We start from the raw sequence: 103,692 nt of genomic DNA on the forward strand, positions 1-103,692 counted from the left end.
GGTACTCCCCGATGCCGAGGCCTCCCAAGCGGAACGGACGGGATGAAAAGTCGCCGGACGGGCGGTCTTCGGATCGCACCATTACTACCCCAAAGACGCGCTTCGATGACCGCCCGTCTTCCCAACCGTTCAATGGCCAGACTCAGATGAGGGCGTGGCAAGGGGAAGGAGCATGTCGAGGGTAAGCGCTTGCACAGCCTGGGCTTTTTCTCTAGTGTTTGCAATGCTCTAACGGGGTGCCTGTTCGCAAGAACAAGCTGAGAGGCATTGGGAGAAATCCTGCCAACCCGCGGAACCTGATCCGGTTTGTACCGGCGGAGGGATTAGACGCGGCAGGAAGCCGGCGCATCAATCCTTTTGAATTCTCAACTCTAGGAGGCGCCGATGCGGCCGCTCAACACATTTATGAATTCTGCAATCCTGATGAGCGCTCTGGCGCTCGTTTCAGCAGTCCCGGCAAAAGCCGACGGGAAGCTCACTGTCTACACCTATGAAAGCTTCACAGCGGAGTGGGGGCCAGGGCCGAAGGTAAAGCAGGCATTCGAAAAACAATGCAGCTGCACTGTTGATTTCGTCTCCGTCACCGATGGCGTTGCCCTGCTCAACCGCCTCAAGCTTGAGGGAGCATCCAGCAAAGCGGATGTCGTTCTCGGTCTCGATACAAACCTGACTTACGAGGCAAGTGAAACCGGGTTGTTTGCACCGCATGGCATCGATACCAGCGGCATCGTCATTCCCGGTGGCTACAAGGACAATACATTTGTTCCCTATGACTATGGCTATTTCGCCGTGATCTATGATTCCGAATCGGTGAAGAATCCGCCGGCAAGCTTGAAAGGACTGGTGGAAGGCGATCCAAAGCAAAAAATCGTCATCGAGGATCCACGCACCTCGACGCCCGGACTCGGCCTACTGCTGTGGGTGAAATCGGTCTATGGCGACAAGGCCGGTGAGGCATGGAGCAAGCTGAAAGATCGCGTACTGACTGTAACGCCGGGCTGGTCAGAGGCCTATGGCCTCTTCACCAACGGCGAAGCGCCAATGGTTCTTTCCTATACCACGTCGCCTGCCTATCATCTCGTTGCGGAGAAAACGGACCGCTACAAGGCAGCAGCCTTTGACGAGGGCCATTACTTGCAGGTCGAGGTTGCCGCGCAAACCGCAAACGGCGCCAAGAACCCGCTCTCGGCGCAATTTCTGACCTTCATGACCGGGCCGGCGTTCCAGGACGCGATCCCGGAAAATAACTGGATGTTTCCGGCTGCCAAGACGAGCGCTCCGCTCAATCCGGCTTTCGACACACTCGTCAAGCCTGCAAAGACTTTGATCTTCTCCCCGGAAGAAGTGTCGAAAAACCGCAAGGCATGGATCGACGAATGGCTGTCAGCGATGAGCCTGTAACACCGTGGCAGCTGTCCGCTCATTGAAACCTTTGGCGGGGGCACTGGCCCTCGCCTTTCTGGTTGTGCTCGCGGGTGGCGCATTGCTTAGCCTTGCCACTGAAGCGCTGCGTGGAAGTACGGAAGGTTTCGCCGCTTTCGATAGTTACCTGTGGCAGATTGCACGTTTCACGCTGTTGCAAGCGCTCCTTTCTATGGTGCTGTCCGTAACCCTGGCGATCCCGCTGGCCCATGCGCTACACGCGCACCCGGCCTTCCCCGGGCGCGCAATGATCCTGCGTCTCTTTGCGTTGCCGCTCGCCCTGCCGGCCCTCGTTGCCGTCCTCGGCATTACCACCATTTATGGCCGGAACGGTCTGCTCGCTGCCGTTCTCAAGGCAGCAGGCTTTGACGTTACGCCCAACATCTATGGCCTCACTGGCATCCTCATCGCCCATGTATTTTTCAATCTGCCGCTGGCGACGAGGCTCATGCTGTCAAGCCTCGATTCCATTCCGGAAGATTACTGGAAGCTGTCGTCACAACTGGGGATGGGCGGCTGGGCGCGCTTCCGGCTGATCGAATGGCCGGTGATCCTGCGCAATCTCTCTGGCATCGCCGGCTTGATCTTCATGCTGTGCATAACGTCCTTCACAATTGTGCTGACGCTCGGTGGTGGACCGCGCGCGACGACACTCGAAGTTGCGATCTATCAGTCGCTGCACTTCGATTTCGATATTGCACGAGCGGTATCACTCACACTGCTGCAACTCTGTCTGACCATTGCCGTCCTGCTTCTCCTCAGCCGGACAGGACGCCCTGCGGAGGAAGCCTTCAGCCTCAATACGGTAACGCAGCGCTTTGACCGGCCGTCCAGTGGCGCAAAGTTCGCCCATGGCATGTTGATCCTTGCCGCTCTGATATTCGTAGGCTTGCCGATTGCTGGAACTGTTGTGTCCGGTTTGGCAGCCGACCTCTCCCGGATTCTAACTGAGCCACTTGTCTGGCGGGCTATCTTGACCAGCCTGATCCTTGGTGCGGGTGCTGCCGCGTTTTCGCTGGTTGTTTCCCTCGGATTGGTGATGGCCCGGGAATATCTCGCCACTGCACGTCGTTATGCACCGCGCAGCGCGTTCGAGCGCGCGCTCGATCTCGGTGCCAGCCTGATCATGGTGGTTCCTCCAATCGTGATCGGCGCAGGCTGGTTCATCCTTTCACGCCATTTCGTCGACCCGTTCAGTCTTGCGCCAATCATGGTCGTGAGTGTCAATGCGGCTATGGCCATACCTTTTGCCTTCCGTATTCTACGCCCGTCGTGGGATACGGCAGCGAGCCGCCACAACCGGCTTTGCTCGCAGCTCGGCATTGCCGGATGGAACAGGTTTCGGCTTATTGATTGGCCGGTGATCAAGCGACCGCTGGGTGCTGCCTTTGCCTTTGCCATGGCGTTGTCTTTGGGCGATCTCGGAACCATTGCCCTCTTTGGCAACAATTCGATCCAGACCCTGCCATACCTGCTGTTACAGCGCATGGCGAGTTATCGCACCGAAGATGCCGCGGGGCTGGCTCTGATCCTTGGTTTACTGTGCCTGGGGCTGATGATAGTCGCGGACAGAGGTGCAAGCAGTCTGGAGAAAATCCGATGATCGCATCTGCTCGCCCTCACAAAGGCGCTTCGATCCGGCTTGATGCAGTCGATTTTGATTTTGGCGATATGGCAATGCATTTCGATCTCGTTGTCGAACCATCGACGATCGCCGCGATCATTGGCCCCAGCGGTTCGGGCAAATCCACGCTGCTCAATCTCATCGCGGGATTTGAGATAGCGAAGACCGGCAGAGTCCTGATCGACGACACCGATATGACCGATGCCGCACCGGCCCTGCGACCCGTCTCAATGGTATTTCAGGACAACAATCTCTTCGCGCATCTCGATGTGGCTTCCAATGTCGGTCTTGGCCGCAGTCCCAATCTCAAACTGAGCGAAGCGGACCACGCTGCAATAAGCGAGGCCATCCGGAAGGTTGGTCTTGCAGGCAAGGAGAAGCGCAAGCCGGAAGCCCTGTCCGGCGGCGAGCGCCAGCGCGTGGCCATCGCCAGGGCTCTCGTGCGCAACCGGCCCGTGCTTTTACTGGACGAGGCCTTTGCCTCGCTCGGCCCGGCCCTGCGGCACGAAATGCTGGATCTCGTCGGCGAATTGCAAACGGAAACCGGCATGACAGTGATGATGGTCACACATCATCCGGACGATGCCCTGCGCCTGCCTTCAATGCTGTTCTTTCTCGAAAATGGAAAAATCGCGGCTTCAGGACCCGCCAAAGAAATGCTCTCCGATAAGGGGCCTGCGCTGTTGCGGAAATACCTCGGTGCAAAAGACTCTGCGCTTTGACATATTTTCGACGACTTGCCACATTCAAGAAAACAATGAAATTCTTGCTCAAGACTGTTGGTCGGGCTAGCAAGAACAGAGACATACGACTCTGCTGGCACGCGACAACAACGAGGACATGATTCTGGGTTCGCAAAATTCCCCCACAAGCAACGGATGGTTTCATCCAGCCGCTCGCGCGAGGAATCTTGCGTCGGCGACCTTGTTGCTTGCGTTTTTGTCAGGTTGCCAAGTGCTCAACCTCACCAAGGAAGATGCGCTCGGTCCGTCGTCAAATCCGGTGACGGTGGATAATGTCAGCAAGAATGACCGGCTGGCCAAACTCAGCGCCGAGCAGCACCCGCGTATTCTCGCGACCTATGGCGGCGAGTACAAGGACGCAAAACTTGAGCGAATGGTCGCGAAGGTGGTCGGCAATCTGACCACTGTCTCTGACAATCCAACACATACATACCGCATCACAATCCTCAACTCGCCTAATATCAATGCTTTTGCCCTGCCGGGCGGCTATCTGTATGTGACGCGCGGACTTCTCGCCCTTGCCAATGACAGTGCCGAACTTTCGGCCGTCATTGCCCACGAGATGGGGCATGTGATTGCCAATCATGGTATCGAGCGCCAGCAACGTGAGCAGGAGGCCCAGATTGCCGGACGTGTCGTCTCAGAAGTGCTGCAGGATGACAGCGCGGGGCGTGAGGCACTGATCCGCGGCAAGCTGCGCATGGCTCAGTTCTCGCGTAATCAGGAGCTGCAAGCTGATGCTATCGGCATCAAGATGATCGGCGAAGCGGGTTATGACCCCTTTGCTGCCGCCCGTTTCCTGCAATCCATGGCATCCTATGCCGATTTCCGCAGCGTTTCGGGTGCGACCGATGCCAGCCTCGACTTCCTGGCCAGCCACCCTTCAGCGCCGCAACGCATCGAACTCGCGCGGGGTCATGCCCGCCGCGTAGGAGCGCCCGGCGTTGGCACGACCGATCGCGATTCCTTCCTGCAGGGCATTGATGGGATCCTGTATGGCGATACCCCCGAGGAAGGCTATGTGCGCGGTCGCAGCTTTGTTCACCCGCTGCTCGGCGTTAGCTTCACCGTTCCTGAAGGCTTTGTCATCGACAACAGTGCTGATGCCGTGATGGCGACCGGCCCCGGCGAAGTCGCTATCCGCTTTGACGGGACACAGGTTTCCGGCAACCCATCCATGACTGACTACATGCGCAGCGGCTGGGTAACGGGTCTGGACAATGCAAGCGTCACGGCGACGACCTTTAACGGGATGCCGGCTGCGGCAGCGAAAGCCAGAGCCGACCGCTGGGAATTCGACATCTTCGTCGTCAACGCCGGCAGCAGAATCTATCGCTTTCTGACGGCAGCCCCAACAGGCAGTACGGCTTTGACGCCTGCCTCGCAAACTGTCATCCAGAGCTTCCGTCTGCTGACACCACAAGAAAAGGCCAGCATCAAACCGCTGCGCATCCGGGTCGTAACCGTGAAACCCGGCGACACACTGACCAGCCTGTCGAACCAGATCATGGGAACCGATCGGAAGCTTGATCTCTTCCGCCTGATCAACGCCTTACCGCCTGGCGGAACTGTTTCGGTTGGCGACAGGGTCAAGGTCATCAGCGAATAAAAAAGCCCGGCATTTGCCGGGCTCTTTTTGGATAGATGATGCTGCTGGCTTATGCAGCCTCTTCCCGCTCGTCTTCAATGATAACATCAGCGTCGGCTTCAACATCCGCATCAGCCTTGGCACCACGCTTGGGTCCTTTTGCAAGGTTTACTTCGATCAGACGCACCGCTTCGGTTTCCGACATCTTGTTGACGGCAGAAATCTCACGAGCCATGCGGTCAAGTGCTGCTTCATAAAGCTGGCGTTCCGAATAGGACTGTTCCGGCTGATTATCAGCGCGGAAAAGGTCGCGAACGACTTCTGAAATCGAGATAAGATCACCTGAGTTGATCTTCGCGTCATATTCCTGCGCGCGGCGCGACCACATGGTGCGCTTTATGCGAGCGCGGCCCTGGACAACCTTCAATGCACGGTCGACATAGTCCGTCTCGGAAAGTTTACGCATTCCAATAGCGGTTGCTTTGGCTACTGGAACCTTCAAGCGCATTTTATCCTTCTGAAAATCAATCACGAACAGTTCCAGCTTGTGGCCTGCAACTTCCTGTTCTTCAATATTGACGATTTGCCCTACGCCGTGTGCCGGATATACGATAAACTCGCCCGTCTTAAATCCAATACGCTGGGCGGTTTTTTTCTGCTGAACTGCTGTCATGCGCTTAATTACTCCTTGCTGCGCCCGGCAAAACGCACCGGCTAAACCAATCACTGGAAACCGGGTCCCGGTTTGTCGGCCGCCAATATATTCACGCAAAAGCAATCCGGACGAAGCAGTGGGATGGAAAAACAAACACCCATACCCTGAACTGATAGGTCCGGAAAAAATCTAGCCGATTGGTGATTTATGCTTTAGCGCCACGAAATTGACGTCCAATGATCAACATATCGGGGGAGCCTACCATGAAAAGTGATTAGAATCAACTTTTTGCTGCACTTGCTCAAAAATAGTCATATTGCAAGACTTGCATATTGCGGCAAATCAGGCTTGGCAATGTTGAATTCCAAGAATAATTCAGTCGCCTTCGCCGGGCTCCGGTGAAAAGAACTTTTCAAACTTGCCTTCGACACCATCCATCTCCTTGGCATCGGCGGGCGCGTCACGCTTTGCGGATATATTCGGCCATTTTTCGGCATATTCCGCATTGAGTTGCAGCCAGCTGTCGAGCCCTGGCTCGGTGTCCGGCTTGATGGCTTCAGCCGGACATTCAGGCTCGCAAACCCCACAGTCGATGCATTCATCCGGGTGGATGACAAGCATGTTTTCACCTTCGTAAAAACAATCGACGGGACAGACCTCCACGCAATCCATGTATTTACAGCGGATGCAATTGTCGGTCACAACATAAGTCATTTGCTGGCTCCTGAAGACACCACTATCAGCGTCTCAGCGGTTCAGGTAACGATTTGACGCCGGGCTGACAAGGGGGGAAAAATAGGCTGCGGCACCAGAACGCGGCCCGCATCGATGTCCAAGTGCCGAACTTTGCGGCTCATCACCCGAACATAGGCCATTACCCCAGTACTCACGGCGCCATTCATCGCATCGCGATGCTTAAGCAACAAGCAATCGCCATCCATTGCTAGCACATTTCGTAGAATATTATTTTATACAGCCGGTCAGCATTGAAGATTATTTCGACAGAACAGCCGAGCTCCGGAAGCCGAAGGGCAGGGCTATTGATCCGAACTATCATCGTCGCCCAGCATAAGCCTGTCGACCTGTCGCCGTTCACGTTTGGTCGGCCGGCCACTGCCAGCGTCTCGCATAGGCAATCCGTCGAAACGGCTTATACCATCTTTCGCCGGCAAAGGCGGTGACATGTCCTCATAAAGCGTTCGCGCTTCGTCGGCTGGGCCACGGCGGCTTCCGCAGGAAAGGACCCTGTAAACCAGAATGCGCCGGTCCAGCGTAATCGTCAGCACGTCACCTGGCCTTACGACTTGTGACGGCTGATCAATCTTGTCCTTGTTGATACGGACACTGCCAGCTGAAACGAGCTTCGCCGCCAGGGAACGGGATTTGACCACTCGCGCGAAGAACAGCCATTTGTCGATGCGCTGCTTTTCTTCTCCTGTCATCCCGGCGGTTCCGTTATCTTATTTCTTCAGTTGCTCCTTAAGCGCCAGCAGTTTGGCGAAGGGTGAGTCCATGTCAATCTTGACTGGGCGTTCTTCCCGCTCCGGACGCTTCGGCTGATTTTGCGGTTTGCCTGCCGGCCTCCCACCCTCCTGCTTGAAGCGTTCATTGCCAGCGGGTTTGCCCTTGCCACGGAAGTTCGCCTTGCGCTCGCCACGGTCGTTTTGCTGTTCTGCATTTCGCTCGGACCGTTGCTCGCCGCCCTGATTGTTGCGCGGCTGGCCCCTTTGGTGTTCGCGCTTCTCATGATTGCCGCGATTATTACGGCCCTCGAAGCGCGCCTGACGCCAAAGCAGGACCGGCTTCGGTGCGTCTTCCATGACGACGGGCGCAACGATTGCAGGTTCCGTGGCGGGCTCAGCAGCCTCGGCTTTCGCTTCGACAGGCGTCTCAGCAGTGTCAGCGACAGTCTCCACTTCACCTTCCGCGGGGACAGTCTCGCTGCGTTCCGGCTGAACTTGAGGTGCAGAAGCTGCATCGAGCTCAACGAGCTTTGCAGCGACGATTGCCGTATCAACTGCTTCCGGACGATAGCCGAGGCTCTTGAGAATCTCCTCCATGTCATCAGCGGTCGCGCCGAGAATTGACATCATCGACGGCGTGACAACGAAGCGCGTGCCATCATACGCACCATCCGGACGCGTGCCTGTGCCCGGCTTCCAGCCAAGCGCCGGCCGGATGAGATCGGCGAGGCGCTCAAGAATATCAATACGCACTGCGCGCCGCCCAAGAAGCCGGTAGCCTGCAAGCCGATAGAAGGCGGGGTCAAAGCTTGGATCGGTCACGACCGAGGTACGGCCGGCCGACAGGACCTGCACCACATCGCCGTAACCGGGGCGATCCTTCGCATCTTCCTTGAGTGCCCACAACAGCGTGAGAAGCCCGGCCGGAGCGGGCTTCAACAGCGCCGGCAGGAATACATGATAGGCACCGAACCGGACACCGAGACGGCGCAGGGCAGCGCGGGAGTCCTGATCGAGACCGCGGACTTCTTCCGCCACGTCACGTCTCTGCAGGACACCAAAATTTTCGACGAGCTGAAACGCCAGCCCTTTGGTGATGCCTACAAGCGCATCGGCATTGGCAAGATCGACGAGCGGTTTCAAAACAGTTTCGATGTGATGAGCCAGGAACCGCTCGACCCGCGCCGCAACCTTGTCGCGTGCCGGCCCGGTCAACTGCTCGTCCGCCAATAGAACAGCACGTGGCTTCAGCGCTTGCTCGCCGGAGACGACTGAGGCCACCGGAGCGCCGATCCAGCGCAGGGTCCCATCGGAACCCAGAGCGAAGTCGCCATTTGCCGACGCGTCAAAGCGCGTGGCACGGCTTTCAAACTCCATGCCCAAGGCTTTTTGCGCGGCAGCCCTGATGGCTTTCGCATCCGTCCCATCAACTTGGGCATCCGTTGTGAAACGGAACCCATCCAAACGTCCAACATGATGCCCTTCGACAACAACGTCCCCGGCAGGGCTAATTTCGGCTTCTAGCATTGTATTCTCTCTCAGGCGCCTCATAAGCACGCTTGTCCTGCGGTCTACGAAGCGTTTCGTCAACCGTTCATGCAGTGCATCTGATAATCTGTCCTCTATTTCACGCGTCTTTTCTTGCCAATGTGCCTGATCTGCCAGCCAACCAGGCCGATGAGACACAAAAGTCCAGGTTCTGATCTGGGCGATGCGCCGCGACAGCGCATCAATATCGCCGTCGGTGGAATCAGCCCGGCGTACCTCTTCGGCCATATAGTTCTCGTTCACATGTCCCGATTCAGCCAGATCTGTATAGATCGAAGCTATGATATCCGCATGCTGTGCCGGCGCAATCTTTCGATAATCAGGCAGCGCGCAGGTATCCCACAGCAAAGCCACGCGTTCCGGTGTATTGGCAAGCGGCGCCACATCAGGATCACGAGACAGAAACTCCAGGGCCTGCTGATCAACCGCAGGTAACGCCCGAGTCAATCCTTCTACGGGTGCGGGCGTGTCGATGGACCGCTTCAGCGCGTCTATGCTCGAATAGTCGAACCGTGCGGTCCGCCATTGCAATATTTTGACCGAATCGAATGCATGCGACTCGACGCGGCCAATCAGCTCATCGGAGAAACCCGATACCTGACCCGTGACGCCGAAAGTGCCATCCCGCAGATGCCGGCCAGCACGACCAGCGACCTGACCAATCTCAGCCGGGGACAGATCACGAAACTGGTAGCCATCAAACTTCCGGTCCTGCGCAAAGGCGACGTGGTCAACATCAAGATTAAGGCCCATCCCGATAGCATCGGTAGCCACAAGATAGTCCACATCGCCCGATTGGTAGAGGTCGACTTGTGCATTACGCGTCCGCGGGCTCAGCGCTCCCATGACCACAGCCGCACCGCCGTTTTGCCGCCGGATAAGCTCGGCAATCGCATAAACCTCTTCGGCGGCAAAGGCGACAACGGCTGTGCGCGGGGGAAGCCGGGTGATCTTCTTCGACCCTGCATAGGCCAGGTTGGACAGACGTGGCCGCGTTATCACTGAAATTCCGCGAAGCAGCTTTTCGAGAATTCCCCGCATGGTTGCGGCGCCGAGCAACAATGTCTCCTGGCGGCCACGAAGATGCAGGATCCGGTCGGTGAAGATGTGACCGCGCTCAAGATCATTGGCAAGTTGCACTTCATCGATGGCAACAAAATCCATATCGGTCTGGCGCGGCATGGCTTCCACCGTACAGACCGCATAACGGGCGCCGGGCGGATTAATCTTTTCCTCGCCTGTGATCAGGGCGACATTCGCAGTCCCTACCCGCTCCGCCACGCGGTTATAAACCTCGCGAGCCAGGAGCCGCAGCGGCAAACCGATCATCCCGGTCTGGTGGGCCAGCATGCGTTCGATGGCAAGGTGGGTTTTGCCCGTATTGGTCGGGCCCAAGACGGCTGTAACATCGCGGCCCGTCAGGACGAGGGGAAGTTCGGGGGTGGGCATAAGGTTCATAAATTACATTCCAATACCGGCACGACGACGTGAACAATTGAGCAAGACGAGCCGGCATGCATTCCGCGTAGCATTTCTAGCGTCCGACAGAAAGTATGCGGGGCTCTCCAGATAAACAATCATTTACCGATTCACGGAGTGTACCATTAGGAAATAGAACGCGAGCAGAACGAATCAGCTACGAATCGGCTTTAGGATGAGATTCCTGATTTGTTCACTGCCATATGTAGTTTTTCTGGACAAGGTGTACACTAGATGCTGAATCGTCGATCGACGTATCCCGCCCAACGTGGCGCCTCGCGTTAACCTTTGACGTTGGCCCGATAAATTCCAGAAATTGAATGATTCCTTATGATTAGTTAACAAATACCGTTTCCCAACCGTTAATTTCACGACGGTTCGATCAAAGCCGGAATAGGTCGGCACGTCTTGATGCGCAATGAACTTTCACGCTTTGTTCCTGGAGAATTCTGTTTCAGACGGTGCTCGCAGTTCTGAAAGCTCCAAAAGAGCTCCTCCTAGGATAAGATTCAGCACGGGTCACTGACCCCTTGCCCAAGGCTCCAAGGATTGGGTCCACAAGAGAAACAAAACGCCGCGCATCGTTCGACGCACGACGTTTCACGTTAGGATCAGGTCTGTCGAGCTCAATCAGCTGAAGTACTGTCCGCCATTCGCCGATAGCGTCGACCCCGTGATGAAACCCGCATCGTCGGAGGCGAGAAATACAACACAACGTGCGACCTCCTCCGGTTCGCCGAGGCGTCCGACGGGTATCTGCGGTATGATCCGCTCGTTGAGCACTTTCTGGTCAATCGCCCGAACCATTTCGGTGCCAATATAACCAGGGCAGATGGCGTTGACGGTGATTCCGGCGCGGGCGCCTTCTTGTGCCAAGGCTTTGGTGAAACCGATATCACCAGCCTTCGCCGCGGAATAATTGGCCTGTCCGGCCTGGCCCTTCTGTCCGTTGATCGAGGAAATGTTAATCACTCGACCAAATTTGCGGTCGCGCATGCCGCTCCATACCGGATGGGTCATGTTGAACAGACCCGTCAGGTTGGTGTTGATCACTTCGCCCCACTGACCGGGGGTCATCTTGTGGAACATCGCATCACGGGTAATGCCGGCATTGTTGACCAGCACGGCCACAGGACCAATATCTGCTTCGATCCTGGCAATACCCGCAGCGCATTCCTCGTAATTCGACACATCCCACTTATAGGTCGGGATGCCCGTTTCCGTGGTGAATTTCTTGGCCGCATCGTCATTGCCGGCGTAGTTCGCCGCGACATTGTAACCAGCCGCTTTCAAAGCCACGCTGATGGCAGCGCCGATCCCGCGTGTTCCTCCCGTTACGATTGCCGTCTTTGTCATTGTTGCCCTCCCTCAAACGGATTTCTCTCAAACGAAGTGTGGTGGTAAAAGAACAAAACATGCGGTTGCAATTGCCCGAACCGCTTGGAAAGACCGGCGCAATCGTGACTGCGCCGGTTTAAACGACAATTAATCCTTGATGCGCTCAACACAAAGCGCCACACCCATGCCGCCGCCGATGCAAAGCGTTGCAAGGCCCTTGGTCCCGTTACGGCGCTTCAATTCGAAGAGCAGCGTGTTGAGAACGCGAGCGCCCGACGCGCCAATGGGGTGACCGATGGCAATGGCGCCGCCATTGACGTTGACGATGTCCGGATTGAAGCCGAGATCCTTGTTGACGGCGCAAGCCTGCGCGGCGAAGGCTTCGTTGGCCTCGACAAGATCGAGGTCTTCCGCCTTCCAGCCGGCCTTTTCGAGTGCCTTGCGTGATGCAGGGATCGGTCCGGTTCCCATGATCGAAGGATCAACACCCGCCGTTGCCCAGGACGCGATACGGGCCAAAGGCTTGATCCCGCGCCGGTTGGCTTCTTCCTCACTCATCAGCACCACTGCCGCAGCTCCGTCGTTCAGCCCGGAGGCATTGCCCGCCGTCACCGTGCCGTCCTTGTCGAAGGCGGGCTTGAGCTTTGTCAAAGCATCGATCGTCGCTCCGTGACGGATATACTCGTCGTCAGCGACCACAATGTCGCCCTTGCGTGTCTTGACCGTAAATGGAACGATCTCATCCTTGAACTTGCCGGCTTTTTGCGCCGCCTCGGCCTTATTCTGCGAAGCGAGAGCGAAATTATCCTGCTCCTCGCGGGTCAACTGCCATTTGCGTGCAATGTTTTCGGCCGTGATACCCATGTGGTAGCCGTGGAACGCATCCGTCAGGCCGTCCTTGATCATCGTGTCGATCAATTTGAAATCACCCATTTTCACGCCGTTGCGCAGGTGCGCGCAATGCGGCGCCAGCGACATGGATTCCTGGCCGCCGGCCACGATGATGTTCGCATCGCCCATTGCGATCTGCTGCATGCCAAGCGCCACTGCGCGCAAGCCGGAACCGCAGACCTGATTGAGGCCCCACGCTGTGGCCTCCTGGGGGATGCCGGCAGCCATGGCGGCCTGGCGCGCCGGATTCTGTCCCTCACCAGCGCCAAGCACTTGCCCAAGGATCACTTCGTCGACATCTGCAGCATCGACTCCAGCCCGTTCCAGCACTTCCTTGATCACGGCTGCACCCAGTTCATGTGCAGGGACATTGGCGAAAGCGCCATTGAACGATCCAACAGCAGTGCGGGCAGCACTTGCGATGACGATTGATTGGGTCATAGACGTCTCCTCATTTTGTCATGCTGAATTCGTGCAGCACATTCTTGAACAGAATTCCCTTCCCGAAACAGTTTGACAAGGGCCATTTAAGTCTAAGTCGAAATTATCCGGTTTCGCGCCGCAGCATGGGCAGCACGCACTGCATTGGATGCGCTGCACAAATCGCTTTGAATTGCGCCGCTTTGCCCCTATCCTCCGAACTCTATCCGTAAGCCGGCACGCAAATTCGATAATGGGTACGAGTTGGGAGTGAGCAATGGCAAGTAAGACTGGCGACATCGTCATCAAGAAGTATGCCAACCGACGTCTCTACAACACCGGGACAAGCACCTACGTCACGCTTGAAGATTTGGCGGATATGGTGAAGCGGAATGAAGACTTCACAGTCCAGGATGCAAAGACCGGCGAGGATATCACGCATTCCGTCCTTACCCAGATCATTTTTGAACTGGAGAACAAGGATGGCCAGAACATGCTTCCAATCCCGTTCCTGCGCCAGCTGATCGCCTATTATGGCGACCAGATGCAGGTCGTGCTTCCGACTTTTCTTGAACAATCCATGTCTGCGTTTGCAAAAGAGCAGGAGCGGATGCGCGAACAGCTGACCGCAGCTTTTGGCAAAACGCCAATGGACATGATGAATGTCAGCGCCCCACTCAAGCTGGTCGAGGAACAGGTTCGCCGCAACACGGAAATGCTGCAGAATGCCATGCGCATGTTCACGCCGTTTCCAATCGGCAAGACGGGCGCCGAGCCTGACGAGACCGCTGCACCTGAAAAGCCGACCAGAGATACTGGCCTGGACGAGTTGAAAGAACAGATCGCTGCCATGCAGCGAAAGCTCGACTCTCTCGACAAATAACGATCAACCTCACCAGTGACACGATCCTGGGCGCGCCGCCTTGGCCCGCCGCCGTGTCTAAAGAACAGCACAGAAGAGAAAATCATGGCCAATCTCACTCTTTCCAAAGCCAATACAATCATCAAGGCCGCCCTCGCCAAGGGGACGGAACTCGGTTTGCGTCCCCTGTCGGTCGCTGTGCTCGACGCGGGTGGTCACCTCAAGGCATTCCAAAAACAGGATGGCGCATCGATGCTGCGATTTGAGATTGCCTTTGGCAAAGCCTATGGGGCGCTGTCCGTGGGCACCGGTTCGCGCACGGTCGAGAAATTCGCCAAGGAGCGGCCGCATTTCGTGGAGGGCTTGGTTGCTGCTTCAGGCGGGCGTGTCATTGCCGTTGCTGGTGGTGTTCTCGTCAAGAATACCAAAGGAGAAATCCTGGGCGCTGTTGGCATCACGGGTGATACATCCGACAATGATGAGACGGCGGCCATTGCCGGTATCGAGGCCGCAGGTTTGGTTGGGGACGGCGGCTGATCTCAGCGCTTCGCCGAGAAATCGTGTTTTCGAGCTGCGAATACGCCTAAGCAGGATTTCCTGACGCAACGTTTGCGAACGATCTACGATTGATCCAACGAGAATTGATTTTACCGGAAGTTTACGTCGCGACCAGCAGAGCGGAGGGAAACGGTAAAGCCTGCCAAGATGTCAAGGAATGCCATCGCCATAAGAATGAAGAACAGCGAGTGCGAGGCGCTTGGCACAAGAAGAAATTCGACCAGGAATGCAACAAAGACAAATACTGATAGCAGATGGTCGACGACCGAAGCATTGCTCGTTCGCGTCGACTTCATGATCTCGAAAAACAACAAGGCCAAAGACAGGACGATCATCAGATCACCCAGGGTCAATTGCCAGGTGCCCCCTGACGGCATGTGCATCGAATAAAGCTCGGTCGCCCATGGTTCGGTACCGCCAACACCGGCCAAGCCGGCAATAACCAGATTGAAGACGATGAGCGGCACGATCATCAACGGAATATTGGAAATCACAGCGTCCTCCGGCAACCATATGCTCAAAGAAAAAGACCGGCACAAAGGCCGGTCTTTTTCTATCACGAATTCGAAAAAAGGGATCAGCCCTCTTTCGGTGTCAGAACCTGACGACCGCGATACATGCCTGTCTTCAGATCAACATGATGTGGACGGCGCAGTTCGCCCGAATTCTTGTCTTCAACGTATGTAGGTGCCTTCAGCGCGTCGGCGGAGCGGCGCATGCCGCGCTTCGACGGGGAAGTTTTTCGTTTAGGTACAGCCATTGTTCCAGCTCCAGTAATCAGTCAAAATCCGGCACTGGCCCGATTGAGCCTGTCACAATGGACAAAATTCCGGAAAGTTCGGCTGGGGCTATACACGGCTTGAGAGCTTTTGACCAGCAGGAGTCGCACATTTTTTGTCACAAAAGCTTTGAACAGGCGATCGTGAGCCCCGTTGCACCTAGTTGACGCATCCGATGTAGGCGCCAGCGCCGCGCGCACGGCGTTCGTTTACCCTGGCAAGTGTTTGCAGACCGCGTCCCGGCTTTGCGGGATTGCGGACGATCGGATTGGGCAGCGTTACGGCAAGATAGGCGGCCTGACGCGGTGACAATCTGGCAGCACTGACATTGAAATGGTGTTGAGCGGCCGCTTCGATGCCATAGATTCCTGGGCCCCATTCCGCAATGTTCAGATAGATCTCCATCAGGCGACGCTTGGGCAGTATAAGGTCTGTAATGACAGCGAGTGGCACCTCAAGACCTTTGCGGATGAAGGAGCGGCTCGTCCAGAGAAACAGGTTCTTGGCTGTCTGCATCGTGATTGTTGAAGCGCCGCGCGTCTGTTCGCCATCAATTGCATCGGACACAACAGAGTTCAGCGCGTCCCAGTCCACACCGGAATGAAAGCAAAATTTCGCATCCTCGGACATCATCACTGAGTTGACCAACGTCGGGGAAATTTGGTCTATGGACACCCAGCGGCGGTCATACCCGGAAAACGTCACAAGGTCTTTCACCATCAGCGTGGAGACAGGATGAATAAATGGCAGTCGGTACAGGCTGAGCAGAATGATAGGCAGCATAACTAGAATGATTCCGGCCAGAATCAAGGTGCGCGCGACCCGGCCAAGGGGTGAACGGCCGGGATCAACCAGAAAACCTTTGCCCCTCTTATTTTTGACCAGAACCCTCGTCACACATTCCGTCCGCGCTGAAAACTCCCGTTGGACATAGAGCAAAGAGGGACAGAAGGGAATTCTTTCTGTGATTTTATACCCTCTGCACACAGGCACTGCTGCAAAAATGACAATCACGGCGCGACACGGCCATTGACCGGACAGCCATTTTCCGGTCATTGCCAGAACATGATGACAGATCCGGGTTTTTCATTGTTCCAGATTGCACTGCAGCAACGCGCCGCCGCTGTGGAAACCTTGTTGTCCGGATTGCTGTCGGACCGGCCCCAAGGGGGTGAGATCAGCCGGCCGCCCCGATTGATGGCAGCCATGCGGCATGGCGTTCTGAACGGTGGCAAACGCCTGCGTCCATTTCTCGTTATGGAAAGTGCGGCTCTGTTTGGTGCCGATAATCCGGCAGCATTGCGGGTCGCGGCGGCGCTCGAATGCATTCACAGTTATTCGCTTGTCCACGATGATCTGCCCGCGATGGACAATGACGACATACGGCGCGGCCAGCCTACTGTGCACCGGAAATTCGACGAGGCCGCGGCCATTCTGGCGGGCGACAGCTTGCTGACCTATGCCTTCGAATTGGTCGCCAGCGAAGAAACCGAGCTGGACCCGCATGCCCGGGTGACGCTGGTTACGGCACTGGCCCGCGCCGCTGGTGTTGGCGGGATGACAGGCGGCCAGGCGCTTGATCTTGAAGCTGAAAAGGACCAGCCGGACGAAGAAGGCATTATCCGCTTGCAGGCGATGAAGACCGGCGCGTTGATCCGTTTCGCGTGCGAGGCTGGGTCAATAATCGGCAATGCCCACGTCAAGGATCGTGAACGGCTGGCAGAGTACGGATCGGCCATCGGCCTCGCCTTCCAGCTCGCCGATGACCTGCTCGACGTCACCGCGGATGCCAGCCATGTGGGCAAAGCGACAGGCAAGGATGCTGCTGCCGGCAAAGCGACGCTTGTCTCGATGCATGGTATTGAATGGACCAGACAACAGCTGGCCGGTTTGGTCGCACAGGCGGAAGATCTTCTGGAGCCATTTGGCGAAAAGGCCGTGCTCTTGAAGGATGCTGCGCGCTTTATTGCCGAGAGGCAGAGCTAGGCATTATTCCGCAGCGTGCGAGCCGGCACCTTGACCAAACCGGTTCTCGATATAGTCGGACACCATCTTCTGGAATTCCTGGGCTATTCCGGCACCCCGCAGCGTCGCGACCTTCTTGCCGTCGACGAAGACCGGCGCCGAGGGCGTTTCACCAGTTCCCGGCAGCGAAATGCCGATGTCGGCCATCTTTGATTCACCGGGGCCGTTGACGATGCACCCCATGACGGCAACGTTCAGTGTCTCGACGCCCGGATATTTCTCGCGCCATGTCGGCATGTTGTTGCGGATATCGTTCTGGATCGACTGCGCCAGTTCCTGAAAAACCGTCGATGTCGTACGTCCACAGCCTGGACATGCTGCGACGATCGGAATGAACTGGCGGAAACCCATGGTCTGAAGCAATTCCTGCGCGACCTGCACTTCCCGCGTGCGATCGCCGCCGGGTTCCGGCGTCAACGAAATGCGGATTGTATCGCCAATGCCCTGCTGCAGCAGGATACCAAGCGCAGCAGACGACGCCACAATGCCCTTTGAACCCATTCCCGCTTCTGTCAGACCGAGATGCAATGCGTGGTCGCAGCGCCGCGCAAGCTCGGCGTAGACGGCAATCAGGTCCTGAACCTGGCTGACCTTTGCCGACAGGATGATTTTCGAGCGCGGCAAACCGATTTCTTCGGCCAGCTGCGATGAAATCAAGGCCGACTGGACAATCGCTTCGCGTGTTACCTGCTCCGCGGTTAAAGGCGCGCCTTGGGCATGGTTCTGATCCATGAGCGTCGTTAAGAGCTCCTGATCGAGCGACCCCCAATTGACGCCGATACGCACAGGTTTGTCATAGCGGATAGCCATTTCGATGATCGCACCGAACTGCGCGTCCTTCTTATCCTTGAAGCCGACATTGCCCGGATTGATCCGATACTTGGCCAATGCCTCAGCGCATGCCGGGTGATCTGCCAGCAGCTTGTGACCGATATAATGAAAATCGCCGACGAGCGGAACGGAAAGGCCAAGGCGATCAAGGCGCTCACGAATTTTTGGAACGGCAGCAGCAGATTCATCTCTGTCGACGGTGATGCGCACGATCTGCGAACCGGCGCGGGACAGCGCTGCCACTTGCGCGACGGTCCCGTCCACATCAGCAGTGTCCGTATTTGTCATCGACTGGACGACGACCGGCGCGCCACCACCCACCATGATGCCACCCACATCGACACCTACCGAGGGCCGCCGGGCAAAAGGCTGCGAATAGTATTCGGACATCATAAAGCTCCAGATATGCTGTTCAGGTGGCGCAGCTATCGCCGTTTGTCAACTGCACCCAGCATCGCAGCATGCTATTCGCGCAACCCCGACATGACAAACTGTTCATGCTCCCAACCTAGCAATTTTGCTGCGATGCAATATATTCCGGACACTTTTTGAGATTAGGGTTGATCAGACCAAAGGAAATTATGTCATGGCCAAGAAAACAGCTGTCGTTACAGGTTCCAATTCCGGCATCGGGCTCGGTTCCGCGCATGCTCTTGCTGCAGCAGGATACAATGTTGTGATCAACTCGTTCACTGATCGGCCCGAAGATCATGCGCTCGCCAGGGAAATCGCCGAGAAGCACGGGGTGGAGGTCGCCTATATCAAGGCGGACATGTCCAATGGTGCCGAGTGCCGGGCTCTGATTGAAAAAGCAGTCGAAGCCTTTGGTAATGTCGACGTCTTGGTCAACAATGCAGGTATCCAGTTCGTTGCACCTGTCGATGAGTTCCCAACGGAAAAATGGGACGCCATCATCGCCATCAATCTGACATCGGCTTTCCATACGACGGCGGCAGCCCTTCCCTACATGAAAATGGCAGGCTGGGGACGTATCATCAATATAGCGTCGGCGCACGGTCTCAGAGCCTCGCCCTTCAAGTCAGCCTATGTCGCGGCCAAGCACGGCGTACTCGGCTTCACCAAGACGGTCGCGCTGGAAGTTGCGGAAAAACACATCACGAGCAACGCAATCTGCCCCGGCTACGTGCTCACCCCACTGGTCGAAGCCCAAATCCCGGATCAAATGAAAGCCCACAACATGGACCGCGAAACGGTTATCCGTGAGGTCATGCTGGATAAGCAGGCAACAAAGGAATTCGCTACGGTCGACCAGATCGGTGCGACGGTGGTGTTCCTTGCCAGTGATGCAGCTGCTCAAATCACCGGTACTTCCATCTCCGTCGATGGAGGTTGGACGGCCGCATAATGACTATCAAACCAAAGACCATCAACATCGCGCTGCAGGGCGGCGGGTCGCACGGCGCTTTCACCTGGGGCGTGCTTGATCGGATCCTGGAAGACGGACGCCTGACCATTGAAGGTGTATCCGGCACCAGCGCAGGAGCGATGAATGCGGTGGCACTTGCGGATGGGTGGTCACACAACGGTGCAGAGGGTGCGCGGGCAAAACTGCACGAATTCTGGCGCGCGGTCGGGCGCACCGGACAATTCAGCCCGGTTCAACGCACGCCTTGGGACAGGTTCTTCGGTAACTGGTCTGTCGAGCACGGCCTCGGGTACAATCTCTTCGAGCAGGTTTCCCGAGTGTTTTCCCCCTATGAATTCAACCCATTCAACCTCAACCCATTGCGGGATGTAGTTGAAAAGGAGATCGACTTCGAGCGGGTAAAATCCTGCTCGAAGCTCAAGCTCTTCATTTCCGCGACGAACGTTGAAACGGGGCGGTTGCGCGTTTTCTCACAATCGGAACTCAATGCCGACGTCGTCATGGCTTCGGCCTGCCTGCCCTACATTTTTCAGGCTGTCGAGATCGACGGCGAACCCTATTGGGATGGCGGCTACGGCGGTAATCCGGCCTTATTTCCCTTCTTCTATTCAAGTGAAAGCGAAGATGTCCTGCTGATACAGATCAACCCGATCGAAAGGCGCGGTACACCCAAGACTGCGCGTGAAATCAGCGACCGCATCGATGAAATCACCTTCAACGCCGCCCTCTTGCGCGAGTTGCGTTCCATCGCGTTCGTCAACTCGCTGATTGAAGCAGGCAGGCTCCAGCATGGCGAGTATCGCAACATCCGCATGCACCGCATTGATGCGGATGAAGCGCTCGCCGGCCTCTCGGCCTCATCCAAGATCAATGCAGAATGGGCGTTTCTCGAATATCTGCGTGATCTTGGCCGCGCGGCCGCCGAGGATTGGCTGGAGGAACATTTCGATGCCGTCGGAGAGCACGCCACGCTTGACCTTTCAGGCGAACTCACACCGGAAATGAATGTCGGACTTAAATCGAAGAAGCCGGGCAAGCGCGTCGCAGATTTCCTCTTGCAACGCAAGAAGCCCGCCGTCGCGACGCGGCGGGCCTGAAGTCATTTTCTATCGGCACTAGATGCAAGATTAGCCATCAGGAAGACGACAATCAAAAGTGCGGCAAGCACCATGTAGATCGGCCCAAAGCCGGTCTTACCACCGACGAAACCGATGGCAGACGGTGCTACCAATATCCCTGAGTACCCCATCAGCGTGACCATACTCAGCGCGACGCCCGAGGACGTTCCTTCCTGATTACCCGCTGCTGAAAAGGCAATAGGCACCATATTGGCGATGCCAAGGCCAGAAAATGCGAATGCCAGGATTGCGATCCACGATGTCGGCGCGACGCTTGCCACCAACATACCGGCAGCGCCGATTAGTGCGGAATAACGCAATGTCTTCACCGCGCCGATGCGATCCCGTACACCATCCCCGAGGAAGCGCATGATTGACATGGTGCCCGAGAACGCGGCAAAGGCGAAACCAGCTGTGGCGATGTCCGCACCGCGTTCCTGCCGCAAATAGAGCGCAGCCCAGTCCAGCACGGAACCTTCCGGAACCATTGAAAACAGCGCCATCAGACCGATAAGATAGATCAGCGGATTTGTCGGAAAGACCAGTTTCTGCTTCTCGTACACAACTGGCGTTTCTTCAGTTATCAGGAAGCGGAAAGCCACAAGACCAAGCGCGATCGCGATAAGCGTAGCGACGAAGCCGTGTGCCAGATGACCATGCGCCTCAATGAGAATACCGCCCAGACCACCGCCGGCAAAACCGCCAAGACTCCAAAATCCGTGCGACGACGACATAACCGCACGGGACAATTTCTTCTCAACCTCCACGGCATTTGCGTTCATGGCGACGTCCATTCCCCCGATCACTGCGCCAAAGACAAACAAGGCGGGCGCGGCAATGAACACGTTGGGAGCAAGAGCAACGAGCAACAGCGAGAAGGAACAAAATACCGCAAATCCGTTAACCACCGCGCGGGATCCGAACCGGCCAATGAGGTAGCCGCACCATGGCATGGACACCAGTGCACCCACCCCAAAGATCAGAATCATGAGTCCAAGGGTGAACTCGCTGATACCAAGCCGGGTCATGAATACCGGGATCTGCGGCGCCCAGCTTCCGACAAGGAAGCCGTTGAAGAAGAAGGCAGCAGCAACGGCCCATCGACCGTAAACAGCTTTCTTGAGATATACAGTGGCATCCATGGGTTCATCACCAATTAGACGTTGTAACCGAGAAAATATAATCTTGCCGGCTAAGTAAAGACTACTTGACTGGGTCGCCAGCAACGATCACTTCGACGCCTGTTTCGCTTATCCGCTCTAGAATCGACCGGTCGGCAGTCTTGTCGGTGACAAGAGTGGATATGATCGATATCGGACCGATGGCGAAGGGGCCCTGTTTAACAAGTTTTTCGCTGGTTGCCAGGAGAATGATCTCATTGCAGGCCTGCCCAAATGCCAGTTTCATGCGCGCGTCATCATAGTTTTCGGCGCGCAGCATCAAGGCTTCATCGACTGCACAGGCGCCAAGGACACAAAAGTCAACCCGCATTGATTGGACTTCGGTCAGTGTGGACTGTCCGATGGCGCTACGGGTTAGCCGATTCAGGCTTCCACCCAGAAGAATGACCTCGCAACAGGGATGGTCAAGGGCCGCCGCGGCGATGTCGGGAGAGCCCGTTATGATGCATGTCTGAAGGTCTGCAGGAAGAGCGCGGACAAATTCAAGAACCGTCGTGCTGGAGTCAAGGAGCATCGTTGCATTTGCGGGAATACGAGCGGCAGCGGCAGCGGCAATGGCCTTTTTTCCGGCGGTGTCGTCGCGCGCACGCTGCTGAAAACTTCGTGGACCAGATCGGCTCCTTGACGCGCCTCCATGGAAACGCTGGACAAGCCCCTGCTCGGCCAGTTCCCGCAGATCCCGGCGTATCGAATCTTCCGAGACGCCGAATTCGGATGCAACTGCATTTGCCAGCACGCGGCCTGACTCATTGATCCGTCTGAGGATCATGGCTTTGCGTTCGTCCGGCGATAAGTCTTTCAACACCGATAGTGCCCTCCCTTCGCGTTTTATAGCAAATCGTGCCCATATCGGCAATATCAAATACGCATTCATCCACAAATCGGCAAAACTGCGAATATTGAATGCAAAAAGCCCCCATCGGGGGCTTCGCATGTTGGAGAGTGCACGAGGCGTTAGGCTATTCGTAAACGACCAGCAGATCCTTGGCGTCGATCTGGTCACCGGCACGGACGAGCACTTCGGCGATTGTGCCATCCCGCTCTGCACGCAGCGCGGTCTCCATTTTCATCGCTTCAATAGAGAGTAGCACGTCACCCGCATTGAGCTTCTGTCCGGTTGAAATTCCAACGATAGAAACAATGCCTGGCATTGGCGCACCGACATGTTTGTCGTTACCGAGCTCCGCCTTGCGCCGGACACCAGATCCACTACCCGCGCGTGCCCGGTCGGGGACCTTCACACGGCGCGGCTGACCGTTCATTTCAAAGAACACCGTCCGCATCCCTTTCTCATCGGCCTCACCCACCGCCTGGTTGCGCACGACCAGCGTTTTACCGCGCTCGATATCGAGGAAGACCTCCTCCTCCTGTTCGAGACCATAAAAATACACATGCGTCGGCAAGACACTCGTCGGGCCGTAGGTATTGTGCGTGAGGGCGAAGTCGGTGAAGACCTTCGGGTACATGAGATAGGATGCGAATTCCTGGTCGCTGATCTTCCGCTCCAGCTTGCCCTCGATCTCGTTGCGTTCTGCATCGAGATCGGCCGGCTTCAGCAAAGCGCCGGGACGTTCGGTAAACGGTTTCTCGTCCTTCAGAACTTTTTTCTGGATATCCTTGGGCCAGCCCTTCGGCGGCTGTCCGAGATCGCCGCGCATCATCGACACAACCGAGTCCGGGAAGGCTATGTCCTTGTCCGGATTTTTCACGTCCGCAACCGAAAGATCCTGACTCACCATCATCAACGCCATATCGCCAACGACTTTCGAAGATGGTGTCACCTTGACGATATCGCCAAACATCTGATTGACGTCCGCATAGGCCTGCGCGACCTCATGCCAGCGGGTTTCGAGGCCGAGCGAGCGAGCTTGTTCCTTGAGGTTCGTGAATTGCCCACCGGGCATTTCATGCAGATAGACTTCGGACGCTGGCCCCTTCAGATCGCTTTCAAATGCCGCATATTGCGTGCGTACCGCTTCCCAATAGAACGAGATGCGACGGATCCATTCCGGATCGAGACCTGGATCGCGCTCCGTTCCCTTCAGAGCCTCGACAATCGATCCGAGGCATGGCTGGGACGTATTCCCGGAAAGCGCATCCATCGCGGCGTCGACAACATCGACACCTGCCTCTACCGCCGCAAGCACGGTCGCTGCCGAAATGCCCGACGTATCATGCGTATGGAAATGCAACGGCAGATCGGTCGCTTCGCGCAACGCCTTGAACAGTACCTTGGCTGCGCCTGGCTTCAAAAGACCGGCCATATCCTTGACAGCAATGATGTGCGCGCCGGCCTTTTCCACCTGCCGGGCGAGATCGACATAGTATTTCAGATCATATTTCGGCCGGGCCGAGTTCAATATATCGCCGGTATAGCAGATTGCGGCTTCGCAAAGCTTGTTCTCTTCCACCACCGCGTCCATCGTCACGCGCATGTTCTCGACCCAGTTGAGACTGTCGAAAACGCGGAAGACATCGATGCCACCCCGCGCCGCTTGGCTGACGAAATACTTCACCACATTGTCGGGATAGCTCTTGTAGCCCACACCATTGGCGCCCCGGAGCAGCATCTGCAGCAATACGTTCGGCGCCTGTTCACGGATCTCGGCAAGACGCTCCCACGGATCTTCCGTCAGGAATCGCATGGCTACGTCGAAAGTCGCACCGCCCCAACATTCAAGCGAGAACAATTGCGGCAAGGCGCGGGCATAGGTGCCGGCAACGCGGGCAATGTCGTATGTGCGCATTCGGGTCGCCAGCAGTGACTGATGACCGTCGCGCATCGTAGTGTCGGTGAAAAGCACGCGCTTCTCGTTACGCATCCACTCGGCAAATTTCTTTGGACCGAGTTGATCAAGAAGCTGCTTGGTACCGTCCGGAATCGGCGTTTCGATGAACGGCACGCGCGGCAGGGCGGCCTCCTTGGGCGGGGTGGCGCGGCCCTTGGTTTCCGGATGGCCGTTGACCGTCACATCGGCAAGATAAGTGAGGAGTTTCGTAGCACGATCCTGGCGCTTCACCTGCGCGAACAATTCCGGCGTCGTGTCGATGAATTTGGTCGTATAGGAATTATCCGTAAACTTCGGATGCGTGATGATCGCTTCGAGGAAGGTCAGGTTTGTGGCTACGCCGCGGATACGAAACTCGCGCAGGGCGCGATGCATCCTGTGGATCGTCTCTTCGGCTGTCGGTGACCAGGCCGTGATCTTCTCCAGCAGTGGATCGTAGAAACGCGTAATCACGGCACCCGAATACGCCGTACCGCCATCCAGCCGGATACCGAAACCGGTTGCGCCGCGATAGGCAGTGATACGCCCGTAATCCGGGATGAAATTCTGTTCGGGGTCCTCGGTCGTGATACGGCATTGCAACGCATGGCCATTCAGCTTGATGTCCTTCTGGGCAGGTACACCCGATGCAGGGGTTCCGATCGCTGCGCCCTCAAGGATGCGGATCTGTGCCTTGACGATGTCGATACCTGTCACTTCTTCCGTAACCGTGTGTTCGACCTGGATGCGTGGATTGACCTCGATGAAATAGAATTCCCCCGTATCGGCATCCATCAGGAATTCGATCGTGCCGGCGCCGATATAGTCGGTAGCCTTGGCGATCTTCAAGCCGTAGTCGGAGATTTCCTTGCGCTGCGCCTCGTTCAGATACGGAGCCGGAGCACGCTCCACTACTTTCTGGTTGCGCCGCTGGATCGAACAATCGCGCTCGAACAGGTGCACCGCATTGCCATGTGTATCACCGAGGATCTGGACTTCCACATGGCGCGCCCGTTGCACCAGCCTTTCAAGATAAACCTCGTCCTTGCCGAAAGCAGCCTTGGCTTCTCGCTTGCCCTCGGTCACTTCGCGGGCAATATCGTCTGGCGAGAAAATAGCGCGCATGCCGCGGCCACCGCCGCCCCACGACGCCTTCAGCATGACGGGGTAGCCAATCTGCTCCGCCAATATCTTGACGGCCTCCATATCATCAGGAAGCGGTTCAGTGGCTGGAACAACAGGAACACCGATTTCGATTGCCAGATTGCGCGCGGCAACTTTGTTACCGAGCCTGCGCATGGTCTCTGGCTTCGGACCAATGAAGATTATACCAGCCTCACTGCAAGCCTCGGCAAACTCCGGACTTTCCGAAAGAAGGCCATAGCCGGGATGGATAGCATCGGCGCCGGACAGCTTGGCAACGCGAATGATTTCCTCAATCGAAAGATAGCTTTCGATCGGGCCCATATCCTTGGCGAGATGCGGTCCGCGTCCTACCTGATAGGACTCGTCAGCCTTGAACCGATGCAACGCCAGTTTGTCCTCTTCCGCCCATATCGCCACGGTTTTCATGCCGAGCTCATTGGCAGCCCGAAACACACGGATGGCGATTTCCGATCGGTTGGCGACGAGGATTTTCTTGATAGGCAAGGCGAAAACTCCGGACAGAAAAGAAACCAAAATTCGCGGTCCGCAATTATCTGGCTACAGATTGCTGCAGTGCAAACAATGCATATTGAGCATAAGAGAGCGAAATGTCCAACTGCAAAATGCCCGGTAAAGCACCGGGCACTTCACAGATGGAGAATCGCAGAAAAGCGTCATTTGCAGGTAGTCATGGCCTGAATATCAAACAGGATCCCGATTCAGGCAACGAGCTTACTGCTGGAAATAGCCGATCTTGCCGTCGGGACCTTTTTTCCATTCATACATGACGTAGCCCGGGAATTTCGGATCACCCTTCTCATCGAACGCCAGATCGCCCAGAACGGTCTTAAACGGGCCCAACTCTTTCAATGATTTCGATACCAACTCCGGATCGTTTGTTTCTGCGGCGTTTGCGGCGGCGGCGACGGCTTGAAGCGCACCGTAGGTATACAGCGTGAATGCTTCCGGCTCAAAACCGTCCGCTCTGAACTTCTCGATCAGTTCCTTGTTTGCCGGGTTGTTGCGTGGATCGGGTCCGAACGTATTGAGCGTACCGATGACGGCATCGCCGGCTATCGAGGCCAGCTCATTGGAAACGATCGCTGCACCTGAAATAAATTGGACTTTAAGGCCCTGGTCCGCCAATTGGCGCATGATCAGACCCGCTTCCGTGTGTACGCCGCCCCAATAGAACACGGTAACACCTGCTTCCTTCACCTTGCTGATCAGCGCAGAGAAGTCCTTGTCACCAGTATGGACACCCTCGTTCAGCACTTCGGTGATGCCCTGGGCGTTCAGTGCTTTCTTGGTCTCGTCGGCGAGACCTTGACCGTAGGGAGTCTTGTCATCGACGATGGCGATCTTTGCGTCCTTGAAATGTTCAGCGATATACGCCCCGGCGACCTTGCCTTGCTGGTCGTCGCGGCCACAGGTTCGGAATGTATTCCAGAGACCGCGCTCGGTATACTTCGGGTTGGTCGAGGCCGGGGTTACCTGCAGGATGCCATTCTCCGCATAAACCTCGGACGCTGGTATCGACACGCCCGAATTGTAATGACCGATAACGATCTTCACACCGTCTGCCACGAACTTGTTGGCAACGGAAATACCTTGCTTCGGATCGGAGACATCATCGCCAAAGGAAGATCGATTTTCTCGCCATTAACACCACCGGCAGCATTGATAGCCGTCATTGCTGCCTCGGCTCCTCGCTTGATCTGCGCACTCATTGCAGCGTTCGGGCCAGTGAGTGGAGCCCCAACGCCGATCAGTATGTCGGCGCCAGCCGGACCGCCGAGTATGAGCATTGCCGCAACCATGCTGGGAAAAAGTAACTTCGTCATTCAAAACTCCATTCTAAAAAAGACGTCAAAGATTTGCGAGATGAGTTTCCTGCCCGCGGCAAAATTACCGGATCCGGCAGTTCAATCACCGGCAGAGGTCTTGGAGTGGATTAAACGGAAAAAGCCTTCAATATAAATTCGCAATCTAAGCGGGCTAATAAGCGCTGCCTTGACATGTCGGAACATGTCAGGGCGAAGGTTGTTGAACGTGAATGCCCGGCACTGGACCGGGCACTCGTTGGTTGCATCAAGCCGAAATCTTACTGCTGGAAGTAGCTGTACTTGCCGTCTTCGCCCTTCTTCCATTCATACATAACGTAGCCTGGAAGCTTGGGGTCACCCTTTTCGTCATATGCGATATCGCCGAGCACGGTCTTGAAAGGACCCTTTTCCTTCATCGTCTTGGCAACAGTCTCAGGATCGTTCGATCCTGCAGCCTTCGCTGCGTCGGCAATGACCTGCGCTGCCGCATAGGCGTAGAGGGTATATGCCTCAGGCTCGAAGCCCTGCGCACGGAACTTCTCGACGAGTTCCTTGTTGGCTGGGTTCTTGCTCGGATCCGGACCAAAGGTGTTGAGCGTGCCTGCAACGGCATCGCCAGCAATTGAAGCGAGCTCGTTCGAAACGATACCATCACCGGAGATGAAGGTGACCTTCAGGCCCTGGTCAGCGAGCTGACGGATGATCAGGCCGGCCTCAGTGTGCAGACCACCCCAATAAAGAACCGTAACACCAGCTTCTTTTGCCTTGGCGATCAGAGCGGAGAAGTCCTTGTCGCCGACGTTCACGCCTTCGTACATCGCTTCCTTAAGGCCCTTGGCATTCAAGGTTTTCTTGGTCTCGTCAGCAAGGCCCTGGCCATAGGGCGTCTTGTCGTGAACGACGGCAATCTTCGCGTCCTTGAATTTTTCGGCAATGTAAGTGCCGGCTACCACACCCTGCTGGTCGTCGCGCCCGCAAGTACGAAACGTGTTCCAAAGGCCGCGCTCGGTGAAGACCGGGTTCGTAGCCGCAGGAGTGATTTCAAGGATGCCGTTTTCGGCATAGACTTCCGACGCCGGAATTGACACGCCGGAGTTGAAGTGACCGATTACGAATTTCACGCCGTCAGCAACGAACTTGTTGGCAACGGAAATGCCCTGCTTTGGATCGGAAACGTCATCGCCGAGCGAAAGCTTGACCTGCTCGCCATTGATGCCACCAGCAGCATTGATCTCTGCAATGGCGGCTTCTGCACCCTTCTGCAGCTGTGCACCGAAAGCGGCATTCGGGCCAGTCAACGGACCACCAACGCCGATCAGCAGATCAGCATAGGCGTGACCGCTCAAAGCGAGCATCGCAGCGAGTGCAACGCCCGAAAACAGTGACTTCTTCATTTGAAAACTCCCATTTTCTAGGTACTTACCAAACCCCTCGCGATGACCCTTTTCATCGCTTGAAGTGCACATTTGCCGATTTCCCGGCGGTTGTCACGCTGATACATTTCGCACCAGCGAGATTGATTAGGCCCTCGTTCTTTCCTTCCAGGAGAAAGGGGAAACTTTTTCGTAGAGCCAATGATATTGCCGCACCATCTGCTTGGTTCGGGTGTAGCGGTACCCCAGAGTACCGATGACGATGAGCACGATCGTGTCGACGACGTAATAATGAAGCGTCAGCATCGTGCCGCCAAAAAGCGCGAAGTGAATGAACCGGACGGCAATGCCGAGCAGCAGCATGTAGAACACCAGGATAGGGATTGGCCGCCATGTTCTGGCGCATGCTCTTCCGGTCATCCAGGCTGCCCACCCGCCCATGATGCAGGTCACCAGCAGGAACAGCCAGACCGAGGGTTCTTCGTACAGTATGCCTTGCATGGCAATATTCTCCTTGGCGCCTTCCCGTGCACAGGGGAATGGCGCCTGCTCTTGTTAGTGACGACCGCCTTCAAGATAGGCTGCGCGCACTTCCGGATTGGCCAGAAGGTCTGCGCTTGAACCGCTCATCTTCACAATTCCGTTCACCATCACATATCCGCGGTCAGCAAGCTTGAGAGCACCGAACGCGTTCTGTTCGACCAGGAACACTGTCAGTCCGGTATTCTTGTTCAATTCCTTGATCGCCTCGAAAATGTGTTTGATGATCAAGGGCGCAAGACCCAGTGATGGTTCATCGAGCAGCAACAGGCGCGGACGCGCCATCAGCGCACGGCCGATAGCCAGCATCTGCTGCTCGCCACCCGACAACGTACCGCCTCGCTGGTTAATGCGTTCCTTCAATCGCGGGAAGAGGTCGAAAACCATGCGCGAATCCTCATCAAAGTATTTGAGGTCGTCGAGGCTTGCACCCATCTGCAGATTTTCCTGCACAGTCATGCGCGGGAAAATCCGGCGGCCTTCAGGCGACTGGGCAATGCGCAGACGGGCGATGTCGTGCGTCGGCAATTTGGTGATGTCTTTGCCATCGAAAATGATCCGGCCGGTTCGTGCGCGCGGCATGCCGAAGATCGTCATCATCAATGTTGATTTGCCGGCACCATTGGCACCGATCAATGTGACGATTTCACCTGGATTGGCGTGAACGGTTACGCCGCTGAGCGCGCGAATATTGCCGTAGTAGGTCTCTACATTCTCGATGCTGAGCAGGGCTTGTGGTTCCGACATTATTTAGCCCCTCCGGTCTTTTTTGGCGCCGGTTTAACCTGGCTTTCCTTCGCCAGTTTTTTCGCCTGGGCGATCCAATCTTCGCGAGCGATGCGCCCGTCAAAGGCAAGGTACGTTTCGGCAGCTATCACATCGGCCTTTTTCCACGCAGCAATCTGGTCGAAGTGGAAAATGCCATGTTCGTTTAACTTACGCTCATTGACTGGACCGATGCCCTTGATAAGGATCAGTTTGTCGGGCTTTCCACCACGTGGTCCGGCCAATGCATTCGATGTCGAGCCGGCTTTGATTGCAGCAGCGGTGGCCGTTGGCTGAGTCTTCTTAGCAACCGGTTTGCGAGCAGATCTCGCCTTCGAGGACGCTACTTCGGCGATAGCTGCTGCCGGTATGAGTTCAACCGGCTCGGCTTCCGGATGCGCTTCCACGATCTCATGGAGCGCCTCGGTCGATAGCAGGTCAACCGCAGCTGTGATGTCGTCGACACCGGCAGCCTCAGCCTGCTCGATCAACTCGACGACTTCCTCATCCTCAACGCCGAGATAGGCGGCGATGACCTTCGGGTCATTCTTGACCATGTCGGGCGTGCCATCCGAGATCTTTGTGCCATATTCGAGCACGACCACGTGATCGGAGATCTCCATGACCACCGACATGTCATGTTCGATAAGCAAGATGGACGTGCCGGTCTCGGCGCGAATATCGAGCAGAAGCTTGTTCAGTTCCGCGGATTCGCGCGCGTTCAGACCTGCTGCAGGTTCGTCAAGGCAGAGCAATTCCGGCTCCGTGCACATGGCGCGGGCAATCTCCAGACGGCGCTGAGCGCCGTAGGGCAGATCCCCTGCCGGATCGTCGGCACGATCGACCAGATTGATCTTCTCCAGCCAGAAGCGAGCCTTCTCGATCGCGTCGGCGGCCGCCTTCCTGTAGGTCGGGAAACCGAGAAGCCCCAGAACAGTGAAGCCCGATGACAACATCAGCGGATTGTGCTGGGCCACCAGCAGATTCTCCAGAACCGTTAGACCCGAGAACAGGCGAATATTCTGGAACGTCCGCGCAACCTTTGCCTTCTTTGTAATAACGAAGTCAGCCATCCGTTCGAGCAGATATTCTTCGCCGTTCTGGCGCGTCAGCGTCAGCATGCCTTCGGTCGGCTTATAGAAGCCGGTGATGCAGTTGAACACCGTGGTCTTTCCGGCACCATTGGGACCGATAAGAGCGGTAATTGCACCACGTTTTGCTTCGAAGTTCAGGTCGTTGATGGCGATGAGGCCACCGAATTTCATGGAGAGACGTTCGACGCGCAGGATTGCACTTGTATTCTTTTGCACTTCCGAAACCATCAGCCGTGCCCTTCTTTCGTAAACTCACCAGACACAACTTTGCGTTTGTGCAAGAACGCACTTGGCTCGCGGCTGCCGACGAAGCCACGTGGCTTCCACACCATGACCACGATCATCGCCAGGCCAAACAACAGCATGCGATAGAGCTCCGGGGTAAAGTCATTGCCGAAGACGCGCTTCAGGAATTCCAGCTCACGCAGCAACTCAGTACCGCCGATCATCACCGCAGCGGCGATAGCGATACCGACCAGCGACCCCATGCCGCCCAGAACCACCATCGCAAGAATGATTGCCGATTCCAGAAAGACAAAGGATTCAGGGCTGACGAAGCCTTGCCGTGCGGCGAAGAATGAGCCGGCAAAGCCGCCGAACATTGCACCCGTGGCAAAAGCCGTGAGCTTTGTTGTCGTTGTATTGATGCCAAGCGAGCGGCAGGCGATCTCATCCTCACGCAGGGCCTCCCAGGCACGGCCGATCGGCATGCGGCGCAGGCGAATGGTGACCCATGCGGTTAGCAATGCCAGAAGCAGAATAAGGTAGTAGAGGAAGATTTTGTAATAAACGCCGGAATTCGGCAGACCAAGCAGTGCGGCGAAACCGTTTGGTCCAGGCACAAAGGGAATGCCAAACAGCGTTGCCTTGGCAATACCGGAGATACCGAAAGTGCCCTTGGTTACAGCAGTCCAGTTGATGAGGATCAGCCGGATGATTTCGCCGAACGCCAGCGTAACGATGGCAAGGTAATCGCCACGCAAACGCAGGACAGGAAATCCGAGAATAACTCCCCATGTTGCGGCAAAAATGCCCGCCATCGGCAGCAACAACCAGAACGAAAACCCGAAATGAGTGGAGAGCAGGGCGTACGAATAGGCGCCCACCGCATAGAAGGCGACATATCCAAGATCAAGGAGCCCGGCGAGGCCGACGACAATATTCAACCCCCATGCAAGCATCACATAAATCAGGATCTGAATACCGAAATTGTCCACATATTTCAGCGAGCCCTGAACACCGCTTTGATAGGACCACTGGCCCGTAAAATACCACTGAGACAGGGCGAGGATCGTGATTACCAGAAACGGATAGACAAAGAGTAATGCCAGACCGATCTTCGGAAAGCTCTTGCGGAAAGCCGATGGCTCCTTCGCCTCGACTACCCGCTTGGTCTTTTTCCGTTCCTCCCGCCAAGGTGCGGTGTAAGTGATGACGAACCGGGCAACCGCTGCCACGAGCACAAAGATCGTGAGCAGGCCCCAACGTTGCGTCAGAATGAGCTCGTTGCGGATGTTCTGATCCGTGCGGAAACCAACAATCAGGCAAAACAGCCCGAGGGCAAGCGCACCCGCGATGAGCCCCTCCTTCAACGCTTTGGCGAAAACGGAATCCGATTCCTTTGGCTCAATATCGACTATAGGTTTCATGTGCTTAAACCTTTTCGACTTCAGGCCGGCCCAGAATACCGGATGGCAGGAAGATCAGCACAATCGCCAGGATCGAAAACGCCGCAACATCCTTGTAGTCGATGGAAAAATACGCTGACCACAACGCCTCGATGAGGCCGATCAGCAAGCCACCGACCACCGCGCCAGGCAACGACCCGATACCCCCAAGCACCGCCGCGGTGAAGGCCTTGACGCCTGGTACAAAACCATCGGTGAAGGAAATCACACCATAGAACATGAGATAGAGCGTACCTGCGACAGCAGCGAGCATGGCACCCATGACGAAGGTCATGGAAATTGTCCGGTCGACATCAACTCCAAGCAATGCCGCCATCTTGCGGTCTTGCTCGCAAGATCGCTGGGCCCTTCCAAGAGTGGTCTTGTTGACGAGATACCAGAATGCCGCGAGGAGAATCGCCGTCACAATAATGATTACCATCTGCTTGTAGGCAATGGTGATGCTCGTGCCGTAAATCGTGATGCCGCCATTGACGAGCGGCGGGATCGGCTTGTTGCGCGGGCCCTGCGTGACCTGAACGAAGTTGGACAGCGCAATCGACATGCCGATCGCTGTGATCAACGGCGCGAGGCGGAATGAACCCCGTAGCGGACGATAGGCAAGACGTTCGATCGTCCAGCTCCACAACCCTGTCAGCAACATGGCGACGATCATCATCAAGAGCAGAGCCAGAACGACCGGAACGCCGCCAATAAATGTTGCCAAAGCAAGAAAAACGATCATCGCCATGAAGGCGCCGAGCATGAAAACGTCGCCGTGGGCGAAGTTGATCATGCCGATGATCCCGTAGACCATCGTGTAACCGATTGCGATCAGGCCGTAAATTGAACCAAGTGTCAGCCCATTGATCGATTGCTGGATGAAGTACTCCATCGCAACGATACCCCTCATTTTTCATTGGGAAGTTTCTTATCCGGTTTTTTTATCCGGTTCCCGTTTGCCCCAATACCTTACACCTAGCGTCTGCGTTAAAGAAAGCAACTGCTTTTTTGGCAGACACGACAACGTTACATTTGCTCGCACACATTTAATGGAAAGTTTCACCAAATTTTGTGCCTTATGCAACGAAATTTACGCTATTTTTGCTCGTATTAGACGAATTGCCTATACCTGCCTTATTGCTCTACCGGCCCGAAAAGGCTCACTTCACCACAAACCCGTGGGCAAAGGGATCCCGGTCATCAATAAAAATTGTATTATATCCGGTCATGCACGCCCACCCGGATATGGACGGAATAATGGCGAGCTTGCCAGCAACTTCCGCCGCCTGCTCTACTCTACCGTGAAACAATGACCCGATGATTGATTCGTGAACGAATTCGTCGCCAGGTTGCAACTTTCCCTTTGCAGTCAACTGCGCCATGCGAGCGGAAGTTCCCGTACCGCAAGGCGAACGGTCGATCGCCTTGTCGCCATAGAACACGGCATTGCGCGCATGGGCCTCAGCTTGTGTTGGCGCTCCCGTCCAAAGGATATGACTGAGCACATTGATGTCAGGCTTTTCCGGATGTTGGAAGGAATAGCGCTCGTTCAAGCGCTGGCGCAGAACCGGACTCCAACCAATGAGATCCAGCGCGCGATAATCTGCAAGATCCGTGAAATTCGTTTGGCGGTCGACGATTGCGTAGAAATTTCCGCCATAGGCGACGTCGACGAGCAGCGTCCCAAGGTCCGGACATTCGACTTCAAGCCCCTCGGCATAGAGAAATGCGGGAACATTCGTGATGCGAACGCTGGTGACGTATTGTCCTTCCTGAACATACTCGGCCACAACGAGCCCGGCAGGCGTGTCGAGCTTCAGGATGCCCGGGGTTTTTGGCGTGATGAGTCCATGTTCAATGGCCATGGTCACTGTGCCGATCGTCCCGTGCCCGCACATGGGAAGGCAACCGGACGTTTCGATGAAAAGCACCGCCACATCGCAATCATCGCGTGTCGGCGGATAGAGGATCGATCCGGACATCATGTCATGCCCCCGTGGCTCGAACATTAGTCCGGTCCGGATCCAGTCGAATTCGCTTAAGAAATGCGCGCGCTTTTCCATCATGTTGGCGCCAGAAAGGTTCGGGCCTCCACCCGCCACCACACGGACCGGATTGCCGCAGGTGTGACCATCGATACAGAAGAAGGAATGTCGCGCCATAATGCTCCTTGAGGGTCTAGAATCGATGCGGGTTAAATGGTTCGATCGAAATTGCCGGCTCTTTGCCACTAACAAGATCCGTAATCAAACGCCCTGTCGCGGCTGCCTGGGTCAGTCCTAGGTGGCCGTGGCCGAAAGCATAGAGAACACTCTTGCTCGTTCCAGCATAACCGATGGCAGGCAAAGAGTCCGGAAGCGACGGGCGATATCCCATCCACTGCCGTCCAGCGGCAGTTTCGAGCCCCGGCATGAACTTTTGCGCCTTAATAAGCATGGCCTCGGAACGTCTGTAGTTTGGCGGAAGATCGAGGCCGCCAAGCTCCACCGCCCCGCCGATGCGAACCCCCGTTTCCAGTGGTGTGACGACAAAGCCATGACCGGAAAATATCAGTTGGCGTTTGAGATCGAATGCTCCCGCGGGCAGCGTCGTGTTATAGCCGCGCTCGGTCTCCAGGGGAATTGTATCCCCCAAGCCCTTCGCCAGCCTATGCGACCAAGCTCCGGCTGCAACAATGAGCTTTGATGCCTTGATTGTCCGGCCATCACAAAGGTGGGCCGTTGCACCGTTTTCCCCCGCTGCAACAAGATCGACCCTCGCTCGCACGAAACGGGCGCCCAGACGCTCTGCGTAGTTCCACAGGCGCTTGCCGACCTGCTGCGGATCGCTCACCGTCTTCCAGCCAGGCACGAATGTGCCCGCGACGAAGCGAGGGGCGAGCCCAGGTTGGCAGGCCGCGAGTTGTTCGCCCCGAAGGTGCTCAAATGCGATGCCGGCCCTCCGCCGCGCGGTCCAGCCAGGCAAAGCGGCATTCAATTCTTCTTCGCTTTCATAAAGCTCAAGCGACCCATCCTCGCGTATCATGTCGCGTATGCCGGCCCGCTGCATCAACCCAAGCATTTCCGGCTCGGCAAGACGCATCATTGCCCCTTGTGCCTCGATGGTTCGTTCCAGCATGTCGGCGCGGCTGGCGCGCCAGAACCGGTAAAGCCATGGCGTGAGCTTCGGTAAATAGGACGGGCGGATGGTGAACGGCCCCAACGGATCCATGAGCCAGCCTGGAACCTTGGCGAGAATCCCCTTGGACGCCAAGGGGAGGATATCGGAAAAGGCCAAAGCTCCGGCATTGCCGGAGCTCGTTCCCTCGCAAATCCCCTGCCGGTCAACGACGAGAACCTTGCGGCCCGACTCGGAGAGGCAGGCGGCAATGGCGATGCCGATAATTCCGGCACCGACGATTGCTATGTCCTGGTGATCCGCCTGCGTATTCATCGATCAGGCGACTGGCCTAGAGCAATGGCAACTTCGGACGCGATGCAATGGCATCCTTGACAACCTTCTCGACTGCTGCGCGACGCTCTCCACGCAACGGCTGGCGCGGCAGGCGGACACGGTCATTTGTGCCGATTTCAAGCACTTCAGCAAGCTTGATATTCTGAACCAGATAGGTGGAGACATCGAGGTCGAGCAGGGGGCGGAACCAGCGGTAGATTTTCAGCGCTTCCGCATATCGGCCAGCCGATACCAGTTTGTAAATCGCAACCGTTTCCTTAGGGAAAGCAGTGACGAGACCAGCCACCCAGCCGATCGCGCCAGTCGTCAAGGCTTCAAAGGCAAGGTTGTCGACCCCCGTAAAAAGATCAAAATGTGTCCCGAACGTATTGATGATGTCCGTTGTGCGGCGAATGTCGTCTGAGGACTCCTTGATGGCAACGAAATGCTTGTCCGACGCTAATTCGGTCAGGATCTCATTCGTGACGTCCACGCGATAGGCGATCCGGTTTGAATAAATCATGACCGGCAGATCACCGGCAGCTGCGACAGCTTTCAATGTCGTGACCGTCTCTTCCGGATCCGTGTGATAGATCGGGCTCGGAACGAGCATCAGGCCATTCGCACCAGCCGTGGCTGCACGTTTGGCGAGCGCCGCACCGTCACGCGTTGCTGCCTCGTTGATCGTCAACAGCACCGGCTTGCCCCTAGCCACGCTCTGGGCCGTCTTCAGGACGTCGAGTTTTTCATCATGGCTCAACATCGGACCTTCTCCGAGGGAGCCAGCAACGATCAAGCCGTCACAGCCGGCTTCCATCAGAAGCGAGAAGCAACGTTCCATTTCTCCATGATCAAGACTATCATCTTGCGTGAACTTGCTCGTAACTGCCGGGAATACACCTGACCACATGTCTCTGCCCCTTCTTGATATATCACAAATATATCTGTAAGCCCCAATGTTGTCAATCACTTTAGAATGAAAGATCGACGTATGTATCAAACGGCCGTGCACCCCATTGCCCAGACAGGCGAGAGCCTTGCAGAGTTAGCTTACCGCCAGATAGAAGAGTTGATTGTAACGCTTAAGCTTGAGCCCGGCGTGATCGTCAACGAACGGGCATTGACCGACATAACGGGCATGGGCCGTACGCCGGTACGCGAGGCGGTGCAGAAACTGGCGTGGGAGGGACTGATGGAAATCCGCCCTCGTTCCGGTATCGCCATAGCGGCACTCAATCCTCAGGACTTTGGCAGGGTGCTTGACGCTCGCGAAGGTGTGGAACGGGTACTCGCTCGCGACGCTGCCCTTTACGGCGCGACCGTGCACCACAAGCGACTGAAGGAAGCTGCCGGGGCAATGAGTGCAGCCGTGAACGCCGATGACGTGAGCGGTTTCCTGATCGCTGACAAGATTTTTGATACTGTCCTTGGGCAAGCTGCAGAGAACCCGTTTGCTGCCCGTCTCGCTTCGCCGCTGCAAACCCATAGCAGGCGGTTCTGGTTCCGGTTGCAAAGGCCAGGAAGCTTGCAGCAATCGGCCGGAGCTCACAGGGCATTGATCGATGCAATCGTCGCACGGGAACCCGAGGGTGCCGCCGATGAAGCCTCGAAACTGATCAACTATTTGCGCACGCTTGCACCGTGACCAGATACAAAAAGGGCCGCGACGTACATGCCGCGGCCCTTTTTGCGAACGCTTCTTACTGTTATTTCATTGTCGGAATGACGAATTCCGCACCATCCTTTACACCGGACGGCCAGCGGGATGTGACCGTCTTGGTCTTGGTGTAGAACCGGAAAGCATCCGGACCATGCTGGTTGAGATCGCCAAAGCCAGACCCCTTCCAACCACCAAACGTATAGTAAGCAATCGGGACAGGAATAGGCACATTCACGCCAACCATGCCAACCTGTACACGCGAAGCGAAATCGCGGGCGGCGTCACCGTCACGCGTGAAAATAGCCACGCCATTGCCATATTCATGCTCATTGGGCAGGCGGATCGCGTCTTCGTAGGTCTCAGCTCGGACGATACCAAGGACCGGTCCAAAGATTTCTTCCTTATAGATGCGCATGTCCGGCGTCACGTGATCGAATAGGCAGCCACCCATATAGTAGCCGTTCTCATATCCCTGCATCTTGAAGCCACGGCCGTCGACGACGAGCTTCGCGCCTTCCTGAATGCCGAGATCGACATAACCCTTGATGCGTTCGAGAGCCTGCCTGGTGACAACTGGACCATAATCGGCCGACATATCGGTTGATGGGCCAACTTTCAGGCTTTCGACGCGTGGTATCAGACGTTCGACCAGACGATCGGCTGTGTCCTTGCCGACGGGCACTGCAACAGAAATCGCCATGCAGCGTTCGCCGGCTGAACCATAGCCTGCACCGATCAATGCGTCGACGGTCTGATCCATGTCGGCATCCGGCATGATGATCATGTGGTTCTTGGCCCCGCCGAAGCATTGGGCGCGTTTGCCGTTCGCTGTCGCACGGCTGTAGATGTACTGGGCGATCGGTGTCGAACCGACAAAACCGACAGCCTTGATATCCGGATCATCAAGGATCGCGTCGACCGCGCTCTTATCACCATTGACGACGTTGAAAATACCGGCAGGAAGACCAGCTTCGATGAAAAGCTCGGCAAGCCGCATCGGCACGCCCGGATCGCGCTCTGAAGGCTTCAGAATGAAGGCATTGCCGGAAACGATCGCTGGACCGGCCTTCCACAGCGGGATCATTGCCGGGAAATTGAAGGGCGTTATGCCGGCGACGACACCGAGCGGCTGCCGCATCGAATAGACGTCGATGCCGGTCCCCGCATTATCGGAAAACTCGCCCTTCAACATATGCGCAGCACCAAGGCACACTTCCACCACTTCCAGGCCGCGCTGAATATCGCCCTTGGCATCAGGAATGGTCTTTCCGTGCTCGCGAGCCAGCAGTTCAGCCAGCGAGTCATATTCGGCTTCGACCAGTTCGAGGAACTTGCGCATCACGCGGATACGCCGCTGCGGATTGGTTGCCGCCCACGCCGGCTGTGCCGCCTTGGCGTTTTCGACAGCTGCCCGGACTTCAGCCGGCGTTGCCAAGGCCACTGTGCCTTGAACAGTGCCATCCATGGGCTGGAAAATCTCGGTCGTGCGACCGCTTGTTCCGGCAACGTGCTTGCCACCGATAAAATGTCCAACTTCACGCATTGTGAGCAACCTCCCTGCAATCCTTGAATTTCTGTTGTGCTATCATCGCGCTTCAAAATATTTATTGCAAGCCAAGCAAAAGCGTATCCGTTGTGCAAAAATTCAAGTACCACAATAGTTGGAGGACGCTCTATGAACTGGGATGACGTACGCGTTTTTTTGGCTGTCGCGCGTTCAGGACAAATCCTCGGGGCGGCCAAACGCCTTGGCGTCAATCATGCGACTGTCGCCCGGCGGCTTACAGCGCTTGAGAACGATCTGAATACAAAACTCCTCACCCGGCGCACCAATGGCTGCGAACTCACCCACGCGGGCGAGGAATTCCTGCTGTCGGCCGAGCGCATGGAAGCAGAGATGCTCTCCATTCGGTCCTCACTTGGTGACGCCGACGTGTCGATATCGGGGTCAGTCCGAATTGGAGCCCCGGATGGTTTTGGCGTCACATTTCTGGCACCCCGACTGGCATCGCTCACCGCTCGTTATCCCGATCTTAAAATCCAGTTGGTCCCAGTCCCTCGCTCCTTTTCGCTGTCGCGCCGTGAAGCCGATATCGCCATCACCGTCGACCGCCCCGATCAGGGCCGGCTGGTTGCGCGCAAACTGGTCGACTACAGCCTCTGCCTCTATGCCAGCCGCTCGTACTTGGAAACGCATCCAGCGCCTCAAACGATCGACGAACTCTCCCAGCACCGCCTGGTGGGTTATGTCGACGATCTCGTCATTAGCCAATCATTGAATTACGCACCCGAGATCACCCGTGATTGGCGACCTGCCTTTGAGATTTCCAGTGCGCTTGGACAAGTGGAGGCCGTTAGGGCGGGCGCTGGGATTGGTATCCTGCACATGTTTATTGCCCGCGAGCATGATGATTTGGTCCCGGTCTTGCCTGAACGCACGATCCGGCGCTCCTATTGGCTGGCCTATCATGAATCAGTCCGTACACTTCGGCGTATAACTGCCGTGTCGAGTTTCATTTCCGATCTGGTGAACAGTGAAACAGGTCGATTTTCCTGAACACTGCTTGTGTCAAATTGCAGGAGAAATGTGATTAACCGCCCGGAACAATGTTGACCTTTTGGACTTCAGATGTTGCACCATTGCAGTCGACTCGAATCATATCGGAGTAAGAAACATGTACCGGTATATCCTCGCATTTGTCATAGCACTCGGCGGCTCGCAGTTTTTACCGGAACCCGCTCAGGCCCAGAATTCGGTGAAATGTGAGTCGCGCAAGTTCCGATACACGGAATGCGATGTAGACATGCGCCGTCCACGCATCGCCCGCCAGATATCGCGTTCGCCATGTATTGCTGGCGACACTTGGGGATATAATCGAGGCACAATCTGGGTCGACAAGGGTTGCGCGGCGGTCTTTGCCGATTCCGGCCGCCGCCCACGTAGAGACTGGGACGACGATCGCTATCCGCCACGCAGGGACGACTATTACCGGCCAAGGAACGGCGTCGAGTTCGAACTCGACTTCTGAGCTATCTATTCCGAGCTGAGAGCAACCGCCGGCTGGAGCCTTGAAGCGTTTCGAGCCGGCAGATAGCCGAAGACCAACCCCGTCAGGAATGAACACGCGAAAGCCAGCACCACGGGGCCGACTGTGAAACTGATCGGTGCACCAAGCACCTTGGCAAGGACACCCGTCCCAAGACCGGCCACGACACCGATCGCGCCGCCGATGGCTGAAACAACGAGCGCCTCGATGATGAACTGCAGCAGGATGTCGCGCTGTCGCGCGCCCGTCGCCATGCGAACGCCGATTTCACGTGTCCTCTCGCTAACGCTAACCAGCATGATGTTCATGACGCCGATGCCTCCCACCAAAAGCGAAATCGCAGCTACAGCCCCCAGAAAAAGCTTCAGCGTGTTCGATGTCTCAGTGACCGCCTCACGTATGGACGCCATATTGGTGATTTGCGTATCCTGCTTCTTGTGGCGCCGGTCAAGCAGCGCCTGGATTGTCTCCTGCGTCGCATCGATCGCGGCACCATCCTTCACCTGAACTGTTATGGAGCGGACATTACGCTGGCCGAAAAGCCGCATGCTGCCGGTTGTCAATGGAACGAGGATAGTATCGTCCTGATCATTACCGCCCGGACCCGCTCCCATTTCGCTCATGACGCCGATGACCTGGAACGGGATCTTGTTTACCAAAACGTATTTGCCCAGCGGACTTTCGCCATCGGGGAACAGCGTCTTCTCCACCGTCTTCCCGAGCACCGTTACTGGAGCATAGGTATCCATATCGTTCTGGTTGATGAACTCCCCCTTCCCGATTTTCCAGGATTTGGCTACCGGATACTGTGGAACCGTACCATTCGCGGAGGTCTGATAGTCGATATTGCCGTAGCGGACAGTCACTGTGCTGGTCATTTCCGGCACAGCGAAGGCGACATTCGGGTGTTCCAGTATGGCATCGGCATCCGCCGGTATCAGCGTAACGACACTTCCGCCGGTTCCACCACGGAAATTGGCCATGTTCGGCCGGATCACCAGGAGATCCGAGCCCATGGATGAGATGCGATCGAGGACCGAATTCTGGGCTCCGGTGCCGATAGCCAGCATCGCCACGACGGAACCGACACCGATGACGATGCCGAGCAGCGTCAGAATCGTACGGAACAGATTGGCACGAAGCGCGCGGAGCGCCATCTTGATTGCTTCTGTCACATCCGCAATCGCGGCAACACCTTCAATCGCTCTCTGTTTCAGTCCCGAAGCTGCCTCGGGATTGCTCCGGCGCTTCTTGGTACGGTCAGCGATGATCCTTCCGTCGCGCAGTTCTATCAACCGGTCGGCCTGTTCGGCAACTTCGCGCGAGTGGGTGATGACGATGATGGTGTGGCCACTCTCGTTCATGCTACGCAACAGCGCCATGACTTCTTCGCCACTCTGGCTGTCCAAGGCGCCTGTCGGTTCGTCGGCGAGAATGACGCGGCCACCATTCATCAGAGCCCGCGCGATAGAGACGCGTTGCTGCTGGCCGCCGGAAAGCTGATTGGGCCGATGATCAAGCCTGTCACCAAGCTTCAGCGAGTTGAGAAGCGCCTCAGCCCGGTCGTGCCGGTCGCGTGCAGAAGCACCAGCATACACGGCCGGAACCTCGACATTTTCCTGTGCGCTGGCCGTCGGTATCAGATTGTAGCTCTGGAAGACGAAACCAAAAGTACGGCGACGTAACGCTGCAAGCTCATCGGCATCGAAACTGGACACATGTTCGCCGTCGAGCAAATAATCACCGCTTGTTGGCTTGTCGAGACAGCCGAGAATGTTCATTAGCGTCGATTTACCGGAGCCGGATTGGCCGATGATTGCGACAAACTCACCAGCGTCTATATCAAGGGAGATGCCGTGCAAGACCTCAACGGCGAGGTCACCATTGTGGTAGGTCTTGCTGATATCTTTAAGCGAGATGATGGTGGTCATTGCGAAGGTCTCTAGAACATCGGCGGCATGCGCATGCCGCGTTGCGAGCGATTGCCGGTACCACGGCTTGTCGTTGTTCCGCCCGTATCGCTATCCGAACCGACGACCACGAGCTCGCCCTCCTTCACCCCGCTTTTGATTTCAGCATTGACCCGGTTGCGGATGCCGACCTCGACTTCTCGGGTTTCGGTCGCTCCAGCGGGTGTGACAACAGTCACTTCCGCCTTGCGCGAGCCGTCATTGGCGCTATCCCGGCGTGAACCGCCAGTCAGGCTGATTGCGGAACTTGGCACGACGAGCACATCCTTGGCTGCCGACTGCACGAAGAAAACCTGGGCACTCATGGAGATCATCAGATCGCCGTCAGGGTTGGGGACGTCAAACAGTGCGTAATAGAGCACGACGTTATTTTCGATATCGGGTGTCGGCTGTATCTGCCGCAGCTTGCCCGTATAGCGTTTACCTGGCTGGCCCAGCAGCGTGAAATAAGCATCCATGCCGATCTTGAGCTTGCTGACATCCGCTTCCGAGACCTGTGCTTTGACCGTCATGGTCGACAGGTCAGCAATGGTGGCAATGGTCGGCGCAGTCTGGCTGGCATTCAGTGTCTGGCCTTCCTTGACCGGGACCGCCGCGATCGTACCGGCCATGGGCGCGTAAATCTTCGTATACCCAAGATCGACCTGATCACCAGCAAGTGTTGCCTGCTGTTTGCGGATCTGGGCTTCCAGGGCATTCACATCGGCTTCTGCAGCGGCCAGATCGGCGATGGCTTGATCAAGCGTGGACTGCGAGACGCTGCGGGTCGCCACAAGATTGCGCTGGCGATCAATATTGGCCTGCTTCAGCACGAGCTGCGCTTGCTTGGAAACGAGTTGTGCCTGCAGGTTGGCAAGTTCGGCTTGGTCAATCTCGATGCGATTCTGGATGGTTGCTGGATCAATCTCGCCAATGAGCTGGTTTTGTGTAACCTTGTCGCCGATATCGACATGCAGCACTTTGAGCTGTCCCGAGACCTGCGCGCCGGCATCGACGGACTTGATCGAGTCAAGTGTGCCGACGGCCGTTACTGCGTTCTCAATGTCACCACGCACAACGACCTGTGTGACCACTGAGGCCGCCGCAGTCGACGTTTTGTACTGGCTCCACGCGTAATATCCCGTGCCCGCGACGGCTAAAACCACAGGAAGCCAGATCCAGAGGCGAGACCGCCGCTTTGTCCTTCGTGGAGGAACCGCTCCCGGAATGAATGTGACATTGGACGTAGCGGGCGACGCCTTGTCCTGTTTGGCCGTTCTGACTGTCTCGGTCATGTGAAACCCGCTCCATCTCGTTATACAGACGATGAGCTCATCTTGATGCATCCTATCAAGAAATGGAGATGAGGGGTTCGTCCGAAAAGCATTGAGATCATTATATTTTTGTAATGATCGCGCCGCCATTATCCTTGAGGAGGATGAACCACGGCTGAACGGGCTCAGACCCGATGATACGGATGTCCCGAAAGGATTGTCGTCGCGCGGTAGAGCTGTTCAGCGACGAGGATGCGGACAATTTGGTGGGGCCATGTCATGGCGCCGAGTGCCAGGACGAGATCGGCGCGGTCGCGCAAAGAGGCATGGTGCCCGTCCGGCCCGCCAATAGCAAAGAGCAACTGGCGTTTGCCATCGTCGCGAAAGCGTGCAATCGCCCCGGCGAAGGCTTCCGATGGCATGGACTTGCCCCGCTCATCGAGCAGAACCAAGACTCCGCCCGGTTCCAGCGCCTCCAGAACCTTCGATGATTCTTCCTGCTTGCGCAGTTCTGGCTGCTGGGCGCGGCTTTCAGTGATTTCAATGAAGGAGCCGAATTCCAAACCAAGAGGGCTGCCGGTCTTTTTCAATCGGTCGAAGTAGCGGTCTGCCAATTCCCGTTCGGGGCCAGATTTCATCCGGCCCACGGCAAAAACGGTAATACGCATGGCACACTCCAGTCCTCAGATATTCTGGCTCGAAGGAGATACTCCGGCCAGAAACCGGTCCAGATAAATCAGCCGTCCAAAGCGTCGCATGGGGCACAGGCCCAGACGCCTCGATCCGTCAATTAGTGTACGGTCTCTCCGTCGAGTTCGGGAGCCTGCCACATCTTTTCGATGTTGTAGAACTCACGCACTTCGGGACGGAAAATATGGATGATGATATCGCCCGTGTCGATCAACACCCAATCACCGCTGGCAAGACCTTCGACCTTCACACCGTTGCCCTGCCCGCTCTCTTTCAGAGCGCGCAAAAGCTGGTCCGCGACCGCCGTTACGTGACGATGCGAACGTCCCGACGCGATGACCATATGGTCACCGATGACGGACTTGCCTCGAAGGTCGATGGGGACAATGTTCTCAGCCTTGGAGTCTTCGAGACTGGCAAGGACTGACTGGAGGGCAAGAGATACGGAACTGATTCCGTTCATCTCCGCCGTTGAAGGTGCCAAGGCATCCTTCTTCTGAAATGCTGTTCTCAGTGTATTTCCTTTCCCTTAAGAACAACGCAACGCAGCTGGTAACCATGCTGCACACACCTAAGATAGGCAGAGTCGCGTGACACTTTCAAGACGCCGCGGCGAACCCATTGATCCCACTTTGTTCTTTTCACTTTGCCACGCCATTGCGGATAGCGGTTGATGACAACAATGACCTCGGTCCATGAATAAACGTCCAGGCCGGCGCCTTTGAACGGGCGAGCATCGGAGCATCGGTCTCGTCGATGCGTGCATAGTCGAATGTCTTTGCCATGCGCGATGAGAGAAATGCCAAGGTCGAGCCGGGTCGATCAATAACGGCGATCGGGAACGTCAACGCTATCTCTTGCCAGCGCTGCCAACGATGGAAATCCGCCAAATTGTCGGCGCCCATGATCCAGACAAAATGCACGCCCGGATTGCGGGCCTTAATCATCGCAAGCGTATCAGCGGTATAACGCAAGTCATGCGCAGCTTCGAATGCTGTGATCTTTATTCGCGGGTCATGAACTTGCGCCTCGCATAGCCTCAGCCGCTCGGCAAGCGATGCCAGATGGGTCGTGTCCTTGAGCGGGTTACCGGGCGTGACGATCCACCAGAGCTGGTCAAGTTTGAGGCGCCGCAGCGCGATTTCAGCAACAAGCGCATGTCCTGCGTGCGGCGGATTGAACGAACCGCCGAACAGGCCGACTGTCATGCCCTTCAAGGCGAAAGGCATGCGCAGATTCGCTGCGCTTACACCAGGAAAGCTGTTCAGCAGAGCTGGGGTTAATGTCACGGGCGAGTCTGACCGTTGCCGCGAACGCGGTATTTGAAGGACGTCAACTGCTCGACACCGACGGGGCCCCGAGCATGCATTTTTCCGGTAGCAATACCGATTTCCGCGCCCATGCCGAACTCACCGCCATCAGCGAACTGCGTTGAGGCATTGTGCAAGAGAATTGCCGAGTCGATCTCATTGAAGAACCGCTCAACCACCAGCACATCTTCGGCGATGACTGCCTCCGTGTGGTGGGAGGAATATTGGTTGATGTGTTGGATCGCACCATCGACACCGTTGACCAGCTTCACTGAGATGATCGCATCCAGGTATTCGGTAGACCAATCCTCGTCAGTGGCGGGCTTGGCACCCGCAAAAAGCTCCACAACCCCCTCATCACCGCGAATTTCGCAGCCCGCGGCGCGGAGGTCTTCAAGGAGTGGCACCAGATGCGATGGTGCGATCAGTCGATCGACCAGAAGCGTTTCGGCGGAGCCACACACGCCCGTACGGCGCATCTTTGCGTTTACCGCAATCTTACGCGCCATGGCCAAGTCAGCCGAAGCATCGATGTAAAGGTGGCAGAGGCCCTCCAGATGCGCAAAGACCGGCACGCGGGCTTCCGATTGGACCCGCGCCACCAGACTTTTGCCGCCGCGGGGAATGATCACATCCAGATTGCCATCAAGGCCCTTGAGCATTTCGCCGACTGCTGCACGATCAGTGGTCGGGACCAGCTGGATCGCATCTTTGGGCAGGCCCGCGGCTTCAAGCCCGTCCAGCAGGGCTTCATGAATGGCTTTGGATGAATGAGCGGAATCCGAACCACCCCGTAGGATAACCGCATTGCCGGACTTGAGGCAGAGCGCAGCCGCATCGGCGGTCACGTTCGGACGGCTCTCATAGATGACGCCAATAACACCAAGGGGCGTGCGCACGCGTTCGATATGCAAACCATTTGGACGATCCCACTCGGCAATGATCTCGCCGACAGGGTCTCCGAGGCCGGCGATCGTCCGGATGCTCTCCGAAATGCTGGCAATTCGCTGCTCATCGAGCTTTAATCGATCGAGCAGGGAGGCTGCCATGCCCGTCTTCTCGCCGTTGGCCATATCTTGTTCATTGGCCCGCAAGATCTCGGCCTTCCGCTGATCGACCGCGTCGGCCATGGCAAGCAGCGCGGCTGCTTTCTTGTTCGGAGAAGCGATCGACAACGGCTGTGAAGCGGCACGTGCCTTTCGGCCAACATCTGCCATAAGATCAGCAATGGGCTGTTCTGCGTCGACTCGTCCCAACATCGCTCACTCCTTGGCGGTGGTATCGCGCCTTGCACGTACCACCAGATCATCGCGATGGATCATCGCGGAACGGGCATCATAACCGAGAATTTCTGCAATCTCATTGGTCTTGCGCCCGGCAATCTTTACGGCATCCGACGCGTCATACGCAATAAGGCCACGCGCCGCCTCGCGTTTATCGGGACCGAAGACAGCAACGGTATCGCCGCGCATGAATTGCCCCGCCACTTCGCGCACACCAGCCGCAAGCAGCGACTTGCCAGACTTCAGCGCGACCAACGCGCCCTCATCGATCACGAGCCGCCCCGATGGTTCAAGATTGCCGGAGATCCAAGTCTTCCAGGCATTGACCGGTGTCGGGCTGGCCTTGAACAGGGTCGACCGCTCACCCTTGTCGATCGCTGCCAGCGGATTAAGGCGAGTACCTGAGGCAATGATCATGGCTGTCCCCGCGGCATTGGCGATCTTGCCTGCATCAAGCTTGGTCTTCATGCCCCCGCGCGAATACTCCGACGCCGCCGCTCCCGCCATGGCCTCAATATCGGGCGTGATTGCTTCGACGACAGGCAGAAATTTCCCATCGGGATTCTGGTGTGGCGGAGCGGTATAGAGCCCATCGATATCGGACAACAGGATCAGGAGATCAGCGCTCATCATGGTGGCTACGCGCGCCGCGAGGCGATCATTGTCGCCGTAGCGAATCTCGGTCGTAGCAACAGTGTCGTTCTCGTTGATCACGGGCACGGCTTTCAGCCGCAGCAGAGTGCCAATCGTCGCGCGCGCATTGAGGTAGCGACGGCGCTCTTCCGTGTCAGAAAGAGTCAACAGGATCTGACCGGCACGCAATTTGTGATGGCTGAGAACCTCCGCATAAGCCTTGGCGAGTTCGATCTGACCGGCCGCAGCCGCGGCCTGGCTCTCCTCAAGGCGCAAGGACCCCTTTGGCAAACCGAGGACGGTCCGGCCGAGCGCAATTGCACCCGACGACACGATCATCACTTCGACACCATTTGCGCATAGAGCCGCAATGTCGTCGCCGAGGCTTTCCAGCCAGTCTCGCTTCAGGCCGCTGGTTCGATCCACCAGCAATGCCGATCCAATTTTCACGACGATCCGCCGATAGCTGTATAGCTTTGGACGCCTGGACGCGGCCTCGTCATTCTGATGGAGCTGTGCGGCTTTCACGGTCATGGTATCTCTAATACTTGAAGCGTGTATCGACCTCGACAGGCGCTTCGGACTCACGGGATTGCAGGATGATTGCGGAAAGGGCACGCAAAACCTGCTCGACCCCCTCCCGGCTCACGGCAGACAGGAGCATCGGTTCGCGTCCGGCCGCTTTTTTGAGTGCAGCTAGCTTCTTCTTGCGCGATGCTGCGTCCAACGTATCGATCTGGCTCAAGGCCACGATCTCCAGCTTGTCTGCTAGTCCGTGGCCATAGGCTTCGAGCTCGGCCCGTACGGTTTTGTATGCCTCGGCGACATTCTCTTCCTGGGCCGATACCAGGTGCAGGAGCACGCGGGTCCGCTCGACATGTCCAAGGAAGCGGTCACCTATGCCGACACCCTCATGCGCTCCTTCGATGAGACCTGGAATATCGGCAATCACAAACTCACGTGCGTCGACACGTGCAACACCAAGGTTCGGGTGCAGCGTTGTGAAGGGATAGTCAGCGATCTTCGGTTTCGCGGCTGTCACGCTGGCAAGAAAAGTCGATTTACCGGCATTGGGCTTGCCGAGAAGCCCCGCATCGGCGATCAGCTTCAATCGCAGCCAGAGATTACGTTCTTCCCCCTCGAGACCGGGATTGGCACGGCGCGGTGCCTGATTTGTGGATGTCTTGAAATGCAAATTCCCGAAACCGCCATTGCCACCCTTGGCAAGACGATAGCGCTGGCCGACCACAGTGAAATCACAGATCAGCGTTTCATTGTCTTCCTCAAAAATCTGCGTGCCGACAGGCACTTTGAGCACGACATCCGCTCCTTTGCCGCCAGTCATGTTGCGGCCCATGCCATGCATGCCGGTCTTGGCCCGGAAATGCTGCTGGTAACGATAGTCGATCAGCGTATTGAGGCCATCGACGGCCTCTGCCCACGCATCGCCACCACGCCCGCCATCTCCGCCATCGGGTCCACCGAACTCCAGAAACTTTTCACGGCGGAATGATACCGAACCGGCACCACCGTCGCCGGAGCGGATATAGACTTTCGCCTGATCGAGAAATTTCATGGAAGTTCAGTCCTTATTGATGTTTCGAGGCATTACAGGAAAATCCCCGAGAAGAAAACTGGCCGCTCAATTACTTGAAGCGGCCAGTCCATTTCTATGACGTCCAGCTGCGAAGGCCGATCCAGGTACGACGGTCGAGCATGTAGCGCTCGACCGGCACGTTGCCTGCCGCCAGCGAATCCATCATGCCGGTGTTGGCATACTGGAAGCCGCTTTTGTAGATTACCCGGCGCGATGCAATGTTCGAGACGCGGCAGGAAGCATGAAGCTTCTCCACCTGTGTCGCCCGGAACACCAGATCGACAAGCGCGTGCGCAGCTTCAGTCGCATAACCCTTGCCCCAATAGGGCTCGCCCAGCCAGTAACCTATCTCCAACTCATCCTTGTGCGAGGGCGCATGCTCGTCCTTGTTGCGCCGGTAATTGATACCGCAACAACCAATGAACGTGCCCGATTGCGCCAACGTGATGGCGTAGACGCATTTGCCGATCTCGCCCGCGTTGGCGCGGCGCACGAAATCCACCGCATGTTCCTTCGTATAGGGGTGCGGCATGCGGGAAAGCATTTCTGCCACGTGAAGGTTATCGGCGAGACGGGCAATTGCATCCACATCCTCGTTACGTGGCGCCCGCAAGACAAGGCGTTCCGTAACGAGAACCGGACAGTCTATCAGATCCAGCCGTTCTTCATCGTCTTCGAGTATTTCAGCAACCATTTGTCGTTCCTCCAGACACGAAAAGGGAGATGGGTGGTTATCCCATCTCCCCTTTGATCTTTTGGCGGTTGCCATTCACCGGGTCCGATGGGACGCCGGTGCTTCAAGCAGGACCGGCTATTCTGCTGCTTCGGCGATCGGGTTGACGATCGACACGTAGCTACGGCCGTTGGCTTTGGTACGGAAGGAAACGACACCTGCTTCAAGTGCGAACAGGGTATGATCCTTGCCCAGGCCAACGTTGACGCCGGGATGCCATTTGGTGCCGCGTTGACGAACGAGGATGTTGCCGGCGAGAACCTTCTCGCCACCGAACTTCTTCACGCCAAGGCGCTTCGATTCTGAATCACGACCGTTGCGTGACGAACCACCAGCTTTTTTATGTGCCATCGGATTGCTCCTCTAAACTTGTTCTTATTCGCCCTTAGCGGGCTTCTCAGCCTTGGCGGCAGCCTTCTTTGGCGCAGCTTTGGCCTTTGGTGCAGCTTTCGTCTCGCCAGAATCTGCAACCGCGTCAGCAGCGGCGGCTTCTGCCTTCGGAGCAGCTTCCTTCTTGGCCGGCTTTTCAGCGGCCTTCTTGGAAGGCTTTGCGCCATCGGTCAGGATTTCCGAGATACGGATCGTCGTCAATTCCTGACGATGACCGCGCGTACGCTTGGAATTCTGGCGGCGACGCTTCTTGAAGGCGATGACCTTGCGTGCACGGCCCTGCTCGACGACTTCGGCTGTAACCAGAGCACCACCGACAACAGGAGCACCGATCGTTGCGTCGGCTCCGACGCCAACCATCAGAACTTCAGCAAATTCAACGATATCACCGGCGTTGCCGGCAACTTTCTCGACCTTCAACAGGTCATTGGCGGCAACGCGATACTGCTTACCACCGGTCTTGATGACTGCGAACATTTTTTCCCTTTCGGCGTTCGGTTCGGTTTCGTGCCAATTTCTCGGCAATAACCGTCTTTTTGTCAGTCGTGACAGATTGATCGAAAGGCGCTTTGACCCGTAAGAATGAAGGCACCCGAATTCAAAAACAAACGGCGCGGAGAATCCCCCACGCCAGTCGTTGGGCGCTTATAGGATCAGCTTTGTCACGGAGTCAAGAAATTTAACGCAAAATTGCTCTTGTATCGAACCGCTTTGCCCGCTATCTAGCGCGTCGCACGCTCAAGCCAAGCCCTTCGGGGCATCGCGGCACCGGCAGGGTCTAACTGTCCCACCGACATATCCGGGATCGATCTTTACAAAGATCCCTTACGCGGAGAGGTGGCTGAGTGGTTGAAAGCACCGCACTCGAAATGCGGCATGGGGGCAACTCCATCGGGGGTTCAAATCCCTCCCTCTCCGCCATCATTCCAAACCAATTCCTGAAGTTAGTTTGGCTCCTGCCCTTCAAGTCGCCAAGTGTTCGTTGATGAACGCGCCGGCCGAGGCGATCGCCATTCGTCCCGAGGTCAGCCGTGCCGCCCACAGAGGCCACGCGTGGATCATGTGTGGCCAGATCTCCAGACTTGTTGCCACGTCGACCGCCCCAAGCCGGCGGGCGATACGCACTGCATCGTCGAGCAGCGTCTCGGCTGAGCCAACCTGGATCAGGATCGGCGGGAGCCCCGGAAGATCGGCATGGAGCGGCGACGCGAGTGGCTCGCGAGCGCTGGTTCCGGCGAGATAAGCGCCGGCGAGCTCTTCAAGATAGTCGCGGTGAATCAGCGGATCGACAGTGTCTTTCTCATCCATACTCGCACCGGTCATTTCGAGATCGACCCATGGCGATACCAACCAAGCGCAACCAGGCAACGGTTTGCCTGCATCACGCAAACGTATCATGGTCGCAAGCGTCAACCCGCCGCCAGCACTGTCGCCGCCGATCGCAATTGATGCGGCGGGCACTTTTTGAGCGAGCAGGAACTCGAACGCGGCAAGTCCATCGTCGAGCGCCGCCGGAAACGGGTTCTCGGGGGCTAGCCGGTAACCGAGTGCAAATGTGCGGACGCGCGCAGCGCGACCTGTCTCGGCGACCATCCTGCGATGACTTTGGATCGATCCGGAGCAGTAACCACCGCCGTGGAAAAACAGCAGCGTCTTGGTGGGGTCGCTTCCCGGGGCCAGCGACCACTCTGCCTCGCATGTGCCGATGATTTGACGCTCGAAGTAGATGTCAGGCGCAACCGGATCCGCGGATGCCACGAGATCGAGACGCTGGCGCCGCTCGGTGAGGCTCGTGGGTCGCGGACTGGATTGCAGCAGGGCCCTGACGGAATCGATCTCGTTTTCGTACATTGTCGCTACCCCTGGGTCCCGCGTTTGACGATGATCCAGAACGATCGCCTTCACCGTGATCTTCTGGAAAAACAGTGGAAAGAATAGCACGGACCGCCAGATTTGAACTGCCCTGCGGCGAAGGACTGGGCTCGGGTCGGAGCACCCCGGGGGCTGGAGAAATTACCACTAAGGCGATACGCTCTGGTCATTGGCTTTTTCGAGGACGCTAACATGAGAGTTGATGGTGCATGCCATTGTGGAAGGGTCAGATTCTGGTGTGATGCTGATCCGGGACAGGTGGGCATTTGTCATTGTACCGACTGTCAAACGCTGACGGGCACTGCCTTTCGCGTAACGGTTCCGGTAGAGGCAAACAACTTTCATATGCTTTCGGGCGTGCCGAAGGTCTATATCAAAACGGCGGACAGCGGCTCACGCAGGAGACAAGTTTTTTGTTCGGATTGCGGTTCGCCCATTTACGCCACTTCGGACAGCGAAAACCCATTCGTCTATGGCGTGAGGGTCGGTACGCTACGACAACGTAGGGCATTGCCACCAACACACGCAGTTTGGCAGAAATCGGCACTCCCCTGGGTTCCCGCTTTCGCCGATATAGAAATCTACGAGGAAGAAGACGAATAAGGCCGGGCCAAATGGCGAGAGGCACGACGAGGCGTCGCTTGAGCATTCGCCGTAGAGGGGAGCGCGCTAGGCGCAAACGCAACCAATCAGATTGCAACCGATTGTGGCAGGACAAAAGGGACGTGCTCGGCGGGCAGTGCCCCCACCTTCAGTGCGCAGTCGTAGACTCGCAATATGCGCTCATCAGTCAACACCTCCGACGGCGTGCCTACGCAATCGGTGTGGCCGCGATGCATGACCACGACACGGTCGGCATACATCGACGTCAAGTTGAGGTCATGCAGAATGGCAATGACGCCGCCGCCGCGGTCCGCAAAGCTGCGGGCCGTCTGCATGATGATCAGCTGGTGCTTGATATCGAGGCTGGAGACCGGCTCATCAAGGAAGAGAAAGCGTGGCTCGCCGTCGAGAACAGGTTGCCAGACCTGACACAGTACGCGGGCAAGCTGCACCCGCTGCTGTTCGCCACCGGAGAGCTCCTGGTAGAAGCGGCCGCCAAACCCGGCAAGATCGACCATTTGCAGTGCCTCGTCCGGCAGCATTTCCACTTCTCGCCGCGTCGCACCGGAGCGGCCGCTCGTCAGCCCGAGCTTGACGATTTCGCGGACGGTGAACGGAAAGGACAGCGATGTTGATTGCGGCAGGATCGCCCGCATCGCAGCCATCTCCCACAATCTCAGCTTGCCCATGGACCGGCCGTTGATGGCTATCTTGCCGGTGAAGGGAAGATCGCCGGACAAGGCCCGCATCAGGGTCGTCTTGCCGGAGCCATTCGGTCCGACGATAATCGTGACCTCACCGGCCCGCGCTGTGAAGCTGGCATTATCGATGATCTGCGTCTTGCCGAGATGGACGGAAACGTCGGTAACTTCGATCATTGTCATAGATCCAGGATTCCACGCCGCCGCAGCAATATCCAAAGGAAGAACGGTGCGCCGACGGCTGCTGTGACAATACCAATGGGCAATTCCGAGGGGGCAACGATGGTACGGCTGACCGCATCGGCCAACAATAACAGGCTTGCGCCGAGCAGAGCGGCGGCTGGCAGGAGGTAGCGGTGGTCTGGCCCGATCACGAGGCGCAGGAGATGTGGGACGACCACGCCGACAAAACCGATGCCACCGCTCACAGCAACCGATGCGCCGGTGGCCGCGGCAACCACAACGATAGCGATGCGCTTGAAACGCTGCACCGGGATACCGAGGTGGCTCGCCGCCGCCTCGCCCAGCGCGAGTCCGTTGAGGCCGCGCGCGAGAAACGGCGAAACCAGCAGCGCCAGAACGATGAACGGACCAGCGGCGGCAATCTTCACCCAGTTTGCGCCGGCAAGCGAGCCCAGCCCCCAGAAAGTGAGGTCACGCAATTGCCGGTCGTCCGCAATATAGACCAAGACACCCATATAGGCCCCCGCCATGGCACCAAGGGCGATGCCGGCAAGCAGCATGGTCGCGATGGAAGTCTGTCCGCGCCGCGTAGCGACGCGGTAAAGAATGAGCGTGAAGGCGAGCGCGCCGAAGAAAGCGGCAAGCGGCAAGGCGTAATAGCCAAACAGGGCGATGAGCGGTGCGAGTGCCGTGCCGCCTAAAACGATCATGCTGACTGCACCGAGGCCGGCGCCGGCCGAGACGCCGACTATGCCCGGATCAGCAAGCGGGTTGCGGAACAGCCCCTGCATGACCGCACCCGAGACGGCAAGCGATGCACCGATCAGCATGCCCAAAATGACACGCGGTAGGCGGATATCGTAGATGATGATGCGATCACGAAGAGGCAAAGCACCACTGTTGCCATCCGCGGGCGAAAGCAAGGCACTGATGACGGAGACGATCGATGCGTCGGAAGCACCTGCGGCGAGGCTGAACATAATCGTTGCCAGCAGGACAGAACAAAGCGCAGCGATCACACCTTTCGCGAGAAAGGAGCGGTCGCCCTCCGCACGTGCCCTTCCGCCGCCGCTCTTGGATCGAAAGGCGGCGGATTTCATCACAACGGACTCGCTCATTGGCTCAATTCGTTGCCGTAGAACGCCTTTGCCAGATCGTGCGCGGCCTGTGCCGTGCGTGGACCGAAGCCAAGCAAATATTGTCCACCCATGCGCACGATATTCTTGGCCTCACCGGCGGGGGTCGCTGCGATTGCCTTGTTGGCGAGTAGGTCGGCATTGGCCGCGGAATGATCGCCGCCACGGTCCATGACGAGGATAACATCTGGCTTTGCCGTGATAATCGACTCATCGGTCAGCGGCTTGTAGCCCTGGAACTCGGTGATAGCATTCTCAGCGCCTGCAAGTTCGATGATGCCGTTCGCCGCCGTCTTGGTTCCCGATGCCAGTATCTTGCCGCCGTGGGCGCTCAATATGAAGAGAACGCGCTTGCGCGCCTTGATATTGCTGGTTTCGGCCTGAGCGGCCGCAAGATCCAGTTCGACCCTTTGTGCAAGTTTTTCTGCCTTGTCGTCGGCTCCGAGTGACTTGCCGACGATCCGGATCTTCTCGGTGACGCTGGCGGCCGTGTAATTTTCCGGCACGAAGACGAAGGGAACACTTGCCTTCTTGAGGACTTCGATCGTTTCCTTCGGGCCGCTCCCCTCGACGGCGATGATTGCTGTTGGGTTGATCGACAGGACACCTTCCGGTGACAGCGCACGCATATAGCCGACATCGGGCAGCTTGTTCGCCGCATCCGGATAGGTGCTGGTGGAGTCACGGCCAACGAGCCGCCCCTCCTCGCCGAGGGCGTAGACGATCTCGGTGACGGAATCGCCGATCGAAACCACGCGGCTCGCATCAGGTACGCGTCCAGTTATCTCTTCTGCGAAAGCGACACCCGGTAGTGCCAGCATACCAAGGATGCCGACTATGACTGGTAATCTGATTGTCATTCTGCGATTCCCTCAGGCTGCGGCGCACATCAGGCGCGGCAGGCCCTCGATAAGCCGGCGCCAGTCGCTGCGCTCACCCGAACCTTCATGCCGCTTGCCGAAGAACTGGATGATCATCTCGCCTTCTGCGCCATAGGCCTCGAGCGAGGTGACATGGCCATCCTTTGTCGGCTTGCGCACCGCCCAAACCTCGGCGATGCGATCGGTGCGCAGGTGCATGTGGAACGTCTCGTCGAGGATATTGATCCAGGCGCCCATCGGCGTGACGTTCTGGACCGGACCCGAATGAATCTGGATGCAACCGCGATTGCCGACAAAGCACATGATTGGAATCTGTTCCTGTGCCGAATGGTGCAGCATGGCGGTCAAAGCACTGGTATCGAGCTGCCAGGCATAATCCTCGCCAATCACCTGCACCGCCTGATGGCGTGTCATCTTCAGCGAGCGAAGAATGCCGAAGAATTCGTGCACGTCCTTCATCTGGCTCCAGCGGTCGCGCAAGCTTGAAGTGTCGAGTTCTTCGATCTCAAGGATCTTCTCTTCCGGCTTCGGCAGTGATGTCAGTTCGATCGTCTGGGATTGATCGTCCAGACGCAGCTTTGCAACAAGCACATTATAGGGGTCGAGACTGGATGCCGGACGCAAATGGATCTTGTGGATTGCCTCGCCGGCGGCATCGAAGAATTGCAGGCTGCGGCGGACTGTTTCGCCCTCCGCCTTTTCTACAGCAAAGCCGTGGGCCCAGGCGCTCGGGAACAGCCGCATGTCGATCTGCTCGCCGAGCAGCAGCGAGGCATGCTTGCCGACAATGGGCTTGTCATAGACGCCAATCTTCTCATGCACGGCGCTTTCATTGCGGGTGAGCGCCATGACTTCGCCGAGCGATTGGATTTCGGTGAGAAACGTCTCGATGCGCGGGCTGATGCGAATAACATTGATCCCGCACCAGGCGGCAACCAGATCAGCTTCGGAAATTTGCAATTGCTGCGCAAAGTCACGCTCACGCATTTTCGGATTGCCGGCCCTCGCCTGCCGGATTGCCTCTGGTGTGGGTTTTACAGTCTCGGTCATTCTCGTGCCCATTGCTTTTCTTTACTTGTTCAGGATCAGCTTGCCCTGGCGGGTGATTTTTAGCCGGTAAAGCGATCCGGCATGTTCAATGCCAACTTCATTGGAGCCGTCGAACAAAATGTCGCTGCCAAAAACGCGAATGTCCTGTTTCACGGGTTTGCTTAAGTCGGATCGCATCGGCGTAACGTTCGGTAGACGAACCTGCAGATCGATGATTTGACGTCGCGACATGGCAATTGGCCTTTTTGTTCCGTTTGTCCGGAACAACGCCGCCGCATTATTCCGTTTAATTAAACTTGACTCGTATTATCATATTTATTACTCAACCTAAAGAAGAGTCAATGAGTCAAGTTTACCATGGCCTTCTAAAAAGCCAAAAAACTGCAAGCAAGCATTGGAGCATCGGCACGAAGCTCTCCCGGCCAGCCAGCGACAAACTGAACCCTGGAGAGAATGAGAATTATGGGGCTGGTGGCACGGAATGTAACTGCTTTGCTTGGCGGAGCGGCAATGACGATCATGGTCGGAGCGCATGTTGCTGGGGCGCAGCAGGCGGAACAAAAAACGGAAACGGGTGAGCAGACCCAGGCGGGTGCTGCAAAGAAGGGGCGCGTGACCCTGTTGCAACGCCTTGTGGTAGGCGCGGGTGTCGATAAGATCGCCATTGATACACCGCAGGCGGTAACAGTCGTTGATCAGGAGCAGATCGACCAGGACCAGCCGCAGACCATCGGCGACACCCTACGCGACGTTCCTGGCGTGACAGCGATCGGCAGCGACCGCATCTTCGGTGAAGCCTTCAATATTCGAGGCATAGGCGGAGCTGCCGCCGCGGACGAGTCCAAGATTATCATCAACGTCGACGGCACGCCCAAATTCTACGAACAATATCGAATGGGATCGTTCTTCAGCGATCCCGAGCTCTACAAGCAGGTTGAAGTGCTGCGCGGTCCGGCGTCATCGACGCTTTACGGTTCCGGTGCGCTCGGTGGCGTCATCAATCTGACGACGAAAGATGCAGCCGATTTCCTGGCCCCGGGCCAGAACAATGCAGTCCGCGTCAAGAGCGCCTATGACTCCAATGGCACGGGCCTGCTTGGTTCGACCATCTATGCAACGAGGCTCAACGACAATTTCGAGTTCCTCGGCATGGGTAATTATCGCCAGTCCGATGACTACAAAGATGGCAATGGCGACGAAATACCAGGATCGTCATTCGATTCCTGGTCCGGTCTTGCGAAAGGAACCTACCGCTTCGGTGACGGCAACGAGCAGTCGATCCGGCTTTCCTACCAGCGCTGGCAAGGCGATGGCGATGATCAGGCCTATGCGCAAACAGACGATAATGATTTCGGGACAGTCGATCGCAAGGTCACCGATCAGACCCTCGTCTTTGCCTATGAGAATCCGGCCAGCGACAATCCCTGGCTAGACCTGAAGTTGAACCTCTCCTACTCCGACACATCGAACGAACAGTCGAACGCCTCGGGCATCCCAGGAACGCCCAACCAGTTGTTCGACGACTCGGATTATTCCTACAAGACATTGCAGGCGCGCCTCGAAAATACCTTCGAATACAAGGCCGACAACTTCGAAAACTATCTGACCGTCGGAACCCAGATCAGCCACCAGGATCGCGAAGCTGAGTCGATTGCCGGCATTCAGCCGGGATCCATTCTGTTCCACCCGGAAGGCACTGAGAACAAGTATGGGTTCTACGCACAGAACGAATTTGTCTGGCGCGAGAAGCTGACCTTGATTCCCGGTATCCGTTATGATTACCGCGATACGTCGCCAGCAGACGGCATTAGCGGCGCCGAGGACTCGTCGGACGATGCTTTTTCGCCAAAGCTTGCTGCTCTCTACAAGCTCAATGATAACTTCTCCGTGTTCGGCTCCGTGGCGCACACCGAGCGATTCCCGACCATTGATGAGCTCTATTCGACGTCGGCCCCGGGGCGCACCTATCCCGGCGGGCGGGCCGCGAGTCTCGATCTTGAGAAGGAGACGTCCAACAACTACGAGGCTGGCTTTGCCGTCTCGGGTTATGATCTCGTGCGGGCAGGCGATACGTTGCAATTGAAGACGACCGGCTTCTACAACCAGATCCGCAACCTGATCAGCACTAATCCAAATAATCGCAGCCGGTTGCCGGTGACCTATTACGTCAACATCAATGAAGCAAAGATCTATGGTGTTGAAGTCGAGGGCTCCTACGATGCGGAAGTGTTCTTCACCCGCCTTGCATACAGCAATATCAAGGGCGAGGACGAGGAAACGGGCGAGCCCCTGACCACCATCCCGGCGCAGACACTGGCGATGACAATCGGCGGCCGGATAATCGACTACGGTGTCGAATATGGTTGGCGCAGCACATTTGCCGCCCATGCCGACACCGGGTTCACCGGCGAACCGACTGCGGGCTATGGCCTGCACGACATCTTCGCCTCCTGGAAGCCTATCGACGAGAAATATGCTGGTTTTGAAGCCCGCTTCGCCGTCGAGAACCTCTTCGACAAATTCTATCGCAACAACCTGGCTGGGACTGACGGGAAGGGCCGCACCTTCAAGATCACGCTCGCCAAACAATTCGGATGGTAATCATGAAATTTGCAGCAAGTCTTGGCCATAGCATGACCGCTGTTACAGCCATATTCCTTCTTGCTGCAACAGGGTTGGCGCCGGGGCAAGAGTCCTCCCCGGCGCCAACCCTGACGCTTGAACTCAATGCACTGCAGCCCTCCGACAAGGGCTGCAGGCTGACATTTGTCGTCACCAACGATCTCAAGGCGCCGCTCGACAAGGCGGCGTTCGAGATCGCGCTGTTCAATCAGGCACAGGTGGTGGATCGCATCACGGTGCTGGATTTCAAGGACCTGCCGCAGGGCAAGACCAAGGTACGCCGCTTCGATCTCGGCGATACGGATTGCTCCAAGATCGCCCGCGTCCTGGTGAATGACGCAACGGAATGTTCGGGCGCGGGCGTCGACCCGAAAGCCTGCATTCGCCAGCTCAATCCCATGACGAAATCCGGCGTGCAATTCGGAAGTTAGTGATGGCTTACGCGCTCGCTTTCCAAACAGAGACTTCCGCCGTCGTCAAACGGAAGGATCCGCCAGCGCTATTTGTTATCGAGAACGACGCTCTTCCGGGTTTGTCAGACCAGGGACCGGATACAGTAGAACTTGCCGACACGGCCGGAGCGGAGCTTTCACCAGACGCCGCCAGGCACGGGAGCATGGCCGCAAAGCTGCAAATACCCACTATCGGGTGGTACCGGAAACTTGCGCTTTCCTGCGGATTTCACGTTGCGCTTGCTGTGCTCCTTATCGGTTTCGTCACCGACGAAGTACTGATTGCCGGCAGGCCAGACACGATGGCCGCTCTGCTTGGAGATGGTTCCGTAGACATGAACTCTTCCGGCACCCCAGACCCGGCCAGCATGGATGCAACGAACGTTTCGCTGGTGACAATGGTGATGCCAAAGCCTGTGCCGGAAAAGGAAGTTGAGAAAGTGGCGCCCGTCGAAGTGAATGAGGCGGTTGAAGCGATTGCGCCGGTCGAACCTGTTGACGCACCTGAACCCACCTCCAAAGTGGCGGAATTTGCGCCTAGCGAGGCGCCAGAAATACTCAGCGTCACGCCGCTCCAGCCGACGCTGGACGAAAATGTGGTGCAGCAACCTTCGGAGGCCATGGTGCAGCCGGTCGAGGATGCGGAACCAGTAACGAATCCATTGGAAAAGCCCGCGGCTCCAAAGCCGGTCGTCGAAAAACCAGCCAACGCAAAGCGCTCCGACGAAAAGCCCAAGGGACCAGCCAAGACCACGACGCCGGCAACAAAAGCCACGAAAGCCCCCGTATCCAAGGCAGCGTCGGGGCGTGATGGTGCCAATGAGCGGACGGCACGGACCGGCATCGCTGATGGCAAGAATGATGGCCAGAAGCACGCCGATGGTAATGCACGTGGCAAGTCATCAGCCGAGGGCAACGCTGCGGTTTCCAACTATCCGGGTACAGTGACATCAAAACTTCGCCGCGCATTGCGGCGGCAGGCACGATTGCGCGGCGAGGTTCAGGTGCAATTCGTTGTCGCCAGCAATGGCAGCGTGACCGGCGTCGGCATTGGCCGCAGTTCCGGCAATGCGGCCGTCGACAAGGCAGCAATGGACACGGTCCGCCGGGCGGCACCCTTCCCGCCCATACCCGCCGATGCGGGCCGGTCCACCTGGGCATTCAACTTGCCCCTGGCGTTCGGCGGTTAGTCATCGCTTCATTAGCAATCGGTCCGATGGCTGCGCGGCTAAGTTCGTCCGCCATTCGAAACCTCTCCGTGCCATGCTCCTCTCCTGCATTATCGGCGTGGAAAAAACCGTATCAGAGCGCGGCCAGACTCGTTGTCGAAGCCTTAACGCCGTCCTTCTCCAACAACGTTACAACACTGTCCCGTGTTACTGTTACGTACTTCACCGGCTGCTAATGATCGTAATACTTTCCGAGATCGCAAGCATACGCGAACCAAATCCTTTGGATGAGTATTGATGCATTCTGCACAGCACCGCTGCTGGGTTTGCATACCCAGTGAATCTACAACCAGTCACATCTTTGGTTCGCACAGCTTGGGATGGAGAACGTTCAATTCACGCTGAACGCGGAACCAGCTTGCAACTGACAATTTCAATAGAGGAGCTGAAAATGAGTCGCACTATCCTTAACTGCGGCCTCGGAGCGTTGGCTGCAGCTGTCGCGCTGTGGGGCGCTCCTGGCGCCGTCCAGGCGCAGGATGCGCAAAAGAAGCCCAACATCCTGTTCATCGTGTCCGACGACACCGGCCTTGGCGATCTCGGCCCCTATGGCGGCGGCGAAGGGCGGGGGATGCCGACCCCGAGCATCGACAAGCTTGCGGAAGACGGCATGACCTTCTTCTCGTTCTACGCCCAGCCGAGTTGCACACCCGGCCGCGCCGCCATGCAGACCGGGCGCATTCCGAACCGCAGCGGCATGACCACCGTGGCCTTCCAGGGTCAGGGCGGCGGCCTTCCCGCAGCAGAATGGACGCTGGCCTCCGTGCTCAAGCGCGGTGGATACCACACCTATTTCACCGGCAAGTGGCACCTCGGTGAGGCCGACTACGCATTGCCCAATGCCCAGGGTTATGACGAGATGAAATATGCCGGCCTCTATCATCTCAACGCCTATACCTATGCCGATCCGACCTGGTTCCCCGACATGTCTCCGGAACTGCGGGCGATGTTCCAGAAAGTGACCAAAGGCGCACTGTCCGGCAAGGCCGGAGGTCCGGTAACAGAAGAATTCAAGATCAACGGCCAGTATGTCGACACGCCGACGATCGATGGCAAGGAAGGAGTCGTCGGCATTCCGTTCTTCGACGGTTACGTCGAGAAGGCCGCGATCGAGTTCCTTGATGCAGCATCCCAGAAGCCGGACGAACCCTTCTTCATCAACGTCAACTTCATGAAGGTGCATCAGCCGAACATGCCGGCACCGGAATTCCAGCTCAAATCACTGTCGAAGAGCAAATATGCGGATTCCGTTGTGGAACTAGACACCCGCATCGGCCGCATCATGGACAAGCTTCGTGAGACCGGCATGGACAAGAACACGCTGGTTTTCTACACGACCGACAATGGCGCGTGGCAAGACGTCTATCCGGATGCTGGATACACGCCCTTGCGTGGCACCAAGGGCACCTTGCGCGAGGGCGGTAACCGTGTTCCTGCGATTGCAGTATGGCCCGGCAAGGTCAAGCCCAATACGAAGAATCATGACCTCGTTGGCGGTCTCGACTTCATGGCAACCTTCGCCTCGGTCGCCGGGGTTCCGCTGCCAGACAAAGACCGCGAAGACAAGCCAATCATCTTCGACAGCTACGACATGTCGCCAATCCTGCTCGGCACGGGCAAGTCGGCGCGCAAATCATGGTTCTACTTTACCGAAAACGAGCTCTCACCCGGCGCTATTCGTGTCAACAACTACAAGTTCGTGTTCAACCTGCGCGGTGATGATGGAGCTCAGACCGGTGGGCTGGCGGTCGACTCGAACCTCGGCTGGAAAGGAGCGGAGAAGTACGTCGCCACGGTGCCCCAGGTGTTCGACCTGTGGCAGGACCCGCAGGAACGCTATGACGTCTTCATGAACAACTTCACCGAGCGGACCTGGATGGCCGTGGTCATGGGCGAGGAGCTGAAGAAGATCATGGCCACATACGTCGAGTATCCGCCGCGCAAGCTGCAGAGTATGGGCTATACAGGACCGATCACGCTTTCCAACTATGAGAAGTTCCAGTGGGTGCGGGACTCGCTCGCGAAGGAGGGTGTCACCATTCCGATGCCAACCGGCAATTGATACTCAAATGGCCCCCGGTTTGAACCGGGGGCCACTCGTTCGTTCTGCCTGCGCGTCTGCGGACACGCAGGCCGCTTGGAGGGTCTAACCATGTTCGCAGCATTTGATCTTGCTAAAGTCGCCCGCGCTGGGGCGCTAGGCATCGCGGCCACGCTTCTTGTCGTTGTCGCGGCGTGGGCGCAAAACGATCCGCTGCCATCCTGGAACGATACGGCACCGAAGGCCGCAATCGTTGAATTCGTCAAAAAGGTGACCACGGAGAACTCGCCCGACTTCGTACCAGAGCCGGAGCGCATTGCCGTGTTCGACAATGACGGGACGCTGTGGGTCGAGCATCCGATGTACACCCAGCTCGCCTTTGCCCTCGATCGTGTAAAGGCGATGGCGGACGCACACCCGGAATGGAAAGACACGCAGCCATTCAAGGCGGTGCTCGAGGGTGACATGAAGACCCTCGCCGCTGCCGGCGAAAAGGGGCTCATGGAAATTCTCATGGCGACCCACGCCGGAATGACCAGCGACGAATTCCAGACGATCGTAACAGACTGGATTGCAACCGCGCGCGACCCGCGGTTCAAGAAGCCTTACACCGAGCTCGTCTATCAGCCGATGCTCGAACTGCTCACCTATTTGCGTGCCAACGGCTTCAAGACCTTCATCGTCTCGGGTGGCGGCATCGAGTTCATGCGCCCCTGGATGGAGCGGGTCTATGGCGTGCCGCCCGAACAGGTCGTCGGCTCATCGATCAAGACACAGTTTGAGATGCGCGATGGCACTCCGACCCTGATGCGCCTGCCACAGGTCAACTTCATTGATGACAAGACCGGCAAGCCGGTCGGCATTAACGAACATATCGGCCGCCGGCCGATCGCCGCGTTCGGCAATTCCGACGGCGACCTGGAAATGCTGCAATGGACGACATTGGGCGACAAAGCGCGCTTCGGGCTGATCGTCCACCACACGGATGCCGAGCGCGAATACGCTTATGACCGGAACACGGAGTTCGGTCGCCTCGACACGGCGCTCGATGCGGCCGCCGTCAACCAATGGACCGTCGTCGACATGAAGACCGACTGGAAGCAGATATTTCCAGAGAAGTAGAAGTGGCGACAGATGTCTGCCAGAATGCTGAGAGTGGGTTTGTGCTAACTGAGATGCGGGGTGTTAGAGCAGACGTTGGTTTGTCGGCCATTCTTCGGGTGGTCTTTTCGTTTGCCACTCTATTTGTCACCGCGCAGGCCTTTGCCGCCGAAGGAGCTCCTGCCGTTCCTGTCGATCCACGTATCTCGATCCATGACGGCTTCGTGAGCGAGGCGAAATGCGCATCATGCCACGCCAACCAGGTATCAGCATTTGCTAAATCGAACCACGCCAAGGCGATGGCGGTTGCCGATGACAAGTCGGTCCGGGCAGATTTCAACAACAGCAGCTTCGAGAACGAAGGCCTCGTGTCAACCTTCTTTCGCCGTGACAAGCGCTTCTTCGTCCGCACCGATGGACCTGACGGCAAGCAAGCGGAATTCGAAGTCAAGTACACCTTTGCCTATGAACCCCTCCAGCAATATCTCGCCGATATCGGTGGCGGCAGATTGCAGGCGCTCGACGTCGCCTGGGATACGGAAAAACAGCGATGGTTCTGGCTCGGCGAAGGCAAACCAGCAAAACCTGGATCCACATTCCATTGGACAGGTCCATTCTATCGCTGGAACCGCACCTGCATCGACTGCCACTCGACCGACCCCCGGGCCAACTTTCAACCGGAGACGAATGAATACAAATCGTCCTATGTTGCCACCAGTATAGGCTGTCAATCTTGTCACGGCGCGGGCGCAAAACACGTTGCATGGGCCGAGGGAAAAACCAGAGGTGCCACAGCGTCCGCGGATCCGAACCTGGGACTGTCGAAGGTCGATGCGGGCGCTTGTTTTGCCTGTCACTCGAGACGTACCAAGCTCGTTGACGGGTATCGACCCGGAAAGCCCTTCCTCGACTATTTTTCTCCGGCACTGCTGCGTCCGGACCTTTATTTTCCCGACGGGCAGATACTCGACGAGGTGTTCGAGTACGGCTCTTTCCAGCAGAGCAAGATGGCCAGAGCGGGCGTCACCTGCCTCGACTGCCACACCCAGCATGAAGCCGCACTCAAGGCACAGGGCAATGCCCTGTGTACGCAATGCCATACGAAGCTGCCGCCGGAGCGCTTTGTGAAATTCAATCCGGGCGGCGACTTCGACACACCCGACCACACCCGTCACCCGGTCGGATCGACTGGAGCGCAGTGCTCGAACTGTCATATGCCCGAGCGTATCTATATGAAAGTCGACCCACGGCGCGACCACTCCTTTGTCATTCCGCGTCCTGACCTGTCGGCGGCCTATGGTACGCCGAATGCCTGTACGACATGCCATGAGGGCAAGACCAACGTTTGGGCGGCTGAAACCATGGACAAGTGGTATGGCAAGGCCTGGCGAGATCGGCCAACGACTGCACATGCTTTTGCGGGAGCAGCGCAGAACGATCCGGTATCGATCGAGGTCTTGCGAAAGATCGTTGCTGACCGGGAACAGGCAGGCATCGTCCGCGGCAGCGCGGTCGCTGCGATGAGCCGCATCGGCGGAGCCAACACGATTGCTGACGTAAAGACGGCAGCGGGAGATCCGGATCCACTCGTCCGGTTGGGAGCAGCGGAGGCGGCGAGCAATTTGGCGCCTGAGGGGAGGCTGGATGCGATTGGCAAACTGCTCAGTGACGAAACGCGCGCCGTGCGTGTGGCGGCTGTTACCGCCCTGGGCAGCACTCCATCGCTCGGTTTGCTCGGTGATGCGAGAAAGGACTTCGACACGGCGGTCGAAGATCTGCGTGCCTATGTGCGGGCCAATGCCGACGTTGCCGAGACACAAAACAATTTTGGAACCTTCCTGTTTGGCCAGCAACGCGCAGACGAGGCCGAAAAAGCGTTCCGCCAGGCGATCGTGCTCGATCCGGCACTATCGGGTGCGCGTATCAACCTTGCCGAACTCTACCGCGCGACGGGACAGAACGAAAAATCCGAACAGGCTTACGCCGAGGCGATCGCAGCGTCACCCGATCAGGCAGACCTTCGCTACGGACACGCCCTATCGCTCGTTCGCCAAAAAGCCCTGCCAGAAGCAATACGGGAGCTCGACGAGGCTGTCCGGCTTGATCCCGGCAACAGCCGGTACAAGACAACGCTCGCCATTGCGCTCGATTCGGCTGGGCGGACCCCGGACGCCCTCACCGTGCTCGACCTCGCCATTGCTGGCGGAGAAACTGACGCTGATCTTCTCGGCGCGGCCATCCAGTATGGACTGAAGCTCCGCCGCTATCCGGAAACGCTGAAATATACCGAGGCGCTGGCGCGCCAGCGGCCGGATGACCCGCAACTTGCCGAACTCATCAGGCAGCTGCGCGCGGCTATCGGCTCCAGATAGGGCAACCGTACCAGCAGTTGGTTTGGGCCAGGTTGGCGTTATTTAGGAAAGAGAAACGTAACGGCTAGCCTCGCGCCGAATCCATCCGGTCCATTGTCAGGGCTCTCTGCCCAATAGCGCACCCCTGCCGTCAGGCTGATCGGCTGCTTGTCTATCTTCACAAGCTTCGAAACCGTGAAATTCAGCGGGACTGACCACTCCTCACCCACCCAGTCATAGGTCGACTCGGTGTTGAGGGTGAACGTCCAGGCATCCTTGGTCGTGTACGAAACGAAAGGTTGCAGGAAAGTCGAACTGACGTCGTTGCGATCCTCGTCACCGGCAAAAGACCAGATGTGGTTCGTCAGAGCGCCGACAGTCCAGGGACCCTCTTGCTTCAGGACAACGGCTGTTGGCCCTGCGCCCCATTTTTCGCCGCCAAGCAGATCGTCGGTTGCCGTCGGCAACAGGAACACCGGACCGGCACCCCAGATAATACCCCCAGCCCCCGGTTGCTTTGGTGAGAAGAAGAAGCTCTGCACGGTGTCACCGAGGCCAAACTGGTCACCGGATGGCCCCGCGATATCGTCCTGCCAGGCGATGGGCAAGATCGTTCGCGAGATGACGTTCCAGTTCTCGTTCAGCGTGAACGGAATGACGGGCTGCACGTTGACATAGTACTTCTCGCCATCATTGGGACCGTAGCCGCTATCGTAGTTTGCCTGGAATGGCACACTGATCAGCGACGCAATCGGATTCGACAGTTTTTTGGCGAGGTCCGCGCTTGATTCCTGTGCCGACGCACCCGAATTCATCAGCAGCAGTGTGACCGCAGCGACCGGGACCGAATGCCAATTCCAGACCATATCCATGTGTGATTCTCCCCAGCCATAACGTAACATCGTTCGACGGTGCGTGCCATCAACTCTCAATGATGATGGTCAAGTTCGCTCAGAGCGATCCTTATATCCTGCAGGAATCGGAACAGGGCACCCACCAGAAAGCATAAAGACCCAATAAACAGGACAGCCGCGCCGGGTTCATGGCGATAACCCAAAAAGGCAGCCACAAAACCAAATAACAACAGCACTGTGATCCCGATTCCGCCAATCACCGCAAGTTGCAGGGATTGGTTCAAGAGGATTTCACGGCGCTTCAGCCGGATGATATCGGCCTTCAGCCACAGGCGCCCCGTATCGTCGTCGGCAATCTGGTTGAGGTTTCGAATTCGGTCAGTCACCCCTGCCATCCGACTGATCAGGATCGACACCAGAGCCGCAATCGAGGCCAGTAGAAATGCCGGAGCCACAGCATGGGAGATCATTGTCGAAAGTTGTTCGACGTTGACGGAAATCTCGAACCGCATTTTCGCGCTTGTCTGTTGTTGTTGCTGAACAGGACCTAACCGTGCTGAGCATGACACCAACAGAAGATTTCAGCAAACGCGCTTTCTACAATGGCCTTGTGACAGCGACGGAGCAGGACTAGGCTACCGGTGTGATCCTCTCGAACAAACGCGTTCGCATTGGATCGCCGGTTTGGGGAAACCAGGGATGACGCTCAATCGTCACGGTCGCATGCACCTTCAAGCGCTTGACTTCCAGCTCGAATTTATCGATGCGCGCCTGAACCGGGAAGTCGCGGGCGTTAGATCGCCATGAACGATCGGGACCAGACTCTCCGCGACGAGCCGCGTTGGATCGCCGCTCTTGCAATCATTGCCGTACTCGGTCTGCTGTAAGTGCTGCCTCACCACGTTCAGGTGATGCCAAAGTGGTTTTCCTATGTTGTGGCGCTTGCAGTGCTTGTACCGATGGTGATCGTCACTATCACAGCGGCGAACATGCCGTGGCTACGTATCGAACGGGCTGTAATCCTTTTTCTCGGAGCGGCCTATGTCGCCAACACGGCTGCTGAACTGGCCGACATGATCGGGATAATCACACTGCACCCGCCGGAAACTCGGGCAATCTCGCTGCTCTCCTCCTCACTTGCGATCTGGGTCACCAATGTACTGATCTTTTCCTTGCTTTACTGGCAGATTGATCGTGGCGGCCCATTCGTTCGGGCGAGCAGGGCAAGTACGAAACCGGATTGGCTGTTTCCACAGGAGACGGCCCCCGAAATCGCATCGCCAGACTGGCAGCCATTATTCCTTGATTACCTGTTCCTCGGATACAATACGGCGACAGCATTCAGCCCTACGGATATTCTGCCGCTCACGCGAAGGGCCAAGATGTTGATGATGCTCGAAAGCGCTATCTCACTCTTGACCCTCGTCATTGTAGCGGCGCGCGCGGTTAACGTTCTTCCCTAGCACCGCCTAGACACGAATACTGCAGCTAAAGCCATTCGCTAGCACCCGTCCGCAGAGTTAAGCAGATAAAGCCTTCCCCAATCTGATACACTACCGCCGGCTCGACAAAGGCGGCACTTCGCCGCCTAGGTACAGCCGGGCTGTTGTCTACAGTCCCCAGGCGTTCAAGTCGTTGCGTCAGTCAAATTGAGAAACACGGGGTGCGCTGCGGGGCCACCCTTTCCACAAAAAATCAAGGAGACAACCATGACAACCGAAGAGACACTTAGTCCGCGGACGATCGACATGAAACTCGAAATCGTCGTTATTCCTGTTTCGGACGTCGATCGTGCGAAGGAATTCTATACAAGCCTCGGGTGGAGACTCGACGCCGATTTCGCCGGCAATGACGGCTACCGCGTGATCCAGTTCACGCCGCCTGGCTCCGGGTGCTCGGTCATCTTCGGCAGGAACGTCACCGCTGCGTCACCCGGCTCCGCCCAAGGACTGTACCTGATCGTCTCCAACGTCGAGGCCGCTTGCGATGAGCTGCGCGGTCGCGGCGTCGAAGTCAGTGACGTGTTCCACCACGCCGGCGATACATATACGGGATCCGATGAGCCCTACCTGTTTGGACGAATCCGCGTTGGCGGTCCGGACCCTGATCGCGGCAGCTACCGCTCGTTCGCCTCGTTCAGTGATCCGGATGGCAACGGCTGGCTCTTCCAGGAGATCACCTCACGATTGCCCGGACGGGTTGACGCAGGTGACACAACCTTCACCTCGTCGATTGAGCTCGCTGCAGCGCTCCGGCGTGCGGCCACCGCGCATGGAGAGCATGAGAAACTGACTGGCCAGCATGATGAGGGCTGGCCAGACTGGTACGCCGAGTACATCGTCCGGGGGCAAGCCGGACAGGAGCTGCCGACGTGAGCAGCGGGAAATGGCAGGTTATCGTGGGAGGATATTCAGCTTATCAATGATAGCAGTTATACGGCTGGCCTTTACCGACTACCAAGCGCGGCGATTGGCCAGCCGCTCCGTACGTAGACCTCGCGGTGTCAGCCAGATGTCAAGGCCCTGCCACGGTCACCTTGCCCTTCATGTTCGGGTGAAACCGGCAATAATAATCGGCCGACTCCACCTTGTCCAAAACCAAACGTGCCGATTTGCCTGCCGGGATCATCACATCCCAGCCCCCTTTCACGGTCGCGGTGTGAGCCAGAATGTCCTTGTTGATCCATTCGATCGTGTCGCCCGCCCTCGCATTGATAACCGCCGGCGAGAACACAAGCTTGTCGATCGTAACCTGAAGGGTTTCCGCCCAGGCAGGCGCGGCGGCTACTCCCAATGCAACGGCAATGCCGAGACACAATTGCCGCTTCAACAACATGCTTTGATCTTCATTTGAGTTCTGCGGCGACCTGCTCGGCATGCTGCTGGTGACCCTGGAAAATCTTCAGACCAGTCTCCAGCAAGCTCTTGAGTTCGGCATTACTTGCTGACGGGATCAGCAGAGTTTCCAAAGCCTCATTCACTTGCTTGTGATAGGCCACCTCGTTCTCGACATAGGCCTTGTCAAACGCAGCGCCGTCGAGCTTTGAGAGTTTGCTTCGTTCAGCACTTGCGGCCTCGGCCAAAGCTCGGCTGGTGTCATTGTCTTCCGGTGTGACCTTCAATTTCTTGACGAGATCAAGCGCTTGCTTGTTCACAGCTTCGTGGTCGCGAACCATGTCCTTGGCGAAGCCGACAACATTCTCGTTCTTTGACATCTTAACCGCCTGTTGCGCAGCTTCGATGTCGATCGTGCCGGCCGTGTAGGCGATATGCGCGATCTGCGGATCGGTTGGCTTATCCGCCGCGTGGGTCAAGGACGTGCCGAGCAAACAGAATGCGGCAAGCACTGCTGTCTTGCGAGATAGCATAATATCCTCCTTTGCCCTGCCGAATGGCGGGCATTGTTTGTGATTGGCAACCATTGGATGCTGTCGAGTAGAAAGGGTTCCTGAAAATTATTCTGGAAAGCCAAGACGCTGCATGACTGCAATAGTCAGGCGGTCGCAGCGCCGACCCGCGAACGGGAACGCATCAAGCAATATCGGACCGATCTGTTCATCCAATTGTGTACGCACAAGGTGCCTGGCGCGGTGAAGCCGGGTCTTGACCGTTTCGGGCCGGATATCGAGCAGGTTGGCTGTCTCCTCGACACTCAGGCCTTCGATCACCCGGGCGACGAACACGATCCTGTACAGGTTTGGCAAATTGTCAGTGGCCCGTTCAATGAGCTGCAGTATCTGTCGTTGCGCCATCCCCCGCTCAGGGTCGTCGCGATTGGCGAGCGGAAACTGAATAATCTGGGCCTCCTGCACAAACGTCGCCGCGACATCGGATGCCCTTCGCCGCTTGCGCAAGCGTCCGAGCGCTTCATTGATCACGATACGGGAAAGCCAGGTAGCGAGTGAGGAATCGCCGCGAAATGTATCGAGATGAGTGAAGGCGCTTAAGTAGGCCTCCTGGACGATGTCCTCGGCTTCGCCATCATTGCGCACAACGCCACGGGCAATCCGGTAGAGCCTGCGGTTGTGCGTTCGGACGATTGTACGAAACGCATCGGCGTCCCGGGTCAGGGCGCGCCGAACGAGATCGAAATCGCCCGACTGATCGGATGCGGTACTTTTGCTAGTCGAAATCGCGGACATCGCCAATCTCCTCATCGATGTATTAGATGCAACTCCCGCAGAAAAGTTCCCGGACCATATCCCAGCATCAAGGCTGCCATCCAGAGCGCTCGCCTGGGGTCGTTGCAGTTCACCGATGGAGTTTTACCATGCGCACCTACGGTAACAGATTTACCTCGTCGTGACCCAGTTGGATCTGATCGCAGCGCTTTTCGGGAAAGACAGATTGGCATTACGAAGGCCGCATCCACTGCCCCATCTCATGACAGTCGAGCAGCTTGGCCGGCAGCATCAACGCATGAGCCACTGCCGATAAAATCGGCTTCGTTAAGTGCCTTGCAGCTTCACCAACATCGATGTAGTTCCAGGTATCCTCGCTGTCTATTCCAGTGTCCCAAAAGTCATAGCTAGAGATTATGCAGCATTGCGCCCAAGCTTTGGCCAGATGTGGGCTATCTCGCCCGTCATTTGAGAGTATCATCAAAGGGCTAGGGCAGGACATTCTCAGGCATGTTACTGTAACGTACTCCTGACCAGGCGTTGTCAGCTGGTAATATGTTGAGAATCGTAAGTCAGACGGCCCAAAATGGGGAGGCACATTTCCGCTTGCCTGAAATGCATTGAGGTAGGGGGCGCTCCGCAGAGCGTGAGATTCCTGTTCGCCACCAACAGAGATGGCTGACACGGTTCGTATTCGCGATTGGAGCGTCCGTTGTCTGCAAGCAGGAAGGAAGTCTGGTCGATACGTCAATGTAGCGGTCGGTCGGGATCTCGTCTGAGGCCCCGGCGAGATGCAGCGACGTATTGAAGATGTCCATCAGGTCGAATAGTTAGTCGCTCTCGCGGCCGGGCGTTATCATGCCCTGCCAATAGGCAATGCCGGGAACGCGCACGCCGCCCTCCCAGGCCGACCCCGGCGACGCTGACTGGTGTGAGCGCACGCCCCACCCTGGCCCCGGCGACATTCACGAGGCTGTACATTCCGTGATAGGAAGCTCACACTGACACTCATGACCAGTAACGCGGTCTTGAATCTCTTCGAGAACGTCATTTCCTGCCCCTGACGGCAAGGTGACCTGGACGGTATTCACGACATCTTCGGATCGGGCTGCAACTCTAACAATTATAAACGCCAGCGGCGCAACGCCTCGCCGACCTCCGTGCCACCCCGGCGACACTGACGGGCGTGAGCGGACGTCCAACCCTGGCCTCGGCTGTCGTCACAAAGCTGGACACGCCAGGTATCGAAAGCTCCGATCCGGCCTCTATACCGAACAAGCCGGCGATCGCGACCAACAGGACGATCTTGAGTTTCCTTGAAACGTTCATTTGGTGCCTCCTACGGTGAGGTGATCTGGAAGCTCATCGATATTCGCCAGTTTCTTCGGATCGTCGACCTGCTTGGCGTCAGCGGGTTTCTTGAAGCCGAAATCGCTCGCTATGGCGTCAGTCCCTGCCTTCCAGTCGCTGATTTGGATGCTGTACTGCGGCCCCTGATCAACCTGGCTGGCGGTGATGACATACCTGCAAGGATAGGGCTGCTCGCCTTGAGCGATCCAAATCTGCCAATCGACTTCCTTTGTCCGGAACGCGAGATGATCACATTCAGTACCGCCGATCACGCCACTGCCGAGATCCTTCACGTCCACGACATCGCCCATCAACTCGTCATAGACGTTTGGCAACAGAAGATCAGCTCCTGGGAGAGGTCTGTTGTATTTGTCCCTCAATGCATCAACCAATTGGTCGATCGCTCCGGGGACCTCGGCCTGAGCGTAGACTTTGTCATCCTTGTTTAACAACGTCAGCGTTTTGCCGTCGAAAGTCATCTCGACATTGGCAAATCCGCCAGTGCGTGTGACGCGAATTTTGTCTGGGCGGCCCATCTCGACCTTACCGGAACTCGCCAGCAGCAGTTTCTGGTGGTCCTTGGTGACAACTTCAAGATTGGTGTCGTAATTAAATGAAATGGCCTTCTGCCCCGCAAGATATTCGGACATCGCTTTAAGAAGCTCTTTGGCCTCCGCCTCACCGGCCGCTACGACAGACGTCATGCCTGAGACGACTGTGAGAGCAAGGGCAATCGATGAAACTGTGCCGGACGCGACCGTCACGGCCTTCCGCATAATCGTCATCATTGAAGTATGCCTCCTTTGGGTTGCACTTCGTCAGATATCGATCTGGTATTTCTGCAGGTTTCGGAGAGTTCCCGTTCGGTCGGGAAGTTGTGATTGCCCGCATCGCGAAGACTACACGTTGTGGTGCCGGAAGACCCGTAACATCGGGTATATTACGGTACGTTCGGTATGCCATGGGAACATGGTAGTCGTTGAGCGATGGATATGCAGGGATCGCCAGTCCTGCGAATGCCTTCATTGTAGGCCTGATCCCCGCGCCAGATGGGCGCATTATCCGCACACCAACCCGAAGACACGCCGGAATTCTGACAATGGCGTTGTTAGCGCTGACGCAATTTAATAGGCTGATGTTTCGCCATTGGCGTCCTGCTGGTCGTAGAGGCGCGATAGCTCGAGTTCGACCGCAGTGAAGAAGGCGCCGACCTGCTCATCCTGGTCGTCTTCCGGAACACCGATCTTGTCCAGGTGCCTGAACAAGGTGTCGGCGATCTGATTACGATAAGCTTCCGCTTGCCGGTCGGTAGCCTTTTCCATGATCCGCGCTGCTACGTCGCGGACCTTTGCCACCCTTCGCGTGAGAGGAAATGGAATGACCTGGCATGGCATCGGGGTTATGGATTCGAACATGCTCTTTTTCCCAGTCCGGCAAGACTTGCTTGGTAATTGATTCGCCTGACGATAGCGGAGATTGTCCTAACAATTTGTTTCGAAAGGTCTTTGACTAAGCGCGCACCTCCCGACTTCCTGGTTACGTAACGGTCTGTGCATAACAGGCTGACAAACAGATTGTGCGTAACGACATCATAATGTTGCCGGTTACGGCACGCATGCCTATCACGGAAGGGTAAAGTGATTCGCATTCGTTACGGCGCAGACAAAAAATATGGCACTCAGCAATGCAGAGAGGCAGCGACGGCACCGCGAACGGCAGAAGCTGAAACTTGCCGCGGTTGCTCCAGACCTTGCCGCGCAATATGAGAACATCGGGGCTGATCTGCGTGAGAAGCTTTATGCTCTTATTGACGCGGAAAATGCTCGCAGGGGACGTTACGTAACCGCCAGACCTGCCGAGACGACAGATTTTCGCCGTGTCATCCTCGACATTGCACTCAATGAAAATCGCTCCGGCATTGCCGATGCCGCGCGCATGGTTCTGTTGCAGGCATTGTGCATGGGGGAAAGCTCGGAAAAGGAAATCCTTGAAGCTCGTCAGCAAAAGGAAGCTTTGGTAGCGAAGAAACCCGAAAGCCGCGATTCCAAGGAACAGGTGATACCCCTTGCCCATTATGTGCGGGTCCCAAATTTCGGCTAGGTTTGCCGTTTTACTTCTGTTTCCATCTTCTGCTAGGCTTGCGGACCAGCCTTCCCGACAGTCCAACAAACATGAGGACATTCCCCATGGCGCATCCGGCTTTTTCAGCATCCAATGTCGCAGTTATCACCGGAGGTGCATCCGGCATTGGCCTGGCAGCGGCCAAGCGTTTCGCCTCAATGGGTCTGAAGGTCGCTATTGCCGATCTTGGCGGAGACAAACTCAATGCCGCACATGCTATCGTCGCGCAACAGTCTGATCCCGATAGCGTCATCGCCGTCGAAACGGACGTCACCAGCATCGATGATTTGCAGCGACTGCAAGCGACAGTGGAGCAAAAGTTTGGCGGCGTTGACATCCTGATGAACAATGCCGGTATTCAGCCCGGCAGCAGCATATTCGACACCGGCAGATGGGACCAGATCATCGCCGTCAACCTGTTTGGCGTGATTCGAGGCAGCCAGGTGTTCGGACCAAAGATGATCCAACGGCAAAAACCTGGGCTCATCATCAACACCGGCTCGAAACAAGGCATCACCACGCCGCCCGGCGATCCTGCCTATAATGTCTCGAAATCCGGCGTGAAAACCTTCACCGAGGCCCTGCAGCACGAGTTACGTAACACCAGCAATTGTCGCGTAACGGCCCATCTCTTCATACCCGGCTTTGTCTATACTCCCCTGACTGCCGGCAACCGGACGGAGAAGCCCGCAGGCGCATGGACGCCGGAACAAACCGTCGATTTCATGCTGGAGCGTGTATCAGCGGGAGACTTCTATATCCTCTGCCCCGACAACGATGTAGCCAGGTCCATCGATGAACGGCGGATACTCTGGGCTGCGCATGATATCATCAAGAACCGTCCGCCATTGTCCCGCTGGCATCCGGATTATCAAAGCGAGTTTGCAGATTTCCTCACGCGCAAGGATTGATAAACGACGTCGGCTTGATATCGCTGATGGTCCGGTTCTATGTTGGCATTATCTTCATCCAGCAGCATGGATTTTCAATGACCTCATCAGCTAAAATCCCCTCGGTCGATCCCGTCAAGCTCGACCGTCTCGCGGAAGTCGCCATCAAGATCGGCCTGCAGCTGCAGCCGGGACAGGATCTCCTGATCACTGCCCCGCTTGCCGCGGTGCCACTGGTGCGCCGCATTACGGAACACGCCTACAAGGCCGGCGCAGGATTGGTGACGTCCTTTTATAGTGACGAAGACGCGACCCTCATGCGCTACCGCAACGCGCCAGACGACAGTTTTGACCGTTCCGCGGGCTGGCTCTACGAGGGCATGGCCAAGGCTTTTTCTGCCAACACTGCCCGCCTTGCCGTTGCTGGCGACAATCCGATGCTGCTTTCCTCGGAGGACCCGGAGAAGGTTGCCCGCGCCAACAAGGCGCAATCGCGCGCCTATCAACCCGCGCTGGAAAAGATTGCAGGTTTCGATATCAACTGGAACATCGTTTCCTATCCCAATCCGTCATGGGCGAAACAGGTATTTCCTGATCAGGATCCGGAGGTAGCGGTCACCATGCTCGCCGACGCGATCTTTGCGGCCTCGCGTGTCGATGTGGACGATCCCGTCACCGCCTGGCGCGACCATAATGCGACTTTGCGCAAGCGGACCGAATGGCTGAACGCGCGGACATTCTCCGCGCTGCATTTCAAGGGACCTGGCACCGATCTCTCCGTCGGACTTGCCGATGAGCATGAATGGCATGGCGGTGCTTCGGTGGCCAAGAATGGCATCACCTGCAACCCGAACATTCCGACCGAGGAAGTCTTCACCACCCCCCATGCGCTACGCGTCGATGGCCACGTATCCAGCACCAAGCCACTCTCCCATCAGGGCACGCTCATCGAGAACATCCGTGTGCGTTTCGAAGGCGGCAAGATCGTCGAAGCCAAGGCGACGCGTGGTGAGGAAGTATTCAACAAGGTCCTCGGTACGGATGAAGGTGCGCGGCGCCTAGGCGAAGTTGCCCTCGTCCCGCACTCATCGCCGATTTCGGCTTCGGGCCTCTTGTTCTTCAACACATTGTTTGATGAGAACGCCGCCAGCCACATCGCGCTCGGCCAGTGCTACTCGAAGTGCTTCATCAATGGCGGTGAACTTTCACCGGATGAAGTCGCAGCGCGCGGCGGCAACAAGAGCCTCATTCACATCGACTGGATGATCGGTTCCGGTGAGATAGAGGTCGATGGCATCAACAAGGATGGCTCGGTCGTGCCGGTGATGCGCAAGGGCGAGTGGGTCTAGAGCAATTCCAGGAAAAGTGGAAACCGGTTTTCCGTCCGGAATCGCGTCAAAACGAAAGAAGAAATAGCGGGCATAAAAAATCGCCACTGCAAACAGTGGCGATTTTTATGTTCTAGCTGTTGTCAGGCTACGAGCCGTCCAGCTGATTCCGCCTGTGCGTAGGCTTTGCCGAAGCGGTTGGCGAGGAACGCATCGAGCGCGATATCTTCTTGGCGGATGAAGCCCTGCTGCGGCAGGTCGCCTTTGGCCAGCATGTCAAGCACGGCGCAGATTGCCGATGCCGTCGTGATCTGGATGCCGCTGTAGAGCTGCGCGCCGATGTGATTGCTGTAGACCTTGTTGGCATAAGTCTCCTGCAGCAGGCGGCCCTTCTTGCGACCGCTGACCGTGACGAAAATCACGACAACATCCTGCAGCGTCGAAGGCAGTGCGTTCTCCAGAATATCCTTGAACACATCGCGGCGGTCACGCAGGCCGAGATCGTTGAGCAGCGCCTTCATGATGGCAGCATGGCCAGGATAGCGGATGGTGCGGTAGTTGAGGGTACGCACCTTCCCGAGCAATGTCTCGCACAATGTCCCAAGCCCGCCGGACGTATTGAACGCCTCGTAGGTAACGCCGTCGAGGGAGAACTCCTCGCGCTCCTCCAATGGCGGGACTTCCGTCAATTCGCCATCGACGATGGCTTCGCAGGGCTCGCAATACTCATTGATAACTCCGTCCGTGCTCCACGTCAGGTTGTAGTTCAGTGCATTGGACGGATATTGCGGCAGTGCGCCGACCCGCATGCGTACGCTTTCCAGCGAGTCGAAACGTTTGGCCAGATCATTGGCAACGATGGAGATGAAGCCGGGCGCAAGGCCGCACTGGGGAATGAATGCGGTTGTTGCCTTTGCCGAAAGCTGCTTGACGATGCGCGTGCTTGCAACATCTTCGGTAAGATCAAGATAATGCACGCCGGATTTGGCAGCAGCCTCGGCGATCCGGGTGGTAAGATGAAATGGTGCTGCACTGAGCACAGCAAATTTGCCGTCGAGGACTTGCTCGAGTGCGCCAGCTTCGGCGATTTCGATCTGCTTCGTTGCAACGAGAGGCGATACATCAAGCGCATCAAGCTGGGCCTGGGCGCGATCAACGACGGTAACGTGATAATCTCCGGTACCGGCCAGAAGATTGGCGATGGTTCCGCCGATTTTACCCGCACCAACAACAACGATCTCTTTCATATGATTCCCCATGGATATAAAAAACTTATATGAATTTCGCAGATTGCTCGGCAAAATGAAGCATGTAAACTGACGATATCACGCACTAATTTGAACAATATGCCGAATGGATTTGTCATTATGCTGACGGAAGCTGATCATTCCCTGTTGTCGCTGCTGCGAGAGAATGCCAGAGCCTCGACTGCCGACCTTGCCCGCAAGCTCGGCGTCTCTCGCACGACGGTGCAAAGCCGCATCGAGCGGCTGGAAAAACGCGGCATGATCCGGGGTTATAGCGTTCAGCTGTCGCCCGAATATGAGCGGAATCTCGTCAGGGCGCATGTGCTGGTGACGGCTTTGCCAAAACTGGCAACGAAGGTTGAAGCAGCCTTGCGGAAAATCGCCTGGGTGAGAACCTTGCATTCGGTTAGCGGTCAGTTCGACATGATCGTCATTGTCGAGGCACCATCCATTCAGGAACTGGACAAATTGCTGGATGAGATCGGAGCACTGGAAGGCGTCGAGCGCACCATGTCGTCGATCATCCTCTCCACCCGCATCGACCGGTAGAACAACCTTAAACAGGCCGCTTGACTCTTCCTTTGATTGGATTCCATAATAGAACATATCATGAACAGCCAAGGACTACCGTAGTGACAATCGTCGATCTTGCGGCGTTGCGGCGCGACATCGCGTCCATCAGCGAGCAGAATGCGCAAGCGGCGCAGCGCTCTTCCTTTGACTTCGGCGATAAGGCAGTTGACCGCGTTTTTCGCGACGGCCTGCAGCGTGGAGCCGTGCATGAAATCTTCGCTGACGAAGCAGGTGATGCAGGTGCTGCAACAGGATTCGTCATTGCCTTGGCGCTCCGTGCATCTTCGGATTATAGCCCGATTTTATGGCTGGAAGAGGATTTTACCGCTCTGGAGCACGGTTTTCCTTACGCACCCGGGCTGCAGAATATCGGTCTGGATCCCCAGCGTCTGGTCATTATACGCTGCGCCTCACCGCAGGATGTCTTGAAGGCAGCATCCGACAGTCTCGGCATTCGCAGTACAGGCGCGGTCATCATCGCACCATGGAGCAATCCTAAGTGCCTAGACCTGACTGCTTCGCGCAAATTGCTGCTGACGGCGCAACAGACGGATGTGCCCGCCTTCCTACTGCGGCTTGGCGCCAGCCAGGGTGAAAACGCAGCTGTAACGCGCTGGCTGATCCGTGCTTCCCCTTCGCAATCAAGTGGCGCCAATGCACAGGGACATCCCATGTTTGACGCCACGCTTATCCGGAACCGTCAAGGCATGACAGGCCATTGGACCCTGCAATGGGAGAGTGATTATCATGTTTTCAGACAGATCGAACCGGTTTCTGGCGCTGTGGTTTCCACACCTGCCCACCGACCGCCTCAAACGGGAAAATCCCGAGCGCGGCCGTACTGATCAGCACCTTATCGTGGTGGACAAGCTTGCCAATGCCCTGCGATTGACTGCTGTCGATGAACGGGCGGCAAAGGCAGGTTTACATTTTGGCATGGCCCTGACCGATGCGAGAGCGCAATTCGAGCATCTGGATATCGCTTTCGCTTCGTCGCGCAAGGATAAGCTGCTGCTTGACCGATTAGCCGACTGGTGCGACCGCTACACACCGCTTGTCGCATTTGATGAGCCACATGGCCTTCTTCTTGATATGACCGGCTGTATTCATCTTTTTGGAGATGAACCCTCTCTCGTAAAAGACATCCACAAGCGGCTGCATCAACATGGCATGATCGTCAGGAGTGCTCTTGCCTCGAATGCCGCAGCTGCCAGGGCCTTGGCCAGGTATTCGCAGGGCGGAATTGTTGGTGGGCAAGACCAGCAGCGCAGGCTGTATGGCCTGCCGCTTGTCAGCCTGGACATTGAAGAGAACCATCTCGCTGGACTAAAGCGTGCCGGATTGCGCAGCGTTGGTGATGTGGATGTCTTGCCCCGGGGCGCACTCACTGCCCGCTTTGGCACCAGACTTGTCGAGCACCTCGATGCAATGTTCGGGAGACAAAGCGAGCCGATTTCGCCACGCCGCATCATCCCGGTTTGCATGGTCGAACGCCGGATGGCCGAACCCCTTATCGCCATGGAATCCGTAGAATTGGTGTTGCAGTCTTTAGCCTGCGAACTTTTCCTGCGCCTGCAGCAAAGGGCAGAAGGTGCCCGTGAAGTCGAAGCCAGTTTCTTTCGCGCAGACGGGAATGTGCGGCGTATCAGCGTACAAACCGGGCGGCCGGTCACCGAAACGAAAACCCTCTTCCGATTGTTGAAAGAACGACTTTCTATGCTCAGCGACCCGCTCGACGCAGGTTATGGTTTTGATCTTATCAGGCTTGCTGCAGTACGTGTCGAGAGAAGCCAGGCCATACAAAAAAGCCTCGACAACAGGGCGCAGGAAACTGAGGAAATCAACACGCTTATCGACCGGCTTTCCATACGGCTTGGCAATGCTCGGGTCCTGCGGCCGGTTGCGGTCGACACACACGTCCCTGAACGCGCAGTCTCACTCGAACCTGCCGCCAAGACAAAACACGACAATGCACTGGAATGGGCACCTGAGCACTACCCGGTAAATCCGCCGGAGCGGCCCATCCGGTTGTTTGAGCCACCCGAGCGCATCGATGCAACCTTCGAAGTCCCCGACGCAGCGCCAGCACAATTTGTCTGGCGCAGAGTCCGCCATACCATTGTCATGGCCGAGGGTCCGGAGCGTATTGCCCCCGAATGGTGGCGCGAGCATTCAGGAGCATTGACACGGGATTACTACCGGCTTGAGGACACGACCGGGAAGCGCTTCTGGGTTTTCCGGGAAGGATTGCACGAGCGCGGCAATCCTAATCCTCGATGGTACCTGCATGGGCTCTTTGCGTGATCTTAATGCCTGACTACACCGAACTTGCCATCACCAGCAATTTTTCCTTTCTGGAGGGTGCATCTCATCCGGAAGAACTGGTTAAGACTGCCGCTATACTCGGTCTTGCTGGCATTGGCATAGCTGACCGCAACACTCTTGCAGGCGTGGTACGAGCCTATACAGCACATAAGGAAATTACAGAAAAATCAGAGATTGGACTGAACCTTTTCATAGGATGCAGGCTGGTGTTCATCGACGACACACCTGATCTTCTGGTCTATCCACGCGATCGCTCTGCCTATGGTCAGCTTTGCCGTCTTTTGAGCGAGGGCAAGACTCGTGCTGGGGTCAAGGGCGAGTGTCATCTGCTGTTTGAAGATTTCTTCTTCCGTGCCAAGGATTTTCAAATCGCAGTTATTCCTCCTGCCAACCCGGATGAAAAACTGACCGTACATCTCAAAAAACTCAACATGGCAGCACCGGGTTCCGTCTGGCTTGGTCTTGCCATGACGCATCTGGGCGCTGACAGACGGCGTGGCGAACGGCTTGCACGCATTGCAAATGAAGCCAATGTTCCCCTGCTCGCACTTAATGACGTGCTTTACCACACCGCTTCCCGTCGCCCCCTGCAGGATGTCCTCACCTGCATCCGCGAACATGTCACCATCGATAGGGCCGGACGAAGGCTGGAAAAGAATGCGGAACGGCATATGAAGGCGCCGGGTGAAATGCATCGCCTCTTCCGGCATTTTCCCGCAGCTCTGATGGAAACCCGACGCTTTGTCGAGCCGATCAACTTTTCCCTTGATCAACTGAAATACGATTATCCCGATGAGCCGGTGCCTCCCGGCAAGACACCGCAACAGCATCTGATTGATGAGACCTGGAAAGGTGCAGCTAAGCGTTACCCCGAAGGCATTCCTGGCAAGGTGCGTGAGCTTTTGGAAAAGGAGCTGACTTTAATAGATACGCTCAAATACGCACCCTATTTTCTGACGGTCTACGACATCGTCACACATGCCCGCTCGCTCAATATTCTGTGCCAGGGGCGTGGTTCGTCGGCAAATTCCGCGGTCTGTTATTGCCTTGGCATCACGGCCGTCGATCCGGTCAGGATCAATCTGTTGTTCGAGCGTTTTCTCTCGGCCGAACGCAAGGAACCCCCGGATATCGATGTCGATTTCGAGCACGAACGGCGTGAAGAAGTGATGCAGTATGTCTATCAACGCTACAGCCGGGAACGGGCGGCTATCGTTGCCACGGTCATCAGCTATCGCCCGCGTAGCGCAATTCGCGATGTAGGCAAGGCTTTGGGACTGACCGAAGACATCACTGCTGCGCTTGCCAACACTGTCTGGGGCAGCTGGGGATCGACAGTCGAAAAACAGGAGGTTCGTCAGGCGGGGCTTGATCCCGAGAATGTCATGATACGCCGTGCCGTCAAACTGGCAACAGAACTCATCGGCTTTCCGCGTCACCTGTCCCAGCATGTCGGAGGTTTTGTCCTGACACAGCAGCGGCTCGACGAAACTGTCCCGATAGGCCCGGCAGCCATGGCGGATCGTTCCTTCATCGAATGGAACAAGGATGACATCGATTCACTCAACATCATGAAAGTCGATGTTCTGTCACTCGGCATGCTGACCTGCATTCGTAAAGCTTTTGACCTGATCCATCTGCATGACGGCAAGCGATATGAATTGGCCACTGTCCCGCCAGAGGACGGAAAAGTTTATGACATGCTTTGTAATGCCGATTCCCTGGGAGTTTTCCAGGTCGAAAGCCGGGCACAGATGAACATGCTGCCGCGGCTGCGGCCAAGAAGTTTTTACGACCTGGTGATCGAAGTCGCCATTGTCCGCCCGGGCCCCATTCAGGGAGACATGGTCCATCCTTACCTGCGGCGTCGCAATAAAATAGAGGAAGTCCATTATCCATCCCCCTCCCCGGATAAGGGAGATAAGGATGAATTGCGCAATGTCCTTGAAAAGACGCTTGGTGTTCCCCTGTTTCAGGAACAGGCAATGCGTATCGCCATCGAAGCGGCAAGGTTTACCCCTGATGAAGCCAATAAATTGCGCCGGGCCATGGCGACATTTCGCAATGTCGGGACGATTCACACCATGCAGGAGCAAATGGTGGAAGGCATGGTGCGTCGTGGTTACGAGCGAAGTTTTGCCGAGAATTGTTTCAACCAGATCAAGGGCTTTGGCGAATATGGATTTCCTGAAAGCCACGCCGCCAGCTTCGCCATTCTTGTCTATATTTCATCCTGGATCAAATGCTATCACCCGGCAGCCTTTGCGGCAGCACTGTTGAATTCGCAACCAATGGGCTTCTATGCCCCGGCACAGATCATCCGCGATGCGCGGGATCATGGTGTCGAAATCAGGGCCGTCGATATCAATTTCAGCGAATGGGACAACACCCTGGAGCGTGTCGATGCCACGAGGCTCGCTATGCGCCTGGGGTTTCGACAGGTCGAAGGTTTTTCAAAAGCCTGGGCGAATGAAATCTGCGCAAGGCGCGGGAAGTGCTATGAGGGTATTGAAGAGCTGCGCCGCCTCACCCGGTTAGGAAGACGGGCCTTTGTTCTTCTCGCCGATGCCGATGCATTCCGGTCGCTTGCCATTGACCGGCGCGAAGCACTTTGGGCAGTTCGCCGTTTTCCCGATAATGAAACACTGCCTCTGTTTCAGGCTGCCGACGTCAATGAACTTGCGCAAGAAACAGAGACCAGACTGCCTGGAATGAAAATGTCGGAGCACGTGATTGCCGACTACGAATCAATGCGTTTCTCGTTGAAAGGCCACCCGATGCAATTCTTGCGCGACGTGTTCAGCGCGGAAAATGTCTCAACCTGCAGACAGGCTAATAGCTTGGGAAACAATACGCGGGTAAAACTCGCTGGCGTAATCACGGTTCGCCAGAGACCTGGAAGCGCCAGCGGTGTTGTCTTCATGACAATTGAAGATGAGACCGGAATTGCCAATATCATCATCTGGCCGAAACTGATGAAAGCCTACCGTAAGGAGGTGATGGGCTCACGCCTGATCCTGATTGAAGGAACAGCTCAGAGCGCCGACAATGTCGTGCATGTGGTGGCTAGAAAACTTTTCGACCGCACAGGCGATCTCTACAGTCTTTCCGAGCAGCGTCCCGCATTGCCCGTGTCACGCAGTGATGAAGTTGTCCATCCTGTTTCGAATGAGCAAAGAGGCACCCATCCGCGCAAGGTGCGTATTCTGCCAAAATCGAGGGATTTTCACTGAAAGGTTCAAGCCTGTCTGCTCTCCTTGGCCATTGCGGCCCTGTCGATAGCCGTGATCATGCAGATTTCAAGATCACCCAGACCATCCTTGATCTCGGACACCGAAATACCGGCAGCTTCGGCATCGGCGAAGCATTTTGCGGCCAATTGTTTTGGCCGGCGGTCATGATGTGCCATGTCCGCCGGGCGGCTGGCATCAACATTTGCCGAGATCCAATTATTGACGAAGTCGATCGCTCTTTGGCTCATATGTTCCTCCTTGGCACAGCCAATTTCCCGAACAAAACTTTCGGAAGGGGAGAAGGTTGCGAAAATCGCCCTATCAAACGCGGAGGATATGCCGTTATCAGTCATATATCCAGTGGCACCGCATGCCGGAAAAGGCAGCCGGCCACAAAATAGCCGGCTGGTTTCAATGACTCAAAACAATCAAGCCATCGATAGACTCCCTCATGCGTTCTCTTACCAGAGCCTAACGGTCGGTTTTTCGTTTCGTTCCACCGAAGAGGTCAGTCATAACATACTGAAAAATCTTCAAATCAGAATCCCATACAAATAGCCCGGCGCCCACGGGGGAACAGGCACCGGGCCTTATGCGGCTGATCACACTTCGATCAGCTAACAGAAAACGTCACAGGTTCGTCTTGGTTCCGAGAAAGCGAGACGCGTTCTTAAAATGTTCCCCTCAGCCGCAAACATGCTCGATCGCAGCCTCGATCGACGTGGCAAAATGACAATTGCGCGTGGAGCCGACAATTTTCTCGCCATCGACCTTGTTTGCATCATCTCCCCAGAAGCCAACGATGATTTTGATACGCGCATTGCGCCGCCTAATCCGGCGCACTAGGTAGCGCGCGTGAGCGATAGAAGAGATATTGAGATAGCTCACATAAATCGCGCTGACACCCGCGAAATCGATCTTGTTGATATTGGCCGCTTCGAGCTCATCATGGGTTATATCGTCAACTTCGAAATCTTCGCGTTCAAGTATATCTCCGACGATCACGGCAGCCGCATCGTCAAGATTGCCACGCCCGCCGGCCGAGATGATCCTATGCTGGCTCTCTGCCTTTGGCTTCCTGCGTGCCGTGTCACGCTTGTCGACCTTGTCTGTTTCTGTCTCTTCCTCGTCCACCTCGTCATGATGGTCGGAAAGGTTCTCGACCAGCAAGATCATGCTTTGCGCAACCCGGCCCCGGCGCGAGGCATCGAGGACGCCTCTCCCTCTGTCATGTTCCGCAAGGAAGAGCGCTGGCATCGCAACAGAGGCGTAGTAATCGATGATTGTCGACGACTGTAGATATTCTTCAGCCTTCTCAGTCGCCTCATCGGGGTCGCCCGACAGGAGCCGCTGATAAAGTTGTTGAGGCGGTAACAGGACCGGCTCGTTGCCAAGCAGAACATCGAGGAATTCGAACTTCGGTACATGCCTGCCCAAGACGACAAGGCACACAGTCAGGGGCGTCGATAGGATCAGTCCGATTGGCCCCCAGATCCACGTCCAGACAATCGCTGCCATCAGGATGGCGACCGGCGAGAGGCCAGTCCTGGAGCCGTAGAGCAAAGGCTCCATGACGTTGCTGCTGATCAACTCGAGCACGATAAACAGTGTTGCTGTCCACACCAGCAGCATCCATCCCGGATCGACTGCAAGTGACAAAATGAGCGGAAAGGCGGCGGCAATGATCGGGCCAATATAGGGAACGAAACGCAGCACGATCGCCAGAAGGCCCCATAACATTGGATTGGGTATGCCGATGAACCATAATCCGATACCGACCGGGACGCCGAAGCTGATATTGATGATCAACTGCATGAGCAGATACTGACCAACGCGCTTTCCAGCATCGTGCAAAGCTGTCGTCGTCCGGTGAATATCGCTTGCGCCAACCAGCCTGATGAAACGATCGCGCAAATCCTCCCGCCGCATCAGCATGAAAATAACCACAACGATCACGATACCGATCGTTGCCATGGGCTGGATCAATGGTCCGGCGAATGTCTGCAACAAACTTAACGGATCCGGTGGCGGGTAGCGTATCTCCACAGGAACAGGCTTGTTCGGGTCCTGCCCGCGCAAGGGCGGCACAGGCTCGCGCTGCGATTCGACGTTTTGCGGAGGTTGTCGTTGCGGATCTGTATTCGTTGCGGCATCGCTGTCAGTTGCAAACCGCTCGACTTCATCAGAACGGCCTATTTCCTCGTTGAGCCGTTTGAACATCCGGGCGCCCCGATCAAAGATACTATTGCCCGACTGGGCATCCTTGATCGTACGAATCTTGGTCTCGATATTGTATTGGTAACTAGGCAGATTTTGTGCCAGCACCGTAAGCTGGCTCACAACGATGCTGACAAAAATGAAAATCACCAGAAATGCGGTTATAACCACGCTGATGACCGCTACACTTTTCGGGACGCCGGAGCGGTAAAGCCGGGTGACCAGCGGCGACAACGCAAAGGTCAGCAGCAGCGCCATGGCCAGGGGAACAAATATCTCGCGAGCGAAGTAGAGGGCTGCCACAACAGCAATCGCAACGACGACTTGCGGAAACTGTGATTTGCTCGCATCCACAGAGACCGGCGTATGAATCGATTTTTGGGTTACACGCTCGACGGCGCGCGGCGACTTCCCTCCGACATTTTCAGAAGGCATGAAAGTCCCCCGATATTAGATCCATGGATACCCGCCTCCAGTGAACGCCGGACAGGAACGAAGTCGGCTCAGTTTGGTTGCATCGGCTCTGCAAATCTTCACGCGCATTGCAAGCCATTGGAACCAAATCGCTCGTTTACGTGTTTGGGCTCCAACAAGGTCCCGATGGGAGGGAGAAATGCCCCTTACGACAATTCTGATCATTATCCTCATTTTGGCACTGATCGGCGTCTTCCCGACTTGGCCACATGCGAGAAATTGGGGCTATGGCCCGTCTGGATTGCTCGGCATCGTCCTTGTCGTGCTGTTGGTACTGCTATTGATGGGACGCATTTAGTCAGTTTGCCGCTCTCAGATTGGGCGGACTGAAGAAGGAGTTTTTAGATATGATGCGTGGTGTTTTGCTTTGGCTCATCGGTTTGCCGCTACCTATAATTCTCATTCTTTGGCTTTTGGGCTATCTGTCGTAAGAGTTGCGCCAGGCAGCAACTTCAACTTGCAGCTGCTCTTGCAACATGGAACAAATCATTACTGCTGACGTTACCGAGCAATATAATCCTGTTTTCTCAAGGAGTTCCCAATGGCCACAGCTACTTCAAAAGTACGCAAGATCGTCGACGACGCATCAGACACTAATCCTGATTTGCAAGCGCAAGTTGCGGCGTTGAAGGAAGACATTGCCAACATTGCCGCGACACTCGCAAAGATCGGCAAGAATACAGCCAAGGATGCGACACGCAGCGCAGCCAGTTCCTATGAAACGGCCAAGGTTCGTAGCGAGGAAGCGCTGGATGACATTCGCTTGCAGGCACGCGAGCTCGAGGATCAGCTCGCCCAGACCGTTCGTGAGAATCCTTTGACGACTATTGCGGTCGCCGCTGGTGTAGGCTTTCTTCTGGCGTTGATTGCCCGTCGCTGACATGCTGAAGCTTTTGACGCCTTTTTTGACCAGCCTGGCGGCCGGTGAGGTCGGTCTGGCGATTGGCAAAGCCAAACGCAGCGCTATTTTCATGGCTATCATCGCGATCCTTGCAGCGATCGGCGTTTTCTTCCTGCTGATCGCCGCCTACATCATGCTCGCCGAACGACATGGCGAGATGCGAGCTTCATTGATCCTTGCGGGCTGCGCTTTTGGCATGGCAATCCTTGTCTACGTGATCATGAAAATCTCAGTAGCCATGGCGCGTAGTCGCCAGCGCGATCGCGCGAAGATCGAAACGTCTACTCTCCTGACTATTGCTGCACTTGCGGCCGCACCGGCTGTCCTGCGCTCACGAGCCCTGCTCATGCTTGCAGTGCCTATAGTCGCGTTCGGCGGCCTTTCCCTTCTAACCAGGAAAAAAACACGACGACCCGATAAATCAGATATGCCGTCAGCGGGTGACGGAATCTGACCGCTCGCCTATTGGCATGGAAATCAAGGCTTCCATGCCTGTCTCCGGATAGCTTAGCCTGACACTGCTCGACAGGACCTTGTCCAGGCTCCGCTCGATCAACCTTTCCCCCAGCCCTCGCACCTGCCGCGGAGAAACGCGCGGACCTCCGGACTCGATCCAGTGTATCACCACCCGCGATTCATCGAGTCCCGGTTCCAACTGCCAGGAAACCCGCACATGCCCGCTGGCCACTGAAAGAGCCCCATGCTTGGCAGCATTGGTTGCCAGTTCATGGAGAGCAATGCCTAAACCAAGAGCGTGATCCGGAGGCAGAACCATATCCTCGCCGGCAAGTTCAATCTGTGCAGGGTCAAATACGGCATAGGGTTCGACTTGCTTGGTGATGAGATCAACCAGCCCGATGCCGCTCCACTCCCGGTCGGAAAGCAATGTGTGAGCTTCGGATATCGCCCGCAAACGTCCGGAGAACGCCTCCATGAACTCCGCCGGATCCGATGTGCGGTTCAGCGTCTGCCGTGCCAGCGATTGCAACATTGCAAGCGTGTTTTTTACCCGGTGATTCAACTCCCGCAACAAGAGCCGGGTCTTCTCTGCTGCATTCTTGGTTTCCGTGATGTCAATGTTGACACCAACAGCCACCGCCGGTTTTCCCATCGCATCCCGTTCGAAAATGCGGCCGCGGCCCAGCAGCCACTGGCCGGAAGCAGCTGCACGAAATTCCCCCACATAGTCCTGATTTTGTGCAAGCGCCCGGGTGAAAGCAGATTTCATTGCCGGGAAGTCGTCGGCATGCATCGCCCGAAAAACGTCTTCGCCGCTGACTTGCTGATTAGGACTCAAACCAAGCATCGTATAAGCCATGCGGTTTCCGGTGAATTTGCCCGTGCGCAAGTCCCAAACCCAGCTGCCGACATTGCCGACTTCAAGCGCCATCGCGCTGCGATCTTCATCCCGATGCAACGTTGAAATCGCATTGGCGCCCAAGCGCGAATCGCGTCTAAACTCGAGTAAAGCCCCGGCAAGTCTGGCCAGTTGCATCAATTGAGTCTGCTGCAACTGACCGAATTCAACTCTTGGCTCGCTCGACATCACACTGAGCACGCCGACACACTCCTCAGAAACACAGATCGGCGCCACAGCAATGAACCTAATATTCGGCGTATGAGTCACCGCATCAATATCGGCAAAACGGACGTCTTCGGCGGCATTGAGCACGACCAGACAATTCCGCTCCGGCGCAGCTAGCGAGCTCGCCTCGACCATCCAGATATTCACTGCTCCGAGGATGCCGGCACTTGATAGGATCTGGCTTTGCCTTTCATGGACCAACGAGATTTGCGCTCCACCTGCATCAGACGTGGAAAGAGCGAGGTCCGACACACCGTTCAGGTCTCCGTCTTGCTGAAATTCAAGCGGCTGCAGTCCCGAAAGTACGTCGATCCGAGCTCCCCCCGATAAATATTCTGACGTGTTTTCCGAAATGTGTCTTGTCTTCATACCTACGCAACGTCTCTCAACACACTGTCCTTGCCCTCAACCTCAAGACAGCTTTACCCATGAACGCCGTGATTTCGGCTTTGTTCCTTGCCGGGAACATTTAATCAGCAGCTTCGTTTCTCTTCAGCGAACAGAGGAGGCCGCTATGCAGGATCCGAATGACATCCTTTCTAACGAACGTTTGAGCAGGATTGAGAAAATTGCCATGCTTACTGAACTCTTGGGTGAGGCACGGGGCTTGCAACGCGCCGCAACGGAGGGCGGAATGGATCCAGAAGATGGCGTGACAAGAAATTTGCGCGATATTGAACTGGCACTTGAGAAACTGAGCGCCGAAACACCTGAGACGGGCGCAGCAACCCTCTGAGATTTCTATTGTTTACCTTCCACATTGTCCTGGGACGCTATCTCGGCAAGCGACGGGAAATCCAAGGTCACGATCGTTCCGCCACCTGGGTTTGCTGAATAGCTCGCTGATCCGCCGTACTGTTGACAAAGCTGATCCACAATGAGCGATCCCAAGCCCGGCGAATGCCGCGGCCGCTTTTTCTGCAGGCCCACCCCGGTGTCAACAATCTCCAATCGAATGACTTCGTTCGTTCCCCGCGCGAGCGTGATCCTTATCTCGCCCGCCTTCTTCCCCGGAAATGCATGCTTGATCGCATTCATTGTGAGCTCCCCGATGATAATGCCAAGCGTAGTTGCATCGCGAGAGCTTAGATTGATGGGCGCAAGATCAGCGCGAATGCTGATATCGCGATCATGGACATTCGCTTCTTTGATGTCCGCGATTACGTCAGGCAGGTATTCGTCCGCCCGAACTGTTTCGTGATCATCCCCGAGCCGCAAGCGCCGGTGGGCGGAAGATATGGTTTGGATACGGTCCCGTGCCGCACCGAGCGCAGCCCGAATTTCCTCAGAAGACACATCGCGCATTTGTATGCCAAGTAGTGACGAAACTGTTGCAAGCGAATTGCCGATGCGGTGATCCGAATCCTGCAACAAAGCTTCCACACGCGCTCTTTCACGCTTCGCGACAAGCATTGCTTGTTCCAAGTCTGCCGTCCGGCTCTGAACCATGTTTTCAAGCACGGATTTCTCGGAAAGCAGGGCCGACTGCCCCTCCGCCAGCTTGCGAACATAGCGTCTGGTGCGGCTGGCAAGAATGAACGCCAGAATGAGAGCGCCGCCCAGCGACGAAAGCGAGGCGATCGTCAGCCAGCTTCGCATGCCGTCCATTGCTATGTTTCGTTCAATCAGTCTGCGATCTTCCTCGCCGAGAAAACTGTTGACCGTTTTGGTGATTTCGTCGAGCTGACCAATACCGAAGTTCGGCCCGAGAGAAGCAAGAGCGTCGGCGTTCTTGCCTGTCAGGGCAAACGAAACGGCCGTCTCAACCTTTGCCTGCTTGTCTTTAACCAGATCCCGGATTCGGGTGACCATCGCCTGCTGGCGAGCGTTGTCTCTCGTCATTTCCGCAAGTGTATTGAGATTCTCATCAAGTCGCGCAGCAGAATTCCGGTAAAGATCAAGAAAGTCCGGATTCTGGGTCAGGATAAATCCGCGCTGCGAGCTGTGAGCTTCATTGAGGAGCGCCAATGAGCTGTATGCCTGCTCGCGTACCTTGTAAGTCGCGACAATATCATCAATCTGATTGTTGAAACTGCGCGCAAGAATAATCGTCGACGCGGCTGCACCGATAATGAGGCCAAGCGAAAGCATGATCGCCACGCCCCGGAGAGGCCGTTGGGAAAAACTCATAACAAGTTTGCGCCACCAGAGCAAAAAGTCTTCCTCCAAGCCGCTACCGCCACTCATTGCCACGTCCCGTTCAAATATAGGGTCGAGGTGCAGCAGGCAGGCCCGGCCATCCTGATATGTCCATCAGCATTTGTTCATCAAGCACTTCGCATCCCCGGTCAAGCCACCGGAGCGCCCCGCGCCCTGCGAGCTTTCTCAAGGTTTTGTTGGTGTGAACAATCGACAGGCCAAGCGTATCCGCCACATGCTGCTGCGTCACTGGTACGGTCAGCTTTCCATTCTTGACCATGGCTACCGATTTGGCACGCTGAAAAATGAAAGCAAAAAGATATGCCGCCCGCTCCAGGGCCGTGCGGCGTCCTACGCTCAGGAGAATCTCGTCCAGCATCTGCTCCTCACGGGAGGCGAGCCACGTGATATCGTATGCGAGGTTGGGAAAGTTCCGAAACAAGTCTGGCAGTTTGTCACGTTGGAATACGCAAAGGATCATCGGCGACAGCGCTTCAATGGAATGCTGCATCTCCTTCATCACCGATCCCTGCAGACCGATGAGATCGCCCGGCAAGACATAGTTGAGGATCTGCCGCCGGCCATCGTCCAGTGTTTTGTACCGGAATCCCCAACCGGAGAGTACTGTGAACAAATGAGCACTGTTGGCGCCCTCCACGAGCACCGTGGTGCCGGCATCCGCAACAAGTTCCCCCGTCTTGAACCCGGAAAGGAACTTTATTTCTTCCTTCTCGTGCAGCTGGAAGTGCGGAAAGCCCTGCAATGGACATTTGTCACAAGGAAACTGCCGCGCCGCTGAAGCCGTTGTTGTTTTCATCCTGGCCGCTCGGTTGATCATTGTTCAGCACGCTAGCATGTCACTTGCTGTTTGCTTTAAATTTCTTTGCGTTTGATATGTCATAGTTAAATGCACACGGATCAGTTACGTGCATATCTGCTTTCAAGGTCGTGATCGCATGACCTCAGGAGCAGCAAACATGGAATTGACCGGCATGCGGCTACTGGTCCTGGAAGATGAATACCTGATCGGACTGGAGCTGGAACGCATCGCCGAGGAGTGCGGAACGAAATCCGTGCACCTGGTTACGACGATCGACGAGTTGCTTTTCTGGATCGGCAGCGGGGCCGAGTGCGATATTGCAATCCTCGAAGTTCAGGCGCACGGCAAATCTTCGCTTCAGGCCGCCTCATATTTATTGCAGCGTGGCACCCCCGTTATCTTTTCCACCGCCTACGACCAGCAACGAGATGGCGTTGACGGATTTCCCGATACGCCGGTCGTGGTCAAGCCGTATGGGAAGTGTCAGATAGTGAAAGCAGTGACGTCTGTCCTCGGCTCGCGACAGGCAGACGAGCCGTCATGCAAACTTGTTTGACGTAACCTGCGTTGCGATCGAGTCCGGTCCGTAGTCAACCTCGCCCTGGACGTTGAGCAGTTCTTGCAAGCGCGTTCTGGCACGGCTGACCCTGCTTTTGATTGTCCCGACAGCGCATCCGCAAATTTCAGCGGCCTCCTCGTAAGAAAATCCCGACGCCCCAACAAGAATGATGGCCTCACGCTGGTCGTCAGGGAGCTTCTCGAGTGCCTTTCGAAAATCCTGCAAATCAAGCGCACCATACTGCGATGGATGAACGGACAGCTGCTCGGTAAACACGCCGTCGGAATCCTGGACCTCGCGCCCACGCTTGCGCATCTGGCTGTAAAACTCGTTACGCAGGATAGTGAACAGCCAGGCCTTGATATTGGTGCCGGGTTCAAAGGAGTCCTGTTTGGCCCAGGCCTTCATGATTGTATCTTGGACAAGATCGTCCGCACGATCCGGGTTACCGACCAATGAAACTGCGAACGCCCGCAACTTTGGCAGGGACGCAATCAGGCTTTTCTTGAAATCGCTCGATTGATGTACCATTCAGCGGCCTGTTTAATTGGATGATTGCGCATGATTGCGTTCAGCCTCATCGAGCTTCTCCAGAAGATCCAGAAAACGAGCCGGAATTTCCTCCTCCTGTACGGATGCATAAAGCGCGCGAAGCTTCAAACCAATTTCGGTCTCCGCGTTCTTTATATCGCGGCGACGAACCCGCCCCCTCTCAGGGGCGTCGAAGGAGTTCTTTTTTGCGTTCATCATCTGGTCTTTGCTGGTGGTTCGTCGCTGCGTTGCTAATGAAATCGTATTTTGAGCACATTAATGAGGACAATACCTTACCCAATGAAAAGTTCCGTTACGCGGAACTATTTTTTTGCGAATGTGTTTCTGGTCGTAACTCTCGCGTTGTCTGATTACCCACCCGAAACAGGGAACTTGCCATAATGTCATTATCCACCCGGATAGCCCCACACCTGCCCTATCTTCGTCGTTTTGCCCGCGCCATCACTGGTTCACAGTCCTCAGGCGACGCTTATGTCGCGGCGACATTGGAAATCCTCATCACCGATGTCTCGCTTTTTCCGGAGTCCGCTTCGGACCGAGTGAGCATTTACAAACTGTTGGTTCAGCACTTCAACTCGGTCAACGTACGCCCGCTTGAACTGAAGTCGGAGTTTGGCTGGGAAAAACACGCTGCCGCCAATCTGACCGCGATCGCCCCCAAAGCCCGACAGGCATTTCTGCTCATTAGTCTTGAAGGCTTCAGCCAGGCCGAAACAATGGAAATCCTCGATGTCTCGGAAAAGGAGCTGTATGCACTTCTTGACGAAGCTTCAGTTGGTATTTCCCAGCAGATTGCCACTGATATCTTGATCATTGAGGATGAGCCCCTGATTGCCATGGATATCGAGCACATGGTCGAAAGTCTGGGGCACCGCGTCGTGGGTATTGCCCGCACTCGCAACGAAGCTCTGAAGATCTATTCGGCCACCCGCCCAAGCATGATCCTTGCGGATATCCAGCTGGCCGATGGTAGTTCAGGCATCGACGCGGTGAACAACATCCTGAGCCAGGACGCCATTCCTGTCATCTTCATCACCGCATTCCCCGAACGTCTGCTGACGGGCGAGCGGCCGGAACCCACCTTCCTTGTAACGAAACCCTTCAATCCGGACATGGTCAAGGCTCTCATCACCCAGGCACTGTTCTTCAAGGAAAGCAGCAAGGTCAAGGCGTAGGCAACCAGCATCGTTCCTGTTGGGCTCTGGAACAAAACCGCGCTCAATCCGTTTCGACTGTGACCAAACAGGGAGATGATAAATGCTTTATTACGCTGTAATTTTTCTGATCATTGCACTTGTTGCGGGCGCTTTGGGATTTGGTGGCATTGCCGGAGCTTCAGCCGGCATTGCTCAGATCATATTCTATGTTTTCCTGGCTTTGCTGCTGATTTCCCTTATCGCCAGCATTATCCGGCGCGCTTGAACGGCCGCCAACATGATGCAACCGCCGGTCACGTGCCGGCGGTTTCATTTTGCACTTTTGTCTTGGTTTCCTAATTAACCGGACAGACACAGGATTGCAGCGCGTTGCTCTTTCATAGTAGGTCACCGTGAAACGAAACGGCGAGGCTCAAAGTGCTTTGGCGAAATTTTAACTTTGCCGCACTTGACGGCCCCGCGATCAACTGGTCCTTCCTCGCACGGCGGGCGCCTTTCGCGATCATCGTTTACATATCGGTTCTCTTCGCTCTGCGCCTTGGCCTCTCTCCTTTCATGGAGATTGACGAGGCCCAATTCGTCGGCGAAGTGGGATTTGCCTTGAATTACGGCAACTCTCACCCGCCCCTTTATAATTGGCTGGTTCGTCTGGCACTGGAGGTCACCCGGTGGCACTGGGTCCCTTCAGTGGCCTTGGTAAGACTTTCCTTACTTGGTCTGTATCATTGGCTGTGCTTCGACTCGGCGCGCCGGCTTGGCGGTGATCGAGCCGGGATTTTGGCACTGACCGCTTCCGCTCTGCTACCGCAGATTGTCTGGATGTCGATCCAAACCACCGCTCACACCGTCCTGGTGATCGTTGCATCCGTTGGCCTTGTACATGCCTTTGCCCTGATGCGCTCCGGCAAGGGTGTCAGTGCGTATATATGGTTTGGTATCTGGGCAGCAGTCGGCGCTTTGGCCAAGTACAACTTCTTTATTTTCCTGATCAGTTTCATGATCGCGGCATGGACGATCCCGACCGTACGTCAGAAATTGTTTCGTCGGCCGTTCTGGCTCTCGATCGCAATCTTCGTGGCTGCTTTCGCACCAGTCGCAATTGCTTCCCTCAATGCCCCGCTGGCCGCCACTGCCGGTCGGATGGCCAAGCTCAGCAACACCATCGGCTATCTCGAAGCAATTGATATACCCCGCCTTGGGGTTGATGGACTGTTCAGCCTGTTGGTCTCAACGTTCCTCTGGTCAGGTCCTGCCGTCATCGTCTTCCTGATCGGTCGGCTGCGTGATCATCCCCGGCCCGCCCCCGACGGCGACCCCGATGTTCGCAGGCTTCTGTTGCGCACGGTTTTCGTCGGTCTGGGGGCATTCGCTCTACTTGTGTTTGCCGGCGACTATCATTCCGTCGCCGAGCGGTACTTGGCACCGGTCCTTGCACCGACAGCCATTCTGATTGCGCTTTACCTGCCGCAGGCACTCGGTGCGCGTAATGTATTGGCATTCTCAGGCGGACTCTATGTACTGGCCCCCATGGCGATGGCGGCGGTTGCACTGTTCGGTGCTGAACGTGTCACATACCCGTTTGATGCGGTTGGCAGTGCCATTCGCGCGCAAAACCCAACTCCGGCGAGAATTGTCTCCAATCGCCAGGATGATGCCGCGAATGTTGCCGTGACTCTCCACTGGCCGCCGGAACAGGGCGATGCCGAAGACATCATTCTTGTCTGGCACGGGGATGACGCACCAAGCGATGCCGCTTTGGAACGTCTGCCGGCGGACGCGACACCGATCGGACCGCTGACACGCGTCTCCGCCCCAACAAGGAACTTCAACCGCAAGCTCCAGACCTTCACCTTCCAGCGCTTTTCATCTCGACTACCGCTACCGGATCAGAATATCGGCGGATAAGCCAGAAGACACCGACCGTGTCCAGAAATGCCACAGCGGCGCGATCAAAGAAGCCGTATTTCGAGACCCCTGCGAGGCGCGGACGGTCTTCCACATCCACTTCCACGACGACCAATCCGGCGCGGCGCGACAACGCTGGGAGAAATCGGTGCATGTTGTCAAAATAAGGCAATGTCCGAGCGAAAGCAGCGGGCAGAACCTTGAAACCGCAGGCAGCATCCCTGCAGTCGTCTTTCAGCAGGCGCTTGCGGACAAAGTTCGCCAGCTTTGACGTGAGCAGTTTGATTACACCGTCATTGCGCCGTTTTCGGATCCCCGCAAAAAGAACGGGCTCTGACGTTTTAATTCGTGGCCACAGCCGAATGATATCAGCCGGATCGTTCTGACCGTCACCATCGAGCGTTACGATCCATTTCCCATTGGCCGCGTGAAATCCGCTAACGAGCGCCCGCGACTTGCCCGTGCGCTTTTCATGGCGAAGAACGCGGACATTGTTGCCAGCATCTATCGCCTCGTTGGACGAACCGTCCTCAGATCCGTCGTCAACAACAAGAATTTCATACACCGGTCCCGAGACCAGGACTGAATTGATTTCCCTTATGAGTGCACCGATATTTCCGGATTCATTATGGACAGGAATTATGATTGTCAGATCGGTCATATTTTGAAACCATTGTGAACCGGAGAATCGCACGCGGATTGCGCTTGGGCCGGCTGTATTGACATATAGGTCCTGAAAATAGGTGGACATTAATTTTACGCAAGAAACCATGCGCGCCGCAATTCCGCCATGCCGATCAATACAAAAATGCATGGCTTTCGACGGGCCCGGTTTATGGTTAATACTTCATCAATTGAAGTCTTCCTAAAGTCGGGATCACACCATAATGATGTTCCGGACAGGCAATGAAATTTGAGGCACTCAAGGCAATCCAGCATTCAGGCAAACATGCATTTTCATGTGTTGTGCTTCTGACGCTGACATTTGTCTGGGATTTTCCAGCCTTTGCACAGGAACCATCCCCGCCCGCTGCCTCGCAACCTGCGCCAGAATCCCTCGATGCTCAGCGGACCCGAACCCTCAAGGAACTTGAGGATCTGACAAGTCAGATATCCTTGTCCTCAGAACGCGTCGCTAAGCTCGACAGCGATATCTCCGCTTTGAAGAAGGATCAGACGACAATTACTGCCGCGCTTATCCAGTCCGCCAAGACCGAAAAGAAGCTCAGCGAGGATATTGCCGGTTTCAGTGAAAGGCTGACCGGCTTGCGTGAACAGGAAGACGGGATCAAAAATTCCTTGAAAGAGCGGCGCGGTGCCTTGGCCGAAGTCCTGGCGGCGCTCCAACGTATGGGCTTGAACCCGCCGCCGGCCATCCTCGTCCGCCCCGATGACGCCCTTGCTTCCGTGCGAAGCGCGGTCTTGCTCGGCGCTGTTGTGCCCGAGATGCGCCAACAGACTGAGGTTTTGATAGCCGATCTTGAGGATTTGAGCCGGGTGAGAACCTCGATCTCCGAAGAGCAAAGCCGTTTGACGGCGACACTCTCCAGTCAGGCAGAAGAAAAGAAACGCCTCGATCTCCTGTTGACTGAGAAGCAGAAATTGCAGACGACATCCGAAGCGACGCGACAGGCCGAGCAGCAGCGGGCCGAGGACCTGGCGAGACGAGCCACCTCACTTCGCGATCTGATTGCCTCCATGGAAAAAGACATGCAGGAACTCAGGAAGGCGGCCGAAGCCGCGAGCGCACAGGAACAGCAGAAGCTTGCAGCAAGCCAGCAGCGCGCCGAGGATTTTGCCGCCAACCAGAACCGGCTCTCGGCACAGGTCAATTTCGCGTCGCTGAAAGGCCACCTCTCGATGCCTGCTGCCGGCAAGCTGGTGAAGCACTTTGGCGACAATGATGGCTTGGGCGGTGCCTTGCAGGGTGATACACTTGAAACACCTGCAGGTGCGACAATAACGTCCCCAACGGACGCAGTTGTCCTTTATGCTGGCGCATTCCGGTCCTATGGACAACTCTTGATCCTGGATGCCGGGAACGGATATCATGTCGTTCTGGCGGGAATGAAGAAAATCAACGTCTCCCAGCATCAGTTTGTGTTGGCGGGAGAGCCGGTCGGTGTGATGAACGAGCAACTTGTTGCCAGTACCGCACCTGTTCCGATGGGAAATGGAGCTCCAGTGCTTTACATTGAGTTCCGAAAGGATACAAAACCTATTAATCCCGCCCCTTGGTGGGCGGATCGGCTTGCTGGAAGGACCGCAAATGATACGTAGGCTAACGCTTCTCATGGCTGGAGCGCTGATGGGTGCGACGGCAATGGTCGTTGTGCAGGGGGCTTTGCCCACAACCGCTGCCGAAGCAGCCGGCACCGACACCTATAAACAGTTATCAATTTTTGGTGATATTTTCGAGCGAGTCCGCGGCCAGTACGTCACTCCTCCGGATGACAAGAAGCTGGTTGAAAGCGCCATCAATGGCATGCTCACCTCGCTCGACCCCCATTCGTCCTACATGAATGCGGAACAGGCGCAGGACATGCGGGTTCAGACCAAGGGCGAGTTTGGCGGTCTTGGAATCGAAGTGACCATGGAAAACGAGCTGGTCAAAGTCATCGCTCCGATCGAAGACACTCCGGCCTCCAAGGCTGGCGTTCTGGCGGGCGATTACATCTCGCAGATCGATGGTAGCGAGGTTCGCGGAATGACCTTGACCGACGCGGTCGACAAGATGCGCGGTGAGGTAAACACACCAATCGAACTGACCCTCATTCGCCAAGGTGCTGACAAGCCGATCAAGCTGACCATCGTGCGCGATGTGGTCAAGGTCAGGGCCGTGAAGTACCGCGTCGAGAATGACGTTGGCTATGTCCGGGTAATCTCCTTCACCGAACAGACATTCGATGATCTGCAGAAGGCGATCAAGGATATCGAGAGCAAGGTTCCGGGTGACAAGCTGAAAGGCTTCGTCCTTGATCTGCGGCTGAATCCAGGCGGACTGCTTGATCAGGCCGTTGCCGTTTCGGACGCCTTCCTCGACAAGGGCGAAGTTGTATCGACACGCGGCCGCGATCCGCAAGACATCACCCGCTTCGATGCACGGGCAGGTGACCTGACCAACGGCAAGCCGCTGATCGTCATGATCAATGGCGGTTCTGCCAGTGCTTCCGAAATCGTGGCTGGCGCACTCCAGGATCATCGCCGTGCAACCGTGCTCGGCACTCGTTCCTTTGGCAAGGGCTCCGTACAGACGATCATCCCGCTTGGTGAAAATGGTGCTCTCCGCCTGACAACGGCGCTCTATTATACGCCGGCTGGCAAATCCATTCAGGGCAAGGGCATCGTGCCCGACATCGCTGTCGAGCAGCCGCTGCCGGATGAACTCAAAGGCCAGGACATCACTCGCGGCGAATCTGACCTGAAGGGTCACATCAAGGGGGCTCAGGAAGATGCGGAAGGCTCAGGTTCCATCGCCTATGTCCCGCCGGATCCGAAGGATGACCTGCAGCTCATCCAGGCGCTGAAGCTGTTGCGCGGCGAACAAGCCAACGCGGCTTTCCCGCCAGACCCCAAGAAGGGCGTACCTAACTGACATGGCAAAGGGGATCGGGCTTCTTAACGTTAGTCTGATCCCCTTGGCCCATTTAATCGGCCCACCTACCCCTCATCTCTCCACACTCTCCGGCCAAAACGCGTGAACTTCGATCTCAACCGGCCGCTGGGGCAAAACGGCAAACGGCCAGGCAAGTCTGACAGAAGGATGATCCGCTGGCTCCTGCCTTCGGTTGCTGTTTTCGGCATTGTCGGTCTCGCCTCGCTCGTCACGTTCACAAGCCACCAGGGGTTTCGCCGTCCCGTGCCGGAGACACCAAAACCACAGACGGCAGAAGCTCCTCCGCAGCCGACCAAGCCAGCACCTGTCCAGTCCAGTAGCAGGAGCGACGCCGGCAAAGTCATAAGTCCCGAGGGCGGAGCCAAGGTTATCGTCGTCGGTGATCCGACAAAGCGCATGCAGGATCCCCGAACAGCGCACATTCGAGAGCGGGACATGCTTGAAGAGAGCCCGCAAGGGCCGCTTCCGGTGATCAGCCCGGATGGTCGTCGCCCCCTCGACGTCTATGCGCGGCCGTGGTCCGGCGCACGGGGGGCCCGCGTTGCCATCGTTATCGGCGGGCTCGGCCTGTCCCAGACCGGTTCGCAACAAGCCATTCGCGCGCTCCCTGGTGAGATTACGCTCGCGTTCTCGCCAGAAGGTAACAGTCTCGGCCGCTGGATGCAGGCTGCCCGCCAGGACGGCCACGAAATCCTCATGCAGATCCCCCTTGAACCGTACGACTATCCGCGAGTCAACCCCGGCCGCAACACGCTGACTGTCGATGCAACGCCGCAAGCGATACTGGAGAACCTGCACAAAACGATGGGGCGCATAACGAACTACACAGGTGTGATGAACTATATGGGTGCCCGTTTCACCGCTGAACCGGCAGCCATGACTCCTGTCATTCAGGACGTTGCCAAGCGCGGCCTGCTCTATCTCGATGACGGCACCTCTGCGCGTAGCCAGGCAGACGCGATAGCTGCCCAGCAAGGCGCTGCTTTTGCCGCGGCGGATGTGCTGATCGACGCTTCGCAAGAGCGTGGCAGCATCTTGAAAAAACTCGATGAGCTTGAGCGGATTGCCCGCGCCAAAGGCACCGCGATCGCGACCGGATCAGCGTTCGACGTTACTGTCGAGGCAGTCACATCCTGGGCCAATGAGGCCAAGGCGCGGGGCATCGAGATTGTACCCATCTCGGCTCTTGTCCGTGATCCTGAAAGAGGCTAGCACCGGCCGAAGCGATTTGGAGCATGAGCATGAGCAAGAAGAAGCCGGTTGATCCGCAATCCCTGCCCTATCGCCCTTGCGTCGGCATCATGGTCCTTAACAAGCAAGGCCTGGTCTGGGCCGGTCACCGGATCGTCATAGCGAACGACGAAATGGACGGAGCGACACAGCTCTGGCAGATGCCGCAGGGCGGGATCGACAAGGGCGAGGATGCAGAACCCGCTGCGCTACGCGAGCTCTACGAAGAGACCGGCATGAAAACGGTCACCCTGCTCGCTGAGGCGCCAGACTGGATCAATTACGACCTGCCTCCTCATCTCGTTGGCGTCGCTCTCAAGGGCAAGTATCGCGGTCAGACTCAAAAGTGGTTTGCCTATCGCTTCGAAGGCAACGAAAGCGAGATCGCAATCAATCCGCCCCCCGGCGGTCATACGCCGGAATTTGACCGATGGGCGTGGAAACCGATGGCGCAATTGCCGGATTTGATCGTGCCCTTCAAGCGCACGGTTTATGAGCAGGTCGTCGCCACATTCCGCCATTTGGCAAGGTCTTGAGTTCGTTTTTCCCGATTGTGCGGGCGTGGCTATCGAATGTGCCCTGCAATTAGGTATAATTTACTCGCTCTATTCGTCCGAGTCGAGTTTTTCTGCCCGCTTCTCTTTGATCCAGCGCTCGCGATCCCTAGAACAGTACAGCTTTTCCTTTATGAAAGCAGAGTAAACAACGCCAGACCCAACGACCATTAGTATTACCACCCACTCAGGTGGCTCTAATACTATCGTGATGACGATACATAATGCAGCGTAACTCAGACACGCGGCGCCCCCCTTCTTTACGACTTCCTCCCAGAGATACTCAAGCGAAAGGTAATGATCTGTCTTCTTGATGCCGTCATCGTCCATTGGGCTGCTCTTTGTCGTATAGGATCCCGATGCCGCTTCATGAGCCATCTATTCGAAGTCAATAACAAAAAAAGCGGGCTGAAAGCCCGCCTTCATGATTGCTAGAGCGTTTCATGTTTTCACCGAAGCGTATCCTGCGTTGGTAAAGTAGTTGGCGCATTCGTCTGGTTCGATGGTGTTGGCGAGGTAGCCGAGATGGCGCCAGGTGTCGTCGACGGTTCGCTTTTGAGCCTGGCGCATCCAGTGCTTGATCTTGGCAAAGACCTGTTCGATCGGATTGAGGTCGGGGGAATATTTC

General features: G+C 56.5%; 98 protein-coding genes, 1 tRNA gene, 2 pseudogenes and 1 riboswitch. Of the genes and pseudogenes, 41 read left to right on the top strand and 60 right to left on the bottom strand.

All coding sequences use genetic code 11. The annotated features are described in order from the left end of the window. Positions 1–222: 222 nt before the first annotated feature. A riboswitch (TPP riboswitch) is annotated at positions 223–340 on the top strand. 65 nt (positions 341–405) lie between these two features. From thiB to CU102_RS21670, 4 genes are all read left to right on the top strand, one after another. Beyond that, complete coding sequence (gene thiB, locus CU102_RS21655) at positions 406–1,401, top strand: thiamine ABC transporter substrate binding subunit (protein WP_166648520.1); 996 nt, start codon at positions 406–408, stop codon at positions 1,399–1,401. Between the two features lie 4 nt (positions 1,402–1,405). Beyond that, positions 1,406–3,025 (top strand): thiamine/thiamine pyrophosphate ABC transporter permease, encoded by a 1,620-nt coding sequence (thiP, locus tag CU102_RS21660; protein WP_208113865.1) that lies wholly within the window; start codon positions 1,406–1,408, stop codon positions 3,023–3,025. Next, positions 3,022–3,768 carry a thiamine ABC transporter ATP-binding protein gene (locus CU102_RS21665; RefSeq protein WP_106713185.1) on the top strand — a complete coding sequence of 249 codons (747 nt, stop codon included), beginning with the start codon at positions 3,022–3,024 and terminating at the stop codon, positions 3,766–3,768. Before thiP ends, CU102_RS21665 begins: the two co-directional genes overlap by 4 nt. Before the next feature lie 202 nt (positions 3,769–3,970). Then, the gene (locus tag CU102_RS21670) at positions 3,971–5,398 is read left to right on the top strand and encodes a M48 family metalloprotease (protein WP_106713262.1); all 1,428 of its coding nucleotides are present in this window, start codon (positions 3,971–3,973) and stop codon (positions 5,396–5,398) included. A 49-nt stretch (positions 5,399–5,447) separates the two neighbouring features. Here the strand turns inward: CU102_RS21670 and CU102_RS21675 are convergent, their stop codons facing one another. The 6 genes from CU102_RS21675 to CU102_RS21705 all read right to left on the bottom strand — a co-directional run bounded on the left by CU102_RS21675 (position 5,448) and on the right by CU102_RS21705 (position 13,192). Beyond that, complete coding sequence (locus tag CU102_RS21675) at positions 5,448–6,050, bottom strand: CarD family transcriptional regulator (protein WP_106713186.1); 603 nt, start codon at positions 6,048–6,050, stop codon at positions 5,448–5,450. A gap of 357 nt (positions 6,051–6,407) precedes the next feature. Further along, a complete protein-coding gene (gene fdxA, locus CU102_RS21680) occupies positions 6,408–6,746 on the bottom strand; it encodes a ferredoxin FdxA (protein ID WP_106661958.1) in 339 nt (112 codons plus the stop codon). A 323-nt stretch (positions 6,747–7,069) separates the two neighbouring features. Further along, complete coding sequence (locus CU102_RS21690; RefSeq protein ID WP_106713188.1) at positions 7,070–7,474, bottom strand: RNA-binding S4 domain-containing protein; 405 nt, start codon at positions 7,472–7,474, stop codon at positions 7,070–7,072. A gap of 18 nt (positions 7,475–7,492) precedes the next feature. After that, positions 7,493–10,501: a helicase-related protein gene (locus tag CU102_RS21695; protein ID WP_106713189.1), complete on the bottom strand. Its 3,009-nt coding sequence runs from the start codon at positions 10,499–10,501 to the stop codon at positions 7,493–7,495. Positions 10,502–11,152: 651 nt separating this feature from the next. Beyond that, entirely contained in the window at positions 11,153–11,878 is a 726-nt protein-coding gene (gene phbB / locus CU102_RS21700) for an acetoacetyl-CoA reductase (protein ID WP_106713190.1), read from the bottom strand. Positions 11,879–12,007: 129 nt separating this feature from the next. Then, entirely contained in the window at positions 12,008–13,192 is a 1,185-nt protein-coding gene (locus tag CU102_RS21705) for an acetyl-CoA C-acetyltransferase (protein WP_106713191.1), read from the bottom strand. A 256-nt stretch (positions 13,193–13,448) separates the two neighbouring features. Between CU102_RS21705 and phaR the strand changes: the two genes are divergently transcribed. Both phaR and CU102_RS21715 read left to right on the top strand, forming a co-directional pair. Next, positions 13,449–14,054 carry a polyhydroxyalkanoate synthesis repressor PhaR gene (gene phaR, locus CU102_RS21710; protein WP_106713192.1) on the top strand — a complete coding sequence of 202 codons (606 nt, stop codon included), beginning with the start codon at positions 13,449–13,451 and terminating at the stop codon, positions 14,052–14,054. An 84-nt stretch (positions 14,055–14,138) separates the two neighbouring features. Next, entirely contained in the window at positions 14,139–14,570 is a 432-nt protein-coding gene (locus CU102_RS21715; protein ID WP_106713263.1) for a GlcG/HbpS family heme-binding protein, read from the top strand. Positions 14,571–14,680: 110 nt separating this feature from the next. Here CU102_RS21715 and CU102_RS21720 read toward each other — a convergent pair whose 3' ends face one another. The 3 genes from CU102_RS21720 to mtgA form a co-directional block, all read right to left on the bottom strand. Beyond that, on the bottom strand, positions 14,681–15,085 hold the full coding sequence (locus CU102_RS21720; protein ID WP_106713264.1) for a hypothetical protein: 405 nt from the start codon (positions 15,083–15,085) through the stop codon (positions 14,681–14,683). 83 nt (positions 15,086–15,168) lie between these two features. Beyond that, entirely contained in the window at positions 15,169–15,351 is a 183-nt protein-coding gene (gene rpmF / locus CU102_RS21725; protein ID WP_008121851.1) for a 50S ribosomal protein L32, read from the bottom strand. Between the two features lie 178 nt (positions 15,352–15,529). Beyond that, entirely contained in the window at positions 15,530–16,255 is a 726-nt protein-coding gene (gene mtgA, locus CU102_RS21730; RefSeq protein ID WP_425351589.1) for a monofunctional biosynthetic peptidoglycan transglycosylase, read from the bottom strand. A gap of 183 nt (positions 16,256–16,438) precedes the next feature. Between mtgA and CU102_RS21735 the strand changes: the two genes are divergently transcribed. Next, on the top strand, positions 16,439–17,356 hold the full coding sequence (locus tag CU102_RS21735) for a polyprenyl synthetase family protein (RefSeq protein WP_106713266.1): 918 nt from the start codon (positions 16,439–16,441) through the stop codon (positions 17,354–17,356). Between the two features lie 3 nt (positions 17,357–17,359). Here the strand turns inward: CU102_RS21735 and ispG are convergent, their stop codons facing one another. Then, positions 17,360–18,616, bottom strand: a complete 1,257-nt coding sequence (gene ispG, locus CU102_RS21740) for a flavodoxin-dependent (E)-4-hydroxy-3-methylbut-2-enyl-diphosphate synthase (protein WP_166648515.1) — start codon at positions 18,614–18,616, stop codon at positions 17,360–17,362. Positions 18,617–18,812: 196 nt separating this feature from the next. Here ispG and CU102_RS21745 point away from each other — a divergent pair, with 196 nt between their 5' ends. Together CU102_RS21745 and CU102_RS21750 are read left to right on the top strand one after the other, a co-directional pair. Beyond that, complete coding sequence (locus CU102_RS21745) at positions 18,813–19,592, top strand: 3-hydroxybutyrate dehydrogenase (RefSeq protein ID WP_106713194.1); 780 nt, start codon at positions 18,813–18,815, stop codon at positions 19,590–19,592. Next, positions 19,592–20,710 carry a patatin-like phospholipase family protein gene (locus CU102_RS21750; RefSeq protein ID WP_106713195.1) on the top strand — a complete coding sequence of 373 codons (1,119 nt, stop codon included), beginning with the start codon at positions 19,592–19,594 and terminating at the stop codon, positions 20,708–20,710. The genes CU102_RS21745 and CU102_RS21750 overlap by 1 nt, the downstream gene beginning before the upstream one ends. A gap of 2 nt (positions 20,711–20,712) precedes the next feature. On the opposite strand, the gene CU102_RS21755 is transcribed toward CU102_RS21750, so the two are convergent. From CU102_RS21755 to CU102_RS21815, 13 genes and pseudogenes are all read right to left on the bottom strand, one after another. Continuing rightward, a complete protein-coding gene (locus tag CU102_RS21755) occupies positions 20,713–21,873 on the bottom strand; it encodes an MFS transporter (protein WP_106713196.1) in 1,161 nt (386 codons plus the stop codon). A gap of 61 nt (positions 21,874–21,934) precedes the next feature. Beyond that, positions 21,935–22,717: a DeoR/GlpR family DNA-binding transcription regulator gene (locus tag CU102_RS21760; RefSeq protein ID WP_245425468.1), complete on the bottom strand. Its 783-nt coding sequence runs from the start codon at positions 22,715–22,717 to the stop codon at positions 21,935–21,937. A 154-nt stretch (positions 22,718–22,871) separates the two neighbouring features. Continuing rightward, complete coding sequence (gene pyc / locus CU102_RS21765; RefSeq protein WP_106713267.1) at positions 22,872–26,330, bottom strand: pyruvate carboxylase; 3,459 nt, start codon at positions 26,328–26,330, stop codon at positions 22,872–22,874. Between the two features lie 228 nt (positions 26,331–26,558). Continuing rightward, positions 26,559–27,670: pseudogene (locus CU102_RS21770) on the bottom strand (branched-chain amino acid ABC transporter substrate-binding protein). A gap of 260 nt (positions 27,671–27,930) precedes the next feature. Further along, positions 27,931–29,046: a branched-chain amino acid ABC transporter substrate-binding protein gene (locus CU102_RS21775; RefSeq protein ID WP_106713198.1), complete on the bottom strand. Its 1,116-nt coding sequence runs from the start codon at positions 29,044–29,046 to the stop codon at positions 27,931–27,933. A 126-nt stretch (positions 29,047–29,172) separates the two neighbouring features. After that, positions 29,173–29,526 (bottom strand): DUF6867 family protein, encoded by a 354-nt coding sequence (locus CU102_RS21780; protein WP_106713199.1) that lies wholly within the window; start codon positions 29,524–29,526, stop codon positions 29,173–29,175. A gap of 54 nt (positions 29,527–29,580) precedes the next feature. Then, on the bottom strand, positions 29,581–30,312 hold the full coding sequence (locus CU102_RS21785; protein ID WP_106713200.1) for an ABC transporter ATP-binding protein: 732 nt from the start codon (positions 30,310–30,312) through the stop codon (positions 29,581–29,583). Continuing rightward, a complete protein-coding gene (locus CU102_RS21790; protein WP_106713201.1) occupies positions 30,312–31,652 on the bottom strand; it encodes an ATP-binding cassette domain-containing protein in 1,341 nt (446 codons plus the stop codon). The genes CU102_RS21785 and CU102_RS21790 overlap by 1 nt, the downstream gene beginning before the upstream one ends. Continuing rightward, a complete protein-coding gene (livM, locus tag CU102_RS21795; RefSeq protein WP_106713202.1) occupies positions 31,652–33,073 on the bottom strand; it encodes a high-affinity branched-chain amino acid ABC transporter permease LivM in 1,422 nt (473 codons plus the stop codon). Before livM ends, CU102_RS21790 begins: the two co-directional genes overlap by 1 nt. Positions 33,074–33,077: 4 nt before the next feature. Further along, the gene (locus tag CU102_RS21800) at positions 33,078–33,986 is read right to left on the bottom strand and encodes a branched-chain amino acid ABC transporter permease (protein WP_106713268.1); all 909 of its coding nucleotides are present in this window, start codon (positions 33,984–33,986) and stop codon (positions 33,078–33,080) included. 268 nt (positions 33,987–34,254) lie between these two features. Next, positions 34,255–35,256 (bottom strand): 4-hydroxyproline epimerase, encoded by a 1,002-nt coding sequence (locus CU102_RS21805; RefSeq protein ID WP_106713203.1) that lies wholly within the window; start codon positions 35,254–35,256, stop codon positions 34,255–34,257. Positions 35,257–35,272: 16 nt separating this feature from the next. Then, positions 35,273–36,526 carry an NAD(P)/FAD-dependent oxidoreductase gene (locus CU102_RS21810; RefSeq protein WP_106713204.1) on the bottom strand — a complete coding sequence of 418 codons (1,254 nt, stop codon included), beginning with the start codon at positions 36,524–36,526 and terminating at the stop codon, positions 35,273–35,275. A 16-nt stretch (positions 36,527–36,542) separates the two neighbouring features. Next, positions 36,543–37,436: a dihydrodipicolinate synthase family protein gene (locus CU102_RS21815; RefSeq protein WP_106713205.1), complete on the bottom strand. Its 894-nt coding sequence runs from the start codon at positions 37,434–37,436 to the stop codon at positions 36,543–36,545. Between the two features lie 81 nt (positions 37,437–37,517). Between CU102_RS21815 and CU102_RS21820 the strand changes: the two genes are divergently transcribed. After that, positions 37,518–38,171: a GntR family transcriptional regulator gene (locus tag CU102_RS21820; protein WP_106713206.1), complete on the top strand. Its 654-nt coding sequence runs from the start codon at positions 37,518–37,520 to the stop codon at positions 38,169–38,171. 61 nt (positions 38,172–38,232) lie between these two features. On the opposite strand, the gene CU102_RS21825 is transcribed toward CU102_RS21820, so the two are convergent. Beyond that, positions 38,233–39,729 carry a CoA-acylating methylmalonate-semialdehyde dehydrogenase gene (locus tag CU102_RS21825; protein ID WP_106713207.1) on the bottom strand — a complete coding sequence of 499 codons (1,497 nt, stop codon included), beginning with the start codon at positions 39,727–39,729 and terminating at the stop codon, positions 38,233–38,235. Between the two features lie 132 nt (positions 39,730–39,861). On the opposite strand from CU102_RS21825, the gene CU102_RS21830 reads away from it, so the two are divergent. Next, positions 39,862–40,743 (top strand): LysR family transcriptional regulator, encoded by an 882-nt coding sequence (locus tag CU102_RS21830; protein ID WP_106713208.1) that lies wholly within the window; start codon positions 39,862–39,864, stop codon positions 40,741–40,743. Positions 40,744–40,861: 118 nt separating this feature from the next. After that, positions 40,862–41,215 carry a DUF3011 domain-containing protein gene (locus CU102_RS21835; RefSeq protein WP_106713209.1) on the top strand — a complete coding sequence of 118 codons (354 nt, stop codon included), beginning with the start codon at positions 40,862–40,864 and terminating at the stop codon, positions 41,213–41,215. Between the two features lie 5 nt (positions 41,216–41,220). Here CU102_RS21835 and CU102_RS21840 read toward each other — a convergent pair whose 3' ends face one another. The 11 genes from CU102_RS21840 to rplU all read right to left on the bottom strand — a co-directional run bounded on the left by CU102_RS21840 (position 41,221) and on the right by rplU (position 51,569). Then, positions 41,221–43,164 (bottom strand): MacB family efflux pump subunit, encoded by a 1,944-nt coding sequence (locus tag CU102_RS21840; RefSeq protein ID WP_106713210.1) that lies wholly within the window; start codon positions 43,162–43,164, stop codon positions 41,221–41,223. Positions 43,165–43,175: 11 nt separating this feature from the next. Beyond that, positions 43,176–44,477, bottom strand: a complete 1,302-nt coding sequence (locus CU102_RS21845; RefSeq protein WP_106713211.1) for an efflux RND transporter periplasmic adaptor subunit — start codon at positions 44,475–44,477, stop codon at positions 43,176–43,178. Positions 44,478–44,641: 164 nt separating this feature from the next. Further along, positions 44,642–45,124 (bottom strand): 23S rRNA (pseudouridine(1915)-N(3))-methyltransferase RlmH, encoded by a 483-nt coding sequence (gene rlmH / locus CU102_RS21850; protein WP_106713212.1) that lies wholly within the window; start codon positions 45,122–45,124, stop codon positions 44,642–44,644. A 122-nt stretch (positions 45,125–45,246) separates the two neighbouring features. Then, positions 45,247–45,609: a ribosome silencing factor gene (gene rsfS / locus CU102_RS21855; RefSeq protein WP_166648521.1), complete on the bottom strand. Its 363-nt coding sequence runs from the start codon at positions 45,607–45,609 to the stop codon at positions 45,247–45,249. A 178-nt stretch (positions 45,610–45,787) separates the two neighbouring features. Beyond that, positions 45,788–46,375 carry a nicotinate-nucleotide adenylyltransferase gene (locus CU102_RS21860; RefSeq protein WP_106713214.1) on the bottom strand — a complete coding sequence of 196 codons (588 nt, stop codon included), beginning with the start codon at positions 46,373–46,375 and terminating at the stop codon, positions 45,788–45,790. 56 nt (positions 46,376–46,431) lie between these two features. Further along, the gene (locus CU102_RS21865; protein WP_106713215.1) at positions 46,432–47,715 is read right to left on the bottom strand and encodes a glutamate-5-semialdehyde dehydrogenase; all 1,284 of its coding nucleotides are present in this window, start codon (positions 47,713–47,715) and stop codon (positions 46,432–46,434) included. 3 nt (positions 47,716–47,718) lie between these two features. Beyond that, entirely contained in the window at positions 47,719–48,906 is a 1,188-nt protein-coding gene (proB, locus tag CU102_RS21870) for a glutamate 5-kinase (protein ID WP_106713216.1), read from the bottom strand. A gap of 7 nt (positions 48,907–48,913) precedes the next feature. After that, positions 48,914–49,948: a GTPase ObgE gene (gene obgE, locus CU102_RS21875; protein ID WP_106713217.1), complete on the bottom strand. Its 1,035-nt coding sequence runs from the start codon at positions 49,946–49,948 to the stop codon at positions 48,914–48,916. Positions 49,949–50,042: 94 nt separating this feature from the next. Then, on the bottom strand, positions 50,043–50,663 hold the full coding sequence (locus CU102_RS21880) for a GNAT family N-acetyltransferase (RefSeq protein ID WP_106713218.1): 621 nt from the start codon (positions 50,661–50,663) through the stop codon (positions 50,043–50,045). A gap of 117 nt (positions 50,664–50,780) precedes the next feature. Then, on the bottom strand, positions 50,781–51,053 hold the full coding sequence (gene rpmA, locus CU102_RS21885) for a 50S ribosomal protein L27 (protein WP_106713219.1): 273 nt from the start codon (positions 51,051–51,053) through the stop codon (positions 50,781–50,783). Positions 51,054–51,077: 24 nt separating this feature from the next. Further along, positions 51,078–51,569, bottom strand: a complete 492-nt coding sequence (rplU, locus tag CU102_RS21890) for a 50S ribosomal protein L21 (protein WP_106713269.1) — start codon at positions 51,567–51,569, stop codon at positions 51,078–51,080. A 354-nt stretch (positions 51,570–51,923) separates the two neighbouring features. Here rplU and CU102_RS21895 point away from each other — a divergent pair. Beyond that, positions 51,924–52,013 (top strand) — tRNA-Ser (locus CU102_RS21895). 42 nt (positions 52,014–52,055) lie between these two features. On the opposite strand, the gene CU102_RS21900 is transcribed toward CU102_RS21895, so the two are convergent. Further along, complete coding sequence (locus tag CU102_RS21900) at positions 52,056–52,943, bottom strand: alpha/beta hydrolase (RefSeq protein ID WP_106713270.1); 888 nt, start codon at positions 52,941–52,943, stop codon at positions 52,056–52,058. Positions 52,944–53,156: 213 nt separating this feature from the next. Between CU102_RS21900 and CU102_RS21905 the strand changes: the two genes are divergently transcribed. Then, positions 53,157–53,567, top strand: coding sequence for a GFA family protein (locus CU102_RS21905; RefSeq protein ID WP_106713220.1), 411 nt, complete (start codon positions 53,157–53,159; stop codon positions 53,565–53,567). An 86-nt stretch (positions 53,568–53,653) separates the two neighbouring features. Here CU102_RS21905 and CU102_RS21910 read toward each other — a convergent pair whose 3' ends face one another. From CU102_RS21910 to hemP, 5 genes are read right to left on the bottom strand one after another with little or no spacing between them, the layout of a single operon-like run. Next, entirely contained in the window at positions 53,654–54,445 is a 792-nt protein-coding gene (locus CU102_RS21910) for a heme ABC transporter ATP-binding protein (protein ID WP_106713271.1), read from the bottom strand. Positions 54,446–54,447: 2 nt separating this feature from the next. After that, the gene (locus CU102_RS21915) at positions 54,448–55,551 is read right to left on the bottom strand and encodes a FecCD family ABC transporter permease (RefSeq protein WP_208113868.1); all 1,104 of its coding nucleotides are present in this window, start codon (positions 55,549–55,551) and stop codon (positions 54,448–54,450) included. A gap of 14 nt (positions 55,552–55,565) precedes the next feature. After that, the gene (locus CU102_RS21920) at positions 55,566–56,447 is read right to left on the bottom strand and encodes a heme/hemin ABC transporter substrate-binding protein (RefSeq protein ID WP_425351588.1); all 882 of its coding nucleotides are present in this window, start codon (positions 56,445–56,447) and stop codon (positions 55,566–55,568) included. Positions 56,448–56,459: 12 nt separating this feature from the next. After that, positions 56,460–57,518, bottom strand: coding sequence for a hemin-degrading factor (locus CU102_RS21925; protein ID WP_106713223.1), 1,059 nt, complete (start codon positions 57,516–57,518; stop codon positions 56,460–56,462). Between the two features lie 21 nt (positions 57,519–57,539). Next, positions 57,540–57,695 carry a hemin uptake protein HemP gene (gene hemP / locus CU102_RS21930; protein ID WP_245425472.1) on the bottom strand — a complete coding sequence of 52 codons (156 nt, stop codon included), beginning with the start codon at positions 57,693–57,695 and terminating at the stop codon, positions 57,540–57,542. A gap of 276 nt (positions 57,696–57,971) precedes the next feature. Here hemP and CU102_RS21935 point away from each other — a divergent pair, with 276 nt between their 5' ends. From CU102_RS21935 to CU102_RS21960, 6 genes are all read left to right on the top strand, one after another. Continuing rightward, positions 57,972–60,119, top strand: a complete 2,148-nt coding sequence (locus tag CU102_RS21935; RefSeq protein ID WP_208113866.1) for a TonB-dependent hemoglobin/transferrin/lactoferrin family receptor — start codon at positions 57,972–57,974, stop codon at positions 60,117–60,119. 32 nt (positions 60,120–60,151) lie between these two features. Further along, the gene (locus CU102_RS21940) at positions 60,152–60,571 is read left to right on the top strand and encodes a hypothetical protein (RefSeq protein WP_245425473.1); all 420 of its coding nucleotides are present in this window, start codon (positions 60,152–60,154) and stop codon (positions 60,569–60,571) included. 2 nt (positions 60,572–60,573) lie between these two features. Next, positions 60,574–61,782 carry an energy transducer TonB family protein gene (locus tag CU102_RS21945; protein WP_166648516.1) on the top strand — a complete coding sequence of 403 codons (1,209 nt, stop codon included), beginning with the start codon at positions 60,574–60,576 and terminating at the stop codon, positions 61,780–61,782. A 430-nt stretch (positions 61,783–62,212) separates the two neighbouring features. Further along, complete coding sequence (locus CU102_RS21950; protein WP_106713228.1) at positions 62,213–63,883, top strand: arylsulfatase; 1,671 nt, start codon at positions 62,213–62,215, stop codon at positions 63,881–63,883. Between the two features lie 90 nt (positions 63,884–63,973). After that, the gene (locus CU102_RS21955; RefSeq protein ID WP_106713229.1) at positions 63,974–64,984 is read left to right on the top strand and encodes an HAD family hydrolase; all 1,011 of its coding nucleotides are present in this window, start codon (positions 63,974–63,976) and stop codon (positions 64,982–64,984) included. A gap of 53 nt (positions 64,985–65,037) precedes the next feature. Further along, on the top strand, positions 65,038–67,335 hold the full coding sequence (locus tag CU102_RS21960) for a tetratricopeptide repeat protein (RefSeq protein WP_106713230.1): 2,298 nt from the start codon (positions 65,038–65,040) through the stop codon (positions 67,333–67,335). Positions 67,336–67,373: 38 nt separating this feature from the next. Here the strand turns inward: CU102_RS21960 and CU102_RS21965 are convergent, their stop codons facing one another. Next, positions 67,374–68,129 (bottom strand): transporter, encoded by a 756-nt coding sequence (locus CU102_RS21965; protein ID WP_245425474.1) that lies wholly within the window; start codon positions 68,127–68,129, stop codon positions 67,374–67,376. A gap of 113 nt (positions 68,130–68,242) precedes the next feature. Then, positions 68,243–68,680: a DUF2721 domain-containing protein gene (locus tag CU102_RS21970; protein ID WP_280951916.1), complete on the bottom strand. Its 438-nt coding sequence runs from the start codon at positions 68,678–68,680 to the stop codon at positions 68,243–68,245. Positions 68,681–69,079: 399 nt separating this feature from the next. On the opposite strand from CU102_RS21970, the gene CU102_RS21975 reads away from it, so the two are divergent. Both CU102_RS21975 and CU102_RS21980 read left to right on the top strand, forming a co-directional pair. Beyond that, on the top strand, positions 69,080–69,631 hold the full coding sequence (locus CU102_RS21975; RefSeq protein WP_245425470.1) for a hypothetical protein: 552 nt from the start codon (positions 69,080–69,082) through the stop codon (positions 69,629–69,631). Positions 69,632–69,877: 246 nt separating this feature from the next. Further along, positions 69,878–70,543, top strand: coding sequence for a VOC family protein (locus tag CU102_RS21980; protein WP_106713232.1), 666 nt, complete (start codon positions 69,878–69,880; stop codon positions 70,541–70,543). A 139-nt stretch (positions 70,544–70,682) separates the two neighbouring features. Here CU102_RS21980 and CU102_RS21985 read toward each other — a convergent pair whose 3' ends face one another. The 6 genes from CU102_RS21985 to CU102_RS22020 all read right to left on the bottom strand — a co-directional run bounded on the left by CU102_RS21985 (position 70,683) and on the right by CU102_RS22020 (position 75,053). Further along, positions 70,683–71,003 (bottom strand): cupredoxin domain-containing protein, encoded by a 321-nt coding sequence (locus CU102_RS21985; RefSeq protein ID WP_106713233.1) that lies wholly within the window; start codon positions 71,001–71,003, stop codon positions 70,683–70,685. 10 nt (positions 71,004–71,013) lie between these two features. Next, positions 71,014–71,535 carry a DUF4142 domain-containing protein gene (locus CU102_RS21990; protein ID WP_106713273.1) on the bottom strand — a complete coding sequence of 174 codons (522 nt, stop codon included), beginning with the start codon at positions 71,533–71,535 and terminating at the stop codon, positions 71,014–71,016. A gap of 87 nt (positions 71,536–71,622) precedes the next feature. Beyond that, complete coding sequence (locus CU102_RS21995; RefSeq protein ID WP_106713234.1) at positions 71,623–72,309, bottom strand: RNA polymerase sigma factor; 687 nt, start codon at positions 72,307–72,309, stop codon at positions 71,623–71,625. 1,095 nt (positions 72,310–73,404) lie between these two features. Continuing rightward, positions 73,405–73,617 (bottom strand): hypothetical protein, encoded by a 213-nt coding sequence (locus CU102_RS22010; protein WP_106713236.1) that lies wholly within the window; start codon positions 73,615–73,617, stop codon positions 73,405–73,407. After that, positions 73,614–74,426, bottom strand: a complete 813-nt coding sequence (locus CU102_RS22015) for a DUF2092 domain-containing protein (RefSeq protein WP_106713237.1) — start codon at positions 74,424–74,426, stop codon at positions 73,614–73,616. The genes CU102_RS22010 and CU102_RS22015 overlap by 4 nt, the downstream gene beginning before the upstream one ends. Positions 74,427–74,762: 336 nt before the next feature. Next, a complete protein-coding gene (locus CU102_RS22020) occupies positions 74,763–75,053 on the bottom strand; it encodes a DUF6074 family protein (RefSeq protein ID WP_106713238.1) in 291 nt (96 codons plus the stop codon). A gap of 256 nt (positions 75,054–75,309) precedes the next feature. Here CU102_RS22020 and CU102_RS22025 point away from each other — a divergent pair, with 256 nt between their 5' ends. From CU102_RS22025 to CU102_RS22035, 3 genes are all read left to right on the top strand, one after another. Continuing rightward, positions 75,310–75,738, top strand: coding sequence for a hypothetical protein (locus tag CU102_RS22025; protein WP_106713239.1), 429 nt, complete (start codon positions 75,310–75,312; stop codon positions 75,736–75,738). A gap of 86 nt (positions 75,739–75,824) precedes the next feature. Beyond that, positions 75,825–76,670, top strand: coding sequence for an SDR family NAD(P)-dependent oxidoreductase (locus CU102_RS22030; RefSeq protein WP_106713240.1), 846 nt, complete (start codon positions 75,825–75,827; stop codon positions 76,668–76,670). A 77-nt stretch (positions 76,671–76,747) separates the two neighbouring features. Further along, on the top strand, positions 76,748–77,998 hold the full coding sequence (locus CU102_RS22035; protein ID WP_106713274.1) for an aminopeptidase: 1,251 nt from the start codon (positions 76,748–76,750) through the stop codon (positions 77,996–77,998). Positions 77,999–78,120: 122 nt separating this feature from the next. On the opposite strand, the gene CU102_RS22040 is transcribed toward CU102_RS22035, so the two are convergent. Then, positions 78,121–79,224 (bottom strand): saccharopine dehydrogenase family protein, encoded by a 1,104-nt coding sequence (locus CU102_RS22040; RefSeq protein ID WP_106713241.1) that lies wholly within the window; start codon positions 79,222–79,224, stop codon positions 78,121–78,123. Between the two features lie 120 nt (positions 79,225–79,344). Here CU102_RS22040 and CU102_RS22045 point away from each other — a divergent pair, with 120 nt between their 5' ends. From CU102_RS22045 to CU102_RS22060, 4 genes are all read left to right on the top strand, one after another. Beyond that, the gene (locus CU102_RS22045) at positions 79,345–79,773 is read left to right on the top strand and encodes an Lrp/AsnC family transcriptional regulator (protein WP_106713275.1); all 429 of its coding nucleotides are present in this window, start codon (positions 79,345–79,347) and stop codon (positions 79,771–79,773) included. A gap of 83 nt (positions 79,774–79,856) precedes the next feature. Further along, positions 79,857–80,642: an ImuA family protein gene (locus tag CU102_RS22050; RefSeq protein WP_106713242.1), complete on the top strand. Its 786-nt coding sequence runs from the start codon at positions 79,857–79,859 to the stop codon at positions 80,640–80,642. Next, entirely contained in the window at positions 80,545–82,101 is a 1,557-nt protein-coding gene (locus CU102_RS22055; protein WP_106713243.1) for a Y-family DNA polymerase, read from the top strand. The genes CU102_RS22050 and CU102_RS22055 overlap by 98 nt, the downstream gene beginning before the upstream one ends. Before the next feature lie 5 nt (positions 82,102–82,106). Beyond that, on the top strand, positions 82,107–85,355 hold the full coding sequence (locus tag CU102_RS22060; protein ID WP_106713244.1) for an error-prone DNA polymerase: 3,249 nt from the start codon (positions 82,107–82,109) through the stop codon (positions 85,353–85,355). Positions 85,356–85,360: 5 nt separating this feature from the next. Here CU102_RS22060 and CU102_RS22065 read toward each other — a convergent pair whose 3' ends face one another. Further along, positions 85,361–85,603: a DUF768 domain-containing protein gene (locus CU102_RS22065; protein WP_166648517.1), complete on the bottom strand. Its 243-nt coding sequence runs from the start codon at positions 85,601–85,603 to the stop codon at positions 85,361–85,363. A gap of 436 nt (positions 85,604–86,039) precedes the next feature. Further along, positions 86,040–88,007: an AI-2E family transporter gene (locus CU102_RS22070; protein ID WP_106713246.1), complete on the bottom strand. Its 1,968-nt coding sequence runs from the start codon at positions 88,005–88,007 to the stop codon at positions 86,040–86,042. 178 nt (positions 88,008–88,185) lie between these two features. On the opposite strand from CU102_RS22070, the gene CU102_RS22075 reads away from it, so the two are divergent. The 3 genes from CU102_RS22075 to CU102_RS22085 all read left to right on the top strand — a co-directional run bounded on the left by CU102_RS22075 (position 88,186) and on the right by CU102_RS22085 (position 89,401). Beyond that, positions 88,186–88,344: a DUF3309 family protein gene (locus tag CU102_RS22075; RefSeq protein ID WP_106713247.1), complete on the top strand. Its 159-nt coding sequence runs from the start codon at positions 88,186–88,188 to the stop codon at positions 88,342–88,344. Positions 88,345–88,587: 243 nt separating this feature from the next. Next, the gene (locus CU102_RS22080; RefSeq protein ID WP_106713248.1) at positions 88,588–88,926 is read left to right on the top strand and encodes an ElaB/YgaM/YqjD family protein; all 339 of its coding nucleotides are present in this window, start codon (positions 88,588–88,590) and stop codon (positions 88,924–88,926) included. A 1-nt stretch (position 88,927) separates the two neighbouring features. Further along, the gene (locus CU102_RS22085) at positions 88,928–89,401 is read left to right on the top strand and encodes a hypothetical protein (RefSeq protein WP_106713249.1); all 474 of its coding nucleotides are present in this window, start codon (positions 88,928–88,930) and stop codon (positions 89,399–89,401) included. Here the strand turns inward: CU102_RS22085 and CU102_RS22090 are convergent. Beyond that, complete coding sequence (locus CU102_RS22090; protein WP_166648518.1) at positions 89,381–90,784, bottom strand: HWE histidine kinase domain-containing protein; 1,404 nt, start codon at positions 90,782–90,784, stop codon at positions 89,381–89,383. The genes CU102_RS22085 and CU102_RS22090 overlap by 21 nt on opposite strands. A gap of 262 nt (positions 90,785–91,046) precedes the next feature. Here CU102_RS22090 and CU102_RS22095 point away from each other — a divergent pair, with 262 nt between their 5' ends. Then, entirely contained in the window at positions 91,047–91,268 is a 222-nt protein-coding gene (locus CU102_RS22095; protein ID WP_106713251.1) for a hypothetical protein, read from the top strand. A 5-nt stretch (positions 91,269–91,273) separates the two neighbouring features. Here CU102_RS22095 and CU102_RS22100 read toward each other — a convergent pair whose 3' ends face one another. Continuing rightward, positions 91,274–92,662: a sensor histidine kinase gene (locus CU102_RS22100; RefSeq protein ID WP_166648519.1), complete on the bottom strand. Its 1,389-nt coding sequence runs from the start codon at positions 92,660–92,662 to the stop codon at positions 91,274–91,276. Positions 92,663–92,732: 70 nt separating this feature from the next. Next, on the bottom strand, positions 92,733–93,488 hold the full coding sequence (locus tag CU102_RS22105; protein ID WP_106713253.1) for a Crp/Fnr family transcriptional regulator: 756 nt from the start codon (positions 93,486–93,488) through the stop codon (positions 92,733–92,735). Positions 93,489–93,648: 160 nt separating this feature from the next. Between CU102_RS22105 and CU102_RS22110 the strand changes: the two genes are divergently transcribed. Continuing rightward, on the top strand, positions 93,649–94,047 hold the full coding sequence (locus tag CU102_RS22110; RefSeq protein WP_106713254.1) for a response regulator: 399 nt from the start codon (positions 93,649–93,651) through the stop codon (positions 94,045–94,047). Here CU102_RS22110 and CU102_RS22115 read toward each other — a convergent pair. Next, positions 94,030–94,581: an RNA polymerase sigma factor gene (locus CU102_RS22115; RefSeq protein ID WP_106713255.1), complete on the bottom strand. Its 552-nt coding sequence runs from the start codon at positions 94,579–94,581 to the stop codon at positions 94,030–94,032. The two genes, CU102_RS22110 and CU102_RS22115, sit on opposite strands and share 18 nt — an antisense overlap. A 12-nt stretch (positions 94,582–94,593) precedes the next feature. Next, on the bottom strand, positions 94,594–94,797 hold the full coding sequence (locus CU102_RS22120) for a NepR family anti-sigma factor (RefSeq protein ID WP_106713276.1): 204 nt from the start codon (positions 94,795–94,797) through the stop codon (positions 94,594–94,596). Positions 94,798–94,982: 185 nt separating this feature from the next. Between CU102_RS22120 and CU102_RS22125 the strand changes: the two genes are divergently transcribed. The 3 genes from CU102_RS22125 to CU102_RS22135 all read left to right on the top strand — a co-directional run bounded on the left by CU102_RS22125 (position 94,983) and on the right by CU102_RS22135 (position 97,664). Continuing rightward, positions 94,983–95,777, top strand: a complete 795-nt coding sequence (locus CU102_RS22125) for a response regulator (RefSeq protein WP_106713256.1) — start codon at positions 94,983–94,985, stop codon at positions 95,775–95,777. Positions 95,778–95,859: 82 nt separating this feature from the next. Beyond that, entirely contained in the window at positions 95,860–96,024 is a 165-nt protein-coding gene (locus CU102_RS22130; protein ID WP_027231091.1) for a DUF1328 domain-containing protein, read from the top strand. 152 nt (positions 96,025–96,176) lie between these two features. After that, positions 96,177–97,664 (top strand): ArnT family glycosyltransferase, encoded by a 1,488-nt coding sequence (locus CU102_RS22135; protein ID WP_106713257.1) that lies wholly within the window; start codon positions 96,177–96,179, stop codon positions 97,662–97,664. Here CU102_RS22135 and CU102_RS22140 read toward each other — a convergent pair. Further along, positions 97,606–98,325 (bottom strand): glycosyltransferase family 2 protein, encoded by a 720-nt coding sequence (locus CU102_RS22140; protein WP_106713277.1) that lies wholly within the window; start codon positions 98,323–98,325, stop codon positions 97,606–97,608. The genes CU102_RS22135 and CU102_RS22140 overlap by 59 nt on opposite strands. Before the next feature lie 245 nt (positions 98,326–98,570). On the opposite strand from CU102_RS22140, the gene CU102_RS22145 reads away from it, so the two are divergent. The 4 genes from CU102_RS22145 (at position 98,571) to CU102_RS22160 (ending at position 103,046) form a co-directional block, all read left to right on the top strand. Further along, positions 98,571–99,944, top strand: coding sequence for a murein hydrolase activator EnvC family protein (locus CU102_RS22145; RefSeq protein WP_106713258.1), 1,374 nt, complete (start codon positions 98,571–98,573; stop codon positions 99,942–99,944). Continuing rightward, positions 99,934–101,259 carry a S41 family peptidase gene (locus tag CU102_RS22150; protein WP_106713259.1) on the top strand — a complete coding sequence of 442 codons (1,326 nt, stop codon included), beginning with the start codon at positions 99,934–99,936 and terminating at the stop codon, positions 101,257–101,259. Before CU102_RS22145 ends, CU102_RS22150 begins: the two co-directional genes overlap by 11 nt. A gap of 102 nt (positions 101,260–101,361) precedes the next feature. Then, entirely contained in the window at positions 101,362–102,492 is a 1,131-nt protein-coding gene (locus CU102_RS22155) for a divergent polysaccharide deacetylase family protein (protein WP_245425471.1), read from the top strand. A 29-nt stretch (positions 102,493–102,521) separates the two neighbouring features. Further along, positions 102,522–103,046: an RNA pyrophosphohydrolase gene (locus CU102_RS22160; protein WP_106713279.1), complete on the top strand. Its 525-nt coding sequence runs from the start codon at positions 102,522–102,524 to the stop codon at positions 103,044–103,046. 69 nt (positions 103,047–103,115) lie between these two features. Here the strand turns inward: CU102_RS22160 and CU102_RS22165 are convergent, their stop codons facing one another. After that, the gene (locus CU102_RS22165; RefSeq protein WP_133624632.1) at positions 103,116–103,394 is read right to left on the bottom strand and encodes a hypothetical protein; all 279 of its coding nucleotides are present in this window, start codon (positions 103,392–103,394) and stop codon (positions 103,116–103,118) included. A gap of 111 nt (positions 103,395–103,505) precedes the next feature. Continuing rightward, positions 103,506–103,692: pseudogene (locus CU102_RS22170) on the bottom strand (IS630 family transposase); the annotation flags it as partial.

This window comes from Phyllobacterium brassicacearum, assembly GCF_003010955.1.
Classification (GTDB): domain Bacteria; phylum Pseudomonadota; class Alphaproteobacteria; order Rhizobiales; family Rhizobiaceae; genus Phyllobacterium; species Phyllobacterium brassicacearum.

What these genes read in the sequence shown, in the direction of transcription:
- thiB (WP_166648520.1), top strand. Translation starts at nt 406, where the DNA reads ATGAATTCTGCAATCCTGATGAGCGCTCTGGCGCTCGTTTCAGCAGTC.
- CU102_RS21665 (WP_106713185.1), top strand. Translation starts at nt 3,022, where the DNA reads ATGATCGCATCTGCTCGCCCTCACAAAGGCGCTTCGATCCGGCTTGAT.
- CU102_RS21675 (WP_106713186.1), bottom strand. Translation starts at nt 6,050, where the DNA reads ATGACAGCAGTTCAGCAGAAAAAAACCGCCCAGCGTATTGGATTTAAG.
- fdxA (WP_106661958.1), bottom strand. Translation starts at nt 6,746, where the DNA reads ATGACTTATGTTGTGACCGACAATTGCATCCGCTGTAAATACATGGAT.
- CU102_RS21690 (WP_106713188.1), bottom strand. Translation starts at nt 7,474, where the DNA reads ATGACAGGAGAAGAAAAGCAGCGCATCGACAAATGGCTGTTCTTCGCG.
- CU102_RS21695 (WP_106713189.1), bottom strand. Translation starts at nt 10,501, where the DNA reads ATGAACCTTATGCCCACCCCCGAACTTCCCCTCGTCCTGACGGGCCGC.
- phbB (WP_106713190.1), bottom strand. Translation starts at nt 11,878, where the DNA reads ATGACAAAGACGGCAATCGTAACGGGAGGAACACGCGGGATCGGCGCT.
- CU102_RS21705 (WP_106713191.1), bottom strand. Translation starts at nt 13,192, where the DNA reads ATGACCCAATCAATCGTCATCGCAAGTGCTGCCCGCACTGCTGTTGGA.
- phaR (WP_106713192.1), top strand. Translation starts at nt 13,449, where the DNA reads ATGGCAAGTAAGACTGGCGACATCGTCATCAAGAAGTATGCCAACCGA.
- CU102_RS21715 (WP_106713263.1), top strand. Translation starts at nt 14,139, where the DNA reads ATGGCCAATCTCACTCTTTCCAAAGCCAATACAATCATCAAGGCCGCC.
- rpmF (WP_008121851.1), bottom strand. Translation starts at nt 15,351, where the DNA reads ATGGCTGTACCTAAACGAAAAACTTCCCCGTCGAAGCGCGGCATGCGC.
- CU102_RS21735 (WP_106713266.1), top strand. Translation starts at nt 16,439, where the DNA reads ATGACAGATCCGGGTTTTTCATTGTTCCAGATTGCACTGCAGCAACGC.
- ispG (WP_166648515.1), bottom strand. Translation starts at nt 18,616, where the DNA reads ATGTCCGAATACTATTCGCAGCCTTTTGCCCGGCGGCCCTCGGTAGGT.
- CU102_RS21745 (WP_106713194.1), top strand. Translation starts at nt 18,813, where the DNA reads ATGGCCAAGAAAACAGCTGTCGTTACAGGTTCCAATTCCGGCATCGGG.
- CU102_RS21750 (WP_106713195.1), top strand. Translation starts at nt 19,592, where the DNA reads ATGACTATCAAACCAAAGACCATCAACATCGCGCTGCAGGGCGGCGGG.
- CU102_RS21755 (WP_106713196.1), bottom strand. Translation starts at nt 21,873, where the DNA reads ATGGATGCCACTGTATATCTCAAGAAAGCTGTTTACGGTCGATGGGCC.
- CU102_RS21775 (WP_106713198.1), bottom strand. Translation starts at nt 29,046, where the DNA reads ATGAAGAAGTCACTGTTTTCGGGCGTTGCACTCGCTGCGATGCTCGCT.
- CU102_RS21780 (WP_106713199.1), bottom strand. Translation starts at nt 29,526, where the DNA reads ATGCAAGGCATACTGTACGAAGAACCCTCGGTCTGGCTGTTCCTGCTG.
- CU102_RS21785 (WP_106713200.1), bottom strand. Translation starts at nt 30,312, where the DNA reads ATGTCGGAACCACAAGCCCTGCTCAGCATCGAGAATGTAGAGACCTAC.
- CU102_RS21790 (WP_106713201.1), bottom strand. Translation starts at nt 31,652, where the DNA reads ATGGTTTCGGAAGTGCAAAAGAATACAAGTGCAATCCTGCGCGTCGAA.
- livM (WP_106713202.1), bottom strand. Translation starts at nt 33,073, where the DNA reads ATGAAACCTATAGTCGATATTGAGCCAAAGGAATCGGATTCCGTTTTC.
- CU102_RS21800 (WP_106713268.1), bottom strand. Translation starts at nt 33,986, where the DNA reads ATGGAGTACTTCATCCAGCAATCGATCAATGGGCTGACACTTGGTTCA.
- CU102_RS21805 (WP_106713203.1), bottom strand. Translation starts at nt 35,256, where the DNA reads ATGGCGCGACATTCCTTCTTCTGTATCGATGGTCACACCTGCGGCAAT.
- CU102_RS21810 (WP_106713204.1), bottom strand. Translation starts at nt 36,526, where the DNA reads ATGAATACGCAGGCGGATCACCAGGACATAGCAATCGTCGGTGCCGGA.
- CU102_RS21815 (WP_106713205.1), bottom strand. Translation starts at nt 37,436, where the DNA reads ATGTGGTCAGGTGTATTCCCGGCAGTTACGAGCAAGTTCACGCAAGAT.
- CU102_RS21820 (WP_106713206.1), top strand. Translation starts at nt 37,518, where the DNA reads ATGTATCAAACGGCCGTGCACCCCATTGCCCAGACAGGCGAGAGCCTT.
- CU102_RS21825 (WP_106713207.1), bottom strand. Translation starts at nt 39,729, where the DNA reads ATGCGTGAAGTTGGACATTTTATCGGTGGCAAGCACGTTGCCGGAACA.
- CU102_RS21830 (WP_106713208.1), top strand. Translation starts at nt 39,862, where the DNA reads ATGAACTGGGATGACGTACGCGTTTTTTTGGCTGTCGCGCGTTCAGGA.
- CU102_RS21835 (WP_106713209.1), top strand. Translation starts at nt 40,862, where the DNA reads ATGTACCGGTATATCCTCGCATTTGTCATAGCACTCGGCGGCTCGCAG.
- CU102_RS21840 (WP_106713210.1), bottom strand. Translation starts at nt 43,164, where the DNA reads ATGACCACCATCATCTCGCTTAAAGATATCAGCAAGACCTACCACAAT.
- CU102_RS21845 (WP_106713211.1), bottom strand. Translation starts at nt 44,477, where the DNA reads ATGACCGAGACAGTCAGAACGGCCAAACAGGACAAGGCGTCGCCCGCT.
- rlmH (WP_106713212.1), bottom strand. Translation starts at nt 45,124, where the DNA reads ATGCGTATTACCGTTTTTGCCGTGGGCCGGATGAAATCTGGCCCCGAA.
- rsfS (WP_166648521.1), bottom strand. Translation starts at nt 45,609, where the DNA reads ATGAACGGAATCAGTTCCGTATCTCTTGCCCTCCAGTCAGTCCTTGCC.
- CU102_RS21860 (WP_106713214.1), bottom strand. Translation starts at nt 46,375, where the DNA reads ATGCCTTTCGCCTTGAAGGGCATGACAGTCGGCCTGTTCGGCGGTTCG.
- CU102_RS21865 (WP_106713215.1), bottom strand. Translation starts at nt 47,715, where the DNA reads ATGTTGGGACGAGTCGACGCAGAACAGCCCATTGCTGATCTTATGGCA.
- proB (WP_106713216.1), bottom strand. Translation starts at nt 48,906, where the DNA reads ATGACCGTGAAAGCCGCACAGCTCCATCAGAATGACGAGGCCGCGTCC.
- obgE (WP_106713217.1), bottom strand. Translation starts at nt 49,948, where the DNA reads ATGAAATTTCTCGATCAGGCGAAAGTCTATATCCGCTCCGGCGACGGT.
- CU102_RS21880 (WP_106713218.1), bottom strand. Translation starts at nt 50,663, where the DNA reads ATGGTTGCTGAAATACTCGAAGACGATGAAGAACGGCTGGATCTGATA.
- rpmA (WP_106713219.1), bottom strand. Translation starts at nt 51,053, where the DNA reads ATGGCACATAAAAAAGCTGGTGGTTCGTCACGCAACGGTCGTGATTCA.
- rplU (WP_106713269.1), bottom strand. Translation starts at nt 51,569, where the DNA reads ATGTTCGCAGTCATCAAGACCGGTGGTAAGCAGTATCGCGTTGCCGCC.
- CU102_RS21900 (WP_106713270.1), bottom strand. Translation starts at nt 52,943, where the DNA reads ATGTACGAAAACGAGATCGATTCCGTCAGGGCCCTGCTGCAATCCAGT.
- CU102_RS21905 (WP_106713220.1), top strand. Translation starts at nt 53,157, where the DNA reads ATGAGAGTTGATGGTGCATGCCATTGTGGAAGGGTCAGATTCTGGTGT.
- CU102_RS21910 (WP_106713271.1), bottom strand. Translation starts at nt 54,445, where the DNA reads ATGATCGAAGTTACCGACGTTTCCGTCCATCTCGGCAAGACGCAGATC.
- CU102_RS21915 (WP_208113868.1), bottom strand. Translation starts at nt 55,551, where the DNA reads ATGAAATCCGCCGCCTTTCGATCCAAGAGCGGCGGCGGAAGGGCACGT.
- CU102_RS21920 (WP_425351588.1), bottom strand. Translation starts at nt 56,447, where the DNA reads ATGACAATCAGATTACCAGTCATAGTCGGCATCCTTGGTATGCTGGCA.
- CU102_RS21925 (WP_106713223.1), bottom strand. Translation starts at nt 57,518, where the DNA reads ATGACCGAGACTGTAAAACCCACACCAGAGGCAATCCGGCAGGCGAGG.
- hemP (WP_245425472.1), bottom strand. Translation starts at nt 57,695, where the DNA reads ATGCGATCCGACTTAAGCAAACCCGTGAAACAGGACATTCGCGTTTTT.
- CU102_RS21935 (WP_208113866.1), top strand. Translation starts at nt 57,972, where the DNA reads ATGAGAATTATGGGGCTGGTGGCACGGAATGTAACTGCTTTGCTTGGC.
- CU102_RS21940 (WP_245425473.1), top strand. Translation starts at nt 60,152, where the DNA reads ATGACCGCTGTTACAGCCATATTCCTTCTTGCTGCAACAGGGTTGGCG.
- CU102_RS21945 (WP_166648516.1), top strand. Translation starts at nt 60,574, where the DNA reads ATGGCTTACGCGCTCGCTTTCCAAACAGAGACTTCCGCCGTCGTCAAA.
- CU102_RS21950 (WP_106713228.1), top strand. Translation starts at nt 62,213, where the DNA reads ATGAGTCGCACTATCCTTAACTGCGGCCTCGGAGCGTTGGCTGCAGCT.
- CU102_RS21955 (WP_106713229.1), top strand. Translation starts at nt 63,974, where the DNA reads ATGTTCGCAGCATTTGATCTTGCTAAAGTCGCCCGCGCTGGGGCGCTA.
- CU102_RS21960 (WP_106713230.1), top strand. Translation starts at nt 65,038, where the DNA reads ATGCGGGGTGTTAGAGCAGACGTTGGTTTGTCGGCCATTCTTCGGGTG.
- CU102_RS21965 (WP_245425474.1), bottom strand. Translation starts at nt 68,129, where the DNA reads ATGAATTCGGGTGCGTCGGCACAGGAATCAAGCGCGGACCTCGCCAAA.
- CU102_RS21970 (WP_280951916.1), bottom strand. Translation starts at nt 68,680, where the DNA reads ATGCGGTTCGAGATTTCCGTCAACGTCGAACAACTTTCGACAATGATC.
- CU102_RS21975 (WP_245425470.1), top strand. Translation starts at nt 69,080, where the DNA reads ATGCCAAAGTGGTTTTCCTATGTTGTGGCGCTTGCAGTGCTTGTACCG.
- CU102_RS21980 (WP_106713232.1), top strand. Translation starts at nt 69,878, where the DNA reads ATGACAACCGAAGAGACACTTAGTCCGCGGACGATCGACATGAAACTC.
- CU102_RS21985 (WP_106713233.1), bottom strand. Translation starts at nt 71,003, where the DNA reads ATGTTGTTGAAGCGGCAATTGTGTCTCGGCATTGCCGTTGCATTGGGA.
- CU102_RS21990 (WP_106713273.1), bottom strand. Translation starts at nt 71,535, where the DNA reads ATGCTATCTCGCAAGACAGCAGTGCTTGCCGCATTCTGTTTGCTCGGC.
- CU102_RS21995 (WP_106713234.1), bottom strand. Translation starts at nt 72,309, where the DNA reads ATGTCCGCGATTTCGACTAGCAAAAGTACCGCATCCGATCAGTCGGGC.
- CU102_RS22010 (WP_106713236.1), bottom strand. Translation starts at nt 73,617, where the DNA reads ATGAACGTTTCAAGGAAACTCAAGATCGTCCTGTTGGTCGCGATCGCC.
- CU102_RS22015 (WP_106713237.1), bottom strand. Translation starts at nt 74,426, where the DNA reads ATGATGACGATTATGCGGAAGGCCGTGACGGTCGCGTCCGGCACAGTT.
- CU102_RS22020 (WP_106713238.1), bottom strand. Translation starts at nt 75,053, where the DNA reads ATGTTCGAATCCATAACCCCGATGCCATGCCAGGTCATTCCATTTCCT.
- CU102_RS22025 (WP_106713239.1), top strand. Translation starts at nt 75,310, where the DNA reads ATGGCACTCAGCAATGCAGAGAGGCAGCGACGGCACCGCGAACGGCAG.
- CU102_RS22030 (WP_106713240.1), top strand. Translation starts at nt 75,825, where the DNA reads ATGGCGCATCCGGCTTTTTCAGCATCCAATGTCGCAGTTATCACCGGA.
- CU102_RS22035 (WP_106713274.1), top strand. Translation starts at nt 76,748, where the DNA reads ATGACCTCATCAGCTAAAATCCCCTCGGTCGATCCCGTCAAGCTCGAC.
- CU102_RS22040 (WP_106713241.1), bottom strand. Translation starts at nt 79,224, where the DNA reads ATGAAAGAGATCGTTGTTGTTGGTGCGGGTAAAATCGGCGGAACCATC.
- CU102_RS22045 (WP_106713275.1), top strand. Translation starts at nt 79,345, where the DNA reads ATGCTGACGGAAGCTGATCATTCCCTGTTGTCGCTGCTGCGAGAGAAT.
- CU102_RS22055 (WP_106713243.1), top strand. Translation starts at nt 80,545, where the DNA reads ATGTTTTCAGACAGATCGAACCGGTTTCTGGCGCTGTGGTTTCCACAC.
- CU102_RS22060 (WP_106713244.1), top strand. Translation starts at nt 82,107, where the DNA reads ATGCCTGACTACACCGAACTTGCCATCACCAGCAATTTTTCCTTTCTG.
- CU102_RS22065 (WP_166648517.1), bottom strand. Translation starts at nt 85,603, where the DNA reads ATGAGCCAAAGAGCGATCGACTTCGTCAATAATTGGATCTCGGCAAAT.
- CU102_RS22070 (WP_106713246.1), bottom strand. Translation starts at nt 88,007, where the DNA reads ATGCCTTCTGAAAATGTCGGAGGGAAGTCGCCGCGCGCCGTCGAGCGT.
- CU102_RS22075 (WP_106713247.1), top strand. Translation starts at nt 88,186, where the DNA reads ATGCCCCTTACGACAATTCTGATCATTATCCTCATTTTGGCACTGATC.
- CU102_RS22080 (WP_106713248.1), top strand. Translation starts at nt 88,588, where the DNA reads ATGGCCACAGCTACTTCAAAAGTACGCAAGATCGTCGACGACGCATCA.
- CU102_RS22085 (WP_106713249.1), top strand. Translation starts at nt 88,928, where the DNA reads ATGCTGAAGCTTTTGACGCCTTTTTTGACCAGCCTGGCGGCCGGTGAG.
- CU102_RS22095 (WP_106713251.1), top strand. Translation starts at nt 91,047, where the DNA reads ATGCAGGATCCGAATGACATCCTTTCTAACGAACGTTTGAGCAGGATT.
- CU102_RS22100 (WP_166648519.1), bottom strand. Translation starts at nt 92,662, where the DNA reads ATGAGTTTTTCCCAACGGCCTCTCCGGGGCGTGGCGATCATGCTTTCG.
- CU102_RS22105 (WP_106713253.1), bottom strand. Translation starts at nt 93,488, where the DNA reads ATGAAAACAACAACGGCTTCAGCGGCGCGGCAGTTTCCTTGTGACAAA.
- CU102_RS22110 (WP_106713254.1), top strand. Translation starts at nt 93,649, where the DNA reads ATGGAATTGACCGGCATGCGGCTACTGGTCCTGGAAGATGAATACCTG.
- CU102_RS22115 (WP_106713255.1), bottom strand. Translation starts at nt 94,581, where the DNA reads ATGGTACATCAATCGAGCGATTTCAAGAAAAGCCTGATTGCGTCCCTG.
- CU102_RS22120 (WP_106713276.1), bottom strand. Translation starts at nt 94,797, where the DNA reads ATGAACGCAAAAAAGAACTCCTTCGACGCCCCTGAGAGGGGGCGGGTT.
- CU102_RS22125 (WP_106713256.1), top strand. Translation starts at nt 94,983, where the DNA reads ATGTCATTATCCACCCGGATAGCCCCACACCTGCCCTATCTTCGTCGT.
- CU102_RS22130 (WP_027231091.1), top strand. Translation starts at nt 95,860, where the DNA reads ATGCTTTATTACGCTGTAATTTTTCTGATCATTGCACTTGTTGCGGGC.
- CU102_RS22140 (WP_106713277.1), bottom strand. Translation starts at nt 98,325, where the DNA reads ATGACCGATCTGACAATCATAATTCCTGTCCATAATGAATCCGGAAAT.
- CU102_RS22145 (WP_106713258.1), top strand. Translation starts at nt 98,571, where the DNA reads ATGAAATTTGAGGCACTCAAGGCAATCCAGCATTCAGGCAAACATGCA.
- CU102_RS22150 (WP_106713259.1), top strand. Translation starts at nt 99,934, where the DNA reads ATGATACGTAGGCTAACGCTTCTCATGGCTGGAGCGCTGATGGGTGCG.
- CU102_RS22160 (WP_106713279.1), top strand. Translation starts at nt 102,522, where the DNA reads ATGAGCAAGAAGAAGCCGGTTGATCCGCAATCCCTGCCCTATCGCCCT.
- CU102_RS22165 (WP_133624632.1), bottom strand. Translation starts at nt 103,394, where the DNA reads ATGGACGATGACGGCATCAAGAAGACAGATCATTACCTTTCGCTTGAG.